The sequence below is a fragment of the Rhizobium sp. 05N430 genome (genome assembly GCF_056396985.1).
The window spans coordinates 167,103-278,019 of the sequence record NZ_JBFTMO010000007.1; the positions used below are offsets into that span (position 1 = coordinate 167,103).

At 63.0% G+C, this 110,917-nt stretch carries 110 protein-coding genes, 1 tRNA gene and 3 pseudogenes (2 of these 114 only partly in view); 50 read left to right on the forward strand and 64 right to left on the reverse strand.

Going from position 1 to position 110,917, the window contains the following annotated elements; translation table 11 throughout:
- Together AC1DJO_RS16680 and AC1DJO_RS16685 are read left to right on the forward strand one after the other, a co-directional pair.
- Positions 1-744, forward strand: the 3' portion of a protein-coding gene (locus AC1DJO_RS16680) for a lytic transglycosylase domain-containing protein (protein WP_477971830.1). It extends 1,323 nt beyond the left edge of the window; 744 of the gene's 2,067 nt are visible here — the last part of the coding sequence; the start codon falls outside the window, past its left edge; the stop codon is at positions 742-744.
- A 56-nt stretch (positions 745-800) separates the two neighbouring features.
- Positions 801-1,688 (forward strand): alpha/beta fold hydrolase, encoded by an 888-nt coding sequence (locus AC1DJO_RS16685; protein WP_477971832.1) that lies wholly within the window; start codon positions 801-803, stop codon positions 1,686-1,688.
- A 104-nt stretch (positions 1,689-1,792) separates the two neighbouring features.
- On the opposite strand, the gene AC1DJO_RS16690 is transcribed toward AC1DJO_RS16685, so the two are convergent.
- The 5 genes from AC1DJO_RS16690 to AC1DJO_RS16710 all read right to left on the reverse strand — a co-directional run bounded on the left by AC1DJO_RS16690 (position 1,793) and on the right by AC1DJO_RS16710 (position 5,997).
- A complete protein-coding gene (locus AC1DJO_RS16690) occupies positions 1,793-2,848 on the reverse strand; it encodes a porin (RefSeq protein ID WP_310297920.1) in 1,056 nt (351 codons plus the stop codon).
- A gap of 312 nt (positions 2,849-3,160) precedes the next feature.
- On the reverse strand, positions 3,161-3,439 hold the full coding sequence (locus tag AC1DJO_RS16695) for a hypothetical protein (protein WP_477971835.1): 279 nt from the start codon (positions 3,437-3,439) through the stop codon (positions 3,161-3,163).
- Positions 3,412-3,501: transfer RNA gene (locus tag AC1DJO_RS16700), tRNA-Ser, on the reverse strand. Before AC1DJO_RS16700 ends, AC1DJO_RS16695 begins: the two co-directional genes overlap by 28 nt.
- An 85-nt stretch (positions 3,502-3,586) precedes the next feature.
- Positions 3,587-4,804 (reverse strand): NAD(P)/FAD-dependent oxidoreductase, encoded by a 1,218-nt coding sequence (locus AC1DJO_RS16705; protein ID WP_477971837.1) that lies wholly within the window; start codon positions 4,802-4,804, stop codon positions 3,587-3,589.
- Positions 4,805-4,881: 77 nt separating this feature from the next.
- Positions 4,882-5,997, reverse strand: coding sequence for a Gfo/Idh/MocA family protein (locus AC1DJO_RS16710; protein ID WP_477971839.1), 1,116 nt, complete (start codon positions 5,995-5,997; stop codon positions 4,882-4,884).
- Between the two features lie 209 nt (positions 5,998-6,206).
- Between AC1DJO_RS16710 and AC1DJO_RS16715 the strand changes: the two genes are divergently transcribed.
- The 8 genes from AC1DJO_RS16715 (at position 6,207) to AC1DJO_RS16750 (ending at position 14,681) form a co-directional block, all read left to right on the forward strand.
- The gene (locus AC1DJO_RS16715) at positions 6,207-7,082 is read left to right on the forward strand and encodes a MurR/RpiR family transcriptional regulator (RefSeq protein ID WP_477971841.1); all 876 of its coding nucleotides are present in this window, start codon (positions 6,207-6,209) and stop codon (positions 7,080-7,082) included.
- Positions 7,083-7,174: 92 nt separating this feature from the next.
- Positions 7,175-9,109: a bifunctional 5-dehydro-2-deoxygluconokinase/5-dehydro-2-deoxyphosphogluconate aldolase gene (locus AC1DJO_RS16720; RefSeq protein WP_477971843.1), complete on the forward strand. Its 1,935-nt coding sequence runs from the start codon at positions 7,175-7,177 to the stop codon at positions 9,107-9,109.
- 194 nt (positions 9,110-9,303) lie between these two features.
- Positions 9,304-11,154 (forward strand): 3D-(3,5/4)-trihydroxycyclohexane-1,2-dione acylhydrolase (decyclizing), encoded by a 1,851-nt coding sequence (gene iolD, locus AC1DJO_RS16725; RefSeq protein WP_477971845.1) that lies wholly within the window; start codon positions 9,304-9,306, stop codon positions 11,152-11,154.
- Between the two features lie 175 nt (positions 11,155-11,329).
- Entirely contained in the window at positions 11,330-12,250 is a 921-nt protein-coding gene (iolE, locus tag AC1DJO_RS16730) for a myo-inosose-2 dehydratase (protein WP_477971847.1), read from the forward strand.
- Positions 12,251-12,440: 190 nt separating this feature from the next.
- Entirely contained in the window at positions 12,441-13,235 is a 795-nt protein-coding gene (gene iolB, locus AC1DJO_RS16735; protein WP_477971849.1) for a 5-deoxy-glucuronate isomerase, read from the forward strand.
- Positions 13,236-13,326: 91 nt separating this feature from the next.
- Entirely contained in the window at positions 13,327-13,554 is a 228-nt protein-coding gene (locus AC1DJO_RS16740) for a YjiS-like domain-containing protein (protein ID WP_477971851.1), read from the forward strand.
- 38 nt (positions 13,555-13,592) lie between these two features.
- On the forward strand, positions 13,593-14,429 hold the full coding sequence (locus AC1DJO_RS16745; RefSeq protein ID WP_112517346.1) for a helix-turn-helix domain-containing protein: 837 nt from the start codon (positions 13,593-13,595) through the stop codon (positions 14,427-14,429).
- 87 nt (positions 14,430-14,516) lie between these two features.
- Complete coding sequence (locus tag AC1DJO_RS16750; RefSeq protein ID WP_477971853.1) at positions 14,517-14,681, forward strand: hypothetical protein; 165 nt, start codon at positions 14,517-14,519, stop codon at positions 14,679-14,681.
- Positions 14,682-14,901: 220 nt separating this feature from the next.
- Here the strand turns inward: AC1DJO_RS16750 and AC1DJO_RS16755 are convergent, their stop codons facing one another.
- Together AC1DJO_RS16755 and AC1DJO_RS16760 are read right to left on the reverse strand one after the other, a co-directional pair.
- On the reverse strand, positions 14,902-16,269 hold the full coding sequence (locus AC1DJO_RS16755) for an MATE family efflux transporter (RefSeq protein WP_477971855.1): 1,368 nt from the start codon (positions 16,267-16,269) through the stop codon (positions 14,902-14,904).
- A 15-nt stretch (positions 16,270-16,284) separates the two neighbouring features.
- Positions 16,285-16,722, reverse strand: coding sequence for a glyoxalase superfamily protein (locus AC1DJO_RS16760; RefSeq protein ID WP_477971857.1), 438 nt, complete (start codon positions 16,720-16,722; stop codon positions 16,285-16,287).
- Positions 16,723-17,061: 339 nt separating this feature from the next.
- Here AC1DJO_RS16760 and AC1DJO_RS16765 point away from each other — a divergent pair, with 339 nt between their 5' ends.
- On the forward strand, positions 17,062-17,406 hold the full coding sequence (locus AC1DJO_RS16765) for a hypothetical protein (protein WP_112390773.1): 345 nt from the start codon (positions 17,062-17,064) through the stop codon (positions 17,404-17,406).
- Between the two features lie 60 nt (positions 17,407-17,466).
- On the opposite strand, the gene AC1DJO_RS16770 is transcribed toward AC1DJO_RS16765, so the two are convergent.
- Positions 17,467-17,913 (reverse strand): baeRF12 domain-containing protein, encoded by a 447-nt coding sequence (locus AC1DJO_RS16770; protein WP_112537572.1) that lies wholly within the window; start codon positions 17,911-17,913, stop codon positions 17,467-17,469.
- A 164-nt stretch (positions 17,914-18,077) separates the two neighbouring features.
- Here AC1DJO_RS16770 and AC1DJO_RS16775 point away from each other — a divergent pair, with 164 nt between their 5' ends.
- From AC1DJO_RS16775 to AC1DJO_RS16785, 3 genes are all read left to right on the forward strand, one after another.
- Positions 18,078-18,482 carry a DUF2177 family protein gene (locus AC1DJO_RS16775; RefSeq protein ID WP_477971859.1) on the forward strand — a complete coding sequence of 135 codons (405 nt, stop codon included), beginning with the start codon at positions 18,078-18,080 and terminating at the stop codon, positions 18,480-18,482.
- 152 nt (positions 18,483-18,634) lie between these two features.
- The gene (locus AC1DJO_RS16780) at positions 18,635-19,042 is read left to right on the forward strand and encodes a PilZ domain-containing protein (protein WP_112390770.1); all 408 of its coding nucleotides are present in this window, start codon (positions 18,635-18,637) and stop codon (positions 19,040-19,042) included.
- A gap of 89 nt (positions 19,043-19,131) precedes the next feature.
- Positions 19,132-20,244 carry a pyridoxal phosphate-dependent aminotransferase gene (locus tag AC1DJO_RS16785; protein WP_477971861.1) on the forward strand — a complete coding sequence of 371 codons (1,113 nt, stop codon included), beginning with the start codon at positions 19,132-19,134 and terminating at the stop codon, positions 20,242-20,244.
- A 128-nt stretch (positions 20,245-20,372) separates the two neighbouring features.
- Here AC1DJO_RS16785 and AC1DJO_RS16790 read toward each other — a convergent pair whose 3' ends face one another.
- On the reverse strand, positions 20,373-20,639 hold the full coding sequence (locus AC1DJO_RS16790) for an SEL1-like repeat protein (protein ID WP_112537574.1): 267 nt from the start codon (positions 20,637-20,639) through the stop codon (positions 20,373-20,375).
- A 440-nt stretch (positions 20,640-21,079) separates the two neighbouring features.
- Between AC1DJO_RS16790 and AC1DJO_RS16795 the strand changes: the two genes are divergently transcribed.
- From AC1DJO_RS16795 to AC1DJO_RS16805, 3 genes are all read left to right on the forward strand, one after another.
- Positions 21,080-21,418, forward strand: a complete 339-nt coding sequence (locus tag AC1DJO_RS16795; protein ID WP_112390768.1) for a DUF2147 domain-containing protein — start codon at positions 21,080-21,082, stop codon at positions 21,416-21,418.
- Between the two features lie 338 nt (positions 21,419-21,756).
- On the forward strand, positions 21,757-21,936 hold the full coding sequence (locus tag AC1DJO_RS16800) for a hypothetical protein (protein WP_112390767.1): 180 nt from the start codon (positions 21,757-21,759) through the stop codon (positions 21,934-21,936).
- A gap of 59 nt (positions 21,937-21,995) precedes the next feature.
- Positions 21,996-23,504, forward strand: coding sequence for an AMP nucleosidase (locus AC1DJO_RS16805; protein WP_477971863.1), 1,509 nt, complete (start codon positions 21,996-21,998; stop codon positions 23,502-23,504).
- A gap of 2 nt (positions 23,505-23,506) precedes the next feature.
- Here AC1DJO_RS16805 and AC1DJO_RS16810 read toward each other — a convergent pair whose 3' ends face one another.
- The gene (locus AC1DJO_RS16810; RefSeq protein ID WP_477971865.1) at positions 23,507-23,719 is read right to left on the reverse strand and encodes a hypothetical protein; all 213 of its coding nucleotides are present in this window, start codon (positions 23,717-23,719) and stop codon (positions 23,507-23,509) included.
- A gap of 153 nt (positions 23,720-23,872) precedes the next feature.
- Here AC1DJO_RS16810 and AC1DJO_RS16815 point away from each other — a divergent pair, with 153 nt between their 5' ends.
- From AC1DJO_RS16815 to AC1DJO_RS16830, 4 genes are read left to right on the forward strand one after another with little or no spacing between them, the layout of a single operon-like run.
- Positions 23,873-24,247 carry a YciI family protein gene (locus AC1DJO_RS16815; RefSeq protein WP_477971866.1) on the forward strand — a complete coding sequence of 125 codons (375 nt, stop codon included), beginning with the start codon at positions 23,873-23,875 and terminating at the stop codon, positions 24,245-24,247.
- Positions 24,244-24,603 carry a YciI family protein gene (locus tag AC1DJO_RS16820; protein ID WP_477971868.1) on the forward strand — a complete coding sequence of 120 codons (360 nt, stop codon included), beginning with the start codon at positions 24,244-24,246 and terminating at the stop codon, positions 24,601-24,603. The genes AC1DJO_RS16815 and AC1DJO_RS16820 overlap by 4 nt, the downstream gene beginning before the upstream one ends.
- A 4-nt stretch (positions 24,604-24,607) precedes the next feature.
- Positions 24,608-24,967 carry a YciI family protein gene (locus tag AC1DJO_RS16825; RefSeq protein ID WP_477971870.1) on the forward strand — a complete coding sequence of 120 codons (360 nt, stop codon included), beginning with the start codon at positions 24,608-24,610 and terminating at the stop codon, positions 24,965-24,967.
- 3 nt (positions 24,968-24,970) lie between these two features.
- Entirely contained in the window at positions 24,971-26,215 is a 1,245-nt protein-coding gene (locus AC1DJO_RS16830) for an RNA polymerase sigma factor (RefSeq protein WP_477971872.1), read from the forward strand.
- Here the strand turns inward: AC1DJO_RS16830 and AC1DJO_RS16835 are convergent.
- Positions 26,183-27,145 (reverse strand): lysylphosphatidylglycerol synthase domain-containing protein, encoded by a 963-nt coding sequence (locus AC1DJO_RS16835; protein ID WP_477971873.1) that lies wholly within the window; start codon positions 27,143-27,145, stop codon positions 26,183-26,185. The genes AC1DJO_RS16830 and AC1DJO_RS16835 overlap by 33 nt on opposite strands.
- A gap of 85 nt (positions 27,146-27,230) precedes the next feature.
- Here AC1DJO_RS16835 and AC1DJO_RS16840 point away from each other — a divergent pair, with 85 nt between their 5' ends.
- Together AC1DJO_RS16840 and AC1DJO_RS16845 are read left to right on the forward strand one after the other, a co-directional pair.
- The gene (locus AC1DJO_RS16840) at positions 27,231-28,235 is read left to right on the forward strand and encodes a glycosyltransferase family 2 protein (RefSeq protein WP_477971875.1); all 1,005 of its coding nucleotides are present in this window, start codon (positions 27,231-27,233) and stop codon (positions 28,233-28,235) included.
- Positions 28,236-28,242: 7 nt separating this feature from the next.
- Positions 28,243-29,751 carry a glycosyltransferase family 39 protein gene (locus AC1DJO_RS16845; protein ID WP_477972023.1) on the forward strand — a complete coding sequence of 503 codons (1,509 nt, stop codon included), beginning with the start codon at positions 28,243-28,245 and terminating at the stop codon, positions 29,749-29,751.
- Here AC1DJO_RS16845 and AC1DJO_RS16850 read toward each other — a convergent pair.
- On the reverse strand, positions 29,748-31,115 hold the full coding sequence (locus AC1DJO_RS16850; RefSeq protein WP_477971877.1) for an aspartate aminotransferase family protein: 1,368 nt from the start codon (positions 31,113-31,115) through the stop codon (positions 29,748-29,750). The genes AC1DJO_RS16845 and AC1DJO_RS16850 overlap by 4 nt on opposite strands.
- Positions 31,116-31,198: 83 nt before the next feature.
- Here AC1DJO_RS16850 and AC1DJO_RS16855 point away from each other — a divergent pair, with 83 nt between their 5' ends.
- Positions 31,199-32,551: a glutamine synthetase family protein gene (locus AC1DJO_RS16855; protein WP_477971879.1), complete on the forward strand. Its 1,353-nt coding sequence runs from the start codon at positions 31,199-31,201 to the stop codon at positions 32,549-32,551.
- A gap of 1 nt (position 32,552) precedes the next feature.
- On the opposite strand, the gene AC1DJO_RS16860 is transcribed toward AC1DJO_RS16855, so the two are convergent.
- Positions 32,553-33,497, reverse strand: coding sequence for a diacylglycerol/lipid kinase family protein (locus AC1DJO_RS16860; RefSeq protein ID WP_112540587.1), 945 nt, complete (start codon positions 33,495-33,497; stop codon positions 32,553-32,555).
- A 305-nt stretch (positions 33,498-33,802) separates the two neighbouring features.
- On the opposite strand from AC1DJO_RS16860, the gene AC1DJO_RS16865 reads away from it, so the two are divergent.
- Positions 33,803-35,020 (forward strand): MFS transporter, encoded by a 1,218-nt coding sequence (locus AC1DJO_RS16865; RefSeq protein ID WP_477971881.1) that lies wholly within the window; start codon positions 33,803-33,805, stop codon positions 35,018-35,020.
- Here the strand turns inward: AC1DJO_RS16865 and AC1DJO_RS16870 are convergent.
- Entirely contained in the window at positions 34,988-35,383 is a 396-nt protein-coding gene (locus AC1DJO_RS16870) for a winged helix-turn-helix transcriptional regulator (protein WP_477971883.1), read from the reverse strand. The genes AC1DJO_RS16865 and AC1DJO_RS16870 overlap by 33 nt on opposite strands.
- Before the next feature lie 103 nt (positions 35,384-35,486).
- Between AC1DJO_RS16870 and AC1DJO_RS16875 the strand changes: the two genes are divergently transcribed.
- Together AC1DJO_RS16875 and mgtE are read left to right on the forward strand one after the other, a co-directional pair.
- Positions 35,487-36,500, forward strand: coding sequence for a zinc-binding alcohol dehydrogenase family protein (locus tag AC1DJO_RS16875; RefSeq protein WP_477971885.1), 1,014 nt, complete (start codon positions 35,487-35,489; stop codon positions 36,498-36,500).
- A gap of 297 nt (positions 36,501-36,797) precedes the next feature.
- Positions 36,798-38,171 carry a magnesium transporter gene (gene mgtE, locus AC1DJO_RS16880; RefSeq protein ID WP_477971887.1) on the forward strand — a complete coding sequence of 458 codons (1,374 nt, stop codon included), beginning with the start codon at positions 36,798-36,800 and terminating at the stop codon, positions 38,169-38,171.
- Here mgtE and AC1DJO_RS16885 read toward each other — a convergent pair.
- The 5 genes from AC1DJO_RS16885 to AC1DJO_RS16905 form a co-directional block, all read right to left on the reverse strand.
- Positions 38,152-38,961 (reverse strand): ABC transporter ATP-binding protein, encoded by an 810-nt coding sequence (locus tag AC1DJO_RS16885; protein WP_477971889.1) that lies wholly within the window; start codon positions 38,959-38,961, stop codon positions 38,152-38,154. The two genes, mgtE and AC1DJO_RS16885, sit on opposite strands and share 20 nt — an antisense overlap.
- On the reverse strand, positions 38,954-39,955 hold the full coding sequence (locus tag AC1DJO_RS16890; RefSeq protein ID WP_477971891.1) for a FecCD family ABC transporter permease: 1,002 nt from the start codon (positions 39,953-39,955) through the stop codon (positions 38,954-38,956). The genes AC1DJO_RS16885 and AC1DJO_RS16890 overlap by 8 nt, the downstream gene beginning before the upstream one ends.
- Complete coding sequence (locus AC1DJO_RS16895; protein ID WP_477971893.1) at positions 39,952-40,965, reverse strand: FecCD family ABC transporter permease; 1,014 nt, start codon at positions 40,963-40,965, stop codon at positions 39,952-39,954. Before AC1DJO_RS16895 ends, AC1DJO_RS16890 begins: the two co-directional genes overlap by 4 nt.
- Before the next feature lie 6 nt (positions 40,966-40,971).
- Positions 40,972-41,904 carry an ABC transporter substrate-binding protein gene (locus AC1DJO_RS16900; RefSeq protein WP_477971895.1) on the reverse strand — a complete coding sequence of 311 codons (933 nt, stop codon included), beginning with the start codon at positions 41,902-41,904 and terminating at the stop codon, positions 40,972-40,974.
- 107 nt (positions 41,905-42,011) lie between these two features.
- Complete coding sequence (locus AC1DJO_RS16905; protein ID WP_112517147.1) at positions 42,012-42,485, reverse strand: Lrp/AsnC family transcriptional regulator; 474 nt, start codon at positions 42,483-42,485, stop codon at positions 42,012-42,014.
- A gap of 142 nt (positions 42,486-42,627) precedes the next feature.
- On the opposite strand from AC1DJO_RS16905, the gene AC1DJO_RS16910 reads away from it, so the two are divergent.
- Positions 42,628-43,533, forward strand: a complete 906-nt coding sequence (locus AC1DJO_RS16910; protein WP_477971897.1) for a DMT family transporter — start codon at positions 42,628-42,630, stop codon at positions 43,531-43,533.
- 43 nt (positions 43,534-43,576) lie between these two features.
- Here AC1DJO_RS16910 and AC1DJO_RS16915 read toward each other — a convergent pair whose 3' ends face one another.
- Both AC1DJO_RS16915 and AC1DJO_RS16920 read right to left on the reverse strand, forming a co-directional pair.
- Complete coding sequence (locus AC1DJO_RS16915) at positions 43,577-44,191, reverse strand: L,D-transpeptidase (protein WP_477971899.1); 615 nt, start codon at positions 44,189-44,191, stop codon at positions 43,577-43,579.
- Positions 44,192-44,358: 167 nt separating this feature from the next.
- A complete protein-coding gene (locus AC1DJO_RS16920) occupies positions 44,359-46,023 on the reverse strand; it encodes an electron transfer flavoprotein-ubiquinone oxidoreductase (protein ID WP_477971901.1) in 1,665 nt (554 codons plus the stop codon).
- Between the two features lie 254 nt (positions 46,024-46,277).
- Here AC1DJO_RS16920 and AC1DJO_RS16925 point away from each other — a divergent pair, with 254 nt between their 5' ends.
- The 3 genes from AC1DJO_RS16925 (at position 46,278) to AC1DJO_RS16935 (ending at position 51,712) form a co-directional block, all read left to right on the forward strand.
- Entirely contained in the window at positions 46,278-47,066 is a 789-nt protein-coding gene (locus tag AC1DJO_RS16925) for an SDR family oxidoreductase (protein WP_477971903.1), read from the forward strand.
- A gap of 189 nt (positions 47,067-47,255) precedes the next feature.
- Positions 47,256-48,584, forward strand: coding sequence for an efflux RND transporter periplasmic adaptor subunit (locus AC1DJO_RS16930; protein WP_477971905.1), 1,329 nt, complete (start codon positions 47,256-47,258; stop codon positions 48,582-48,584).
- Positions 48,581-51,712, forward strand: coding sequence for an efflux RND transporter permease subunit (locus tag AC1DJO_RS16935; protein WP_477971906.1), 3,132 nt, complete (start codon positions 48,581-48,583; stop codon positions 51,710-51,712). Before AC1DJO_RS16930 ends, AC1DJO_RS16935 begins: the two co-directional genes overlap by 4 nt.
- 39 nt (positions 51,713-51,751) lie before the next feature.
- On the opposite strand, the gene blaOXA is transcribed toward AC1DJO_RS16935, so the two are convergent.
- Complete coding sequence (gene blaOXA, locus AC1DJO_RS16940) at positions 51,752-52,540, reverse strand: class D beta-lactamase (protein ID WP_477972025.1); 789 nt, start codon at positions 52,538-52,540, stop codon at positions 51,752-51,754.
- 123 nt (positions 52,541-52,663) lie between these two features.
- Between blaOXA and AC1DJO_RS16945 the strand changes: the two genes are divergently transcribed.
- The 5 genes from AC1DJO_RS16945 to AC1DJO_RS16965 all read left to right on the forward strand — a co-directional run bounded on the left by AC1DJO_RS16945 (position 52,664) and on the right by AC1DJO_RS16965 (position 56,451).
- A complete protein-coding gene (locus tag AC1DJO_RS16945; protein WP_112540574.1) occupies positions 52,664-53,554 on the forward strand; it encodes a LysR family transcriptional regulator in 891 nt (296 codons plus the stop codon).
- 142 nt (positions 53,555-53,696) lie between these two features.
- Positions 53,697-54,992: an Hsp70 family protein gene (locus AC1DJO_RS16950; RefSeq protein ID WP_112390738.1), complete on the forward strand. Its 1,296-nt coding sequence runs from the start codon at positions 53,697-53,699 to the stop codon at positions 54,990-54,992.
- Between the two features lie 57 nt (positions 54,993-55,049).
- Complete coding sequence (locus AC1DJO_RS16955) at positions 55,050-55,934, forward strand: uracil-DNA glycosylase (RefSeq protein WP_477971908.1); 885 nt, start codon at positions 55,050-55,052, stop codon at positions 55,932-55,934.
- 134 nt (positions 55,935-56,068) lie between these two features.
- Entirely contained in the window at positions 56,069-56,260 is a 192-nt protein-coding gene (locus tag AC1DJO_RS16960) for a hypothetical protein (RefSeq protein WP_112390736.1), read from the forward strand.
- Positions 56,261-56,301: 41 nt separating this feature from the next.
- Positions 56,302-56,451: a hypothetical protein gene (locus AC1DJO_RS16965; RefSeq protein WP_477971910.1), complete on the forward strand. Its 150-nt coding sequence runs from the start codon at positions 56,302-56,304 to the stop codon at positions 56,449-56,451.
- On the opposite strand, the gene AC1DJO_RS16970 is transcribed toward AC1DJO_RS16965, so the two are convergent.
- A complete protein-coding gene (locus AC1DJO_RS16970) occupies positions 56,448-57,338 on the reverse strand; it encodes a hypothetical protein (protein WP_112540571.1) in 891 nt (296 codons plus the stop codon). The two genes, AC1DJO_RS16965 and AC1DJO_RS16970, sit on opposite strands and share 4 nt — an antisense overlap.
- A gap of 217 nt (positions 57,339-57,555) precedes the next feature.
- Positions 57,556-58,485: a DMT family transporter gene (locus AC1DJO_RS16975; protein ID WP_477971912.1), complete on the reverse strand. Its 930-nt coding sequence runs from the start codon at positions 58,483-58,485 to the stop codon at positions 57,556-57,558.
- Positions 58,486-58,784: 299 nt separating this feature from the next.
- Here AC1DJO_RS16975 and pepN point away from each other — a divergent pair, with 299 nt between their 5' ends.
- Together pepN and AC1DJO_RS16985 are read left to right on the forward strand one after the other, a co-directional pair.
- A complete protein-coding gene (pepN, locus tag AC1DJO_RS16980; RefSeq protein ID WP_477971914.1) occupies positions 58,785-61,433 on the forward strand; it encodes an aminopeptidase N in 2,649 nt (882 codons plus the stop codon).
- A 183-nt stretch (positions 61,434-61,616) separates the two neighbouring features.
- Positions 61,617-63,935: a PAS domain-containing sensor histidine kinase gene (locus AC1DJO_RS16985; RefSeq protein WP_477971916.1), complete on the forward strand. Its 2,319-nt coding sequence runs from the start codon at positions 61,617-61,619 to the stop codon at positions 63,933-63,935.
- Here AC1DJO_RS16985 and AC1DJO_RS16990 read toward each other — a convergent pair.
- The 23 genes and pseudogenes from AC1DJO_RS16990 to AC1DJO_RS17100 form a co-directional block, all read right to left on the reverse strand.
- Positions 63,932-66,886 (reverse strand): bifunctional [glutamine synthetase] adenylyltransferase/[glutamine synthetase]-adenylyl-L-tyrosine phosphorylase, encoded by a 2,955-nt coding sequence (locus tag AC1DJO_RS16990; RefSeq protein WP_477971918.1) that lies wholly within the window; start codon positions 66,884-66,886, stop codon positions 63,932-63,934. The two genes, AC1DJO_RS16985 and AC1DJO_RS16990, sit on opposite strands and share 4 nt — an antisense overlap.
- Positions 66,887-67,001: 115 nt before the next feature.
- A complete protein-coding gene (locus tag AC1DJO_RS16995; RefSeq protein ID WP_477971920.1) occupies positions 67,002-68,411 on the reverse strand; it encodes a sensor histidine kinase in 1,410 nt (469 codons plus the stop codon).
- Entirely contained in the window at positions 68,408-69,154 is a 747-nt protein-coding gene (locus AC1DJO_RS17000) for a response regulator transcription factor (RefSeq protein WP_112390729.1), read from the reverse strand. The genes AC1DJO_RS16995 and AC1DJO_RS17000 overlap by 4 nt, the downstream gene beginning before the upstream one ends.
- A gap of 101 nt (positions 69,155-69,255) precedes the next feature.
- Positions 69,256-70,854 carry a Do family serine endopeptidase gene (locus AC1DJO_RS17005; protein ID WP_477971922.1) on the reverse strand — a complete coding sequence of 533 codons (1,599 nt, stop codon included), beginning with the start codon at positions 70,852-70,854 and terminating at the stop codon, positions 69,256-69,258.
- Between the two features lie 189 nt (positions 70,855-71,043).
- On the reverse strand, positions 71,044-71,505 hold the full coding sequence (locus AC1DJO_RS17010; RefSeq protein WP_477971924.1) for a cytochrome c-type biogenesis protein: 462 nt from the start codon (positions 71,503-71,505) through the stop codon (positions 71,044-71,046).
- A gap of 173 nt (positions 71,506-71,678) precedes the next feature.
- On the reverse strand, positions 71,679-73,676 hold the full coding sequence (locus AC1DJO_RS17015) for a heme lyase CcmF/NrfE family subunit (RefSeq protein ID WP_477971926.1): 1,998 nt from the start codon (positions 73,674-73,676) through the stop codon (positions 71,679-71,681).
- The gene (gene ccmE, locus AC1DJO_RS17020) at positions 73,673-74,125 is read right to left on the reverse strand and encodes a cytochrome c maturation protein CcmE (RefSeq protein ID WP_310297781.1); all 453 of its coding nucleotides are present in this window, start codon (positions 74,123-74,125) and stop codon (positions 73,673-73,675) included. Before ccmE ends, AC1DJO_RS17015 begins: the two co-directional genes overlap by 4 nt.
- Positions 74,122-75,261: a c-type cytochrome biogenesis protein CcmI gene (gene ccmI / locus AC1DJO_RS17025; RefSeq protein WP_477939896.1), complete on the reverse strand. Its 1,140-nt coding sequence runs from the start codon at positions 75,259-75,261 to the stop codon at positions 74,122-74,124. Before ccmI ends, ccmE begins: the two co-directional genes overlap by 4 nt.
- Before the next feature lie 230 nt (positions 75,262-75,491).
- On the reverse strand, positions 75,492-75,917 hold the full coding sequence (locus tag AC1DJO_RS17030; protein WP_112390725.1) for a hypothetical protein: 426 nt from the start codon (positions 75,915-75,917) through the stop codon (positions 75,492-75,494).
- 118 nt (positions 75,918-76,035) lie between these two features.
- Positions 76,036-77,439, reverse strand: a complete 1,404-nt coding sequence (locus AC1DJO_RS17035; protein ID WP_112517166.1) for a sensor histidine kinase — start codon at positions 77,437-77,439, stop codon at positions 76,036-76,038.
- A complete protein-coding gene (locus tag AC1DJO_RS17040; protein WP_112390723.1) occupies positions 77,439-78,101 on the reverse strand; it encodes a response regulator transcription factor in 663 nt (220 codons plus the stop codon). The genes AC1DJO_RS17035 and AC1DJO_RS17040 overlap by 1 nt, the downstream gene beginning before the upstream one ends.
- 52 nt (positions 78,102-78,153) lie before the next feature.
- Positions 78,154-78,402, reverse strand: coding sequence for a hypothetical protein (locus AC1DJO_RS17045; RefSeq protein WP_112390722.1), 249 nt, complete (start codon positions 78,400-78,402; stop codon positions 78,154-78,156).
- A gap of 193 nt (positions 78,403-78,595) precedes the next feature.
- Positions 78,596-78,802: a hypothetical protein gene (locus AC1DJO_RS17050; protein ID WP_477971929.1), complete on the reverse strand. Its 207-nt coding sequence runs from the start codon at positions 78,800-78,802 to the stop codon at positions 78,596-78,598.
- A 21-nt stretch (positions 78,803-78,823) separates the two neighbouring features.
- Positions 78,824-82,666: a baseplate multidomain protein megatron gene (locus AC1DJO_RS17055; protein ID WP_477971931.1), complete on the reverse strand. Its 3,843-nt coding sequence runs from the start codon at positions 82,664-82,666 to the stop codon at positions 78,824-78,826.
- A gap of 331 nt (positions 82,667-82,997) precedes the next feature.
- Positions 82,998-83,450: an NlpC/P60 family protein gene (locus AC1DJO_RS17060; RefSeq protein ID WP_477971933.1), complete on the reverse strand. Its 453-nt coding sequence runs from the start codon at positions 83,448-83,450 to the stop codon at positions 82,998-83,000.
- Positions 83,447-84,337, reverse strand: a complete 891-nt coding sequence (locus tag AC1DJO_RS17065) for a DUF2163 domain-containing protein (protein WP_477971935.1) — start codon at positions 84,335-84,337, stop codon at positions 83,447-83,449. Before AC1DJO_RS17065 ends, AC1DJO_RS17060 begins: the two co-directional genes overlap by 4 nt.
- Positions 84,334-84,972 carry a phage distal tail protein, Rcc01695 family gene (locus tag AC1DJO_RS17070; protein WP_477971937.1) on the reverse strand — a complete coding sequence of 213 codons (639 nt, stop codon included), beginning with the start codon at positions 84,970-84,972 and terminating at the stop codon, positions 84,334-84,336. The genes AC1DJO_RS17065 and AC1DJO_RS17070 overlap by 4 nt, the downstream gene beginning before the upstream one ends.
- 7 nt (positions 84,973-84,979) lie before the next feature.
- Positions 84,980-85,522: a phage tail tape measure protein gene (locus AC1DJO_RS17075; RefSeq protein WP_112517171.1), complete on the reverse strand. Its 543-nt coding sequence runs from the start codon at positions 85,520-85,522 to the stop codon at positions 84,980-84,982.
- Between the two features lie 25 nt (positions 85,523-85,547).
- Complete coding sequence (locus tag AC1DJO_RS17080) at positions 85,548-85,766, reverse strand: hypothetical protein (RefSeq protein ID WP_477972031.1); 219 nt, start codon at positions 85,764-85,766, stop codon at positions 85,548-85,550.
- Positions 85,767-85,884: 118 nt separating this feature from the next.
- A pseudogene (locus AC1DJO_RS17085) lies at positions 85,885-86,556 on the reverse strand (serine hydrolase domain-containing protein); the annotation flags it as partial.
- Between the two features lie 44 nt (positions 86,557-86,600).
- Positions 86,601-86,774 (reverse strand): annotated as a pseudogene (locus AC1DJO_RS17090) (rcc01693 family protein); the annotation flags it as partial.
- Positions 86,775-86,818: 44 nt separating this feature from the next.
- A complete protein-coding gene (locus AC1DJO_RS17095; protein ID WP_112390714.1) occupies positions 86,819-87,184 on the reverse strand; it encodes a gene transfer agent family protein in 366 nt (121 codons plus the stop codon).
- The gene (locus tag AC1DJO_RS17100) at positions 87,184-87,591 is read right to left on the reverse strand and encodes a phage major tail protein, TP901-1 family (protein WP_112390713.1); all 408 of its coding nucleotides are present in this window, start codon (positions 87,589-87,591) and stop codon (positions 87,184-87,186) included. Before AC1DJO_RS17100 ends, AC1DJO_RS17095 begins: the two co-directional genes overlap by 1 nt.
- Before the next feature lie 332 nt (positions 87,592-87,923).
- Here AC1DJO_RS17100 and AC1DJO_RS17105 point away from each other — a divergent pair, with 332 nt between their 5' ends.
- Entirely contained in the window at positions 87,924-89,141 is a 1,218-nt protein-coding gene (locus AC1DJO_RS17105) for an MFS transporter (protein ID WP_477971939.1), read from the forward strand.
- On the opposite strand, the gene AC1DJO_RS17110 is transcribed toward AC1DJO_RS17105, so the two are convergent.
- The 3 genes from AC1DJO_RS17110 to AC1DJO_RS17120 form a co-directional block, all read right to left on the reverse strand.
- On the reverse strand, positions 89,101-89,517 hold the full coding sequence (locus AC1DJO_RS17110; RefSeq protein WP_477971941.1) for a DUF3168 domain-containing protein: 417 nt from the start codon (positions 89,515-89,517) through the stop codon (positions 89,101-89,103). The genes AC1DJO_RS17105 and AC1DJO_RS17110 overlap by 41 nt on opposite strands.
- A gap of 87 nt (positions 89,518-89,604) precedes the next feature.
- On the reverse strand, positions 89,605-89,940 hold the full coding sequence (locus AC1DJO_RS17115; RefSeq protein ID WP_477971943.1) for a phage head closure protein: 336 nt from the start codon (positions 89,938-89,940) through the stop codon (positions 89,605-89,607).
- On the reverse strand, positions 89,940-90,509 hold the full coding sequence (locus AC1DJO_RS17120) for a head-tail connector protein (RefSeq protein ID WP_477971945.1): 570 nt from the start codon (positions 90,507-90,509) through the stop codon (positions 89,940-89,942). Before AC1DJO_RS17120 ends, AC1DJO_RS17115 begins: the two co-directional genes overlap by 1 nt.
- A gap of 72 nt (positions 90,510-90,581) precedes the next feature.
- On the opposite strand from AC1DJO_RS17120, the pseudogene AC1DJO_RS17125 reads away from it, so the two are divergent.
- Positions 90,582-90,727: pseudogene (locus AC1DJO_RS17125) on the forward strand (endonuclease domain-containing protein); the annotation flags it as partial.
- An 82-nt stretch (positions 90,728-90,809) separates the two neighbouring features.
- On the opposite strand, the gene AC1DJO_RS17130 reads toward AC1DJO_RS17125, so the two are convergent.
- The 9 genes from AC1DJO_RS17130 to AC1DJO_RS17170 form a co-directional block, all read right to left on the reverse strand.
- Positions 90,810-92,063 (reverse strand): phage major capsid protein, encoded by a 1,254-nt coding sequence (locus tag AC1DJO_RS17130; protein WP_477971946.1) that lies wholly within the window; start codon positions 92,061-92,063, stop codon positions 90,810-90,812.
- 9 nt (positions 92,064-92,072) lie between these two features.
- Positions 92,073-92,639, reverse strand: coding sequence for an HK97 family phage prohead protease (locus tag AC1DJO_RS17135; protein WP_112390960.1), 567 nt, complete (start codon positions 92,637-92,639; stop codon positions 92,073-92,075).
- 156 nt (positions 92,640-92,795) lie between these two features.
- Complete coding sequence (locus AC1DJO_RS17140) at positions 92,796-93,113, reverse strand: DUF6107 family protein (RefSeq protein WP_477971948.1); 318 nt, start codon at positions 93,111-93,113, stop codon at positions 92,796-92,798.
- Positions 93,114-93,291: 178 nt separating this feature from the next.
- Positions 93,292-93,867 carry an alpha-ketoglutarate-dependent dioxygenase AlkB gene (locus tag AC1DJO_RS17145; protein WP_477971950.1) on the reverse strand — a complete coding sequence of 192 codons (576 nt, stop codon included), beginning with the start codon at positions 93,865-93,867 and terminating at the stop codon, positions 93,292-93,294.
- Positions 93,864-94,181 carry a type II toxin-antitoxin system RelE/ParE family toxin gene (locus tag AC1DJO_RS17150; protein ID WP_477971952.1) on the reverse strand — a complete coding sequence of 106 codons (318 nt, stop codon included), beginning with the start codon at positions 94,179-94,181 and terminating at the stop codon, positions 93,864-93,866. The genes AC1DJO_RS17145 and AC1DJO_RS17150 overlap by 4 nt, the downstream gene beginning before the upstream one ends.
- Positions 94,182-94,442, reverse strand: coding sequence for a CopG family ribbon-helix-helix protein (locus AC1DJO_RS17155; RefSeq protein ID WP_112390964.1), 261 nt, complete (start codon positions 94,440-94,442; stop codon positions 94,182-94,184). It abuts the gene before it with no gap.
- Positions 94,443-94,499: 57 nt separating this feature from the next.
- Positions 94,500-95,657 carry a phage portal protein gene (locus AC1DJO_RS17160; RefSeq protein WP_477971954.1) on the reverse strand — a complete coding sequence of 386 codons (1,158 nt, stop codon included), beginning with the start codon at positions 95,655-95,657 and terminating at the stop codon, positions 94,500-94,502.
- 202 nt (positions 95,658-95,859) lie between these two features.
- Positions 95,860-96,168 (reverse strand): Dabb family protein, encoded by a 309-nt coding sequence (locus tag AC1DJO_RS17165; RefSeq protein WP_477971956.1) that lies wholly within the window; start codon positions 96,166-96,168, stop codon positions 95,860-95,862.
- Between the two features lie 23 nt (positions 96,169-96,191).
- Positions 96,192-96,863, reverse strand: coding sequence for a hypothetical protein (locus AC1DJO_RS17170; RefSeq protein WP_477971958.1), 672 nt, complete (start codon positions 96,861-96,863; stop codon positions 96,192-96,194).
- Between the two features lie 141 nt (positions 96,864-97,004).
- On the opposite strand from AC1DJO_RS17170, the gene AC1DJO_RS17175 reads away from it, so the two are divergent.
- Positions 97,005-97,133 (forward strand): hypothetical protein, encoded by a 129-nt coding sequence (locus tag AC1DJO_RS17175; RefSeq protein ID WP_442208846.1) that lies wholly within the window; start codon positions 97,005-97,007, stop codon positions 97,131-97,133.
- A 33-nt stretch (positions 97,134-97,166) separates the two neighbouring features.
- Here the strand turns inward: AC1DJO_RS17175 and AC1DJO_RS17180 are convergent, their stop codons facing one another.
- Positions 97,167-98,675: a DNA-packaging protein gene (locus AC1DJO_RS17180; RefSeq protein ID WP_477971960.1), complete on the reverse strand. Its 1,509-nt coding sequence runs from the start codon at positions 98,673-98,675 to the stop codon at positions 97,167-97,169.
- A complete protein-coding gene (locus AC1DJO_RS17185; RefSeq protein ID WP_477971962.1) occupies positions 98,608-99,306 on the reverse strand; it encodes a hypothetical protein in 699 nt (232 codons plus the stop codon). Before AC1DJO_RS17185 ends, AC1DJO_RS17180 begins: the two co-directional genes overlap by 68 nt.
- Before the next feature lie 549 nt (positions 99,307-99,855).
- On the opposite strand from AC1DJO_RS17185, the gene AC1DJO_RS17190 reads away from it, so the two are divergent.
- The 4 genes from AC1DJO_RS17190 to AC1DJO_RS17205 all read left to right on the forward strand — a co-directional run bounded on the left by AC1DJO_RS17190 (position 99,856) and on the right by AC1DJO_RS17205 (position 102,348).
- Positions 99,856-101,214, forward strand: a complete 1,359-nt coding sequence (locus AC1DJO_RS17190; protein WP_477971964.1) for an HD-GYP domain-containing protein — start codon at positions 99,856-99,858, stop codon at positions 101,212-101,214.
- Positions 101,215-101,258: 44 nt separating this feature from the next.
- Positions 101,259-101,591, forward strand: coding sequence for an MmcQ/YjbR family DNA-binding protein (locus tag AC1DJO_RS17195; RefSeq protein ID WP_477971966.1), 333 nt, complete (start codon positions 101,259-101,261; stop codon positions 101,589-101,591).
- A gap of 62 nt (positions 101,592-101,653) precedes the next feature.
- Positions 101,654-101,908, forward strand: coding sequence for a type II toxin-antitoxin system Phd/YefM family antitoxin (locus tag AC1DJO_RS17200; protein WP_477971968.1), 255 nt, complete (start codon positions 101,654-101,656; stop codon positions 101,906-101,908).
- Complete coding sequence (locus AC1DJO_RS17205) at positions 101,905-102,348, forward strand: PIN domain-containing protein (RefSeq protein ID WP_477971970.1); 444 nt, start codon at positions 101,905-101,907, stop codon at positions 102,346-102,348. The genes AC1DJO_RS17200 and AC1DJO_RS17205 overlap by 4 nt, the downstream gene beginning before the upstream one ends.
- Before the next feature lie 3 nt (positions 102,349-102,351).
- Here AC1DJO_RS17205 and AC1DJO_RS17210 read toward each other — a convergent pair whose 3' ends face one another.
- Positions 102,352-103,266 carry an SDR family oxidoreductase gene (locus AC1DJO_RS17210; RefSeq protein WP_477971972.1) on the reverse strand — a complete coding sequence of 305 codons (915 nt, stop codon included), beginning with the start codon at positions 103,264-103,266 and terminating at the stop codon, positions 102,352-102,354.
- A gap of 107 nt (positions 103,267-103,373) precedes the next feature.
- Here AC1DJO_RS17210 and AC1DJO_RS17215 point away from each other — a divergent pair, with 107 nt between their 5' ends.
- Complete coding sequence (locus tag AC1DJO_RS17215) at positions 103,374-103,946, forward strand: TetR family transcriptional regulator (protein ID WP_477971974.1); 573 nt, start codon at positions 103,374-103,376, stop codon at positions 103,944-103,946.
- A 3-nt stretch (positions 103,947-103,949) separates the two neighbouring features.
- On the opposite strand, the gene AC1DJO_RS17220 is transcribed toward AC1DJO_RS17215, so the two are convergent.
- Positions 103,950-105,392, reverse strand: a complete 1,443-nt coding sequence (locus tag AC1DJO_RS17220) for an MFS transporter (RefSeq protein WP_477971976.1) — start codon at positions 105,390-105,392, stop codon at positions 103,950-103,952.
- A 141-nt stretch (positions 105,393-105,533) separates the two neighbouring features.
- Between AC1DJO_RS17220 and AC1DJO_RS17225 the strand changes: the two genes are divergently transcribed.
- Together AC1DJO_RS17225 and ampC are read left to right on the forward strand one after the other, a co-directional pair.
- Entirely contained in the window at positions 105,534-106,421 is an 888-nt protein-coding gene (locus AC1DJO_RS17225) for a LysR family transcriptional regulator (RefSeq protein WP_477971978.1), read from the forward strand.
- 130 nt (positions 106,422-106,551) lie between these two features.
- Positions 106,552-107,703: a class C beta-lactamase gene (gene ampC / locus AC1DJO_RS17230; RefSeq protein WP_477972027.1), complete on the forward strand. Its 1,152-nt coding sequence runs from the start codon at positions 106,552-106,554 to the stop codon at positions 107,701-107,703.
- A gap of 20 nt (positions 107,704-107,723) precedes the next feature.
- Here ampC and AC1DJO_RS17235 read toward each other — a convergent pair whose 3' ends face one another.
- On the reverse strand, positions 107,724-108,200 hold the full coding sequence (locus AC1DJO_RS17235) for a YcgN family cysteine cluster protein (protein ID WP_477972029.1): 477 nt from the start codon (positions 108,198-108,200) through the stop codon (positions 107,724-107,726).
- Between the two features lie 187 nt (positions 108,201-108,387).
- Here AC1DJO_RS17235 and AC1DJO_RS17240 point away from each other — a divergent pair, with 187 nt between their 5' ends.
- Positions 108,388-110,526 (forward strand): transglycosylase domain-containing protein, encoded by a 2,139-nt coding sequence (locus AC1DJO_RS17240; protein WP_310297681.1) that lies wholly within the window; start codon positions 108,388-108,390, stop codon positions 110,524-110,526.
- A 199-nt stretch (positions 110,527-110,725) separates the two neighbouring features.
- On the forward strand, positions 110,726-110,917 hold the 5' end (the start) of the coding sequence (locus AC1DJO_RS17245; protein WP_112540528.1) for a DUF1214 domain-containing protein. Its footprint extends 396 nt past the window's final position; the window shows 192 of its 588 coding nt (coding positions 1-192); its start codon is at positions 110,726-110,728; the stop codon falls past the right edge of the window.

Here is a 110,917-nt window from a genome sequence, read left to right on the forward strand (position 1 = left end):
CGGCAGAACCTGCAATCGCGCGAAGCGGTGCAGGCGATCGCGCGCCTTGAAGCCGCCGGACATGGCTGGCGGGCGGCGGCGCTCTATCTGGCGCTTGCCGACCAGATCCAGAGCCCTGGCGAGCTGGCGATTCTCACCGCGCAAGCCGAACGCTCCGGCGACCACCATCTGTCACTGCAGATCGGCAAGATCGCCTATTCGCGCGGCATCGATGTTGCCGCCCTTGCTTTCCCCGTCGGTGTCATTCCCTCGAGTGCCAATATCTCCGGCTCCGGCAAGGCGCTCGCCTATGCCATCGCCCGGCAGGAGAGCGCATTCAACCCGGCCGCGGTCTCCGCCGCCAATGCCCGCGGTCTGCTTCAGCTTCTGCCCGGGACCGCCAAGGCCGTCGCCAAGCGGCACAACATCGCCTATTCCGCCGACAAGCTGACCGGCGACGCAGGCTATAACGCGACACTCGGCGCTCATTATCTCGGTGAACAGATCGACGCCTTCGGCGGCTCCTATATCCTGACCTTCATCGCCTACAATGCCGGCCCGAAACGCGTGCCCGAATGGATCGCTCGCTATGGCGACCCGCGCGGTAAGAATATCGACGAGATCGTCGACTGGATCGAGCGCATCCCCTTCCCCGAGACCCGCAACTACGTGCAGCGGGTGATGGAGAATTACGAGGTGTATAAAGCGCGGCTCGGCCAGACGCCGGATATCGAGCGCGACCTGATCGGCGGCCGTTCCTCCTGAGATCGCTTGCAGAATGAAGCCCCGGCGCTAACCTCCCTGACAACAGGGAGATAGCGATGACGACGGATTTCGATGCAGGCTTCACGGCGCAGATGATCACCACGGCCGATGGCCTCAGACTGCATGCGCGAGATTACGGCAGTGCGCATGTAGGCACCCTCCCCGTCATCTGCCTACCCGGCCTGACGCGCAACTCGCGCGACTTCCATCAGCTGGCGCTTCTGCTCTCGACCAACCCACAATCACCCCGCCGCGTCATCGCCCTCGACTATCGCGGCCGCGGGCTCTCCGACTGGGATTACAACAAGGCGAATTACAACATCGCCGTCGAGGCACAGGATGTGCTTTCCCTCTGCGCGACCCTTGGCATCCACCGCGCCATCTTTATCGGCACCTCCCGCGGAGGCCTGATCCTGCATCTGATTGCCGCAATGAGGCCGGAACTGCTGGCCGGCGTGGTGTTGAACGATGTCGGACCGGTGCTGGAGCTCGCAGGCTTGCGGCATATCCAGGATTATCTCGGCAAGGCACGGCGGCCCGATAGCTGGGACGACGCGGGAAGAATGCTGCGGGAGCTGCATGGCAGCGATTTTGCGGCGCTCTCGGCAGCAGACTGGCTGGAGATGGCGCAGGCAATCTATCGTGAGACTGAAGATGGAATCGTGAGCGACTTCGATCCCGCTATCGCGGAAGCGATGACGGCCGCCGATTTCAGCAATCCATTGCCGGATCTTTGGACGCAGTTTGAGGCGATGATGGTTGCGCCGCTCTTGGTCGTGCGCGGCGAGAATTCAAAGCTTTTGTCCGAGGAGACGGTTGCGGAGATGCTGAGGCGCCATCCTGACAGCGTGCGGTTGACCGCCCGGCAGCAGGGGCACGCGCCGCTGCTGCATGTCGATTCCATTCCATCACAGTTGGAGCGGTTTATCGAGGTTTGCACTTAGGCGACCATAGTCCACAGGCTAAGCGTTTAGATCTTGAACTCCACAAAAGCAAAAAGCCCGGCTCGAGAGCCGGGCTTTCCTGATTTGACCGAAGTCAGATCAGATTAGAATGCGCGCTGCAGGCGGAAGAAGCCGTTTACGCCGTCCGTGCTGTTGCCAGCGCCGTCGTCAGCATTGCCGTAGTTGATTGCCAGCTTCGTGGAGAGGTTCTCTGCGATCTGGTAGTCGAGCGTTACGCCAGCGAGCCAGGTGTGGCCGTCGTCGTAGTTGCCGTCGACGTCAAGTTCGGTGTTGCCGATGTACTGAACGCCAGGAGTAATGGTGAACTTGTCGGTAGCCTTGACAGCGTACTGAGCAGCGATCGACCATTCACCAGCCGTGTAGTAAGCGCTCTGGCCGCTGGAGTAGATACCAGCGATACCGAAGGTACCCGGACCGATGTCAGCACCGAGCTTTACGCGAACAGCGCCTTCTTCAGCGTCGATGTCGTAGCCGCCGATGACCTGGTACGTGAAGGCACCAGCCGTGCCACCAACGCCAACGTCGATACCGACGTCGTTACCATTGGTTTCCCAATCGAAGCCCTGGCCGCCGAGTTCTTCAACAGCGATACCAGCGTAGAAGTCGCCAGACTCATACTGGTAACGGATGGTGTTGAAGCTGGTCGTGCCGGAGTTCAGCGTGTCGAACTCGCCCGAGAAGTCATCATCCCACCAGTTAACGAACTTACCGACGCGGAGGCCAGCGATGTCGATGTAAGCGGTGTCGAGAACGGTCGAGTCCTGCGAGGACTGATCGAGAGCGTCGCCAGCCGGGCGGTAGTTAGCCTGGTAGACGATAACGCCGGTGAGCGGGCCGTATTCGGTGTCGCTCTTGGCAGTGAACTGAACCTGACCGCGGGTGCGGACGTTCCAGTCTTCAGCGCCACCGTTTTCGTATGCATCGCCGAAGCCGAAGTTTACGTCAAAACGAACGTAGCCTTCGATCTTGAGGCAGGTTTCGGTGCCCGGGATGTAGAAGTAGCCAGTGCCGTATGCGTCGCAAACGCGAACGTATTCTACTGCTTCCGGTTCAGCTGCAACGATAGCGTCGGCAGCCTGTGCACCGGATACTACTGCGAGAGCAGCAGCGGAGCCGAGAAGAAGGCTCTTGATTGTCATTGGTGACCTCCAATTCAAAGTTTCGATCGGGTCTGGGATTTTTCGCCGTTAGAGCAGCGTTCCCTGCCCCATCCCCATGTTTCAAGAAGTCGGACGATCAACCGCCCTCGCTTCCGAGGTTGAAAATACAAGACGCCGTCCGTCACGCAATCACCAACTGCCTCCTTTGTGCTGTTTGCATCTGCCTTCACAGACCCCTGTTGCTCAAAGGACACAAAATCGACATACGCCCCACCGGCTTCTTTATACTTCGTTAAGAAACGCCCGGTTTTGCAGGGGTTTAGCGGCATCACACATGTGGATGAACAGGCGTTATGTGCCGCAATGATACCGATTTTCCGCCGGATTCGGGGCTTTCGGCACATCTTGCGTGTCGTGCCGGAGGATTTGGTTTGCGCCGATGACCAGAGATGGAGGCTCGTGAATCACATCCGGCCTGGGGTGATTCCCATTTTTGATTCTGCCGGGAACTGAATTCGATTCCATCTGAACGGCAAAACGCCCGATGCGGATTCGCAGCCGGGCGTCACAAACGAAATGCTGAATGATCTTTTTGGGAAGGATGGCGGAGAAGATGGGATTCGAACCCACGATACCCTCTCGGGTATACTCCCTTAGCAGGGGAGCGCCTTCGACCACTCGGCCACCTCTCCGGTTGGGAGCCTGATAGAGTCATTCGACTGGTGAATCAAGCGCTATTTCGGCTTTTCACAGTCGAGACCACAGGGTACCCGGTCTTTATGCCAGCAGCTGCTTCAGATCAGCAGCGCCGTCGGCCAGAATGGTCTTGTCCGGATTGATTCCGGTCTCCAGCATCTTCTTGCCCGTCACATAGGCCTTGGCGTCATTGATGGCGTCAACGGCGATGAACTGGCCCTTGCGGAAGTACCAGATCGAATGCGCGCCCTCGCGGGCGCCCGGGCGCAGCAGCGTTTCGTCGTAGCCGAGGTTGAAACCGGCGATCTGCAGCTTCACGTCATACTGATCCGACCAGAACCAGGGCTTCGGATCATAGGCGGCACTGCCGCCGGCAATCACGGCGGCGGCGGCATCGGCCTGGTCGACGGCGTTCTGCACCGATTCGAGTCTGATCTTGCCGCCCTGCCAGGGGAGCACGGCGCAATCGCCTGCTGCATATATGGAGGGATCGGAGGTGCGGGCAAATTCGTCGACGATGATTCCATTGGCGACGTCGAGACCGGCTTCCTTGGCGAGCTGGTCGTTCGGGACGACGCCGATGCCGACGATGGCGAAATCGATGTCGATCACCGACCCGTCGGACAGCTCGGCGCCGGTGACGCGACCGTTCTTGCCGATCAGATGCTTCAATCCGGTCTTTTCGCGGATGACGACGTCGTGGGTTTCGTGAATCACCCGGATGATGTCAGCGGTTTCCTTGGCGGCGACGCGCTGAAGGATTCGGTCGGCCATCTCGATGACCGTCACTTCAAGGCCGAGATGGCGGGCTACAGCCGCCGCTTCGAGGCCGATATAGCCGCCGCCTATAATAAGGACACGTCGGCCGGGGCGCATTTCGCCGGCCAGCAGGTCGGCGTCCCGCTTGTCGCGGGCGACATAGACGCCTTCGAGATCGCCGCCGATCGCGGCGGGGAGCTTGCGCGGCGTCGAGCCTGTCGTCAGCGCCAGCGTTCCATATTCTATAGCAGAGCCGTCCTGCAGCAGGACCTGCTTCGTGTCGCGCCTGATTTGCTCGACCCAGGTCGAGAGGCGGATCTCGACATTATTGTCCGGGTACCACTGCTCCGGGCGGAACAGCAGGCGATCGAAGCTCATCTCGCCGAGCAGGTATTTCTTGGACAGCGGCGGGCGCTGGTAGGGGAGCACATCCTCGGCGCCGAGGATGGTGATCGGGCGGGTGTCCTTGAGGGCGCGGAGTTTCGCAGCCATGGCGAAGCCTGCCTGCCCTGCGCCGATGATTACCAGTCTGTCCGTCACGGTCCCGCTCCCTGCAATCGTTGTTGGGGCGAGAGGTAGTCCCCGCCCCTTGCGCCGTCAACCGGAAGCGAATCTCTTCAGTCGATCTCGATCCAGCGGCGCTCGTGAAACGACTGTGCCATGGCGTGAACAGACTTCTCTATCCTAAGACCGTCTTCGAATGTCACCAAGGACGACGGCTCGCCCGAAATGGCGCGGATCAGTTCGCGGCATTCGATGATCTTCAGATCGTTGAAGCCGAGGCCGTGGCCCGGTGCGGGAATGAAGCGGTCATAGGGCTGATGCTCCGGAGCCGCGAGAATCTTGCGGTAGCCCTGTTCCGTGCCGCGTCCCGTCGCCTGATAGAGGTCGAACTCGTTCATCCGCTCCTGGTCATAGGCGATCGAGCCCTTCGAGCCGTAGATCTGTAGCGCGATGCGGCCCTTGCGGCCCCAGGCGGCACGGTTGGCCATCAAGACCGCGGAGATCCCGCCGCCGAGGCGCATCAGCACATTGGCAGCATCGTGATTCTCGACAGCGCGGCGGCCGCCTTCCTTGACCGGACGATCGGCATAGGGCTTCACCATATCGGTAATGACGGCCTCGACATGGCCGAAGAGATACCAGAGCAGCGACAGCGGATGGACGGCGAAATCGTCGAGCGCACCGTAGCCGGCCGAGAGTTCGCTCTTCCAATAGAAGAAGACATCGGCATCGGCCATGAAGTCCTCGTCCATCTCGACGCGGATGTGATTGACGGTGCCGATCGCGCCTTGCTCGATCAGCGCCTTGATGTGCCGCATGATCGGGTTCTGGATATAATTGTAGCCGAGCACCGCGACCTTGCCCGATGCCTTGGCGACATCGAGCATGCGGCTGGCGTCCTTATAAGCAGGCGCCATCGGCTTTTCGCACCAGACGTGCTTGCCCGCTTCAAGCGCTGCGATCGCCATCTCGGCGTGGAACTGGTTGGGCGTCGTCACCGAGACGACATCGACCTCAGGATCCGATATCAGCGTCCGCCAATCGGCGGTCGCCTTCTCGAAGCCGAATTCGGAGGCGCGCGAGCTGGCGAGATTGGGATTGGCTTCGGCCAGATGCACGAGGCGCGGCCGCTCGACATCGCCGAAGACGGTCTTGACCGCATTCCAGGCCAGCGCGTGGCACTTGCCCATATAGCCAGTACCGATCAAACCTATGCCAAGTGGCCTCATTTTGCGTATCCTCCTCCGAAAGCGAGGCGATTTTTGGAATATTTAGATCATTTTGACAAGATGCTAATGTTGCGACATTTGCGGCATGGGCGCCGGATTTATGTCTAAAATACTGAAAATTCAGCAAATTAAAAACAATTAGAAACGCCGGGAGAAATCATCTATGGTGCGAAATATGGAATATATGTTTCATTTCTTGGATTGCCTGCATGGATAACGACGCCAAGGCGCAGACGCGCGTACCCCGCGATTTCGAGAGTCTGCGCAGCACGATCATCGAGCGGAAGGTGAGCATGCCGAAGCGTCTGGCGCAGGTCGCCGCCTTCGCGCTCAGCAATCCCGATGAAATCGCCTTCGGCACGACGGCTAGCATCGCCGCGGCCTCCGAGGTTCAGCCATCGACGCTAGTGCGGCTTGCGCATCATCTCGGCTATGAGGGCTTTTCGGATCTGCAGAGCATTTTCCGCGAGCGGCTGCGCGACCGGACGCTGAGCTATGAAGAGCGTCTGGTAACTCTGGAGCAATCCGGCGGCGACGATGAGGACGCCAATCTGCTTTCGGGCTTCATCGGTGCGGCCAGCCAGTCGATCAACCGCATGGCTTCGACAGTGCAGAGCGAGACCTTCACCAAGGCGGTAGATATCCTGGCAGCCGCAGAGACGATCTATCTGATCGCCAAACGCCGCTCCTATCCGCTGACGGCGCATATGACCTACGCCTTCTCGAAACTCGGCATCCGCCACCAGATCGTTGCGTCGCCGAATGGCGTCGATCCTGAGATGGTGCAGTTTGCAACGCCGAGAGATGCAGCGATCGCGGCGAGCTTCTCGCCCTATGCGGCCGACAGCCTGTCGCAGGCCGAAGCGCTTGCCGATCGTGGCGTGCCTGTCGTTGCCATCACCGATTCGGCCTTTTCACCGCTCGCGTCCCGCGCAACCTGCTGGTTCGAGGTGGCGGAGGCGGATTTTGCCGGGTTCCGGTCGCTGTCGGCGTCGATGGCGCTGACCATGGCATTGCCGGTGGCGATCGCCGAGCGCCGACGCAAGACGCAGGGGCAAAAGCGATCGAAAAGCAAAATGGAATAAATATTCCGAATTGACAACAAGACGGAACCGTTGTTTCATTATTGCCAATTCGCGGACATTTCAGACCGCATAAAAATGAGCGGGAGGACAATATGGTAGAATCGAATCCGGGTTCGCAGCCCGAGGCATCTCTCGATGTGATCACCATCGGCCGTTCCTCCGTTGACCTTTACGGCCAGCAGATCGGCACGCGGCTTGAAGATATCGGCTCTTTTGCGAAATCCGTCGGCGGTTGCCCGGCGAATATCGCCATCGGCACGGCGCGGCTCGGGCTGAAGTCGGCGCTGATAACCCGCGTCGGCAACGAGCAGATGGGCCGCTTCATCATCGAGCAGTCGGCGCGCGAAGGCGTGGAGACCAAAGGCATCAAGACCGACAAGGAGCGGCTGACGGCGCTCGTGCTGCTCGCCGTCGAGGCCGAAGGCGTTTCGCCGATGATCTTCTACCGTTCCGACTGCGCCGACATGGCGCTGGAAGAAAGCGATGTCGATGAGGACTTCATCAAGTCGTCGCGCGCGGTTCTGGTTTCCGGCACGCATTTTTCCCGCCCCAACACCGAGGCAGCACAGCGCAAGGCGATCCGGATTGCCAAGGCGAACGGCCGCAAGGTGATCTTCGACATCGATTACCGCCCCAATCTCTGGGGCCTTGCCGGCCATGCCGAGGGCTTCGAGCGCTATGTGAAGTCAGACCGCGTTTCCTCGAAGATGAAGGAGACGCTGCCGGATTGCGATCTGATCATCGGTACGGAAGAGGAAATCCTGATCGCTTCGGGCGCCGATGACGTGCTCGGCGCGCTCAAGGAAATCCGCCGCCTTTCACCGGCGACGATCGTGCTCAAGCGCGGCGCCATGGGCTGTATCGTCTATGACGGCCCGATCAGCGACAATCTGGAAGACGGCATTGTCGGCGAAGGTTTCCCGATCGAGGTGTTCAACGTGCTCGGCGCCGGCGACGCCTTCATGTCTGGCTTCCTGCGCGGCTGGCTGAAAAATGAGCCGCTGAAGACCTGCGCCACCTGGGCCAATGCCTGCGGCGCCTTCGCGGTCTCCCGCCTGCTCTGCTCGCCTGAGTATCCGACCTGGGCCGAGCTCGACTTCTTCCTGACGAAGGGCAGCGAACACCGGGCGCTGCGCAAGGACGAGGCGATCAACCACATTCACTGGGCATCGACCCGCAAGGGTGAAATTCCGCTATTGATGGCGCTGGCGATCGACCATCGCTCGCAGCTCACCAGCGTCTGCGACGAACTCGGCGTCGATCACAAGAAAATCGTCGCCTTCAAGCGGCTGGCTGTCGAAGCCGCCGCCCGGGTTGCCAACAATCGCAGCGGCTACGGCATGCTGATCGACGAGCGCTTCGGCCGCGATGCCTTCTTCGATGCCGCGACCAAGAATTTCTCCTGGATCGGCCGCCCGGTCGAGCTGCCGGGTTCGAAGCCGCTGCGCTTCGAGTTCAGCCAGGATATCGGCTCGCAGCTCGTCGAATGGCCGCTGAACCATTGCATCAAGTGCCTGTGCTTCTATCACCCCGACGATCCGGCCGAGCTGAAGCTCGAGCAGCAGGAAAAGCTGCGCACACTGTTCGAAGCCGCCCGCAAGGTCGGCCGCGAGCTGCTGGTCGAGATCATCGCCAGCAAGAATGCACCGCTGACCGACGACACCGTGTCGGCGGCGATGGAAGAGCTCTATGCGCTCGGCATCAAGCCGGACTGGTGGAAGCTCGAGCCGCAGGCATCGAGCGCCGCCTGGAAGAAGATCGATGCGGTGATCGCCAAAAATGATCCATGGTGCCGTGGTATCGTGCTGCTCGGGCTGGAAGCGCCCGCCGACGAATTGCTCAAGGGCTTCGAGGCAACACTGGCCGCCCCGTCGGTCAAGGGCTTTGCCGTCGGACGGACGATCTTTGCCGATGCCGCCCGTCCGTGGTTGTCCGGCAAGATGAATGACGAGGATGCGATATCCGACATGGCGGGCCGTTTCCGCCAGCTGACCGAGGCCTGGCTGAAGACGCGCGGGCTGAATTGAGGAATTAAACCCCTCCCCAACCCCTCCCCACAAGGGGGAGAGACTTAACTTGAGGCACTGCCTCGCTTCGTAACTCAACGTGCCGCGAATGCAACGTTGCAGTTAAGCGCGGAGAGCCCCACGGGTTAGCCCCTCCCCCTTGTGGGGAGGGGTTGGGGAGGGGAAGATACAGAGCGAAGGTTCGGGAGGACCCGATGGGTAAGACAATCCGTTTGACGATGGCGCAGGCTGTTGCGCATTTCCTGAAGAAGCAGATGACCGTCGTCGACGGCAAGAAGGTGCCGATCTTCGGCGGTGTCTGGGCGATCTTCGGCCATGGCAACGTCGCCGGCATGGGCGAAGCGCTCTATCAGGTGCGCAGCGAACTGCCGACCTACCGCGCCCACAACGAGCAGGGCATGGCGCATGCGGCGATCGCCTATGCCAAGGCGAGCTTCCGCCAGCGCTTCATGGCCTGCACGACCTCGATCGGCCCCGGCGCACTCAATATGGTGACGGCCGCCGGTGTAGCGCATGTCAACCGCGTCCCGGTTCTCTTCCTGCCCGGCGACGTCTTTGCCAATCGCGCCCCGGATCCGGTGCTGCAGCAGATCGAAGACTGGGGTGACGGCACGGTCTCGGCCAACGACGCCTTCCGCCCGGTTTCGCGCTATTTCGATCGCATCACCCGCCCCGAGCAGATCATCTCGGCGCTGAAGCGCGCCATGCAGGTGCTGACCGACCCGCTGGATTGCGGCCCGGTGACGCTCTCGCTCTGCCAGGATGTGCAGGCCGAAGCCTTCGACTATCCGGAGAGCCTGTTCGAGGAAAAGGTCTGGGCCGTCAGACGTCCGCAGCCGGATGCCGACGAGCTTGCCTCGGCCATCGCGCTGATCAAGGCATCGCAGAAGCCGGTGATCATCGCCGGCGGCGGCGTGCTCTATTCGCAGGCGACCAAGGAACTGGCCGCCTTTGCCGATGCGCATGGCGTTCCCGTCGTGCTGACGCAGGCCGGCAAGTCGGCGATCGACGAGCGGCATCCGCTGGCTCTCGGTTCGGTCGGCGTCACCGGAACCTCGGCCGCCAATGCAATTGCCGAGGATACCGACCTCATCATCGCCGTCGGCACCCGCTGCCAGGACTTCACAACCGGCTCCTGGGCGCTCTTCAAGAATGACGGGCTGAAAATGCTCGGCCTCAATATCGCGGCCTACGACGCCTACAAGCATGATGGCCAGCCGCTGGTCGCCGATGCGCGTGAGGGCCTGAAGGCGCTGTCCAAGGGTCTTTCCGGCTGGAAAGCGCCGGCAGCGCTTGCCGAGAAGGCAACGAAGGAAAAGAATGTCTGGATGCAGGCCGCCAGCAAGGCGATGGCGTCCACCAATGCGGCGCTCCCCTCCGACGCGCAGGTGATCGGCGCCGTGACGCGTTCGTTCGAGCTCGAAAAGGCGATCGGCCTTTGCGCGGCGGGCGGTCTTCCCGGCGAAATGCACAAGCTCTGGCCGGCGACGGCACCCGGCAGCTACCACATGGAATACGGCTTCTCCTGCATGGGCTACGAGATCGCCGGTGGCCTCGGCGCCAAGATGGCGCATCCCGAGAAGGACGTCGTCGTGATGATCGGCGACGGTTCCTACATGATGCTGAATTCGGAGCTGGCGACATCGGTGATGATGGGCCTGAAGCTCAATATCGTGCTGCTGGATAACCGCGGCTACGGCTGCATCAACCGGCTGCAGATGGCAACCGGCGGCGCCAACTTCAACAACCTGCTGAAGGACTCCTATCACGAGGTCATGCCGGAGATCGATTTCCGCGCGCATGCCGAAGCGATGGGGGCGATTGCCGTCAAGGTCGCATCGATCGCCGAGCTGGAGAAGGCGATCGCCGATTCGAAGGGCAACGACCGCACCTCGGTCTTCGTCATCGATACCGATCCGCTGATCACCACGGAAGCCGGTGGCCACTGGTGGGATGTTGCCGTGCCTGAGGTGAGCCCGCGCGGAGAGGTCAACAAGGCGCATGCGGCCTATGTGAAGGCACGCGAGGCGCAGCGGGTCGGCTGATTTGAAACATTGGAGCCCGGAGCCCCCTCATCCGCCCTTCGGGCACCTTCTCCCCACGGGGAGAAGGTGAAACGAGACGGCGCGGCATCGTCCCTTCTCCCCTCGGGGAGAAGGTGGCGGCAGCCGGATGAGGGGGCCGCACTCACTGATTTAAAGAATGACGAGGAGAATACCAATGAAGGCCAAACTTGGCATGTCGCCCATCGCCTGGTGGAACGACGATCTTCCTGAACTCAGCGACGACGTATCGCTCGAAGAGTGCCTGCGCCAGTCGCGCGGCGCGGGCTTTACCGGCATGGAACAGGGCCGCCGCTTCCCGAACAATCCCGGTGAAATGCTGCCGATCCTGCGCGCCGCCGACGTGACGCTCTGCGGCGGCTGGTTCTCCGGCACGCTCGTGAATGAAGAGCTGGCGGCCAACAAGGACCGCATCGCGCCGATGATCGAGCTGTTCAAGGCCGTCAACGCGCCCTGCATCGTCTATGGCGAAGTCGGCCGTTCCATCCAGGGCGACCGCTCCAAGCCGCTCGCCACCAAGCCGCGCCTTTCCGATGACGAGATGAAGGCCTATGGCCGCCGCGTCACCGAATTCGGCGAATGGTGCGCCGATCAGGGCATGCCGCTCTCTTATCACCACCACATGGCAGCCGTGGTCGAGACCGAACCGGAACTCGACGCCTTCATGAAGCATTCGGGTGCCGGCATTCCGCTGCTGCTCGATGCCGGTCACCTTGCCTTTGCCGGCGGCGACGTGCTGCGCGCCATCGACAACCACCACGCCCGCATCAACCACGTCCACGTCAAGGATATCCGCAAGCCTGTCGTCGATGGCCTCGACCGCAGCAAGCAGTCGTTCCTCGATGCCGTGGCGCTCGGCGCCTTCACGGTTCCGGGCGATGGCTCGCTGGACTTCGCCGCGATCGTCCAGCGCTTTGCCGATTACGGCTATGAGGGCTGGTTCGTCGTCGAAGCGGAACAGGACCCGCGCAAGGCGCCGCCGAAGAAGATGGCCGAGGTCGGCTATGCCGAACTGATGCGGGTGATGACGGCTGCGGGTTATACCGTCGAGACGGAAGGGTTCCCGAAGGGGGCTTGAGGAACAGAAAACCCCTCCCCAACCCCTCCCCACAAGGGGGAGGGACTTAACTTGTCGCACCGCCTCGCCACCAAAGCTATCCTCGCGGATAAGAGGTGGCGGTGAGAATTAGGAAAGTGCAACGAGCTAGCCCCTCCCCCTTGTGGGGAGGGGTTGGGGAGGGGAATTTACAAGGAACGGGAGAAACACCATGCCGAATCTCAAGGTAAAACCCGAAGGCACCAGCGGCCGCGTCACCCATGTGACGCCTGAAAGCGCCGGCTGGACCTATGTCGGCTTCGACATGTACCGGCTGAAACCGGGCGAGACCGCATCGGGCGAAACGGGTGAGCGCGAGATCTGCCTCGTCTGGGTCAGCGGCAAGGGCAAGGCCTCGGCCGGCACCCGCGATTTCGGCACGCTCGGCGAGCGCATGAGCCCGTTCGACGGCGCACCGCATGCGCTCTATATCCCGATGGAATCGGCGTGGTCGGTGACCGCCGAGACCGATCTGGAACTTGCCGTCTGCTCCGCACCGGGCGGCGGCACCTACGAGGCGAAGGAGATCCCGCCGGGCACGCATCCACCGCTGACTCGCGGCAAGGGCACCAATGTCCGTCACGTCAACAACATTATGCCCGAGGACGATGCCTCGGCGCATTCGCTGCTCGTCGTCGAGGTGATCACGCCGGGTGGCCACACCTCCTCCTACCCGCCGCACAAGCACGACCAGGACAACCTGCCGAACGAGAGTTTCCTGGAAGAGACCTATTACCACCGCCTCAACCCGCCGCAGGGCTTCGGCTTCCAGCGCGTCTATACCGACGACCGTTCGCTCGACGAGGCGATGGTGCTGGAGGATGGCGACGTGACGCTAGTGCCGAAGGGCTATCACCCCTGTGCCGCGACGCATGGCTACGATCTCTACTATCTCAATGTCATGGCCGGGCCGAAGCGGGTATGGAAGTTCTACAACGCGCCAGAGCATGAGTGGCTGCTGAAATAAGGTGCCGTTCGATCGCTAAATAATCTGACAGCGGGCGAGCCGTGCAAGTGGTTCACTGCCTCCATCGAAACAACCCCGATGGAGCAACATCATGCACGGCTCGACCGCCCTCATTTCCGGCCGCAACGGCTATCTGCTGCGGACAGCTCGTTCCCGGCTGGGCACCGCCCTCCTCTCCTTCTATCGATGGACCGCGCGCAAGCTTCGCGAGCGGCGTAACCTGAATGCCGTGATGGAGCTTTCGGATGCGCAGCTGAAGGATATCGGGCTGTCGCGCTACCAGACCGAAAGCGACGTGCACGTCTATTCCCGCGATTGAACTATGCTAGGATGCGCCCGCAATCCCCGGACGATATGATGCCGCAATTTTCGACAGCGCTGCTTTTGAAGACGGACACCGTCACCATCCGTGACGTGGTCTGCGATGGCGAATGCCGTCACAGGAGCGGCGAGGAATGCGCCCACAAGACCAGCCTCGTCTATCCCTATCGTGGCGTCTTCATGCGCCACGTCGGGCGCAGCGACACGGTGGCGGAAGCCAACCAGATGCTGTTCTTCAATGCCGGGCAAGGCTACCAGATCAGCCATCCCGTCGATGGAGGCGATGCCTGCATCGACCTTTCCGTCGATGACGCGCTGTTGGCCGAACTGGCGCCCCGAGACCAGGTCCAGCCCGGCGATCTGTTCGGCTTTCGCCGGCAGCGCCGGCGGATCGACCCGCGGGCGCAGGCGCTCGTCGCCCTTCTGCGCCATGGCCTGCGTCAGGGCGCTGCCGAGACGCTGGAAGCGGAGACGCTTGCGCTTACCCTCGTTCGCCGTTCGCTTGGCGAACGCACGTCACATGGAGCCGGCGCCAGTATCGGCCGTCAGAAGCTTGTCGATCGGGCAAAGCTGGTGCTCTCCTCCGACCTCGCCAGGCGCTGGACGCTTGCGGAGATCGGCGCCGAAGTCGGCGTTTCGCCCGTCTATCTCACCCAGGTCTTCCAGCAGGTCGAGGCGACGCCGCTCTATCGCTATCAGCTGCGGCTGCGCCTTGCGCGGGCGCTCGATCTTCTCGGCAAGTACGACGATCTGACCGCGCTCGGCCTCGAGCTCGGCTTTTCGAGCCACAGCCACTTCACTGCCTCGTTCCGCCAGGCCTATGGCCAGAGCCCGGCGGAATTCCAGCGCGCGGCGCGCATTCGGCCGCGATAAGTCGCTAAAGAATTCGACAGCGAGGCCGGTGCCTCCAGTGGTCTTATGATCCTGTCCCGAACGGGATACCCAACGGAGGATCAGAAGATGAAGAAAACCACATGCGCCGCCTGCGACTGCGAACTCGGCCATGACGCGATCAGCGTCAAGCTCGGCGGCACGACCGTCGAAGTCTGCTGCCAGGAATGTGCCGAGGCGCTGAAGGAAGCCGATACGGCAGCGACCGCAGCAACTGCGGCCAGCAAGGACTAGAAACCGGCAAAGCCTCACGGACCGCCCTCATTCCTGTGCTTGTCGCAGGAATCCGGCCGCCGCGCGTCGGCGCGGCGAGAAGAGTCTTTCCAGCCCAAGGACTTGGGCTGGCTGGATCCCTGTGACATCCCGTGGGCGAGGCCCTAAGGGCACAGGGATGAGGGAGTGCGTGGTTGGCGCTACAGCACCTCCCCGACCGCCCTCGCGGGCACCTCCCTATTCACGCCGGCAACAACCCATACCGCCACCCCAACCGCCGCGCATTCCGTGCCAGCACCGCAAACGCCAGCAGGAACATGCAGGCCTCGGCAAACACAGGCACCATCCATATCCCCATCTCGCCGAAGGCATGCGGCATCAGGAAGGTGAGCGGCAGGGTGAAGAGATAGGCGCGCGACAGGCCGAAGATCGCCGCCCGCCTGGCATCACCGATCGCCTGGAAATAGCCCGACAGCACGATCATCTGGCCGAACAGGAAATAGGCTCCGACGGTCCAGGGCAGGATGCGCGAGACTTCGGCGATGACAACGGGGTCGGCGACGAAGATGTGGCCGAGGCGGGTTGCCGAGAGCTCGACGACGATCTCCACGCCGGTGCAATAGACGAGCGCGGCAATCATCGCGATCTTCAGGCTTTGACCGACACGATCCCGCAGGCCCGCGCCGTAATTGTTGCCGGCGATCGTCTGCGAGGCGATGTTGAGGCCGAGCAGCGGCAGGTAGGCGACGGTCATGACGCGGGTGATGATGCCATAGGCGCCGACGGTCGCGACATAATCCCCCTCACCCCAGATCGACAGGTTGAAGATGACAGCTGCCGAGCAGAGCGAGATGCCGATGAAGCCGAGGCTCATCGGTGCGCCGAGCGCCAGGATCGGCTTCCAGTCCGAGATCCAGAACCGCGGTGCGGGCCGCAGCGCTGCAACATTCCGCCAGCGGTAGATGATCACAGCCAGCAGGCAGATCGCCTGGGCGAGCACCGAACCGAGCGCCGAACCGGCCACACCCCAATGCAGCACCGCCATGAAAAACCAGTTGGCAGCGATGTTGAGCGCCGAGGCGGCCAGCATGACAAGCGTCATGAAGCCGATCCGGCCTTCGCTGCGCAGCGCGTCGATATTGAGCGACAGGAAGAAGGCGATGGGTGCGGCGCCGACCATGATGCCCATGAAGATACGGGCGTTGGCCGCGACCGCCATATCGCCCGCCGCGGCATTGCCGACGATCCGCCAGCCGATCGTCCAGTAGATCAGGTTAACGATGATGACGACGGCGATCGCCAGCGCGTGGGCGGCGGCGAAGGTGCGGCGGGCGGCATCGCGATTGCCGCCGCCGAGCTCGCGGGCCAGGATGCTCGCCATGCCATTGGAGACCAGCGACTGAAGCGCCACGACCATCATCAGGCCGGGAAAGATCAGCGTTACCGCTGAGAGCGCCCCGGCGCCGACACAGGCACCGAGGAAATAAGCGTCCACCACGGCGAACAGGCCGTTGATGGTAGTGATCAGGATGATCGGCGCGGCTGTACGGGCAAAGACCTTTGGCAGCGGCGCGGTGAGAAACGGATTGGTTGCGGATGCGGTGTTCATCACTCGGATCCTCAATCAGATGTCGAGAACGAGCTGCGGCAGACCATTCGAGGTCTTGCGCGGCGAGACGCCATTGCCGTCCACCTGCGCATTGACGCGCTGGCGGAACGCCGAGAAGCTCTCGAAGGTCACGACATCGACGGGTTCGTCGAAATGGAGGGTGATCTTGTGCAATCCGCCATTGGTCTGGGCAAGCGCCAGCACCTTGCCGGTAAAGGGCTGGTTCAGATAGCGGCCGCGCACCTGCGCGCCGACCGAGAGCAGCGAGATCGGCGCGGCATTCGGGCGGGTGGCGAGCGCCGACAGCGTGTTCCAGTCACGCGCGCCATATTGCTGGGCGATGAGTTCGAGCGCGGCACTGTGGGATAGCGCGCTGCCGCGGGTTTCCATGGCCTGTCGCAGGCGCTTGGCCTGAGCCTTCAGCTCGTCGATGGATGGATAGGTCGTCGTCACAGGTTCAGCCTTTCGGAAGGCATGCCATTGTCGACTGTGAATGGGAGCTCGCCTTGCCGTCAGTCAGCATGCACCAAATGGCCGTGACTCATGTTTGCGAGGCTTCACCATGGACTTTCATCCGCGAGCGGCCGGTGCCTCGAACCGCAGCCTGTATGCGGCAGAGCGGCGGAACTGTCAAGAATGCCCCATAATGACCTGCCCGGCGGCGCCAGAAACGCCGGAAATACAGCGCTTTTCGCCGCCAGTCCCGCATAAGGCTCAAAATTTACCAATGCTTTTCACAACTTATCAGCATTCCCATATTACATTTCAACCAGACAACAAGCGGAGGCTGACATGGCCTTTCAGATGCACCTCAATGACGGCGATCAGGAGCAATCCTATCGTGACTTCCACTTGGACCGCCCCGGCAAGATCATCTTTGTCGGCCATCATCTCAGCACCGGCACACAGGTCCGCTGCCTGATCCGCACAATCAATCTCGGCGGCGCCGTGCTGGAAGTGAGCCCCTCGGTGGAGATGCCGAGCAATTTCTTCCTCGAGATCCTCGGCATCCACGACGAGATCGGCTCGACGGTGGTCAAGCGCGAGGGCGAGCTCGTGACGATCAGTTTCAACATGCTGATCAACGCCGAGTTCTTGCATCACGTACTGCGGCTGAGCTTCGAAACCGGCCTCTGATCTTCCCCCATGAAAACGGGCGGCCGAAGCCGCCCGCGATATCCTGCTTCGTTTCAGACGTTACGCCGCGAGGTGGCGCTCGATCTGGTCAACCGGCAGATTGGTATAGTCCTTTGCAACTTCGGCAGAGATTGCCGCCTGCGCACCGGCGCTGAGAACCGGGCGGAGCGTGCCGAGCGCCTTCGGCGGCGCGACGAGGACGATGCGGCGGGCATCCTTCTGATGCACAAGCTCATCGAGCTTGGCAGCGACCTGCTTCAGAAATTCGGCTTCCGCCCGGCCCTGCCAATCGGTTTGCTCGATTGCGCTGGCGCTTTGGCCATCCGGCGCCGAGGTCCGGCCCGGCTTGTCGGTGCCGAGTTCACGCGTCGGCTCGTTCGGCTGCGTCAGGGTTTCCTGAACCTGCAGGTTCATGATCTGGGCGTCGCCGGCATTCTGCATGAACAGCGCTTTCGCACCGTCGCAGACCACCACCCAGGACTCCCAAGGCACTCTGATATCAGCCATTTTTCATATCCTCTTGATTGTTTACCGAAGCGCGGAGCACTTCATCGACCAAGGCAAAACGCCTGGGAATTGAAAGAGTTCGCAGCCCGCGCCGAGAAAACGATTCAGTCAGGCAATCCAATTTCTCAATTCAGCGTAGAGATGATCAAACGGGAGAGACGCCGATGAAAACAGCGCTGATTGCCTATGCCGGGTCTTTCGCCACGCTGCTGGTGCTGGATGCGATTTGGCTCGGCCTCGTTGCCCGCACCTTCTACCGCGATCAGCTGGGCGACCTGATGCTGCCACAGCCGGCACTCGGCATCGCGGCGTTGTTCTATGTGTTCTTTGCAGTCGCCGTCGTGGTGCTCGCGGTGCTTCCGGCGGTCAGCGCGGCCTCGCTGACCACAGCGCTTGTCTATGCTGCCATTCTGGGACTGGCGGCCTACGGCACCTATGACATTACCAATCTGTCGACGCTGAAGAACTGGCCTGTGACGATGACCCTGGTGGACATGGCCTGGGGCACATTCGTCACCGCGGCAACGGCTGCGGGCGGCTATGCGGCTGCGCGGGCTTTTGGCGGATAGGCTTCCCGCTGCGGCACAGGACTGTGTCACGTAAGCACAAAATTCACATTCACTAAAATTGTCTAAATCTCTTTGACGAATGCGCAAAACATTCATGTGAGGCTCTGCCAGAACGCGCCAGGATGACCTTGGCTCAGACGGAGGACTGCACGATGTCCATGGACCGGGCAACGCATCTCGCGACGGTGAAATCTGAGGTCTACGACCAGCGCTGGGAGCAATTCCAGGTCAGCCGGCCGGCGCGCATCATCGCGGTGCGCCCGTGTCTCACCGGCATGTCGCTTCGCAGTGCGGAGATCCTCGATATCTCGCGCGGCGGTGCCACATTCCTCGTCGCGTCGACGGCCGGCCTTCCGAAACATTATTATCTGAACATTCTGGGGCTCGCCTACCGCATCGGCTGCGCAGAGGTGTACCGCAACAAGGAACGCATCGGCGTTCGCTTCATCAATGTGCTCGATCCGGAAGTACTGCGCCGCGTGGTGCGCGCCGACTTCATGGCCGGCAATGTCGAGGCGATCCAGGCTCGCCGCGCGGGCCGCATCACGGCGATGCAATAGGCCGGTTTCTGGAATAATCTTGCTTGCCTTGAAAAGAGCGGCGCCTATTGTTGGCGCCGCTTTCATTTTATCCGGGATTCAGCATTTCCATGTCCGCCTTTTCGCGCTTCACGCCGCTGGTCAGCTCCCTGCCCTCCACCGTTCCTTTCGTCGGCCCCGAAGCCATCGAGCGCCAGCGCGGCCTCAAGGTCGAGGCTCGTATCGGCGCCAATGAAAACGGCTTCGGCCCGGCCCCCTCAGTGCTCGAGGCGATGCGCGCGGCAGGCGGCGATATCTGGAAATACAACGACCCGGAGAATTTCGAGCTGCGCGAGGCGCTGGCCGCCCATCTCGGCGTCACCGCGGCCAATATCGCCATCGGCGGCGGCATCGACGAGCTGCTCGGGCAGATCGTCCGGCTGGTGATCGAACCCGGCATGCCCGTCGTCACCTCGCTCGGCGGCTATCCGACCTTCAACTTCCATGTTGCCGGTTTTGGCGGGCGCCTCGTTACCGTTCCCTATGTCAACGAACGGGAAGATCTCGACGGCCTGCTCGACGCGGTGAAGCGCGAGAATGCGCCGCTCGTCTATTTCGCCAATCCCGATAATCCGATGGGCAGCTGGTGGGATGCCGACAAGATCGTCGCCTTTGCCAGAGCGCTGCCCGAAACCTGCCTGATGGTTCTCGACGAGGCCTATAGCGAGACGGGACCGGCGAGTGCCCTGCCATCAGTCGAATCCCTGATCGACCTGCCGAACATCGTTCGCACCCGCACCTTCTCCAAGGCCTATGGCCTGGCCGGCGCCCGTGTCGGCTATGTGATCTCGACGCCGGGCACCGCCCAGGCTTTCGACAAGATCCGCAATCACTTCGGCATGAACCGGCTGGCAACGGCGGCGGCGCTGGCCGCGCTGAAGGATCAGGCCTACCTCGCCGAGGTGGTCGGCAAGATCCACGCAGCACGCGAGCGCATCTCCGACATTGCGCGGGCAAACCAGCTTTCGCCGCTGCCTTCGGCTACCAATTTCGTGACTGTCGATGCCGGGCGTGACGGCACCTATGCGCGCGCCATCGTCGATGGGCTGATGCAGCATGGCGTGTTCATCCGCATGCCGGGTGTCGCGCCGCTCAACCGCTGCATCCGTGTTAGCGTCGGGCCTGAAGCCGATATGGCCCTCTTCGAGCGATCACTGCCGCAGGTGCTGCGCACGCTCGGCTAAAACGGAAAAACCGCGCCGGCCTTGTTTCTGCCGGTCGCGGTTCCGTTCTCCTGGCGCAGGCCCGGTCAAGGTGCCCGCCATTCCCCTCGTTTCGAGGTTGTTATTCTTGTCTGATTTTTCGTTGCAGCTTAGTGGATGGTCATCCACTCGCGAGCGGCGCGGAGCGCCTCGACCAGCTGCATCTTGCTCATCGAAGCCGCGACGTCGGCGCGCAGGTCGACGGCGCGGTCGCTGCCCTTGATGGCGGCGATGTTCAGCCACTTGTGCGCGGCGACCAGATCGACTTCGCAGCCGCGGCCGGTTGCATACATCAGACCCATTTCGCAGAAGACGTCGGCGTTTTTGTCGCCACCCATGGTGGCCATTTCAGCATTGTGCATTTCAAAGCGTGCCATCGGTTTTATCCCTGTTTAGCCTGTTGTCGACTTGCCCTGTTTTACCGTCCGGGCCGTGCCGTCTATCGCGGCTTTCGGTCCCTTCCGGGCGGCGGGTTTGCCCCGCTCGTTTGATGGCTCCACTATGCCGCGGGGATTTCAAAAAACGCCTAAAATGCATGATTAATTTGAGACAAACAAAGTCCAAATGCTTGGTAAACTTGGGTTTTTGTTAAACATCGCGATGCCTGCAAATTAAGGAGTTTCGAGACAATTTTACGAAAGATTCAGATTTCAAAATCAACGCTTCGTTCACCACGAAACGAGCTGCCCAAACGGCAAGTCGGAAAATCTGCAGCTCCAGCCCCCTTGAAAACCCGGCATTTCCCGGCTTTCCGATATTTACCTTTACGTTCGCGTCAGTTATTTTTCGCGCCGGTCTGGACATCAGGGAGGAAAAGATGATCCGCGCATTTATTATCGCAAGCGCGCTGGCGCTTTCGGCAGGGCTTGCCCATGCGGACGAGCCGATCGTCGGTAACTGGAAGACCGCTTCCGGCGATACCGCACAAATCGCCGCTTGCGGCGGCAGCTATTGCATAACGCTGAAGAGCGGCAAATTCTCGGGCAAGAAGATCGGCACGCTGGCGGGCACCGGCAGCACCTATGACGGCGAGATCACCGACCCCAAGGACGACAAGACCTATAGCGGCTCCGGCAGCGTGTCCGGCGATACGCTGCGGATGAAGGGCTGCGTGATGAAGGTGCTCTGCAAATCGCAGACCTGGACGCGGCTTTAGGGGACGTTGCTCAAAGACTTCCATCGCGCCTCGAGCCCCCTCACCCTACCCTCTCCCCCAGGGGAGAGGGGAAGTAGACGCTGCGGCTAGCACCCCTTCTCCCCAGCGGGGAGAAGGTGGCCCAAAGGGCCGGATGAGGGGGCCGCGAGCGCAACATCTCGCTCTTCCTGTACCTCATAGAATTGAGGCCACTTTGGCCACCCTTGTGCGCGGACAGAAGCTCGCCCCAAACCCCACCCATTTTCCTGAACGCTAAATGAACCGGCATCTCAGCACCCGTTCAGCCGCACCGTGTCAAAAGGAGGGCAACGATCAAGGGCGCATACGGGTTAGGGAACATGGACGTGCTCATTCTGGCAAGACGCTTCACCATCATCACACTCTCGGCAGCCGTCTTCGCGGTCGCGTTTTCGGCAGCGGTGGTTCGCGGTGGCGGCGGTGGCGCCCAGTCGCATTTCGGGGCGAACTATACCTGCGCCGAAATCAGCAGCCCGTTCTGTTCAGGCGCTCCCAAATAATCTCATTTTCGCCTTCCGGGCGTCGCTTGCTTGTTAAAACCGGCGCTCTATAATGCGCCATGAGCACACGAATCTCTCCGCTAGCACCCCTCGACATCTCGTCTCCGCCCGCCTTTGAACCGCAAAGCTTCGACGATCCGGCCAAGGCCGTGGATGCGCTGACCGAGCTTTACGAGCGCAACACCGCCTTCCTGATCGAGAGTTTCGCGACCCTTGCCAAGGGCGCGCCGATCACCGCGCGGCACCGGGCCTTCTATCCGCAGGTCAGCATCGAGACGACGAGCTTCGGCCATATCGACAGCCGCCTCTCCTATGGCCACGTGACATCGCCGGGCGTCTACACGACGACGGTGACGCGTCCCAAACTCTTCCGGCATTACCTCAAGGAACAGCTGGCGCTTCTGATGAAGAGCCACAATGTTCCGGTCATCGTCTCCGAATCTTCGACGCCGATCCCACTGCATTTCGCCTTCGGCGAAGGCGCCCATGTCGAGGCCTCAGCATCGGCCTTCATAGACATTCCGATGCGTGATCTCTTCGACACGCCGGATCTAAACACCACAGACGATGAGATCGCCAACGGCGAATATATCCCGCCGCCCGGCGAACCTTCCCCGCTCGCCCCATTCACGGCGCAGCGTATCGATTACTCTCTGGCCCGTCTTTCCCACTACACGGCAACCGGCGCGCAGCACTTCCAGAATTTCGTTCTGTTCACGAACTACCAGTTCTACATCGACGAATTCTGTAACTGGGCGCGTGGCGTGATGGCCAATGGCGGCGGCGAAGAGGGCTACACCGCCTTCGTCGAGCCCGGCAACATTATCACCCATGCGGGTTCCAGCACGCCGGAAGGCGATGCGACGCCCGGCCGCCTGCCGCAGATGCCTGCCTACCATCTGAAAAAGAAGGGGCATGGCGGCATCACGATGATCAATATCGGCGTCGGCCCTTCCAACGCCAAGACGATCACCGACCACGTGGCCGTGCTTCGCCCGCATGCCTGGCTGATGCTCGGCCATTGCGCTGGTCTGCGCAACAGCCAGCGTCTCGGCGACTATGTACTGGCGCACGCCTATATGCGTGAGGATCACGTTCTCGACGACGACCTGCCGGTCTGGGTGCCGATCCCGGCGCTCGCCGAAGTGCAGGTAGCGCTGGAAGCGGCCGTTGCCGAAATCACCGGTTACGAGGGCTTCGAGCTGAAGCGTATCATGCGCACCGGCACCGTCGGCACGATCGACAACCGCAACTGGGAACTGCGCGATCAGGCAGGCCCGGTGAAGCGGCTCTCGCAGGCCCGCGCTATTGCGCTCGACATGGAATCGGCGACGATCGCCGCCAACGGCTTCCGCTTCCGTGTTCCCTACGGCACGCTGCTCTGCGTCTCCGACAAGCCGCTGCATGGCGAACTGAAGCTGCCGGGCATGGCGACGGCCTTCTACCGCACGCAGGTCAACCAGCATCTGCAGATCGGCATCCGGGCCATCCAGAAGCTGGCGGCCATGCCGCCCGAAACGCTACATTCGCGCAAGCTGCGCAGCTTCTTCGAGACGGCATTCCAGTAAGCTCAATCGTCAATGCTCCGGTCCGCAGTCATCTGCGGGCCGGTTTTCTCGCGCGGGACCATGTCCATCGCGCTGATGATGGCGATGAACAGCAGCACCGCGATTACAAACCGCGGCAGAAGCTGCGGCTCTTCTCGCTCGTAGAACTCGTCTGCCGTCATCTTCGGCTGACGTCTCGCCACCCAGCTGGCGATCGCGACCTCAAGAATTCCCATCGTCTCTGCTCCTCGATGTTGTCGATGGAGCTTGTCGGCTGGCCGCTGCAGGTTTCGACATTGCACCTCGAAGAAAGATTTTTTCTCCCGCTGTCGATTTGCGCTTAGTCTCGTCGTCCAGGAGCTGATGAGGCAGCCAGGAGGAAAGCCGCGATGCGATATCTGTGCCAGGTGTGGTTCGAGCCGTCGGTGCTCGAGCGCATGACGAATGAAGAAAAGCAGACGCTCGACCGAGATTCGGCGGCCTATGACCGCGACCTTGAAGCCAGCGGCCACATGATCCATGCCGAAGCTCTGCAGCAACCGGGCGCTGCGGTCACCGTCAAGGTCCGCAACAGCGAGATGTCGATAACCGATGGCCCCTATGCCGAGACCAAGGAACAGCTCGGCGGCTTCATCCTCATCGAGGCGAAGGATCTGAACGACGCCATCCGGGTTGCCGCTGGCATTCCGCTTGCCAGATATGGCAGTATCGAAGTCCGCCCGATCCATGATTTCAAGAGCGGCCTTCGGGAGGCGACGCCATGAAATTTCTCTGCCAGATCTGGTTCGATACCGAGAAGAGCAAGCTCGTGCCCCAGGAAGAATGGGATGTGCTGACGCAGAAGTGCATCCTCAGCGACAACCGATGGCGCGACAGCGGCCATCTGATCACGGCGCTGGCACTGCGCGATCCGGAAACCGCGGTTACGGTGCGGGTCCGCGATGGCGCTTCGTCTGCGACCGACGGGCCGTTTGCAGAAATCAAGGAGCATCTCGGCGGCTTCGTGCTGATCGAGGCGAAGGATATGAGGCAGGCCACCGAGATCGCCTCGGCCTTCCCGATCGCCGACTATGCCTCGATCGAGGTCCGGCCCGCCTATTCCATCCAGGACAGGGAGTGATCCGATGCGCTACGTCTGCCTGATCTACAATTCGGCCGATAGCGACGGGACGCTGACACAGGCCGAGACGGACGAATTGATCAAGGCGCATGTCAGTTTCGACGAGGAGCTTCGCAGCAAGGGCGTGATGATCCATGCCGATGCGCTGGAGATGCCTAACAAGGCGACAGTGCTGCGCGTGCGCGACGGCACGCTTCATGCGACCGACGGCCCCTATGTCGAGACCAAAGAGCATCTGGCCGGCCTCTACATTATCGAGGCAGCCGACGACCACGCTGCCCGGCGGATTGCCGCGCGCATTCCCTCCGCCCGCTTCGGCGCGGTCGAACTGCGGCCGGTGCGGACGCTTGTGATACCGGAGTAGCACTTGGAGACCGCAATCGAGGAGATCTACCGCACGCAGTCGCGCCGGGTTCTGGCAACGCTGATCCGCCTGCTTGGCGATTTCGACCGGGCGGAGGAGGCGCTGCACGACGCCTTTGCGGAGGCGGCACGCAGCTGGCCGCGTGACGGCGTTCCCGGCAATCCCTCCACCTGGCTGATCTCGACAGGTAGATTCCGGGCGATCGATCACATCCGCCGCCGCGCCCGTTTCGATGCGTCGGCGAAGGACATCGAAGACAGCCTCTACGGCGCGGCGGAAACCATGGAGGCTGGCGAGATGGACGCGATCGGCGACGACATGCTGAGGCTGATCTTCACGTGCTGTCATCCCGCCATCCCCGCCGACGCGCAGATGGCCACGGCGCTGCGGGAAATCTGCGGATTGACGACGGAGGCGATCGCCCATGCCTTCCTGGTTCCGGCGCCGACGGTGGCACAGCGCATCGTTAGGGCGAAGAACAGGATTCGCGCAGCGAAGATCCCCTATGAGGTGCCGGAGCGCGATGCACTGCCCGAACGGCTGGATCGCGTCCTGCATGTCATCTATCTGGTTTTCAACGAGGGCTATTCGGCCTCATCCGGCAGCGAGATCGTCCGCGCCGATCTGACCGGCGAGGCGATCAGGCTCGCCCGGCTGATGATAACGCTTCTGCCGCACCCCGATATCGAGGGACTGCTGGCGCTGATGCTGCTGCAGAATTCCCGCCGGACAGCGCGGCGCGGCGCGGATGGCGGCCTTGTCCTGCTTGCAGATCAGGACCGGGGCCTCTGGGACCGGAAAGAGATCGCCGAGGGCCTCGATCTGCTCGGCCGCGCCATGGCGCATCGGGAGATCGGGCTTTACACCGTGCAGGCGGCGATCGCCGCGGAACATGCCAAGGCCGGAACGCCCGAGGCAACCAACTGGCGGCGCATTGCCGCCTATTACGACCTCTTGATCGCGGCACAGCCCTCACCCGTTGCCAAGCTCAACCGTGCTGTGGCGATCGCCATGACCGAAGGCTATGCGCGCGGGATCGAAATCATCGACGGCATCCTGCAGGCGGGCGAACTCGAAACCTATCACCTGGCACATTCCGCCCGCGCCGATTTCCTGCGCCAACTCGGCCGCAGGGAAGAGGCAATCGGCGCCTACCGGCGCGCACTGTCGCTCTGCCAACAGGAGCCGGAAAAGCTGTTCCTCAGACAGCGGATATCAGAGCTTGCGGCGGCGGCCGAAGGGCAGTGAAATGGCTGTGCCTGTGAGAGCCGAGACGATGATCAGCAGATGCGCATTGACGCTCGCCTGCGCCAAAGCGGCAAGCGCTGCCTTTTCCCCGGAGGCACCGAAGGCTACAGCGCCGGCGGTGATGCCGGCTGGATAGGTGCCGACCCCGCCTGGTGCATGAACCGGAAGTACAGAGGACAACTCCCCCCCCAGCGCGCCGCCGAAGCTTGCCGCCAGCGGCAGAACGCCCATGAGGCTGAGAGCCCAGGCGAGAACCAGCACCTTCACCAGCCAGTTCACGGCTGTCATCGCCCAGGCACGGGCAAAGGCGATGCCATTGACCGGAAGACCGTTTTCGATCTCGGCTAGAAAGCCCTGAGCTTTCTTCGGCGCCAGCTTGAAGCCCAGACGCAGCAGCGGCTTGCGAACGGCAAACGCGGCAACCGGCAGAAACAGGAAAGCGGCCCAAATGATCCATACGATCAAGGCGTTGCCGGCCTCGCTTGCAAAACCGATTCCGGCTGCCGCAAGCAGTGCATGAAGATCGAGAAGCCGCATGACGAGCAGCGCGGAGGTGCCGCGGGCGAGCGGAATGCCGAACTCCGTGCGCATCAGCAGAGGGAAGCTGGTCTCGCCGCTCCGGAACGGCAGCATGATATTCAACAGATTGTGGATCTGCGTGACGCGGAACAGGGTGCGGAACTGGCCCGCGGTTTCGCGTGGAAAATAATCGAGGATGCGCCAGGTGCGCAGGAAGTAGGTGCTGGTCAGCAGAACCAGCGCGATCAGGATCGGCAGCACGCCGACGGCAGCCCATTGCGCCAGGATCGAGGACCAGCCCCAGAACCATTCGATGAAAAGCGCATATGCTGCGACAATCACGACGGTCAGCAACGTCATGCGATTGCGTGCGAACCAGGATTGTCGGCTAGCGCCAGCCGGAGAGTTCATGTAGTAGGCATCCTGACTTTCGCGGCCGAAACAGCCGCCTGCTTGGCCATGACGGGCCTTTTAGGAGCAATAAGAGTTGCAGACAATGTCAGAGTCGCTCGTGAGCGCAAATGATACCGGTKCACCGCTTGAGCTTTCGCTCGTGGTACCGGTATTCAACGAAGAAGAAAGCGTCGGCCCGCTCGTCGAGCGCATCGTCGAAGCCATGGCCGGTTATGCGAGCCCGTGGGAACTGATCCTCGTTGACGACGGCAGCACGGATGCGACCCTGGTCAATGCGCGCCACTATGTCGGCCGCAACGGACTTGCTCTGCGCATCGTCGCACTGCAGCGCAATTTCGGCCAGACGGCCGCCATGCAGGCCGGCATCGACGCCGCGCAGGGCCGCCTGATCGCCACGATGGACGGCGACCTGCAGAACGATCCGAAGGATATCCCTTCGATGGTCTCCGAGCTCGAACGCCGCGAACTCGACCTTTTGGTCGGCTGGCGCAAGAACCGCCAGGATGGCCTTCTGCTGCGCAAGATCCCCTCCTGGTGCGCCAATTACCTCATCGGCCGCATCACCGGCGTGAAGCTGCACGATTACGGCTGCAGCCTGAAGATCTATCGCGCCTCGATCATCAAGCAGGTCAAGCTGATGGGCGAGATGCACCGTTTCATTCCGGCCTGGGTCGCCGGCGTCGTGCCGAGCTCGCGCATCGGCGAAATGCCGGTCACCCATCACGCTCGTCAGCATGGCGTATCGAAATACGGCATTTCCCGCACGTTCCGGGTGATCCTCGACCTGCTCTCGGTGATGTTCTTCATGCGCTACAAGGCGCGGCCCGGCCACTTCTTCGGTTCGCTCGGCCTCGGCTTCGGCGCGATCGCAGCCCTGATCCTGTTTTATCTGTTCGTCGACAAATTCATCATGGGCCACGACATCGGCACCCGCCCGATGCTGATGGTCGGCGTCGTCTTCCTGCTGTCCTCGGTGCAGCTGATCACCACCGGCATCCTCGCCGAAATGATCGCCCGCACCTATTACCGCGACGACGCCTCGCCGAACTATATCGTCCGGCAGATCTTCGATGGAAACGAAGCTTGATCCATCAATGACCACTTCAGGTCAGGCGAGGACAACAACGGTTCCCGCCTGGCTGTTTGCCCTGCTCGCTGCCTACTTCGCTGTTCACGTTGTCGTTCGCCTGATGTTGCCAGCTACGCTCGGCATTGACGAGGCCCAGCAGGTCTTCCGCCTGCAGTGGCTTGCCGCCGGCTATGGCGAACAGCCACCCTTCTACAATTGGCTCCAATACGCGGTTTTCTCCGTCGCCGGTGTTTCCGTGGCAACGCTGGCGATCGTCAAGAATGCAATGCTGTTCGGTGCCTATGTCTTCTTCGCGCTGACGGCACGGATGTTGCTGCATGACCGGATGCTTGTCGTGGCCGCGACTCTGGGTCTGCTGACGATCCCGCAGGTCGCCTTCGAGATGCAACGCGATCTGACACACTCGGTCGCCCTGTTCTTCGCAAGCAGCATGTTCATCTACGGGTACGTCCTGACGCTGAAGCGCCCGAGCCTTGCCTCCTATGCGCTGACCGGCTTCGCAATCGGCATCGGAATGCTGTCCAAGTACAATTTCCCGCTCCTGCCGGCTGCCGCTTTTCTGGCAGCGCTGACCGGCAGCGGCATGCGGAAACGCATCTTCGACCGGCGGCTGCTGGTGACTGCTGCAATCGCGATCGCTTTGCCGTTGCCGCATGCGCTATGGCTGAAGGATCATCTGACGGCAGCATCCGAGGGAACGCTGGGCAAGCTGACGGAGAATGATGCCGCAAACTATCCGTTGCAGCTGCTGGCCGGGATGGGCTCGTTCGCAGAGGCTATCGCCGGATTTGTATTGGTCACCGCGCTGATCTTCGCAGTTACGTTCCGCAAAGCCCTGTTTAACAGCCTTACTGCCTCGTCACGCGACATCGCGCTCGTCGAACGCATTCTCTTGTTTTCGGCGGTCGCCATTCTCGCTCTGATCGTCTTCGGCCACGCCACCAACATCAAGGGTCGCTGGCTCATTCCGATTCTCTTCGTTGCTCCGCTCTATCTGTGCATGAAGATCGAGGAGACCGGCGTTGATTCATGGCCGGGCGTGCAGCGGCTCATGGCCATCATCGTCTTCGTGATGGCCGCTCTGCCGATCGCCATGGCCGGGCGGATCGTGACTGCGGGTCTCACTCACAATTACGAACGTGGCAACGTCCCCTATCGCGGCCTTGCCGAGATCCTCAAGGCTCAGGGATCGCCAGGACTGATCGTCGTCACCAAGGACTGGACCGGCGGCAATCTCCGGCTTCAGTTTCCCGATGTCACCGTGATCTCGCCGCTCTACCCGCCAGGCGGCACGAAGATTGACGCCGCGGAAAACCAGCCAATGCTTCTCGTATGGAATATCGAAAGCAAGGATCAGCCGGTGATCCCGCTGAGCCTCAGGGAATGGCTCACATCGCAGAAGATCACGCCTGCCCCCCAGGCTGTCTCTGTCGACGTGCCCTATCACTATGGGGCCGATGGCGACACCTATCGCTTCGGTTATGCCTGGGTGGACGGCTCGCGGAGCCGCTAGCTCCGCAACTCCTTCCACGCCGCATCAAGCGCGATCTTTGTGATCCTCGCCATCTCGTCCACCTCGGCGTGGCTGATCACCAGTGGCGGAGAGGCGAGCATGCGGTCGCCGGTGGCGCGAAGGATCAGGCCGTTGGCGAGCGCGTGGTTGCGCACGAGGGAGCCGATGGCGTCGGGCTTTTCGAAGCGGGTGCGGGTCTTCTTGTCCGAAGTCAGCTGCAGCGCAGCCATCAGGCCGACGCTGGCCGCTTCGCCGACGAGGTCGTGATCGGCCAGTGCGTTCCAGGCCCTGGCGAAATAGGGGCCGATGTCGTCGCGGACGCGCTCGACCAGCTTTTCCTCTTCGATGATGCGCAGGTTTTCGAGCGCGGCGGCGGCGCAGACCGGGTGGCCGGAATAGGTGAAGCCGTGGTTGAAATCGCCGACATCGTTGATTAGCACGTCTGCTATGCGGTCCGAAACGAGCACCCCGCCGATCGGCAGGTAGCCTGAGGACAGGCCCTTGGCGATCGGGCAAAGATCGGGCTCGACGCCATAATATTGATGGCCGAACCATTCGCCGAGGCGGCCGAAGCCGCAGATCACTTCGTCGGTGACGAGCAGGATGTTGCGCGCCTTGCAGATGCGGGCGATCTCCGGCCAGTAGGTTTCCGGGGGCACGATGACGCCGGCCGCCCCCTGGATCGGTTCGGCAACGAAGGCTGCGACATTCTCCTCGCCGAGTTCGTCGATCTTCGCGTCCAGCTCGCGGGCGACCTTGAGGCCGAATTCGGCCGGCGAGAGATCGCCGCCTTCGGCGTACCAGTAGGGCTGGCCGATATGGACGATGCCGGGGATCGGCAGGTCGCCCTGCTCGTGCATGTACTTCATGCCGCCGAGGCTGGCGCCTGCTACCGTCGAGCCGTGGTAGCCGTTCTTGCGGGCGATAACGATCTTCTTGGACGGCTGGCCGACGGCGCTCCAATAGACGCGCGCCATGCGGAACCAGGTGTCGTTGGCCTCGGAGCCGGAGCCGGTGAAGAAGACGTGGTTGAAGCGCGGCCCGGCATGGGCGGTGACCTTCTCGGCGAGCAGCGTCGTCGGCGTGCTCGTGGTGCCGAAGAAGGTGTTGTAATAGGGCAGCTCGTTCATCTGCCTGGCGGCGGCGTCGGTGATTTCCTTGCGGCCATAGCCGACATTGACGCACCAGAGACCGGCAAATCCGTCCAGATATTTCTTGCCGCTGCTATCCCAGATATGGACGCCTTCGCCGCGCTCGATGATGCGCGTGCCGCCGGCATTCAGCTTTTTCATGTCCGAGAAGGGATGCAGATGATGGGCGGCGTCGAGGGCGGCGAGATTTGAGCGCTGGTAAGTATCGGACATGATTTGCGAAACACCTGCAGAGATTGAAAGGATCTTCCCAATGGGTTACGACCTTGGCCTGCTCAGAGGGGATTTTCAAGATCATGACGGCTGACAAGATGCACGGCAAAGCTGCGGCTGACGAGCCCTGGGTCGAAATCATGCTGGTTGGCATGAACGGCGACCTGCGCGGCAAGCGAATTCCACTCGACGCGCAGAAGAAAATCTGGGCGGGCGACGTGCGCCTCCCCTCCTCGACGCAATCGCTCGACATATGGGGCGACGACAATGACGACATTACCGGCCTGTCGCTGTCGATCGGCGATCCCGACGGAAACTGCATTCCCGACAAGCGCAGCCTGGCACCGATGCCCTGGGCGCCGGAGGGATCGATGCAGGTCTTGGCGACGATGCACGAATTCGACGGCACGCCGAGCTTCATGGATCCGCGCGCAATCCTGTCTTCGGTCCTGAAGCGCTATGACGAACGCGGGCTGACACCGGTGGTGGCGACCGAGCTGGAATTCTACGTGGTCGAACAGGACTGGCTGGAGACCGGCTATCCCTCGCCGCCGAAGAAGCTCACCTATCGCGGCGAGCCGAACGGGTTCCAGCTCTACGACATGAGTGCCACCGATGCGCTCGACGATTATCTGCGGACCGTGCGCAGCTATGCGAGCGCACAGAACCTGCCTGCCGACGCGACGACGGCGGAATTTGGCCCCGGGCAATTCGAGATCAACCTGCTGCACCGGCCGGACGCGCTGGCGGCTGCTGACGACTGCATCTACCTGAAGCGCATCGCCGAGCAGGCCGCGAGACGACACGGTTTGAAATCGACCTGCATGGCCAAGCCCTATTCCGATCATGCCGGCTCGGGCCTGCATGTGCATGCCAGCATCATCGACAAGGACGGCCGCAACATCCTGGATGCCAAGAGCGGCGATCCGAAGCGTCTGAAATCCGTCACGGCAGGCATGCTGAAGACGATGCGCGAGGCGCAGCTGGTCTTTGCGCCCTTTGCCAATTCCTACCGCCGCTTCCAGCCGGGGTCCTTCGCGCCTGTCGACCTCACCTGGGGATACGGCCATCGCGGCACGGCGATCCGCATTCCGGATATGAACGGTCCGGCGGCGCGTGTCGAACACCGGGTCGCGGGTGCCGACGCCAATCCCTACCTGCTGCTTGCCGCCATTCTCGGCGGCATGCTGCTCGGCCTCGACGAAGAGCTGGATCCCGGCGTCGAAACCACGCCATCGCACGTGCCTGAAAATACCGAGCGCCTGACGCATGATTTCCTGACCGCGGTCGAAGCCTTCCGGGCGTCGCCCTTCATCAAGGACGTGTTCGGAGAGGGCTATCAGAAGCTCTATGGCGATACGAAATACAAGGAAGCGCTGATCTCGCTGCGCACCGTCTCGGATTTCGACTACCGCACCTACCTGCCGCGCATCTAGACTAAGCGGCAGGCTCGCGGCGATCAGTCTCGTGCTTTTGCGCGGCCAGCCCCTGGCGGACGAGAACCTTCAGCTCGCCCGGATGCAGCCGCAGCCGGATATCGCGCGCCAGCGGCAGCAGTTCGCCGTCCATGACGCAATTGGCCTTTGCGCGCATCTTCGGGAAATGCAGGTTCACTTCAGCCGGATGCATGACCATGATGTCGGCATTGTCGCGAACCTTGCCGCGCAGCATGTCGAAAGCGAGCTTGGCGACGCCGAGCGGCTTCAGCGGCTTGGCGGTGTAGAAGCCCAATTCGCCGCTGCGCAGATCGTCGGCATAAAGCAGCGCATTCTCGCCGAAGGGATTGTTGGAAACTGATACCGCCGAGACGCGGCGCCGTTCCCTGACGCCCAACGCCTCGAACTCGACCTCGAATTCGGGCGGGTTCATCACTACGCCGAGGGCAGCACGGGTGCTGGCGCGCATCTTTCCAAGCCGGGAGCGGAAACTGTAGGAATTGCGGTAGCGCACCATGCGGGCATGCAGCCCGGCTGAAAACTGGTGGATGAAGGGCCGGTCGTTGGCGCTGGCGATATCGACATTGTCAACCTCGCCATAGGCCAGGACGTCGAGCGCCTGCCAGATATCGAGCGGCACTTTCAGCGAGCGGGCGAAGAGGTTCATGGTGCCGGCCGGGACGACGCCGAGCGCCACGCCGTTCTTCCACGCGATAGACGCGGCCGCCGAGATCGTTCCGTCGCCGCCGCCGGCGACGATGCCATCGATATCGTCGCGGCGTGCTGCCCGCTCCATGGCGGGAACGATTTCCTTGCCGGGAAAGACGATCGCCTCGAAATCGTGGCCGGCTTCGCGGAACGTCGCCTCGGCCTTTTTCTCGTAGGCTTCCATATCTGTCGTCCGGAACGTCCCGCCATCCTTATTGAAAAAACCGACAAGCTTCATGCAGCGTTCCGTTCCCCGTGACACATCCCACCGATGTCACAGCTACAGATGGTCGCTAGCTCAATGATTTCAAGCGGCAAGGCTGTCGGGCTCACCACGGCCACACAGGAGAGGAATGCTAATATAGCAATGGACGTATGCACATAGCAGGACGCTGCACTGCAAAAAACGCACTCGACGCTCTAGAGCCAATCAGGGATAGAATGCAGAATGGAGGCACGTACCTCCCTTCCCGCCATAGACAGGCCGACTTCCGCGCTGAACGCCCGGAATGAGAAGCCTTTGAGACATGCCCAGGAGCTCCCGTGAGCCAGATTGCCGTAAACGATTCTATTGATGCACCCGTTGCAGAAGCGCCGTCGCCGATGGCGGTCGCGCTGGTGCAGCTGGCGCTGGCATGCGGCGGCTTCGGCATCGGCACCGGCGAATTCGCGATCATGGGCCTGCTGCCGAATGTGGCGAGCACCTTCTCCGTTACCACGCCGCAGGCGGGTTACGTGATCAGCGCCTACGCACTCGGCGTCGTCATCGGTGCGCCGGTGATTGCGGTGCTAGCTGCCAAGATGGCGCGGCGCTCGCTGCTGCTTCTGCTGATGGGCATCTTTGCGATCGGCAATATCCTGAGCGCGATGGCCCCGACCTTCGAGAGCTTCACCCTGATGCGCTTCATCACCGGCCTGCCGCATGGCGCCTATTTCGGTGTCGCGGCGATCGTCGCTGCCTCGATGGTGCCGGTGCACAAGCGGGCCCGCGCCGTCGGCCGAGTCATGCTCGGCCTGACGATCGCCACGCTGCTCGGCACGCCACTCGCCACCTTCTTCGGCCAGTCGCTGGATTGGCGCGTTGCCTTCACCACGGTCGGCGTCATCGGCGTCGTGACGGTGGCGCTGATTTGGTATTACGTGCCGCGTGACCAGGTTGCCGAAGGCGCCAGCTTCATGCGCGAACTCGGTGCCTTCAAGCGGCCGCAGGTGCTGTTGACGCTCGCCATCGCCGCTGTCGGCTACGGCGGCATGTTCGCGATGTTCAGCTACATCGCCGATACGACGATGAAGGTTGCGATGCTGCCCGCCAGCATGGTCGCCGTGATGATGGTGCTCTTCGGCATCGGCATGAATGTCGGTAACGTCCTGGGATCCTGGCTTGCCGACAAGTCGCTGATGGGCACGATCGGCGGCTCGCTGATCTTCAACATCGTGGTGCTCAGCTGCTTTTCGCTAACGGCTGCCAATCCCGTGATGCTGGCGGCTTGCGTCTTCCTGACAGGTTGCGGCTTCGCGGCAGGCCCTGCCCTGCAGACGCGCCTGATGGACGTGGCAGCCGACGCGCAGACACTGGCCGCCGCCTCCAACCATTCGGCCTTCAACATCGCCAACGCGCTCGGCGCCTGGCTCGGCGGCCTCGTCATCGCCTGGGGCTATGGATACGCCTCGACAGGCTATGTCGGCGCCTTCCTGTCGTTCCTGGGGATCTTCGTCTTCGCCGCGTCGCTACGCCTGGAGCGCCGCAGCCGGAACGCCTGAGGCTTCGCGCAATTCCATGCCATCGGGCCGGCAGAACACATGTTCGTCGCCCCAGGCAGCCAGGGCCCTGATCACCGGCTTCAGCGTTTCACCGAGCGGCGTCATCGCATATTCGACCCGCGGCGGCACGACCGGATAGACTTTTCGCGAGATCAGCCCGCAGTCTTCCAGTTCCCTCAACTGCTTCGTCAGCATGCGCTGGGTAACGGCGGGCAACTTGCGGCGCAGTTCGTTGAAGCGCAGCGTTCCATCCATGAGGTGGAACAGGATCACGCCCTTCCACTTGCCATCGAGAAAGCTCAGCGTCGCCTCAACCGGACAGCCGGGGAAATTCTTCGTCAGCTTGGCACGGGGCAGCGACATTTGACGGTATCCTTTTGGGTACTACGTACAGAATTTGTGCATTCTTGCGCATCTTGAACATAAGACGCATTTAGCCTCTGTGCAACGAATACAGGAGTTTCCCATGCGCGCCGTCGCCTACAAGACGCCCCAGCCCATCGCCGCCGAAACCTCGCTCGTCGATGTCGAGCTGCCGGTGCCCGAAGCCAAGGGACATGACCTGCTGGTCGAGATCAAGGCGATCTCCGTCAACCCCGTTGACGTCAAGATCCGCGCCAACGTCGCCCCGCCCTCGGGCGAGCTCAAGGTGATCGGCTGGGATGCGGCCGGCGTGGTCAAGGCCGTCGGCCCTGACGTGACGCTGTTTCGCCCCGGCGATGAAGTCTTCTATGCCGGCTCGATCACCCGCCCGGGCTCGAATGCCGAATTCCATCTCGTCGATGAGCGCATCGTCGGCCGCAAGCCGAAGACGCTCGACTTTGCCGCAGCCGCCGCCCTGCCGCTGACCTCGATCACCGCCTATGAAGCGCTGTTTGACCGGTTGAAGGTGCAGGATCCGGTCCCGGGTGCGGCCCGCTCACTGCTCGTCATCGGCGGCGCCGGTGGCGTCGGCTCGATCACCATCCAGATCCTGCGGGCACTGACCGATCTGACGGTTATCGCCACGGCGTCACGGCCGGAGACGCAGGCCTGGGTCGAGGAACTCGGCGCCCATCACGTCATCGATCATTCCAAGCCGATCGCCGCGCAGGTCGCTGCGCTTGGCCTTGGCGCACCGGGTTTCGTCTTCTCGACGACGAATACCGACCAGCATCTCGCCGACATCGCCGAGGCGATCGCGCCACAGGGCCGTTTCGCGCTGATCGACGATCCGAAGGTGCTCGACATCATGCCTTTTAAGCGCAAGGCGAATTCGGTGCATTGGGAACTGATGTTCACCCGCCCGATCTTCGGCACGCCCGATATGATCGAGCAGCATCATCTCCTGAACAAGATCGCCGAACTCGTCGATGCCGGGAAAATCCGCACGACGCTGACCGAGACGGTGGGCACGATCAATGCGGCAAACCTGAAAAAGGCGCATGCGATGATCGAGACGGGCAAGACGAAAGGCAAGGTCGTCCTGGCCGGATTCTGAGCCGGAAGCGCGCCTCGCAATATCCCGTAAATCATGCCTTGAAGAATGCCGCGCTTAATGGTGCGGCATTCTGCCATTAACCGCATATCCCAGTTGACTTTTTTAGCGTTCGGGACCACCTAGATCACACGCGCGCAGCAGCAATTGCCGGGCGCGGATATCAACGGAGCCATCATCAAGATGCCAAGCGACAGTAGCAGTCGATTGCCTTTGCCGTACGCGGCCGTTTCGCGCTGACCTGGTAGCTCCGGGCTCGCCCGATCGGACGCTACGGCGGATCGACGGAAAGGCGAGCTAATGAACATCAATCGCTTCCCCCTGCGGGCCGGCAATGCCGCGCGCGCTTTCATGACCAACAATAAAGTTGCGACCATCGCCGAGCGCGTCGAGTCGTTGAATTCGCTCGCCCCTGCCGAGGCAGCCCGCATCTTGTCGAAGATGCCGCAGGAATATGCCGTCAACATCCTCGACCGGCCGGAACTGCGCCATGCCGCCGCGATCCTCGGCGTCATGGATCGCGCCGATGCCGCGCGCCTGCTGCACGGCATGTCCAACGACCGCGTTGCCGACGTCCTGCTGGAACTCGACATCGATACCCGCACCCGGCTCTTCAACAGCCTCGAAGAGCCTGTTCGTGTCGCCATCCAGCATTTGATGGGTTATCCGCCCCGCACCGCAGGCAGCATCATGACGACGGAGTTCGTCAGCGTGCCCGGCAACTGGACGGTCGAGCAGACGCTTGCCCATGTGCGCCATGTCGAGCGTTCGCGCGAAACTGTCTATGCCATCTATGTGCTGGATGAGAATTCCGGTGCGCTGATGCATGTCGTGACGCTCCGCCGGCTGATCACCGGCGAGCCCGATGCCTCGATCCTGACGGTCGCGCAGAAGGGGACGCCGGTTGCCGCCAACGCACTGATGAAGCAGGAAGACGTGGCACGGCTGATCCGCAAGCACGACCTTCTGGCGCTGCCTGTCATCGACGATCACGGCCTGATCCTCGGCATCGTCACCGTCGACGACGTGATTGATACGATGATTGCCGATACGACCGATGGCGCCCAGCGTTTCGGTGGTATGGAAGCCCTCGGCAAGCCCTATATGAAGATCAGCTTCGGCGGCATGATCCGCAAGCGCGCCGGCTGGCTTTGCGCCCTGTTCCTCGGCGAAATGCTGACGGCAAGCGCCATGCAGCATTTCGAAGGCGAGCTTGAGAAGGCCGTCGTGCTGACGCTGTTCATCCCGCTGATCATGAGCTCGGGCGGTAATTCCGGCTCGCAGGCGACGTCCCTGATCATCCGGGCGCTGGCCGTTGGCGAGTTGAAGCTTTCCGACTGGTGGCGGGTGCTGCTGCGCGAACTGCCGACCGGCATCGTGCTTGGCGCCATCCTCGGCCTCGTCGGCATGACACGCGTGTTCTTCTGGCAGACGGCCGGGCTATACGACTATGGCCCGCACTGGATCCTCGTCGGGTTCACGGTCTTCTCGGCGCTGATCGGCATCGTCACCTTCGGCTCGATCTCGGGCTCGATGCTGCCGTTCATTCTGCAGCGCATGAAGCTCGATCCGGCCACGGCATCGGCCCCGTTCGTCGCAACGCTGGTCGATGTCACCGGCCTGGTGATCTACTTCTCGGTCGCCCTGCTGATTCTCACCGGGACGCTTCTCTAGAGGCGATCGGCAGGCACAGCGGCGTGCCGTCAACCGGATGCGGCACCACCGCCGCATCCACTCCGAACACGGTCTTTATCAGCTCCGGCGTCAGCAAGGCGCCGGGGCTTCCGGCCGCGTGGATGCCGCCATCGGCAACGGCGATGATATGATCGGCATATTGCGCCGCATGGTTCAGGTCGTGAACGACCATGACGACGGTGCGGCCGCTGTTACGGTTCAGATCGCGCAGCAGTTCCAGCACTTCCAGCTGATGGGCGATGTCGAGATAGGTGGTCGGCTCATCGAGCAGCAGGATCGGTGTTTCCTGCGCCAGCGCCATGGCGATCCAGGCGCGCTGGCGCTGGCCGCCGGAGAGCCGGTCGAGCGGGCGCGCAGCGAGATCGGCAAGGCCAGTGGCGGCAAGCGCGCCATCGACGATCTCCTCGTCACGCGCGCTGGTGCGCGACAGCATGCCCTTGTGCGGGTGGCGGCCGAAGCGGCAGAGCTGGCGGACCGTCAGACCATCCGGCGAAACCGGGCTCTGTGGCAGGAGCGCAAGCTTCTGGGCGATCGCCCGGCCCTGCATCGCCGATATTTCCTTGCCGTCGAGATAGACGGTGCCAGCCTCCGGCGCAATGATGCGGCCGAGCGCTTTCAGCAGCGTGGACTTGCCGCTGCCATTGGCGCCGATCAGCGCCGTGATCTTGCCATCGGGAATGGAAACATCGATATTCTCGAGCACCCTGATGGCTGCGTATCCAAGCGTCAGCTTTTCTCCGGTAAGGCGTGATTGGGCGGCGCTACTCATGGCGGCCGGTCTCCTTGATGAGCAGGAAAATCAGGTAGGGTCCGCCGATCACGGCGGCGACGATCCCGGCCGGGATCTCGTTCGGCAGGGCAATGAGGCGTCCCGCGAGATCGGCAGCCGACAGCGCCAGTGCGCCCATCAGTGCGCTCAATGGCACCAGATGCCGGGCGCGCGGACCGACGAGGAGCCGGGCGGCATGCGGCGCCAGCAGGCCGAGAAATCCCATGCTGCCAACGCTGGCGACGGCCCCGGCGCAGAGCAGCACCGAAACGACGATCAGGCCGCCGCGCAGAAGCGCCGGCGACATGCCGAGGCTGATGAGCGTCTCATCGCCAAAGCCGCTGGCATCGAGACGTGCGGCGGCGAAGAGGACGAGCGGCAGGCAGGCGATAAGCCAGAGGCCAAGGACCAGAACATCGGCCATCGAACTGCCGTAGACGCTCCCGGCAAGCCAGACCATCGATTGGTCGGCACGGGTCGGGAAGATCACCATCACATACTGGATCAGCGCCTGTGCCAGCATGCCGAGCGCCACGCCCACCAGAGCCAGCGCCGCGATACCGCCGCCGAAGGTGCGGCCGATCAGCAGCAGCAGTCCGGCACCCAGGATCGCGCCTGAAACGACACCGGCCGGGATCGCCCAGATGGCCCAGGCAGGCGGCGCCATCATCCCTGCCAGGAAGGCGCCGAGCCCGGCGCATTTGGTGATGCCGACGACATCGGGAGAGGCCAGCGGATTGCGCAGCGCGCCCTGCAGGAAGACACCGGCCAGACCGAAGGACGCCCCGGCGAGGATGGAGACGGCGACGCGCGGGGCGCGGTATTGCATGACGATGAAGGCATTTTTGCCGCCACCGATGCCATCCAGCACCTGGCCGATGCTCAGCGTCACGGCGCCGACAGTCATGCCCAGAATGGCGAGGACGGCAATGAGAACGGCAACGGTGATGCAGACCGTCAGCGCCCGCGTCTCTTTTCCGGCGAGTGTGCTCATCTGACCCTCTGGCGCCAGAGGATAAGCAGGAAGGCCGGCGCCCCGATCAGCGCCGTGACGATGCCGACGGGCATTTCCTGGGGATAGGCGGCAACGCGGCCGAGGAGATCGGCGGCGTTCAGCAACAGCGGCCCGGCGATGGCGCTGAGCGCAATCAGCGTCAGCTGATCCCCGCCGACAAGCCGCCGGATGATATGCGGCACAAGCAGGCCGATGAAACCGATCGGGCCGCTGACGGCAACAGCGGAACCGGCCAGGACGACGATGAGAAAGGCCGCCAGCCCGCCGACGCGGCGGGCATTCTGCCCGAGCGACAGGCCGGTGGTCTCGTCCAGCGCCAGCACGCCGAAATGGCGGCCGGCCAGAAGTGCGATTCCGCCGCCGATAAGCGTGAAGGGCAGGATGATCCAGACTTTCTCCCATTGCGCGCCGTTGATCGATCCGGCGAGCCAGTAGACGATATCCTGCGCGGCATTGTTGGCGATCAGGATCGCCTGAACGAGGGCTGCAAGTACAAGCTGAATGGAGATGCCTGCCAGCGCCAGCTTCATGTCATTCATGGCACCGGAGACGGAGAGCGCCCACATGGCGAAGCCGACTGCGGCAGCACCTGCGAATGCCGGCCATACCGTTCCGGCACCGCGCAATTCCGGCAGGGCGATCAGGCAGAGAACGATGACCAGCGAAGCCCCGGCATTGATGCCGAAGGTTTGCGGCGAGGCGAGCGGATTGCGCGTCAGCGTCTGGATCAGCACACCTGCCACCGCCAGATTTGCGCCGATCATCACCGCCAGCAGCGCCCGCGGCAGGCGGACGTCCCAGACGAGCGCGCTATCGGGGGAGCCATCCGGCGACACAAGCAGCGACAGCGCATGCCGTACCGGCAGTTCCGAAACGCCGAAGGAGACGGCAGCGACGATGACGGCGGCGAGCGCCATCAGCAGCAGGCAGCCGAGGGCGACCGGCTGCAACCGTCCCTGCCCCGCCATCGCTGCTGCCTTGCCGCCCACCAGCGGTTACCCGGCCTTGTAGACTTTGGCGAGGATTTCACCAGCGATCATCTCGGCAGTCTTCAGACCGCGGAAGCGCGAGAACTGGTTGCGGTCGACCTCGAAGATGTTGCCGCTTTTGACAGCCGAGATGTTGGTGAAGGCGCTGTTGCTCTTCCACTGATCGAACACCGTGCCGCCGGCATCGGTGGCAACCAAGAAGACGTCGGGATTAACGGCGATCAGACGCTCAAGGCTGGCGCCGCTCTCCACCGCATCCGTCGAATCGATTGCCGGTGTCAGGCCCATGGCCTTGAATACCGAGCCGGTGAAGGATGCCGATGTGTGGAGGCTCATGGAATCGGCATTGGCGACGGCGAGCAGGAAGCGGCGCTTCTCGCCTGCCGGGATCTTGGCAACGAGGGCTGCGATCACCGCATCATGATCGGCAACCGCCTTTTCACCCTTCTCCTTTTCGCCAAGCGCATCGGCGATGGTCACCACGCCTTCCTTGATCGTCTGGTAGCTGCCCTCCCAGCTGTTCAGCACGATCGTCGGCGCAATGGCGCTCAGCTGCGCGTAGATTGCCGAATGGCGGAGTTGGTCGGCGATGATCAGGTCTGGTGCGAGCGCGCTGACGAGCTCGAGGTTCGGCTCAAGACGCGTACCGACGGAGCTGTACTCGACCTTTTTGCCGAGCAGCTGCTCGATGCGCTTTGGCTGGTTGTCATCGGTGATGCCGACAGGCACGACGCCGAGCGCATCCAGCGACTGGACGAAGGAGAATTCGAGCGCGACGATGCGCTGCGGCTTGCCGGTGATTTCGGTCGAACCCAGGAGATGCGTGATGGTGCGTGCGGCGTCATCGGCCAGCGCCGGAGCGGCGACAGTGGCTGCGGCGGCAGCGCCAAGGAGAAGGCCGAACTGGCGGCGAGAAATCGAATTCTGAAACAGGCTCATGTCAAACTCCCAGCTGAAAACAGCAGCGGGGCGTTGATCCCCGCTCTCAAATTTCCGCTACAGAATTGACGCCGACACTTCAAGTAAAGTTTACAAAAATAATCACCTTATTTTGCGTCCGGCAATTTCAGGGCTCCGTGGGTCTTCATGCTGCGGATCGCGAAGTTCGACCGGATGTCGCTGACGTTCGGCAATGTCAGCAGCGTCTCGGTCAGCAGACGCTCGTAGGCCGCCAGATCCTCGACCACGACCTCGGCCAGGAAATCAGCGGTGCCCGATATCAGGAAGCAGGAGACGATTTCGGGAATGGCAAGGAGCGCCGCCTGCTGCGCCTCGGAATTCTCGCGGGTGTGGTGCGCCACCTTGAACTCGACGAAGACGGTGAGGCCGAGGCCGACTTCCTTGCGGTCGATGTCGGCACGGTAACCGCGGATGACCCCCGATTTTTCAAGGTTGCGGATGCGGCGAAGGCAGGGCGACGGCGAGAGGTTGACTTTCTCGGCAATCTCCACGTTGGTGGCCCGCGCATCCTCCTGAAGGCACTTCAGAATGGCGATATCGAATTTATCGAGATTTGGCATATCCGCTCATTTCCAGCGACCATATTGGCATATCATTGCTGATACCACGATCTGGAAGCCATAGATAGCAAGGACATGCCCCGGCCTTCCGGCCTATCCTTTTCTCAACCGGACATGATCCGGACGTGCGGAGGATAGCGCGATGACCAGCTTCATAATCACCAATGAAAAGTCTCCTTCCCTCATTCCCGGGTATATCGGCGGAACCGTCACCGTGCTTATCTGGGCGTCGTGGTTCCTGGCGACCCGCCACAGTGCCGCCACCCCGCTCGGCTCGCTCGATATCGGGCTGATTCGCTATGGCATTCCGGCGCTGGCGCTGGCGCCGGTATGGTTGAAAGCAGGGTTATTGCCGAAGGGCGTGCCGCTGCATCTGCTGGCGCTGATGGTTGCCGGCGCCGGGGCCGCGTTCTTTCTGCTGACGACGCTGGCGATCCATTCGACACCCGCCGCCTCGTCCGGCATCCTGCTCGGCGGCTCGATGCCGCTGGCGACGGCGCTGATCGGCATCGTCATCTTCGGGGAGCGGCCCGACCTGACCCGCAAGCTCGGCCTTGCCGCGATCGTCGGCGGCGTGTTGATCCTGCTGCTGCGCAGCCTGTCGGATGCCTCGCTGCCATGGACGAGCTTCGTGCTGCTTCCGGCCGGCGCCGTGCTCTGGGCAAGCTATACGCATGCCTTCCGCCGCAGCGGTCTCAGCGCCCTGCAGGCCAGCGCGCTGATCGCCATCTGGTCGTTCCTGATCATCGGTGTGCTTGCTCTGATTTTCGGCACCTCGCTTGCCAAGGCGAGCACCGCTGATATCGGCCTGCAAGTGCTGAGCCAGGGCGTACTCTCGGGCCTCGTCGCGATGCTTGCCTATGGCACGGCGGTCAAGACGCTTGGCGGCACGCAGGCTGCGGCCTTCACGGCGCTGACGCCCGTACTGGCAACGATCGGCGGAAGTGTGTTTCTGGGAGAGCCGGTCGGTATTGCCGAAATTTCCGCCGCTGTCATGACGGGCATCGGCGTGGCGCTCTCGACCGGGATTGCCGCCAGACGGCATTGAATGGATCGAACGATAAAAGCCCGGCATTGCCGGGCTTTTCCGTTCAGGCCTGGATGACGATGACCTTGGCGCCCGGCAGCACACGATCATAGAGATCGATGACGTCGTGGTTCAGCATGCGAATGCAGCCGCTCGACATGGCAAGGCCGATCGATTGCGGCTGGTTGGTGCCGTGGATGCGGAAATGGGTGTCGTTGCCACCGCGGTAGAGATACATGGCCCGCGCCCCGAGCGGATTGTTCGGGCCGCCTGGCATGCCGCCGGCGAGCTTGCGGTAGCGCGCCTCACGGCGCTGCATGTTTTCGGTCGGCGTCCAGGTCGGCCATTCGGCCTTGCGCCCGACATAGGCGTTGCCTGCCAGCGCCAGCCCTTCCCGGCCGACACCGACGCCATAGCGCATCGCCTGGCCATCGTCCAGAATGTAATAGAGGCGGCGGGCGGGCGTATCGACGACAACCGTTCCCGCAGCTTGATCCGAGACATAAGCGACCTGCTGACGGCGCAGGTCCGGATCGAGCTTTTCGAGCGGCATGGCCGGAAGCGGAAATTTCTCCGCCGGAAGCGCTGCGTAATTGGCGCGATGATCAGGACCGCTGGAAGCGCATCCCGCCAGAAGAGCGGAGAGGCCCATTACGAAGCCACGGCGGGAGATCTGCATTCAGACGGTCCTTAACATCAGGTTGATACCCTGAAGTTAAGGAAAACATGGTTAATACGCGGTTAAACAGATGCCGCGCGGCGCAACAAGTAAGGCCGAAAAGTGGCGATACCGGCAGTTTTCACGGGCATGTGATCAAGTCCCATGCGCCATCCTGAGGTGCAGCCTCACATATTCGGATAGACCGGCCCCTCGCCGCCCTGCGGCGGAACCCAGTTGATGTTCTGGTTGGGATCCTTGATATCGCAGGTCTTGCAGTGGACGCAGTTCTGGGCGTTGATGACGTAGGTTTCCTGGCCGTCCTTCTCCACCCATTCATAGACGCCGGCCGGACAGTAGCGGGTCGAAGGACCGGCATAGATGTCGTGCTCGGAGGATTTCTGAAGCGCCATGTCCTTGACCTTCAGATGAACCGGCTGATCCTCCTCGTGATTGGTGTTCGACAGGAACACCGAGGAGAGACGGTCGAAGGTCAGAACGCCATCCGGCTTCGGATAATCGATCTTCTTGTGTTGTGCCGCCGGTTCCAAAGACTGCGCATCGGTCTTGCCATGCTTGAGCGTGCCGAAGAACGAGAAGCCGAACAGGGTATTGGTCCACATGTCGAGACCGCCGAGGCCGATGCCGATAAGCGTTCCGAACTTGGACCAGAGCGGCTTGACGTTGCGGACCTTCTTCAGGTCCTTGCCGATATCGGTCTTGCGCCATTCGTTCTCGATCTCGATGATTTCGTCATTGGCGCGGCCCCCCTCGATCGCCGCGGCGATCTTCTCGGCGGCCAGCATGCCAGACAGCACCGCATTGTGGCTTCCCTTGATGCGGGGCACGTTGACGAAACCGGCCGAGCAGCCGATCAGGGCTCCACCAGGGAAGGTCAGCTTCGGCACCGACTGGTAACCGCCCTCGGTGATGGCGCGGGCGCCATAGGAAAGCCGCTTGCCGCCCTCGAAGGTGGTGCGGATCGCCGGATGCGTCTTGAAGCGCTGGAATTCCTCGAAGGGATAGAGATAGGGGTTCTTGTAGTTCAGGTGCACGACGAAACCGACGGCGACCATGTTGTCTTCAAGATGGTAGAGGAACGAGCCGCCACCGGCAGCCATGCCGAGCGGCCAGCCGAAGGAGTGCTGCACCAGACCCTGCCTGTGGTTCTCCGGCTTGACCTGCCAGAGCTCCTTGATGCCGATGCCGAATTTCTGCGGTTCGCGATCCTTCGACAGGTCGAACTTGGCGATCAGCTGCTTGGCGAGCGAGCCGCGCACGCCCTCACCGATCAGCACATATTTGCCGAGCAGCTCCATGCCGCGGGTAAAGTTCGGGCCGGGTTCGCCATTCCGCTCGATACCCATGTCGCCGGTGGCGACACCGATGACGGCGCCCTCGTCATTGTAGAGCACTTCGGTTGCGGCAAAGCCCGGATAGATCTCGACGCCGAGCGCCTCCGCGTGGCCCGCCAGCCAGCGACAGACATTGCCGAGCGAGACGATGTAATTGCCGTGATTGTTCATCAGCGGCGGCATGAGGGCGTTCGGCAGGCGGATCGAGCCGGCAGGGCCGAGCACCAGGAAGTGGTCGGCATTCACTTCGGTCTTGAACGGATGATCGCTTTCGGAACGCCAGTCCGGCAGCAGCCGGTCGATACCGATGGGGTCGACGACGGCGCCCGACAGGATATGGGCGCCGACTTCGGCGCCCTTCTCCAGCACCACGACCGACAGTTCCGGATTGACCTGCTTCAGCCGGATCGCCGCAGACAGACCAGCCGGCCCGCCGCCGACGATCACCACGTCGAATTCCATGCTTTCGCGTTCCGGAAGCTCTGTCGTCTCGGTCATGTCGTTCGGTCTCCGCTCGGCCGTCGGCGCGGCCTACATTCCCCAATCTGGGCTAATCTCTTGTCAAAACCGGAAAGCATTGTCGAGCCGGTAAGCGACAGCCAATCTCCCAATTCGCACAATGATTTCCTTCATGCGCATAAACCTATTTAACGTTTACGTTCACGTCAATTATACCGCGTGATTTTCTCGCTGATCCGCTTTTCTTTCCGCCTGCCCGCGCCTTATACAAAGGCACACCATTGGAGGATATCATGGATCTTGGCATCAAGGGCAAACGCGCACTCGTTCTGGCATCGTCACGCGGATTGGGCCAAGGCATCGCGGTCGCGTTGGCGCGCGAAGGCGCGAATGTCCTGCTCTGCGGACGCAGCGGCGAGCAGCTGGACGCCAACTGCAAGGCGATCAATGCCGAGGGCAAGGGCAAGGCCGACTGGATCTGGGCCGACCTCGGCGACGAGAATTTTGTGCAGACGGTGACGTCAGCCGTCAACGACAAGTTTGGCGGCCTCGATATCCTGGTCAACAACACCGGCGGACCGACACCCGGCACCACCGAGGACATGACGGCCGAAAAGCTGGAAACCTATTTCTTTTCGATGGTCCTCCGCGTCATCACCCTGACCAACGCGCTCCTTCCCGGCATGAAGCAGCAGGGCTGGGGCCGCATTTTGACGATCGCCTCCTCGGGCGTGATCGAACCGATCGCTAATTTGGCACTGTCGAACACGCTGCGCCCTGCCCTTGCCGGTTGGAGCAAGACGCTGGCTTCCGAAATCGCAAGCCACGGCGTCACCACCAATCTGCTGCTTCCCGGCAGCATCCTGACCGGCCGCCTCGACGAACTGGATGGTGCGGCAGCAAGACGCACCGGCCGCGCGATGGACGAAATCCGCGCGGAAAAGGAAGCGCGCATTCCCTTCGGGCGCTATGGAAAGGTCGATGAGTTCGCGGCCACCGCAGCATTTTTGTGCAGCGAACCAGCAAGTTACATCACAGGCTCGCTGATCCGTTGCGATGGTGGAGCGGCACGGTCGGTATAGTCGACCGATGTAGCGATCCAGTATATATTAGAGCCGGGCTAATATTACCGAATGTTCATTACGAAAATTTAAGCTGTTATAAACGCTTAGTGATCGTAAGCGGCGAATAGTGTCTTTTTTGCGCCGCAAAATAGGCGGCTCATTTAGAGCATAAATTTCGCCCCATTCTGTTCAAAACCGGTCTCGCTCATGAAGAAATTCTGGATCACAGTCAGCATCGTCGCAATCGCCGCCGCCGGTATCTGGCAGTTCGGCAATCGCATCCCCTATGCACAGCAGGTTCCCTATCTTTCGAAACTGATCAAGCAACCTGCCGCCCATGGCCCAGGCAAGGGAGATGGCAGCGCCAAAGGCGGCGATCAGCAGGCAGCGGCCGGCGATGCGGCAGCATCCGGCAGTCAGGCCGGCGGCAATGGCGGACATCGCCGCGGCGGTGCAGGCGGTCCGGCTGTGATCAAGACTGTTGCCGCAGCTCAGGCGGCCCTGCCGATCGACGTTGCCGCTTCCGGCTGGGCGGTCGCCGACGACAACACGACGATCGCCGCGCAGGAGCAGGGCCAGATCGTCGGCGTCAGCGTCCAGGACGGCGCAACGGTCAAAGCCGGCGATCTGATCGCCAAGCTCGACGACCGGTCGGCCAAGGCCGCCGTCGACAAGGATCGGGCAATGATAGTCCGCGATCAGGCAACACTCAGTGGCGCAGAGATCGCCTTGACCCGCGCACAGGACCTCGCCGACCAGAAGGCAGGCACCCAGCAAAGCTCCGATCAGGCCAAGGCGACCCGCGATAGCGCCGCCGCAACCGTCGAAGCAGACAAGGCCACCCTCGCCGCCGACCAGATCACGCTCGACCACACCGAGATCCGGGCGCCGTTCGACGGACGCCTGGGGGACGTGACGATCAGCAACGGCGCCTTCGTCAATGCAGGCTCGGCCATCGTCACCATCGCCAAATACGACCCGATCTATGTTCAGTTCAATCTCCAGGAACGCTATCTCAAGGAGCTGAAGACGGCGCTGGCTGCCGGTCCGGTCGATGTCAGCACTGCTCCGGATTCCACCAAGGGTGAAGTCCGCAAGGGCGCCGTCAGCTTCTACGACAATATCGTCGACAAGGCCTCCGGCACGATCGCCGTAAAGGCGCGTTTTGAAAACGCCTCGGGGGCGCTCTGGCCCGGCCAGTCGATCAACGTCGTCGTGCATTTTGACAACAAGGACCAGCAGATCGTCGTACCGACCGTGGCGGTCAACCCGGGACCGACAGGTTTCTTCGCCTTCGTCGCCAAGGACGGCAAGGTTCAGCTGACACCGGTGACGGTCGCTCGCTCCAATGGCGGCTTTTCGGCCATTTCGTCGGGGCTTTCGGCCGGTGACCACGTTGTCATCGAGGGCCAGGGCAATCTGAACGACAAGCAGGCCGTCAACGAACAGTTCGACGACAAGGCACTCAATGTGGCCTCGGCCGCCGACAGCTTGCAGCAGCAAACAGGCAACGCCACCGCGGGGACTGAGGAATGATTCCGAACTTCTGCATCCAGCGTCCCGTCGCCACGACGCTTCTGGCGATCGGCGCTATTCTGGCCGGCCTTGCAGGATACCAGCTGATCCCGGTCGCCGCCCTGCCACAGGTCGACTTCCCGACGATCAACGTTTCTGCCCAGCTGACCGGCGCCTCGCCGCAGACCATGGCGACATCGGTTGCGACACCGCTGATCAAGCAGTTCGAGACCATTCCCGGCATCAGCGAAATCAGCGCATCGAGCTCGCTCGGCAATACCAGCATCGTGCTGCAGTTCGATCTGAACCGTGACATCGATGCGGCTGCAGCCGACGTCCAGGCGGCGATCTCCCACGCCACCCGACAGCTGCCTGACAACCTGACGACGCCGCCGAGCTATCGCAAGACCAACCCGGCCGACGCGCCCGTCATGCTGATGGCGGTGCAGAGCGATACGATGCCGCGCAGCAAGCTCGACGAGATTGCCGAAGACATCATTTCGCCGTCGCTCTCGACGCTGCCGGGCGTTGCCCAGGTATCGGTATTCGGCGCACAGACCTATGCCGTTCGCGTCGAGGTCGATCCCAGCAAGCTTCAGGCCCGTGGAATCGGCATCGACACGGTGAATAAGGCCATTTCCGCCGCCAACAATCAGAGCCCGGTCGGCACGCTGCAGAACAGCTCCCAGACGATGACGATCAATGCGAATACGCAGCGCGTCAACGCCGACCAATTCCGCACGCTGGTCATCGCCTCGCCGAATGGCGCAGCGATTCACCTCAGCGACGTGGCAAATGTCGAGGACAGCGTCGAGAACCAAAATACCGGCAGCTGGTATGACGGCAACCGCGGCATCATCCTGGCCATCCAGCGCCAGCCGGACGCCAATACCGTCGATGTCGTTGATGCGATCAATGCCAAGCTGCCGCAGTTGCATGCGGAAATTCCGCCATCGGTCAAAACCGTGGTGATGAACGACGCAGCAAAGCCGATCCGCGCAGCCATCACCGACGTCAAGTTTACGCTGTTGCTGACGATCGGCCTCGTCGTGCTCGTCATCTATCTGTTCACCGGCCATTTGACGGCGACAATCATTCCGGGCCTTGCCGTTCCGCTGTCGCTGATCTCGACCTTCGGCATGATGTATGTGCTGGGCTACAGTATTGACAACATTTCGCTGCTCGGGCTGACGCTCGCGGTGGGCCTCGTGGTCGATGACGCAATCGTCATGCTCGAAAACATCCTGCGTCATGTCGAGGAGGGAATGCCCGTCCGCGAAGCGGCGATCAAGGGTTCCGGCGAAGTCAGCTACACGATCATCTCGATGTCGGTTTCGCTGATCGCCGTCTTCATTCCGATCCTGTTGATGGGCGGTGTCGTCGGGCGCGTCTTCAACGAGTTCGGCATGGTCGTTGCCATCGCCATCGTCGCCTCGGCGATCGTCTCGCTGACGGTAACGCCGATGCTCGGCTCGCGGCTTTCGGAAGGCCACAGCCGCCCGCCGCTTCTGGTCCGGCTCTTCGATGCGGGCTTCGAACGGACCCTTCACGGTTACGACCGCGCGGTCGCCTGGTGCCTTCGGCATACCATGACCGTCATCGGCGTGTTCTTCGCCTCGGTGGCGCTGACCATCTACCTGTTCATGACACTGCCCTCGAGCTTCTTCCCGCAGGAAGATATCGGCCGCCTGCAGATCTCCACGCAGGCCCGCCAGGACATCTCCTACTCGGCCATGGAAGCCCTGCAGAAGCAGGCAGCCGCTGCCGTCAAGGCCAACAGTGCCGTCAATCATGTGATGTCCACGGTCGGCGGCAATGCGCAGAAGCCTCTGAACAACGGCACGATCTATGTCGAGCTTAAGGACAAGGACCAGCGCGTGCCGCTTGAGCAGACCCTGCGCGAACTGCGCTCGTCGCTCAACAAGATCCCCGGCCTGCAGGCCTTCGTCACCCCGAACCAGAGCCTGCGCTTCGGTGGCCGGCAGACGGCCAGCCAATATCAGCTGATCGTACAGGCACTCAACGCCGACACGACCAATCTCTGGGCCGGCAAGATGGTGACCGCGCTCCGCCAGGATTCGCGTTTCACCGACGTGACGACTGACGCGCAGAACAATGCGCTGCAGGCCAACATCCTCATCGACAGCGAGAAGGCCGCAGCCTTCGGCATCGATAACGATCTGCTGCGCACCACGCTGCAGGAAGCCTTCAGCAGCTACACGGCAGCCGAGATACAGTCGACCGGCGACAGCTACGATGTCATCGTCGAATACGATACCGGCAAGCCCTGGGACGACCAGAAGCTGTCGGAAATCAACGTCGCATCGGCCAACGGCACGCTGGTTCCGCTATCGAACTTCGCGCATGTCCAGCGGACCACCGGCCCCGTTACCATCAACCAGACCGGCCAGCTCGTCTCGACGACGGTCTCCTTCAACCTGCCGGCCGGCGAATCCCTCAGCGATGCGACGGCGGCGATCGACCAGATCAAGCATGACATGAACATGCCTGCCGACGTGTTCACCAGCTACGGCGGCACCGCACAGATCTTCGAACAGTCTCAGGGCAACACGCCTTACCTGATCCTGGCGGCGATCCTGACGATCTATGTGGTGCTTGGCGTTCTCTACGAGAGCTTCATCCATCCGCTGACCATTCTGTCGGGCCTCCCGGCAGCGGCACTCGGCGCGCTTCTGGCCCTGAAGGTCATGGGGCTCGACCTGTCGATCATCGCGCTCATCGGCCTTCTGATGCTGATCGGTATCGTCAAGAAGAACGCGATCATGATGATCGACGTGGCGCTGGAGAACCTCCGATCGACCAAGATGTCACCGGCGGAAGCGATCCACGAGGCTTGCGTTCGGCGTTTCCGGCCGATCATGATGACGACCTTCTGCGCCATGCTCGGTGCCCTGCCGATCGCGCTCGGCTCAGGCGCCAGCTCGGAGCTGCGCCAGCCGCTCGGCATCGCCGTCGTCGGTGGTCTGATCGTCTCGCAGGCGCTGACGCTGTTCATCACCCCGGTAATCTTCGTGCAGATGGGCCGCTTCGAAAGCTGGCTCAAGCAGCGCTTCAGCCGCAAGCCGGCACATGAGGCGCCCGCCAACGAGGATGGCGAACCGGAGACCCGGGCGGTTGCCGCCGAATAAGACGACAAGAAAGGGCGCCTCTCCGGGCGCCCTTTTCGCTTAACGGCCTTCGACCAGCTTCGGCAGATCGCCGATCAGCGCATCGCGCGTTTCGAAGCTGATCGGATTGCCACGATAGCGATGGTTGCCGATATAGAGCCTTGCGAAGACCAGACGCCGGTCGCCCCTCACCGCCCAGCCGACGAACCAGCCGAGCGGCCGCTCCAAATTGGTCTCGCCCTTGCTGCTGCGTAGCCAGCCGGAACCGGTCTTGCCCTGGATCGTCCAGCCATCGGCGGCTCGAAAGCGGGGAACGATCGCTTCCGTCTTCTGGCGCGCCTCCTCCGAGATCGGCAGCTCGCCGCGCCGGAAACGCAGCAGGAAGCGTGCCTGCTCTTCCGCCGAAATCTTCAGCGACGACATCAGCCACGCCTGCGTCAGCCCGCCGGACACATTCTCGTTGCCGTAGCCGAAGCCCGTGACATAGCGGGCAAAGGCGCGGTCTCCGAGCTTCGTCGTCAGCTCCTGCGAGAACCAGACGACGGAATCCCGTAGCCAGATTGCCGGATCGGTGTCCTTTCGCTCGATCTTGCGCTGCCGCTGCAGTTCCGGCCGGTAGCGCCAAAGGGGATTGTGCTCATCGACCAGAATACCAGCGTCGTAGCCCATCATGGCCAAGGGCAGTTTGAACGTCGATTGCGGATAGAATCCCTGATCGCAATTGCCCTGGCGGAAAATGGTCTCGCCGGTCTTTTCATCGATAATAACGGTGCAGCGGATCGGATCACCGGCCAGGGCCGCATCCACATTGCCGAGAAGCGCCGAAATGCCGAACAGGAAGGCGAAGATAAGAGATTTTGAAACTGCCACTGCCGTGCTCCATGTGGTTCGACACGGCTTTCTAGGCCGGCTTGCGAGGCCCGATCAAACGATGATATCTGCGGTCAGGCATGAATTGAATTAGGCCATCTCATGGTTCGACCCTACCTTCCCCTTAACGCCCTGCGCGCTTTCGAGGCAGCCTCCCGGCATCTGAGTTTTACCCGTGCGGCCATCGAACTCTGCGTCACGCAGGCCGCCGTCAGCCATCAGGTGAAGCTTCTGGAGCAGCGCCTCGGCGTTACCCTCTTCCGCCGCCTGCCGCGCGGGCTGATGATCACCGAGGAGGGACTGGCACTGCTGCCGGTGCTGCGCGAATCCTTCGACCGGATGGCCGACATGCTGGAGCGTTTCGAGGGCGGGCAGCTGCGCGAAGTGCTGAAGCTCGGCGCAGTCGGCACGCTGGCGGTCGGCTGGCTGCTGCCGCGRCTGGCCGACTTCCGTGCGAAGTTTCCCTATATCGATCTCCGGCTTTCGACCAACAACAACCGGGTGGATATCGCCGCCGAAGGCCTCGACTACGCAATCCGCTTTGGCAACGGCGCCTGGCACGATATCGAGGCCGAAGCGCTGTTCGAGGCACCGCTCTCCGTGCTCTGCATTCCACCGATCGCCCGCACGCTGAAAACCCCTGACGACGTTGCCCGGCAGACGCTGCTGCGCTCCTACCGCACCGACGAATGGCCAAGCTGGTTCGAGGCGGCTGGCGTCGAGCCACCACCGATCCTCGGACTGGTCTTCGATTCGTCCGTGCTGATGGTCGAGGCAGCGATGCAGGGCGCCGGTGTGGCGCTCGCCCCGCCGCTGATGTTCTCGCGGCAACTGGCGGCCGGCGAAATCGAGCAGCCTTTCCCTGTTTATATCTCCAAGGGCAGCTACTGGCTGACCCGCCTGAAATCGCGGCCGGTGACGCCGGCGATGGAGACCTTCCGCCGGTGGATGCAACAGATGTCGGAGGAGACGCAGACAGCCGCTCCGGCCTGATTCTGCGGGTTGCTTTCGCCGCCGTCCTATGCAATCACCCGCGCTCTCAAAAATTCGCAGGGCGTGCAGATGCGCCGCCCTTTTCGCATCCGGGCAGGTTCCCGGTCCAAGACATTTTGACGGATATTGAAGGAGCACGGCCATGGCACGGGCGCTCGGGCTTGATTTCGGCACGACCAATACGGTTCTGGCAATGGCGGATGGCGCCAATGCGACGCATTCCATGAGTTTCACCAGCGCGGCAGGCACGGCCGACAGCATGCGAACCGCCCTCTCCTTCATGAAGGACGCGCAGCTCGGCGCTTCGGCGCTCAAGGTCGAAGCGGGCGCGGCAGCGATCCGCCAGTTCATCGACAATCCCGGCGACTGCCGCTTCCTGCAGTCGATCAAGACCTTTGCTGCCAGCGCCCTCTTCCAGGGCACGCTGATCTACGGCAAGCGCCAGAGCTTCGAAGACCTGATGGAAGTCTTCATCCGGCGGCTGCGGGGCTATGCCGGCGACAACTGGCCGTCCGATGTCAGCCGCATCGTCGCCGGCCGCCCGGTGCATTTTGCCGGCGCCTCCGCCGATCCCGCATTGGCGACGGACCGCTACAACGAGGCGCTGTCGCGCTTCGGCTTTCCTGAAATCCACTATGTCTACGAACCGGTCGCAGCCGCCTTCTACTTTGCGCAGAACCTGACGTCCGACGCCACCGTGCTGGTCGCCGACTTCGGCGGCGGTACGACGGACTATTCGCTGATCCGCTTTGAAACCATTGCCGGCAAGCTCACCGCCACGCCGATCGGCCATTCCGGCGTCGGCATCGCCGGCGATCACTTCGACTACCGCATGATCGACAATGTCGTCGCGCCGCAGATCGGCAAGGGGAGTCATTTCAAGAGCTTCGACAAGATCCTTGAGGTGCCGTCGAACTACTATTCCAGCTTCGGCCGCTGGAACCAGCTGTCGATCTTCAAGACCTCGCGCGAGTTCGAAGACCTGAGAAAGCTGGTGCGTACCGCGCTCGAGCCCGAGAAGCTGGAGATCTTCGTCGATCTCGTCGATCACGACGAGGGTTACCCGCTCTATCAGGCCGTGTCGGCGACGAAGATGGCGCTCTCGGCCGAAGAAGAAGCCGCCTTCGACTTCGCGCCGCTTGGCCGCGGCGGACAGCGCACCGTCAAGCGCAAGGATTTCGAAACCTGGATCGCCGACGATCTCAGCCGCATCGAAGGCGCGCTTGATGACGTGCTGGAGAAGACGCAGACCAAGGCGGAAACTATCGACAAGGTCTTCCTCACCGGCGGCACGTCCTTTGTACCGGCCGTGCGGCGGATCTTCACCGAACGCTTCGACCGGGACAAGATCGAGAGCGGCGGCGAGCTACTGTCAATCGCCCACGGTCTCGCGCTGATCGGCGAACGTGACGACATTTCACAATGGACTGTGCAATAGGCCGCCCGGCCGTTGGCAGCACTTTCATTGGCGCTGCCGCTCCGCTAAGGTCGCCTGATGATCTCCGCAAACGACCTCTCCCCGGCCGAGCTCGCAGCGCTTCTGCATTTCCATGCGGATGCGGGCGTCGAGTGGCTGCTGGAAGAGGAGGCGGTCGATCGCTTCGCCGAATTCGAAGCGATGAAGGCGGCGAGACGGGCAGCAGCTCCGCAGCAATCCGCTCCGTCAAGCCAGCCGCAGCCTCAGGAACGGGCGGCACCGCAGCGCCAGGCGCCAGCCGCGGCAGCACCTTCAGCGTCGAGGCCTCAGCCTGCCATCCCGGATGGTGAAGCCGTGCAGCAGGCGCGCTTTGCCGCCGAAAGCGCCCGCTCGCTCGCCGAACTGAAAACTGCGCTCGAAGCCTTCAACGGCTGCAATCTGAAACACAGCGCCCGCTCGACCATCTTTGCGACCGGCGATGCGGCGCGCGGCATCATGGTGATCGGATCGGCGCCGAGCGCCGAGGACGATCGCGAAGGACAGCCCTTTGCGGGCCGCCCCGGTGCGCTGCTCGACAAGATGCTCGCAGCGATCGGCCTGGACCGTTCCAGCATCCTGCTGACCCAGGTCATCCCCTGGCGGCCGCCCGGCAACCGTGTACCGTCGGCGGCAGAGATGGATATCTGCCGGCCCTTCATCGAGCGGCAGATCGCTCTGGCGGAGCCGAAAGCCATCCTGCTCTTTGGAAATTTCGCGGCTCGCGTCTTCTTCGGCGAGACCGACACCATCCATGGCCTGCGCGGCCAGTGGAAGGAGATCGGTGCCGGCACCCTGACGGTTCCGGCTTTGGCCACATTGCATCCGCAGGACTTGCTGACCGCACCGGTCAATAAGCGCTTGGCCTGGAACGATCTTTTAGCGTTTCAGCAGAAACTGCGCGACCTCGATCTGATTACAAAATAGCCAATCTTAAAGATTTTATGAATGAACCCATGCACCAGGCGCATGCCTGCGTCTCGTTTAGGTGCATTGCAGAATCAATGCTGCGCTGCAATATATACTCGTGTCTTGGGAGGAATCTGACAGGAACCAAGGCAATGAACACACGTTTTCGTCCAATACACTGCGGGTTTGAAACCCTGCGCCTCGCCGGCGGCCCGATCCGCACCACGCAAGGCTATAGCCGTCTCGGCTTCGCAACCAACGAACAGATGATCGCCCGCGGCACCGGCATCACCGGCCGCACGACGCGTCCAGCTGCGATCTTCGCCGACTTCCAGGAATACTGAGTTACCGCGCCGCCCAACAGGGCGCGCGGATGGAGTTTAGCATGTCTGCCGTCATCATCTCGCTGCTTCGCAATATCGAAACCATTGAGCACATCCGTGCCGCGGTCTGCGCTGCGAAGGAATATGAGCGCGAGCTTAGCGCCAGCGAGCCCGTGTTCCCAGTCAAGGACATTGCCGCGATCGCGCTCTAGGCGCAGACGGCAAACCTGACGGGATCGCGCTCGATCTGCGCCTTCGCAAATTCGAAAGCCTGATCGACATAGGCGAACTTGATCGCCTGCCAGCCGCAATAATTCTGCAGAAACGCCTTGGAAAGCCAGAGCTGTGTCTTCTTCGGCTCGTCGTACCAGCCGAGGCATCCCTGCTGCACGGCCTTGGCAAACAGCCGCTGCAGGTGCGTCCGCGACATCATGAAATCGCCTGCCAGATTGCGCGTCTCGATGCGTCCGACGCTGTAGCGTTCGCCGTCGCAGCTCTGCAGATCGATCCTCGATATCAGATGATCGACCACCATGCCGCCAGCTTCGGTCCAGAGGAACAATCCCACCTGCTCCGGCGGCTCGCGCCAGCCGTCGTTGTGCAGACAATTCTCGGCAATCAGCGGATGGGCAAGGCGCATCAACTCCGGATTGGCTTGGAAACAGGCCGCACGGTTGCCCTCATCGATCAGATCGAGTGCAGTCAGGTTCGACAGAAACCATCCATACATCGCCTGATGACTGACCTCGGCAGGCTCGAAATGGCGCGGCCGGCGGCGTTCTTCGCCCGGCGTATGGGCGATGAAGCGGTAGGTCAGCAGCTCATCGATGAAATTCAGCACCGTGTTGCGGCTCGCCACCTTGTAATCGGTGATGCGCGCGGTCAGTGCCACGGCGGTAAAGCCTGTGGATGCATCCTCGGGATCGTGCTGGAGGCTTAGCGCATAGGCGGTCTGGGTCAGCAGCCAGCGCTGGTGCGAAGCGAGAAGCCTGGCAAGACGCGGGGCGGCATCGAACATCCCGCGCATATCGCCCGCGAGTAGCCGGATTGAAGCCAGGAAGTTCGGGTGGTGCGCCAGTTCGTCAGCCGAAAATGCCATAAGCGCCCCCGCTCGCAAGCCAGCTTCCGGAGCTACCAGCCTTCGGGACAATTCAGTCCTTTTTGGTGGCCATTCGCATATGCAAGGCTTTGAATAAATGAAACTTCGTCAGCTTCATCAATCATATTCAAGGCGGCTTTGGTATCCTAAAATTTCGCCAGTATATTCCCGCTGGAGAGGTGCAATAAGATCGGAATCAACTCCGTCCAGCAAGCGGTCAGCCGCCTGCGCGCCGGGCATTTCTGCGCTCCAGACCGAGCCGGTGTTCGCGGTGAATGATGTAGACACCGGCCGCGATGACGATAGCGGTGCCGACCATCATGTGGCCGCCGGGCACGTCGCCAAAGACAACATAGCCGATGACGCCACCGAGCAAAATCGACGTATATTCGAATGGCGCGATGGTCGAGACATCGGCATGCCGGTAGCTCTCCGTCAGCAGGATCTGCGCCACTCCGCCGCAAAAGCCGGCACCGACGAGAAACAGCGTCGTCTTGAGATCCAGCGAGTACCAGCCGAACGGCAGCGTCAGCAACGAACAGAGCGAGGCGATCATCGAGAAGTAGAGAACGATCGTCGCCGTGCGCTCCTCCTCCACCAGCTTGCGGACCTGGATCATCGCCATACCGGCGAGCACCGCCGAGAGCAGCACGCAGATGGCGCCGACCGCCTGTTCCGTCTCCATCCCGCCGGCGCGAAACAGCGTCAGCTTTGGCCATGAAACGATCGCCACCCCGATAATACCGAAGAACACCGCGCTCCAGCGGTAAAGCCGCACACGTTCCTTCAGGAACACCGCAGCGAAGATGACGGCAATCAGCGGCGTGGCGTAGCCCAGCGCAATCGCTTCAGGCAGCGGCAGGTGCATCAGCCCGTAGAAGCCGAAGCCCATAGAGATGATGCCGATCGTGCCGCGTTTCACATGACCGATCGGATTGGCCGTGTAGAAAGCAGCCTTCAGCTGACCGCGATAGGCGAGATAGGCCATGATCGGAAACAGCGCAAAGAACGAGCGGTAGAAGGTCACCTGCCCCGGCGCGATGCCGGTTCCCGCCAGCTTTATGAAGGTCTGCATGCCGAGAAAGACGACAACCGACGAGACCTTCATCAGGATCCCCCTCATCGGGTTTCTCAAAACCGATTCCATGTCTTCCCAAGCTCGCTGGCGGCTGATGTTCCAAGGCAGGAGGATACCGCCCGACTCGGCGGCACGGTGACGTGTGACGGCATGGTAACGAAAGAACAGCGACGATGGGGAAATTTTCCAGCGAAAAGCGAAATTCGAGGAAGTGTCAGGAAAAGTCCAGCGCCGGCGCCGAAAAGAAAGCTCAGTGGCCTTTGCTTTAAGTTTAGTTCAGACTTTAATGTAATCATCGCCCCCAAAATTTACGGCGGGGATTCCGTTCCTGTYACGGTCATATCGTTAAAGGTCTTCAGGGAACACTTATGCGTACAGACACAGGCCAGGTCATTAACCTGGCAGACTACCGGCCCACCGATTTCGTGCTTGAGCGCGTGGACCTGACCTTCGAACTCGACCCGACGGAGACCAAGGTTGAGTCGCGGCTGATCTTCCACCGGCGCGAAGGTGCCGATCCGAAGGCGCCGCTGATCCTTGACGGCGACGAACTTTCCCTGTCCGGCCTGCTGTTCGACCAGATCGAGATGCCCGCGGCGCAATATTCTGCGACGCCGGATGGTCTCACGGTTCGCGATCTCCCGGCCACCGAACCTTTCGAACTGACGATCACCACGATCATCAATCCTTCCGAAAACACCCAGTTGATGGGCCTCTACCGCACTGGCGGTATCTACTGCACGCAGTGCGAGGCCGAAGGCTTCCGCCGCATCACCTATTTTCCGGATCGTCCCGACGTTCTGGCGCCCTACACGGTCAACATCATTGCCGAGAAGGCCGCCAACCCGTTGCTGCTGTCAAACGGCAACTTCCTGGGCGGGGCCGGTTATGGCGAAGGCAAGCATTTCGCCGCCTGGTTCGATCCGCATCCAAAGCCGAGCTATCTCTTCGCGCTGGTTGCCGGCGACCTCGGCATCATCGAAGACACGTTCACGACGAAAAGCGGCCGGGACGTCGCGCTGAAGATCTATGTCGAGCATGGCAAGGAGCCGCGCGCGGCTTACGCCATGGATGCGCTGAAGCGCTCGATGAAGTGGGACGAAGAGGTCTTCGGCCGCGAATACGATCTCGATATCTTCATGATCGTCGCCGTCTCCGACTTCAACATGGGTGCCATGGAGAACAAGGGGCTCAACGTCTTCAACGACAAATATGTCCTTGCCGACCCCGAGACCGCGACCGATGCCGACTACGCCAATATCGAGGCGATCATCGCGCATGAGTATTTTCACAACTGGACCGGCAACCGCATCACCTGCCGCGACTGGTTCCAGCTCTGCCTGAAGGAAGGCCTGACGGTTTATCGCGATCACGAGTTCTCCTCGGATCAGCGCTCCCGCCCGGTCAAACGCATCGCCGAAGTGCGCCACCTGAAGTCCGAGCAGTTCCCGGAAGACGGCGGCCCGCTCGCCCATCCAGTTCGCCCGACGAAATACCGTGAAATCAACAACTTCTACACGACGACGGTCTACGAGAAGGGCAGCGAAGTCACGCGTATGATCGCGACGCTGCTCGGCAAGAAGCTCTTCAAGAAGGGCATGGACACCTATTTCAAGCGCCATGACGGCGAAGCGGTGACGATCGAGGATTTCGTCAAGTGCTTCGAGGACGCCAGCGGCCGCGATCTCACGCAGTTCTCGCTCTGGTACCATCAGGCCGGCACGCCGCTCGTCACCGCCTCGGGCACCTATGACGCCAAGGCCAAGACCTTCACGCTGCAGCTCGAACAAGTGGTTCCTGCAACGCCCGGCCAGGCCGACAAGAAGCCGATGCATATCCCGCTCAGCCTGGCGCTGTTTGCCGAAAGCGGCAAAGCGATCAAGCCGAAGTCGGTCGAAGGTGCCGAATATGCCCACGAGGTGCTGCACCTGACCGGCAAGACGCAGACCGCCGTCTTCCACGGTATCGCCTCGCGCCCGGTCGTGTCGATCAACCGCAGCTTCTCGGCGCCGATCAACCTGCATTTCGATCAGGCCCCGGCCGATCTCGCACTGCTCGCCCGCCATGAGACCGATCATTTCGCCCGCTGGCAGGCGCTGACCGATCTGGCGCTGCCGAACCTTCTCAAGGCCGCCCGCGACGCCCGTGACGGCACGGCGGTGGCCTGCGAACAGACCTTTGTCGATGCCCTGCTCGCAGCCGCCTCCGACGACGCGCTGGAGCCCGCCTTCCGCGCCCAGGCGCTGGCGCTTCCAAGCGAAGCCGATATCGCCCGCGAACTCGGCGGCAACAACGATCCCGACGCGATCCATGCCGGCCGTCAGGCGGTGATGAAGCAGATCGCCGATCAGGGTGCCGCGATCTTTGCAAACCTCTTCGAGACGATGACGACATCGGGCGCCTTCAGCCCGGATGCAGCGAGTGCCGGACGGCGCGCGCTGCGCAATGCCGCCCTCACCTATCTCTCCTACGCAGAGAACACGCCGGTTCGTGCCAAGGCCGCCTTCGACGCCGCCAACAACATGACCGAGCAGTTGCACGCCCTGACACTCCTGGCACACCGTTTCCCTGACAGCGCCGAGGCGATCAGCGCCCTGTCGGCCTTCCGCGACCGCTTCGAGGAGAATGCCCTCGTCGTCGACAAGTGGTTCTCGGTCCAGGCGACGATCCCGGGTGCGGCGACGCTCGACCGCGTCAAGAAACTGATGGACAGCCCGCTCTTCAAGCGCACCAATCCGAACCGGGTACGGTCGCTGATCGGCACCTTCGCCTTTACCAATCCGACAGGTTTCGGCCGGGCCGATGGCGAGGGCTATCGCTTCCTCGCCGGCGAGATCCTCGATATCGACCAGCGCAATCCGCAGCTGGCTGCCCGCATCCTCACATCGATGCGCTCCTGGCGCTCACTGGAGCCAGCGCGGGCCGATTTCGCCCGTTCGGCTCTGATGGAGATAGAACGCGCCCCTGGCCTTTCGAGCGACGTGCGCGATATCGTCGAGCGGACGCTCAAGGGGTGATTTGCGGAGGCAAGGTCCGGCCGCTTGCGTCCGGACCTCGCCAGACTCACCAAAAAATCAGCACTTATAAATAGTTAACAGATTTTTACCTTTGCCTCTGGACACGGCGAATCAGGAATGATTCATTGAGTCAGGTTCGAGCGAGCGGCGCATCGAATCACACGAGGGATCAAGGTTATCACGATGATGAACGTGCGGCGGGCAACTGCGGCCCAAGGACGGCTGCGTGTCGATTTGGGTTCGCTCCGGGCGTGGCCGCAGGCCACCCGAAGCCCCCGTCCGGTCGCGCGCCAGGCCGGCGCGCCGCGTCTTCCACAGGTCGAAACCATCTTGAAGCGTGCCATTCCGGCACTGATCGTCGCCTTTCTGTCCGTTGTCGCCGCGTCGCACATCTTCGGGATGATGTCGGAATATTCGCGGATGGGCGCCGCCGCCCGTCATGCGACATCGCTTTCGGCCGCCGCTGCCGCAGCCGTATTTTCCGACGCCAACGACCTGTTCGATGCTGGTAACGGCGCCGAAGCGCAGGCGCGGCTTTCCAAGTTTCTTCCCCAGGACCGGCTCGACAGCGGCTCCTTCATCCTCTTGGTCCAGTCGAGTGGCAAGGTCTTTGCAGCCTCGGCGGCAGGCGTTTCCTATGTCGGCTCCGATGTCGGCGACTTCTTCCCCGAAGTCTCGGCGATCCGCCGCTTCGGCGACCGCGCTGGTGTCATCGAAACGACGATCAGCGGCGACCCCCATTATGCCGAGATCAGCCTCGTCGGCTCGTCCGGCGGCTATATCATCGCTGCCACATCGCTTGACCAGATCGGCAAGCTCTGGCGCGAGGAGCTGACGCTCAACGTCACGCTGTTTGCCGGCATCTCCTCGATCCTGCTCGTCATCCTCTATGCCTATTACATGCAGGTGAAGCGCGCCCGCGATGCCGACGATATCTTCGTCGAATCCAACCAGCGCGTCGAAACCGCACTGTCCCGCGGCCGTTGCGGCCTCTGGGATTTCGATTTCGAGAACCGCGAATTCTTCTGGTCGCGCTCGATGTACGACATGCTCGGCCTGCCTGGCTCCGACAAGACGATGTCCTTCAACGAAGCGGCCCGCCTGATGCACCCTGAGGACGGCGGCCTGCACGAGATCGCCCGTTCGATTGCCAAGGGCACGTCCGGCCAGGTCGACCAGATCTTCCGCATGCGCCATGCCGCCGGTCACTATGTCTGGATGCGCGCCCGCGCCCAGATGATCCGCAGCAATTCCGGCCGCATGCACATGATCGGCATCGCCATGGACGTCACCGAGCAACACCGCCTCGCACAGCGCTATGCCGAAGCCGACCAGCGCCTCGCAGACGCCATCGAGTGCACCTCGGAAGCCTTCGTGCTCTGGGACAAGAACGACCGTCTGGTGATGTGCAACGCCCATTTCCAGCAGGCCTATGGCCTTCCCGACAGCGTGCTCGTTCCGGGCACCGAGCGCAGCGTCGTCAACGCCGCCGCCGCCCGCCCGGTGATCGAGCGCCGCATGGTCGATCCGCATGGCGCCGGCCACTCGCGCACCGCCGAAGTCCAGCTTGCCGACGAGCGCTGGCTGCAGATCAACGAGCGCCGCACCCGCGACGGCGGCATGGTCTCCGTCGGCACCGACATCACGCTTCTGAAGCGCAACCAGGAACGCCTGCGCGACTCCGAGCGCCGCCACGTCGCGACGATCGGCGACCTCAAGTCCTACCGCGCCACGCTCGAAGACCAGAAGGCCGCACTCTCTGTCGCCAACGCCAACTATCTTGCCGAGAAGGAACGCGCCGAAGCCGCCAACAAGGCCAAGTCGGAATTCCTCGCCAACATGTCGCATGAGCTGCGCACGCCGCTGAACGCCATCCTCGGCTTCTCCGAAATCCTGCAGGATCAGATGTTCGGCCCGCTCGGCTCGCTGAAATACGACGAATATGCGCGCGATATCCACGACAGCGGCAAGCACCTGCTGAATGTCATCAACGACATCTTGGACATGTCGAAGATCGAAGCCGGCCACATGAAGCTGCATCGCGAGACGATCGATCTCGCGCCACTGATCGAGGAAAGCCTGCGCTTTACGGCCATCCCGGCCGCTGAAAAGAATATCGTCATCGAGCAGCGTCTCTGCGATGGCATGACGCTGACGGCCGACCGCCGCGCCATGAAGCAGATCATGCTCAACCTGCTCTCCAACGCCGTGAAGTTCACCAACGACGGCGGCCGTATCGCACTGCGCACCCGCCGCGATGCCAAGGGTGTTGTTATCACCATCGCCGATACCGGCATCGGCATTCCGCGCAAGGCGCTGTCGAAGATCGGCCAACCCTTCGAGCAGGTGCAGAGCCAGTATGCGAAGAGCAAGGGCGGCTCGGGCCTCGGCCTGGCGATCTCCCGCTCGCTGGCGGCGCTGCATGGCGGCAACATGCGCATCCGATCGCGCGAAGGCCGCGGTACCGCCATCACCTTCCGTATTCCCGATGTGATCCGCTAGGCCTTCAGGACCGCCTGAAAGATCTTGCGCACCGCCTTCGACAGCCGCTTCACTTCGCTTTCCAGCGTTTTGATATCGGGGCAGTCGCCGGCCCGGCAGACGAGCTCGACGAGCCCCGATGGGGCTTCCTTCGGATCGAACAGCCCGTCGATGCAGAGACGGATCAGCTGCGAAAGCTCGGTATAGAGGTTGAATGCCTCGAGGCAGGTATCGAGATCGGCAGGCGTCATCAGCCTACCGCCAAGCGCCTTCAGCGCCTCGCCCGTATTCAGCCCGTTGACCTTCACAGCATCGCCCTTTGTGGGTGCAATCAGTGCCAGATATTGCGCGATGAACTCGATATCGATGACGCCGCCCGGGATGAGCTTCAGATCCCAGCCGTTCTCCGGCGCCTTCTCCTTGTCGATCAGCTCGCGCATCTCGCCAACATCGCGCGCCACCTTCGCCGTATCGCGCTTCTGCGACAGCACATCGAAAATGATCCGCTCGGCAGCTTCCGTTAAGCTCGCATCGCCGCAGATCAGCCGCGCCCGGCCGAGCGCCATGTGCTCCCAGGTCCAGGCTTCCTCGCGCTGGTATTTCTCGAAGGAATTGATCCGCGTCGCCACCGGCCCCTTGTTGCCGGAGGGGCGAAGCCGCATGTCGACCTCGTAGAGAATGCCCTCTGCTGTTGGTGCAGAGAAGGCGGCGATCAGGCGCTGCGTGATGCGGGTGAAGTAGCGAACGGCATCGAGCGGCTTCTCGCCATCGGATTCGCCAGCCGTGTCGTCGTAGTCGTAAAGCAGGATCAGATCGATGTCGGAGCCCGCCGTCAGCTCGAAACTGCCGAGCTTGCCCATGCCGGCAACGGCCACCCTGCCGCCCGGGAAGCGCCCATGCGCCGCCTCGACCTCTTTGACAACGCCGTCGAGCGCTGCCTCGATGATCAGGTCGGCGAGATGGGTAAAGGCCCGCGCCGCCATCGCGCCATTGATGGCGCCAGTCAGCAGCCGGATACCGATCAGGAACCGCTGTTCGGCGGCAAAGATGCGCAGCCGGTCGAGCAGTTCTTCATAATAGCGCGCCTGCACCAGAGACGCCTTCAGGCGCTCGCCGAGATAGTCGCGCGTCGGCAGCTCCGCCATCAGACCGGGATCGAGCATGCCGTCGAAGACATGCGGCTTGGCGGCGATCACTTCGGCAAGCTTCGGCGCCGACGACATGATGTTGACGATCAGTGACAGCAGCGCCGGATTGCTGCCGAGCAGCGAGAAAAGCTGGATGCCCGAAGGCAGCCCTGAAATGAAGCTGTCGAAACGCAACAGCGCCTCGTCCGCCCTCTTGCTCTCGCCGAAGACCCGCAGGAGCTGCGGCGTCAATTCCGTCAGCCGCTCGCGCGCCTCCACCGATTGCGTCGCCCTGTAGCGGCCATAGTGCCAGGTGCGGATGATGCGCGAAATATCCGAGGGGCGCTGGAAGCCCATCTTCTTCAGCGTCTCCAGCGTATCCGGATCGTCGTTCTGGCCGGTGAAGACAAGGTTGCCGGTGTCGGTCGAGAGCTTGTTTTCCTGTTCGAACAGCCGCGCATAGCGCCGCTCGACGGTCCTGAGCTTATCGACCAGCTTTTCCGAAAAACTCGACGTGTCGCTGAAGCCCATCATGAAGGCGATGCGTTTCAGGTCGGCTTCGGTCTCGGGTAGTAGATGCGTCTGCTCGTCTCGCACCATCTGGATGCGGTGCTCGACGTCGCGCAGAAACCAGTAGGCGTCCGTCAGCTCGTCGCGGGTCTCCGCATCGATCCACTTGGCCTTGGTCAGTTCGGCCAGCGTCTCCTCGGTGCCGCGGCTGCGCAGCACCGGCATGCGCCCTCCGGCGATCAGCTGCTGCGTCTGCGCAAAGAACTCGATCTCGCGAATACCGCCACGCCCCAGCTTGACGTTGTGCCCTTTGACAGCAATCGCCCCGTGGCCCTTGTGCGCGTGGATCTGCCGTTTGATCGAGTGAATGTCGGCAATCGCCGCATAGTCGAGATATTTGCGGAAGACGAATGGCACAAGGCCGCGCAAAAAATCCTCGCCAGCCGCAAGGTCGCCCGCGACGGGCTTGGCCTTGATGAAGGCCGCCCGCTCCCAATTCTGCCCCCTGCCCTCGTAATAGATCATCGCCGCATCGAAGGAGATCGCCAGCGGTGTGGATCCCGGATCCGGCCGGAGCCTCAGATCGGTGCGGAACACATAGCCATCGGCGGTGCGCTCCTGAAGAATGCGCACCAGCCGCCGCATCAGCCGCGGAAAGATCTCGATCGCATCGTCAGGATCGGGAACGATCCCCGCCTGTTCGTCGAAGAACACGACGAGGTCGATATCCGAGGAATAGTTGAGTTCGGAGGCGCCGAGCTTGCCCATGCCGAGCACGATCAGGCCCGAGCCTTCGCTCGGCTTGCCTGCGTCCTTGATGACAAGCTTACCGCTCTCGTGCGCCGACATCAGCAGATGGTCGACCGCCGCGGCAACCGATGCTTCGGCGAGAGCGCTCAGCCAACCCGTCGTCTGGCGGCCGTCGAATATCCGCGCGAGGTCGGCAAGCGCCACCAGGAAGGCCACCTTGCGCTTGATCCGCCGCAGCCGGGTCATCACCACGGATTCTGCCGGAAACACACCCTCCTCCGCCTGCCAGCTATCGCGCGCCTCTTTGATCAGCGCCTCGATCTGCGGCTCCAGCGGCGCGGAGATCGCCGCGGCCAGGATGTCGTTGTCGATATTCGCGGCGTCCCGGAGATAGGGCGATAGCGTGAAGGCGGCGGCGATGAAATCGCAGAGCGGACCACCGGCCTTCAGCATCGCGGCGACAGCCGGCTGCTCGCGGCCGATCTCGGCTAGATCGGTCATCGCCAGCTTCAGTTCGGACTGGTTGAGCGGCTTCAGCGCTGCGCCTGCAGCGTCCTTCAGCAGATGTGTCGATTTCTTCAGCATCCCACCTCCCGGCAGCGCCACGCCGGAATCGCGTTTTGCCGTATGCCCTTAACCTAGGGCCACATGCGTCAGGAGCCAATACGTTTAACGGCGCATAGTCTGAGAAGCGTTTGGCTCAGGCAGGCTTTGCCGGGAAGCTCATCGTCACGGTCAGGCCGCGGCCCTCTTCCTTGCCGGGATTGGTGTCAGAGAGCTCCAGCGTCCCGCCATGCAGCTCCATCACCGCCTCGACAAGCGAAAGCCCGAGCCCTGTCCCGGGCTTCGACCGGCTTTCGTCGAGCCGCACGAAACGCTTGATAACGGCTTCGCGCTTGTCGGCGGGAACGCCGACGYCGTGGTCGGCGACCGAAAGGCAGATCGCATCGGCCCGGCGCGCCAGCTTGATAACAATCTGGCCGTGGCCGTCGCAATCGACGGAATATTTGATCGCGTTGTCGATGAGATTGAACAGCGCCTGGCCGATCAGCTCGCGATTGCCCTGTATCGAAATACCGGGCTCGACCTCGGAGGTCAGCGTCAACCCCGCCTCATCAGCAACAGGCTCGTAGAGTTCGGCACAATCAGCGACGATCGCCGAAATCTCGATCGTCGACATTTCCGCAGCCGCAGATCCTGCCTCGACGCGGGAAATCATCAACAGCGCGTTGAAGGTGCGGATCAGCTGGTCGGATTCGGAGATGATGCCCTCAAGCGCACCGCGGCGCTGTTCGGCGTCATCGGTATCCAGCGCGTCGGCCGCCTTGTTGCGCAGCCGTGTCAGCGGCGTCTTCAGGTCGTGTGCGATGTTGTCGGAAACCTGCCGCAGCCCCTCGTTCAGCTTCTCGATGCGCTCCAGCATGGTGTTCAGCGACACCGAAAGACGATCGAATTCGTCGCCCGAGCCACCGACCGGCAGTCGCTGCGAAAGATCGCCCGCCATGATCTTCTTGCTGGCGCCCGACATGCGATCGATGCGCTTCAAGGCATTGCGGCCGATGCCGAACCAGATGATCAGCGCGCCCAGGCCCATGATCGCCAGCGCCACCATCAGCGCCTGGCGCACCAGCACGCGGAACCGCTCCGGCTCGCCGAGGTCGCGGCCAACGAGAATACGCAGCCCATTGTCGAGCACGAAAATATTGGCGATCGCCATATGCCGGCGGTCGAGGCCGCTTTCGGCGTAACGCTGGTAGAAGAACGGCACCGAGGTCCAGCCGGTCTCCTCGAAGACGCCGGGCTGCACCGAGGCGACGTTACCCGCCAGGATGTCGCCCGAAGGGCCGGCGATGATGTAGAGATTGGCACCCGGCTGGCGCGACCGGCGCTCCATCGAGCGCAGCAGCGCATTGATGCCGCCGGTGTCGTAAGCGCGCTTGACCTGATCGACCTCCTGCTGCACCGCCTCGCGGATCTGGCCCGTCAGCAGACGCTGCGACATCGCTGTCACATAGATGACGAGCGTCGCGGCGCAGATGGCGAAGAGCAGGATGTAAAGGGCCGAAAGGCGGACTGCGGTAGAGCGGAAGAGAAACCAGAAACGGTTCATCCCTCATCCTTGATCATGTAACCCGCCCCGCGGATCGTCTTCAGCAGCGGCTGGCTGAAATCCTTCTCGATCTTCGAGCGCAGGCGCGAGACATGCACGTCGATAACGTTGGTCTGCGGATCGAAGTGATAATCCCAGACATTCTCGAGAAGCATGGTGCGGGTCACGACCTGGCCGGCATTCTTCATCAGATATTCGAGCAGACGGAATTCGCGCGGCTGCAGCGGGATTTCCTTGCCGCCGCGGCGAACCTCGTGCGACAGGCGATCGAGCTCGAGATCGCCAACGCGGTAGACAACATCCTGCTCCGGCGTGCCCTTGCGGCGGCCGAGAACTTCAACGCGTGCGAGCAGCTCGCTGAAGGCATAGGGCTTCGGCAGATAGTCGTCGCCGCCGGCGCGAAGACCGGTGACGCGATCGTCGACCTGGCCGAGAGCCGACAGAATGAGAACCGGGGTGTGGATCGCTTTGCGGCGCAGCTCGCTGATGACGGAAAGCCCGTCGCGGCGCGGCAGCATACGGTCGATGACGATGACGTCGTAGGTATTTTCCGAGCCCATGAACAGGCCGCTCTCGCCGTCGCTCGCATGATCGACGACGATCCCCGCCTCGCGAAAGGCTTTCGTCAGGTAAACCGCAGCTTCGAGGTCATCCTCGATAATCAGAATCTTCATGCGGCTGACATTACCTGCCGGTTTCGTTTCGGCAAGGCTCAATACGTCTTCCTGTTGCGCTTGGGTCATCGCGGCCACCTAGGGATGGAGTGGAAGGGAGCCGCGCGGGCTGGTGCGCGGCTCCCGTCTCGGGCGCATCATGGGGATGCGCCGGTCAAGGCTGTGGGGGATCAGCCTTGGCTATTGATCGGAAGGGCGACGAAGCGGCTGCCGTCCTTCGACTGGATCTGGAAGAGCGCCCGGGTGCGGCCGTCTTTCTTCGCCTGGTTCAGAACCTTGACGACGTCGTCGGCAGACGTGATGTCCTGGTTGTTCACCGAGGTAATCTTCTCGCCCGCCTTGATGCCCTTGTCGGCAGCGTCGGAATTCGGGTCGATATTGGTGATCTGCAGGCCCTTGCCGTCATCGGCAGGGCCAACCGTCAGGCCGAGATCGGCAAGCGCCTTCTCGGACGCCGGTGCCTGCGGTTCCTGCGGCTGGTCGCTGTCGTCGGTCGAGGCGTCCTTCTGGTCGGCCGGCAGCGTGCCAAGCTCGACGGTCAGAGACTGTGCCTTGCCATCGCGCCAGATCGATACTTCGACCTTCTTGCCCGGCTGCATCGCGCCGATGCGGCGGCTGAGGTCGCGGGCATCCTTGACCGTTTCCCCATTGACGGCGGTGACGACGTCACCAGCCTTCATGCCGGCCTTCTGGCCAGGCGTTCCATCCTGAGCCGAAACGACGAGCGCGCCATTGGCTTCGGAAAGGCCGAGCGAGTCGGCGATGTCCTTGGTCACCGGCTGGATCTGCACGCCGAGATAGCCGCGCGAAACCGTACCGTCCTTCATCAGGTCGGCAACGACGTCCTTGGCGGTCGAGGCCGGAATGGCGAAGGCGATGCCGACGCTGCCGCCCGACGGCGAGAAGATGGCGGTGTTGATGCCGACGACCTGACCGTTGAGGTTGAAGGTCGGGCCACCCGAGTTGCCGCGGTTCACTGCAGCGTCCACCTGGAGATAGTCGTCATAGGGACCGGAGCCGATGTCGCGGCCGCGGGCCGAGACGATACCGGCGGTCACCGTGCCGCCGAGGCCGAACGGATTACCGACGGCGACGACCCAGTCGCCGACACGGACATTGTTGTCGTCAGCCCAGTTGACGTAAGTGAACTTCTTGCCCTTGCCGTCGACCTTCAGCACGGCGAGGTCGGTGCGCGGATCCTTGCCGATCAGCTTGGCATCAAGCTCGGTGCCATCATTCATGACAGCAACGAAAGCCGAGCCGTCGGAAACGACGTGGTTGTTGGTGACGATATAGCCGTCTTCGGAGATGAAGAAGCCGGAGCCCTGAGCCACCGGACGCAGACGACCCGGACCACCGGGGCCGCCAGGACCACCTGGGCCGCGATCGCCGAAGTGGCGCGGCGGACGCTGCTGGCCATCCTGGCCTTCGCCGCCATTCGGACCCTGTTCGCCGAACTGCTTGAAGAAGCGCTTCAGCGGATGATCATCGGGCAGATCGTCGAAACCACGGCCGTTGAAGTCAAAGGAAAAACCGTTGCCGTCGTCGGAAGCCGGCTTGATGCGGGATTCGACGCGTACGGAAACGACGGCCGGCGAAACGGCATCGACGACATTAGCAAAGCTCGGCACGGCCGGCGCCTGAACGTTGACGGCCTCGGCATAGGAACGGGTGATCTCAAGCGGCACGCCGGTGGCTAGCACGGCGGCGGCGAGACCTGCGACGGTCGAGGCCTTCAGCACAGTGGCAAGGGAGGGAGTCTTGAACATTATAGGCACCTTCTCTTCATCATTTAGTCGGTCCGGCCCCCGGTCGGGATCGGCTGATGGATGAAGATATAGGATGCGGGACCTTACTGCGAACTGTCCGGCCAATGAAAAATTTGTAATGTCGGGATTGTGACCGGCCGCGACTTTTTGTCCAAGGCCTGCCGGATATCGCCTCACAGCTGCCCTAAGCTACTTGCTCAGCAGCTCGTCAAGCTTCGCCTGCTCGTCATCCGTCAGCCGGCTTCCCGTCGGCTTGCCCATCCTGCGGCGCGCAAAAACCAGCATCGAGATCCCGCCCGCCAGGATCAGCACCACAGGCGCACCCCAGAGCAGCACGGTGCGGACACTGAACCGCGGCTTCAGCAGCACGAATTCGCCATAGCGCGAGACGATATAATCAAGCACCTGCTCGTCGCTGTCGCCATCCTTGATGCGCTCGCGCACCAGAAGCCTGAGATCCTTGGCCAGCTCGGCATTGGAATCGTCGATCGACTGGTTCTGGCAAACCATGCACCGCAATTCCGCCGACAGCGTCCGCGCCCGGCTTTCCATCGCGGGATCGGCGAGCACCTCGTCGGGGTTCACGGCGAAGGCGGGGAGCGGCGCCAGGAAAGCAGCAAGCAGAAGGAAAAGCCGCAGCACTGGCCACACTCCCCTTCTCCCCTCGGGGAGAAGGTGCCCGTCAGGGCGGATGAGGGGGCCACGGGCGCCCGTGATTGCTTCTCGCTGATGCTCGAAGGCCTCACAGCTTCGCTGCTCGTCCCCCTCATCTGCCCTTCGGGCATCTTCTCCCCGCTGGGGAGAAGGGAAGCTCCGTAAACCCCTCATTCCGCAGGCTCCATCGCCGGAGCAGACGGCTTCGCGGCCTTTGCTTTCCGCCGGGGAGCACCAACCCGCAGCCGCCGGTCGCTGAGCGACACGAACCCGCCGAGCGACATCACAAGCGCCCCACCCCAGATGCAGAGAATGAACGGCTTCCACCAGATACGCACGACAATACCGCCGTCATTGGTGGGATCGCCCAGCGAGACATATAGCTGGCTGAGCCCGAAGGTCACGATCCCGGCCTCCGTCGTCGGCATCTGCTGGGCGACATAGATGCGCTTGGCCGACCAGACATCGGCAACTTCGACACCGCCGCGGCGGATGCTGAAATGCCCGCGGTCTTCCTTGTAGTTCGGCCCGTTTGCCGGCTGCATGCCGTCGAAATGCAGCGTATAGCCGCCGGCATCGGTGGTTTCCCCGGGTTTCATCTCTAGCACATGCTCGGTCGCAAAGGTCGAGACCGCGACAATGCCGAGTACGGTGATCCCGAGCCCCGCGTGCGCCAGCGCCGTACCGAAGGCCGAGCGCGGAAGCCCGGAGAGCCTGCGCCACGCAACATTGGCCGCGACCTTGCCGATACCGGCGCGATACCAGAGATCAGCCGCAGCCCCAAATACCAGGAAGAGACCCGCCGCAAGGCCGAGTACGGAGAGAACCGGCCCGCCATGCTCGATGTAAAAGAAGATCACCGCCGCAGCGAAGGCGAGGCCCGCCACCACATAGATCCGCTGCAGCACGCCGAGCAGATCGCCGCGCTTCCACGCCAGCAGCGGCCCGAAGGGCACCACCAGCAAGAGCGGAATCATCAGCAGCCCGAAGGTCATGTTGAAGAACGGCGGACCGACGGAGATCTTGTCGCCGGTCAGCGTTTCCAGGAGCAGCGGATAGAGCGTGCCCGTCAGCACCGTGCCGCAGGCCACCGTCAGGATCAGGTTGTTCAGCACCAGCGCGCCTTCGCGCGACACCGGCGCGAAGAGACCGCCCGCAGACAGAAGCGGTGCGCGGAAGGCAAACAGCGACAGCGCCCCGCCTATGAAGATCATCAGGATGCACAGAATGAAGACACCGCGGCTCGGGTCGCTGGCAAAGGCATGGACCGAGGTCAGCACGCCCGAGCGCACCAGAAAGGTGCCCATCAGCGACAGCGAGAAGGTGAGGATCGCGAGCAGCACGGTCCAAATCTTCAGCGCCTCGCGCTTCTCCATGACCAGCGCCGAATGCAGCAATGCTGTCCCTGCCAGCCAGGGCATGAAGGAGGCGTTCTCGACCGGATCCCAGAACCACCAGCCGCCCCAGCCGAGCTCGTAATAGGCCCAGTAGGAGCCCATGGCGATGCCGAGCGTCAGGAAGGTCCAGGCGGCCAGCGTCCAGGGGCGCACCCAGCGCGCCCAGGCGGCATCGATCCGCCCTTCCATCAGCGCCGCGACCGCAAAGGAGAAGCAGACAGAGAAACCGACATAGCCGAGGTAGAGCATCGGCGGATGGATCGCCAGCCCGATATCCTGCAGCACCGGGTTCAGGTCACGCCCCTCCCCCGGTGCCGGATCGAGCCGGGTGAACGGATTGGACGTCAGCAGAATGAAAAGGATGAAGGCAACCGAGATCCAGGCCTGCACCGACAAGACATTGGCGCGCAGCGTATCTGGCAGATTGCGGCCGAACAGCGCCACCATGGCGCTGAACAGCGCCAGGATCAGCAGCCAGAGCATCATCGATCCCTCGTGATTGCCCCAGACGCCCGAATATTTGTAGATCAGCGGCACCAGCGAATGCGAGTTCTCCCAGACGTTCTTCACCGAGAAGTCGGAGACCACATGCGCATAGGTCAGCACGGCGAAGGACAGGGTGACGAGCGCGAAAAGCACGATCGAGCCGAGCGGCGCGACATCCATCATCGCCTGGTCGCGGCGGCGCGCGCCGATAACCGGCACGATCGAGAGAATGACCGCCGTCGCCAGCGCCAGCACCAATGCGTAATGGCCGATCTCGATGATCATTGCACGCCCTCGCCCTCTTTCCAGAGCCCCTGGGATTTCAGGCGGTCGGCAACATCCTTCGGCATATATTTCTCGTCATGCTTGGCGAGCACGGTATCGGCGATGAACTCGTGGCTGGCGGCCTCGAACATGCCTTCGGTGACGACGCCCTGTCCCTCGCGGAACAGGTCGGGCAGGATGCCCGTATATTTGACCTTCACCGGCTGATTGCTGCCGTCGGTCACGGCGAACTCGACCGTCGAGCCGACACCGCGGATGACGCTGCCCTCGCCCACCAGACCACCGAGACGGATGCGCGTTTCCGGCGGCACCGGCGTCTTGGCAAGATCGGCCGGCATGTAGAAATAGGCAACGGACTGGCTGAAGGCGAACATCACCAGCAGCACCGCGGCGATGATGAAACTCATGCCGCCGCCGATCACCGCCAGGCGCTTCTGCTTGCGCGTCATTCCGTCATCCCCTCTGCCGCAACACCCAGCTCGCGCCCCAGTGCGAGCAACTGCTTGCCTTGATCACCATCGGCCGGAAACGCCGCCAGCCCGCGTTTCAGCGCATCGGCAGCACGATCCTTGTCGTTCAATACGGCATAAGAGCGGACGAGCCGCACCCAGCCCTCGAAATTGTTGGGATCGGCCTTCAGCTTGGCATCCAGGCTTTCGACCATGCCGCGGATCATCTGCTGTTGGTCGCCGGCGTTCATCGTCTGCGCCGCCGCCACGTCTTCCGCGGTCGGTCCGCCCGGCGCCTTGTTGGCGGCAGCGACATCAGGCGTGCCGCCATTCTTGGCGATGTGATCGTTGACCATTGGCAGCCACGGCGCGTCGGCGGGCGATTCCTTGGCGATCGCCTCGAAGGCCGCCCTCGCCTCGCCGGTCTGGCCGGCCTGCTCCATGCTCAGTGCCACGTAGAACTTTGCCCGCGGATTGTCGGGCTCGAGCGCCAGCGACTGCTCCAGCGCCTGGCGCGCATCCGCGGTAATAGCCCCGTTCGAACCGGCCATCAGCGTTTCCGCCAGGCCATCCAGACGGATGGCGCTGGGCCCGAGCAGTCGGATGGCATTGCGATAGGCCTTCTCGGCATCGTCGATACGCATGGCGTTGAAATAGATCGGCGCCAGCACATCCCAGCCCTTGCCGTCTTCAGGGTTCTGCGCCAGATGCCGCTCGGCTTTGGAGACCAGGATCGCCATGTCGTTGCCGGGATTTTCGAGCCGGGCCTGAAGCGGTTGCGATGGCAGGTCGGGCCGTCCCATCGCAACGTAAAGACAGAGCCCCGTCAGCGGCAGAAGAAGAAGGATGAAGGCCTCGCTGAAGCGATGGTGGCGCGCCGCCTTCGGCGCTGCGGCCGGCCCTGCCGCCGAAACGGCGATCAGCCGCCGGCCGATCTCGGCGCGCGCATAATCGGCTTCGTCGGCCGTGATCAGTCCGCCGGAGAGGTCGCGGTCGAGCTCGCGCAGCTGGTCGCGATAGACCGCAACCTCGCCCTCGCGCCCGTCGTCAAGCGCCTTCGCTCCGCGCAGGAGCGGATAAAGCAGCAGCGCGGCCACAGCCGCCGTCATTGCGGCAACAAGAATCCAGAAAAGCATAACGGCCCAATACTTGAAGCGCGCCGCCATTCCAACTGGCAAAGCCGGAATGACGAAGATTTGAGGCGTTTCGCCGCAAGATTGGTGCGGTCATGACCAATCGGCACTCAGTTCAGGCTGCAGCGAAAATGGTGATCACGACCCGGAGCGCAGCTTACTCAACGTACGTGAGCACCGGAAGCGTGGAGAAGCGCCATTTGCAGCCCTGCATGGGCTGAATGCCGGTTGGTCTAGCCGAGCGGCGACCAGCTTCCGTCGCTGTTGCGGCAGGCCGATCCGCGCACTGCGGTATCCTTGCCATCGACTGTCAGCGTGTGAGTGTATTGGCGGCAATTCTGCGAGCCGACCTGGTAGGGCGCTGCGGCAACGACCTTGCCGCTGACATTGCGGCCGCTCCAGACGACCGGCTGGCCGACGGCGGCACCCTCAAGCGCCCGGTATTCCGCTTCGAGCGCCCGCTGCTTGTCGCTGTCGCTGAGTTCGATGCCGCTGCGTCCGGCAATGCCGCCCTGCAGCGCGGAGATGAAGCTCGCCGAGGCAGAGGGCTTGCGGGAGAACATGCCGCCTGAAGTGCTGCTCTTCGTTGTCGTGCAGCCGCTCACCGCAACGGCAACCAAAAGCGAGGAGACGATCATGGCATTCGCGCGTAACATCATTCTGTCGAACCAGCAGAAAAGAACAAATCAACGCCGCCAGATGCACATGTGCTCGTGTCGGCTTTAAGGCAAAGCATGCTATGCACTTGCCTATGTCTTTGTGACATCAAGCAATTGCTCACGCAACATCCTTTGTAAGACCCGGCAAAATTAGCCGTGCCCGCAGACCGCCCGCCTCACCGCGGGAGAGTTCCAGCCGACCCTGATACTCGTTGGCGATCTCGGTGACGATCGAAAGGCCAAGCCCGGTTCCCGGCTTGCTTTCGTCCAGCCGCTTGCCACGCTTCAGCGCTTCCTTCATCTGATCGGGCTCCAGACCCGGCCCGTCGTCCTCGACGACCAGTTCCACCCAATGCTTGCGGCCGCTGCTTTCGGCGCCTTTGACGTCGTCCGCAGCTTCCACCGCCGTGAGCCTGATCTTGTGAACGGCAAAACGCGCTGCGTTCTCCAGCAGATTGCCCACCGTCTCTTCCAGATCCTGTTGCTCCATCGCCACCGCCAGATGCGGCGGAGCGACCGACAGCTCGAATTCCTTGTCGACGTTGAGGCGGCGCATGACGCGCACCAGCCGCTCGAGCGCCGGCTCCGCATCGGTGCGCGCCAGCACGCTTTCGCGCTGCGCGGCAATGCGGGCCCGGTTGAGATAGGATTGCACCTGCCCCTGCATCGCCTCCGCTTGGCTCTTCACCAGTTCGCCGTGCGAGCGCTCCAGCACCCGCGCCTCGTTGAGCAGCACGGCGATCGGCGTCTTCAGCGAATGCGCCAGGTTGCCGACCTGCATGCGGGCGCGCTCGACGATACGGCGGTTGCTGTCGATCAGTGCGTTGACCTCATTGGCGAGCGGCAGAATCTCCCGCGGAAAATCGCCCTTCAGCTGCTCGCTCTCGCCGGCGCGGATCCGCTCCAGCGCGGCGCGCGCCTTGTCCAGCGGCTTCAGGCCGAAGAGAATGGCAAGCGCGTTGACGATCAAACTGCCGACACCGAAGCCTGCAAGCGCCAGATAAAGGCTGTGGGAAAAGTTGCTGACGTCGCTTTCGACGACTTCGACATTGCCGCTGACGCGAAAGCGCGCCGCGCGGCCATCGGTGTCGAGCACCACTTCCGTTTCGGCCACCTGCACCCGGTTTCCGCTGGCATCGGTCACCTGGTAATAGCGCTCGTAGTTCTTGTCGAAAGGCGCTTCGAGCACCGAAGGAACGGGAATGGTCGCCGAGCCCAGCGAGGGCGAGACCAGCGGTGCCGCCGTATAGGTGCCGAGCGGCTCCACCACCCAGTACCAGCCGGTGCGGGGCTGGGCGAAACGCAGGTCGCCGAGCTGCGGGCTGCCTGCCAGCGCGCCCTGATCACCGATCGTGACCGAATTGATGACGTTATAGAGCTGCGCGCGCAGCAGATCCTGAAAGCCGCGCTCGGCGCTGCGGCGGTAGAGCGTCGAGATCAACAGCCCGATCACCACAAGCGCCACGGTCGACCATACGGTCGTCAACAAGAGAACGCGTGCGGTGAGCGACTTTATGCGCATCAGGCCGGCGCTTGAATGCGGTATCCGAGACCGCGCACCGTTTCGATCAGGTCGACGCCCATCTTCTTGCGCAGACGTCCGACGAAGACTTCGATCGTATTGGAATCACGGTCGAAATCCTGGTCGTACATATGCTCCACAAGTTCCGATCGGGAGACGACCTCGCCCATGTGATGCATGAGATAGGAAAGCAGCCGGTACTCATGCGACGTCAGCTTCAGCGCCACGCCGTTGACGACGGCTTTCGAGGTCTTGGTATCGAGCCGGACAGGCCCGCAGACGATTTCCGACGAGGAATGACCGGCGGCGCGGCGGATCAGTGCGCGAATGCGCGCCAGCACTTCTTCCACGTGGAAAGGCTTGGTCACGTAGTCGTCGGCGCCTGCGTCGATGCCCGCCACCTTGTCGCTCCAGCGGTCGCGCGCCGTCAGGATCAGAACCGGCATGCCGCGCCCTGCACCGCGCCACTTTTCGAGAACGCTGACGCCATCCAGTTCCGGCAGGCCGATATCGAGAATGATCGCGTCATAGGGCTCGGTGTCGCCGAGGAAATGTCCCTCTTCGCCGTCGAAAGCCTGATCGACGACATAGCCCGCCTCTTTCAGCGTGTCGCTCAGCTGCCGGTTCAGATTGACGTCGTCTTCGACTACCAGAATGCGCATCGGTCCGCTCTCACCTCGATTGTGTCACTGGAGTTTCATAGGCCGATTCCGCCTACATCGGAACCCTGACGGTTACCTTGCGGGGGCGCTGGCCGTTGCCCTGAACGAGCACGGTGATGATGCAGGTGTCGCCCGAGGGCTGAACCGAAAGCAGCTGGCCACCCGTCTGCTCGACGACCTGCTGCGCGGCGGCGCTGCAATCGCCCGAGACGCGCACCACGAGAGTGCGGGAGTCGTCCGGTGAGGGCGCCGATACAGCCAGCCCTGCGGCCAAGGCTACGACGCTCAGAGGAGAGGCCATGTGCAATGCTTCCAACGTGGTTCCAACTTGGCCCGACTATGTACTCACGTGACCTGAATGGCAAATGAATGCACTGTAATGACGGAGGTTTAGAACAATTCTTGACTGTATTTCTCTAACGATATTCACAGCCGAAAGATGAGGCGGCAGAAGCTCTTGATGCCGCTGCCGGCCTCTTTCTCGAAACACCGTTTCAGCGGATCGCCGCATTCGCCGTCAGCCGTCCGTAGATGGCCAGAAGCCCGCCGATCGCACCGGAAATATTGACGAGAGAATCGACGATCTGGCTCTGGTCGCCCGCCTCGATATCGATTCCCGCCACATGCAGAACCGACGCGCCGATGGCGATCAGCGCACCCCAGATCGTCTTTGAATGATACCAGTTCTTCAAATCACCCATGACCATTCCTTCCGTTGAAAATCACGTCGTCATCGTTGCCACGGCCGGAAGCCCGAGCGGCATGCGCTGGCCCATCTGCCGCACGCGTATCGTCAGCTCGGTCTGCGGACTGCCAAAATCGGCAATCTCGTCGGCCAACGGATAGGTCCAGGCCGCGGCAGAGATCTCGACCAGCCGCTTGACCTCGGCCCCGCTCATCACCTCGACCCGGTAGCGCTCGAAGGGTTCGTCGAGGGGAATATCCGCAGCCATCCAGTTATCGGCGTCGACACGCCCGCGCCGGATCCAGGAGAAGCACGCAGCACCCGCAGCGTCTCTCGCCGCGCGCAGATGAACGGGAGAAAGCGGCGTCTCCGCCCTCATCCCGCCCTCGAAGACAAAGGGACCTATCTTTCCTGATACCCCTGACGCCTCGACGATCCAGTTGAGCCGCAGCCCCATCTCGTCGCCGCCGAGCCCGAGCGGCACCACCGCCTCGTCGAGCACGACGATAGAAGCACCCGCCTCCGCTCCGGCGCCCATCGCATCCTCGGACCCCGCCAGCCCTCTCAGCAGACCGCTCAACCGCCAGCGGCCGGCCGCAATCTCCTCGGCCTGCTGAAAAGCCAGAACCTCCCAGCTGCCATTGCCCGAAAGCACCGCAAGCATGTTCGCCCCGTTCAGCACGGCGATCGCCGATGCCGACGACAGCTCCCCGAACGGCAGCTCCAGCTCCACGTTTGCCGACCAGTCGAAACGCCCCGCCACCCCGGCCGGTAGCGGCGCCGCAAGCACCCCGATCCGCGCCGGCCGCTCGATCAGCGCCCGCCCACGATAGCCTTCCCCGGTCACCGAGGATGACAGCCCGGCCGTCTTCCAGGGACGCGCGAAGACCGCGGCCCTTGCAAAACTTTCCGCCTCGCCCGCCGCGAACCGCGGCAAATCCATCAGCTGAACCACCGGATCGAACAGGCTCGATGGCTGGCCGCTGCCGTTCCTGCCGCCGGCCTCCTCAGCCGGTGCCGCGCCCGCCGATGGCGCGAACTCGCGCGCCTCGACCTCCCTCGTGCCCCCGTCTTCGATCGACGCGATCAGGAACCGCCCCGGCGGCCCATCGGTGATCGTCACCACATCACCCGGCTGAAACTGCAGCGCCCCAGGCGGCAGCGCAAAGTGCACCGACCGTCTGCCGATCCGGTTGTCGCGCAGCAGCGCCTCGGCGGCATTCAGCGCCGTTTCCTCCGCAAGCACCGCCGGAAGATCGCTCTTCAGCACGCGGCTCGTCGCCGATTGCGCCCGGTGCGAGCGCACGCCCGCCTGCTCGTAGGCGGCATCGGGATTGTAAAAGGTGATAACGGCCTCGGCGGCGTGGTCGCTGTCATGTCCGCGGGTTTCCTGCCACAGCGGGCGATCCTCGATATCGGCAAGCACAGCGATTTCAGTAGGAGGCAGGCTCGTCCGCGCTCTCGAGCGAAACCGCAGCAAACCGCCATCCTCGAAGGCGTCGGTCTGGAAGGCTTCCAGCAGCGGCTCGATCAGGCTGCGCGCCGAAGTCATGTCGCCCTGCACATAGCCGGTCAGGTCACCGGACACTTCCGAGACGTCGAAGTCGTGGAAGCCATGATCGCGAAACACCGCGGCTATCACATCCGCCAGACCTCCGGCCCCCAGCCTGCCATTGAGCCAATGACCGCTGCGCCAGTTGGTGCCATCGCTCCAGATATCCGTTTCCAGTGGAAAGGCCGGATAGGGCCGTGCATCCCACGACCACAGGAAAAGATGGGCGGGATCGACCATGCCGGCCGCAGCGCCGGGACGGCTCCACCAGGCGTGATGCGCCTCCAGAAACCGCCGCTGCATCGCATCGGAGCGCGCCCGGCTGGAGAAATAGGGCGCCGCACTCTCTGCCGATTTCGGATCGACAAAGACATTCGGCTGATTGCCGCCCTTGTCGATCGCCGCGCAGCCGAGCTCGGTGAACCAGACCGGCTTCATCTCCGCCTGCCAGCCGGTCGGTGCCGCCTTTTCAACCCCGCCGACGCGGTCGTAGTGCCGGCTCGCCCACCAGCCCTCTATATCCTTGTACCTGTAGACCCAGGACTTGCCTGCAAGACCGTCGGCAATCGGCGTTCGCACCCGCGCCCTCCGGTCGGCATCGCCGGCATAGTACCAGTCGAACCCCTCGCCGCCTGCAATCGCCGCTATCAATCCGGCCTTGTCGTCCGCGGTCCGCATCCCGTCCGGGTTCGCAGCCGCCAGATCGCCGTCGCGCCAATCGGAAAGCGGCATGTAGTTGTCGATGGCGACAGCATCGATCGCACTCGAAGCCCAGAGCGGATCGAGATTGAAACAGACGTCACCGCTGCCGTCATCCGGCCGGTAGCCCGAATATTCGCTCCAATCCGCGGCATAGGTCAGCTTCGCATGCGGAAGCAGGGCTTTCACATCGGCCGCCAGAGCCACCAGCGCGTTGACGAACGGAAACGCGCCGGTCTCATCGCGCACCTGCGTCAGGCCGCGCATCTCCGAGCCGATGATGAAACCAGAAACGCCACCCGTCGCCTTTGCAAGCTGCGCATAATGCAGGATGAACCGGCGGTAGCTTTCCTCGCCGCCGTTATAGATCACCCGCTGCCCAGAGATGCCGAAATGTCCGGCCTGCGCTGCGCCTCTGAACGCCTCGATCTGCGCCCGCGCTGCCGCCGTCCGGTCCGCCGATCCCGGCTGGCCGATCGCTGGATGGCATGTTACCCGCCCGCGCCAGGGATAGGCCGCCTGGCCGCTGCCGCCATAGGGATCCGGCAACGCATTGCCGCCTTCGATATCCATCATCACAAACGGATAGAGATAGACCTCCAGCCCCCGCGCTTTGAGATCGGCGATCGCCGAGACGACGCTCAGATCATCCGGCGTCCCGCCATAGGCCGGCCCGCCGTCGCGGCGGCTGACCAGATGGGCGTGCGCCCGTGATACGCCCGATACCGACCATGGACTACTTTCGGCATTGCGCGCCTGCACTTCGACACCGGGCACGATTCGGCAATTGCCGGCCCGCAGGTCCGTTCCGAACCAGGAGACGACAAGTGCCACCCGCTTGAGGTTCGGACAGACCGCCGTCAGCTCGCTGATCGAACCGTCCCAGTCGGTCAGCCCCTGCAGGCTGTTGCGGTTGAGCAGCCGGCCGCTTCCCGCACCGGTCTTTTCCGAGACCGCCACGGTCCGGTAGCCATGCTCCGTCGCCCCAGGAATGATGCAGACCGCCTGGACCTGCTCCTCCAGCTCTCCGACCGCCCGCACCACCTCGAACTGCATCAGCGGGATGCGGTTGCCGTAGCTGTCGAGCGGCAGCCGCTCAAACACGACGTAGGCGAGCCCGCGATAGGCCGGCGCCATGCCCGTTCCCTGCTTGGCCTCGATCAGCGGATCGGGCAGCTGTTCAGTGTCACCGGGATAGAACCGCATCTCGATCGCCGTCAGGTCGAGTTCCTTGCCGTCGGCCCATATGCGCCTGATGCAGGCAACAGGGCCCTCGCAGAGCCCAACCGCGAAATTGGCGAAATAGCGGAACGTCTCGACCTTCGGCCCCGACGAGGACTTGCCTCCCGTCCGTTCGGTGGTCACCACTTCCTCGAACCGCGTCGCCCAGATCATCGTCCCGCCGATCCTGACGGCGCCATAGACCCGGTTGATCGACGTTCCCTCGTCGGCGCCCGGAATGCGTGCCGTCGAAAGCCGCGCACCACGCACCGTCTGGCCGCCGCCGATCAGCGCCCGGTCGAGCGCATTGCCCGCCAGCGCACCCGCCGCCCGGCCGATGATCGCGCCCACGGGACCGAAAACGCTGCCCAGCGCGGCACCCGCCGCCTGAAGAAGGAGAGTGGCCATGCAAACCTCGCAGCGAGTCGCCAGCGCCGCTTACACGGCACTTGATTTTTCCCGCAATGATTGTGTTAGATTGCTGCAGTCGTGAGCAGAAGCAGAAGCGCCGATACCAGCCGGCTCACTGGAGAGGACGGGCCTCTCCAGCCTCGGCAAGGGCCTTGCTCTCGATCAAGGAGGTGATGCTATGTGGTTCTTGCCATTCGGTATCACGCTTAGTGTGAGGAAAACCCGGACGGGCTGGTCAATAGCCATCCGGGTTCAATTCCACACATAAGCAAAGGGTGGGCGGAGTTACAGCTCCGCTCACCACTCCCAAAACATACATACATGCGCTTCAATTTTCAAGTTTCGCTGCAACCTCCGGAAACCGGAACACGGCCGTCACACGCCGCCGCCAGCTCGGCACCAATACCGACCGGATAACCTCCGCCTGTTCATAGGCATGGATAAAACTCTTCTCACCGGCAAAGATGCCGGCATGTTTGGCCGCTACATCCGGCCGCCAGCGAAACAGCAGCAGATCGCCCGGCATCATCGCCTCCACCGGAACCGGCGCACCGAAATGCCGGAGCGCTGCATCGAGCAGCCGGTCCTCGCCACTCCGCTCGGCCCAGTCGCGCGCATAGGGCGGCGGCATCTCCGGCTCGACGCCGTAAAGCTCGCGCCAGATGCCTCGGACGAGGCCAAGGCAGTCGCAGCCGATGCCTTTGGCGGATGCCTGGTGCCTGTAGGGCGTGCCGATCCAGCTCTCGGCGGCCGAAAGCGCCCGTTGGTTGATTGCAGTCATTTGAAGAGCGCGCTCCCGTCATGGATGCTGCCGCCATCCGCATAGGTATAGGCAAAGTCGGCGCCCGGCATATGCGGGAAGCCGCGGAAATTTTGCTGGTTGGCGAACTTGGCCCGGCAGGTGCCGAACGCCTTGTCGCAACCCGCCGTCAACAGCACCCGGCACCCCGCGTCCGGCGCCCGCGCCACCGGCAGCCATAGCGTTACCTCGACCTCGGCTCCCGCCGCGCCATGCGCCTCGATATCCGGCCGTTCGCCGGCGTTTTCCCCGTCGAGAAACGCAATCGTCCCATAGCGGAAAAACCCATCCGGAAAGGCGCTCAGCCCCGATACGGCGATCCGTGTCGCATCGATGACCGTAGTCAGCACACCCTCGCGGCAGAACTGACTTTGCGTCACATCGATCCCGCATCTGGCATCGCCGAGCGCCGCATCGCAGCGGCGGCCATAGAGCCGTCCCTGCGGCTGGTTCAGCCGGTGCGCGAAACTGCGCATCTCGGCGCGAAACTGCCCGCCGCTGCGTGTCACTTCGCCGATCTCCTGCACCTTCAGCAACAGATGCTGATCCGGCATCGCCCAGTTGACCAGAAACACCTCGACGCGCGCGCCATCATAAAGCCCGCGCTGCAAATCCGCCTCGCTGATCGCCGCATTCGAAAAACCACCGGTCACCTCGCTCGTCGCCGCAGGCAAGCCTGTACTCTCCTCGGTACCACTTGCCGAAAAGCCGCTGGCCGCCAGAAAAACCGTGCCTGCGAAAGTCAGGTCGTGGTCATGCTCGCTAAAGCCCAGCACCACGCCATCGCGGCGTGCCACTCGCCAGGCATGGCAGACCGTCGTCGCGTCGCCATCGAGATGCGCCCTGAGTTCCGTGCCGATCGCCCTCATGGCAGGATCTCCGTCAGCGGAATGGCCGGGATCCGCCCGGCATTGAAGGCAGTTAGGTTCACGTCGATCCGCCCGGTCGCAAAGCGCACCGGCACATCGAACTCAAAGCCCGCGGTCACCCGCGCCCCGGCCGTCGGGATACTGCCCGGCAGAAAGGTCACGATCCCCGCCGCAACGTCGCAAAGGTAGGTGGTTCCTGCCATCACGACCCCATCGACGGCAATCACCACGCTGCCAGCCACCGGCTTGGCAATCCGCCGTGCATTGCTTGCCGCCGCATCGCCATAGGTCTTCACCAACTGAAACGCCGCCTTCGCCCCGTCGCCGGTGCCCAGCATCTGGTCGAGCGCCGTTACCGGCTGGTCAGGCCTTCCGGATTTCCAGTCGAGCGGATCGCGGAACCGGAAGCCATAGAGTTCGCCGCTCCGCGCCTCGAAAAATTCCAGCACTTCGTAGAGATCGCCGGCCGAGCGAACGCCCGACCCGGCATCGTAGCTCCGCCGCGCATCGCGCCAACGGCTGTTGCGGCTTTCGCGGCCGTTCGACAGATTGACGATATCGGTCCGCCGCACCGGCCCGCCGCTCGTCGAAAGCGACAGCCTCAGCGGAAATTGCACCTCATGAAACCCGCTCATCTCAGCCTCACAGATTGCGCTGGCCGCGCATCGCCGTGCGCGCCAGCATCGCCGAAATCTGCGCCTCGCTCTTCTGGAAGCTCTGCGCATCGGTGGCCGTCACATTGAAGACGATCTGCGTCCCGCCGCCGCCCGCTGCCGCCACGCCCAGCGCCCCATCCGGCCCGCGCCTCAGCGGCAGGATCGCCTCGCTGCCCGCCTCGCCCATCAGCCCGACATTGCCGCCGAGAGGGAAATAGCTCGGCGCCGAAACCACCCCGCCATCGGCGAAGGGCACGATCTTGCCAAGACCACCCGCAAGCCCGGATACGGCGCCGCCGATCAGCCCCTCCAGCGGCTTCATACCCGCCGAAAGCGCGATATCGGCCAGCCGTTTTCCAAGCCCGCGCAGGATATCGTCGAGCCCCTTGCCGCCGCTGACGGCGCTTCGGAGCGCACCGCTGAGCGCGGATCCGAAAGACCGCGAGCGGCTCTCCAGATCCTCGAGCGCACGGCGCAGTTCATCGGCCTGCCCGGCCATCTGGCCAAGCCCGGTGTCGTCACCTTCCATCGATGTCTCCTGAAAAGTATGAGGCTCAGCCCCGTTGCGGCATCGCCGAAAGCGCCAGCCGCAGGATCTCGCCCATCTGCACATGGCTGACGCCGCGGCCAGCGCGCAGCGCCGTCGCCGACCGGTGCACGATGACGAGATCGATATCCGGCAGCACGATCAGATACTGCCCGCCCCAGCCGCTGGCGTAAAACATCGGCACATGCACCGCCATCGGATCGTCTTCGGCATCCGCCTCCGTCACCCACCAGAGCAATCCATACGCACGCCCGGCGCCAACCTCCGAATGCGGCTGCGTGCTTTCCCCGCACCCAGCTCTGCGGCACGAGCTGCTTTGCGCCCCACCGCCCATGCCGGAGATAGAGAAGCCCGACGCGCGCCAGATCCCGCGCCGACATCTGGATCTTGTAGACCGGATGCATGGACTCCGGCCCGTTCTGAAACCACCCGTCACCCGGCGCGCAGTCCTGCATGCGCAATGGCTTCACCAGGCGGGACGCAAGCGCCTCCAGCACATTCTCGCCCGTCGCCCGCTCGACGATCGTACCGAGAACGTTGAAATCCCAGTTGTTGTAGAACCAGTGCGCTCCAGGCGGATGGCTGCCTCTGTCAGGCCTGCCGTTCGCCGTATCGTAGACCGACGGCAGGTAGACGCCCGAGCGCGCGCGCAGCAGATCCATGACCGTCGCCTTGCGCTCACTCGCCGTCAGCGGCGTCATGTCGTCAATATTGAAATCGGCAAGCGTCTGCTGCGGATCGATCCGCCCTTCGGCGATCAGCATGCCGTAGAGCACATTGACCAGGCTCTTGCGCACCGATGCGACGCTCGACTTGAAGGCGATATCGCCCCAGCGATAGATGAGACGCCCGTCCCGGACGATCATGAATGCGCTGCTTTCGCCCTTCGCCAGTTCAGCGGAGAGCATGTCCAGCCGCTCGCTCGACCAGCCGAAGATCTCCGCCGGCCGCTCGTCCCAATCCGTGAAGGGAAAGGTGATCGTTCCCTTCGCAAAGATACCGTCCGCCTGCCCCATCTCAGCTCCGAATCCGGTGACATCAGGAGCATAGCATGACGCCGTCACCCCACCCCATCCGGAAACCGCGCCATCATTTCCGCCAGCCCGTCGCGCGAGACCCCCGCGGCCCGCGGCATCATTCCACCGGCCGCGGCAAAAAACTCGACCGGCGTCATCGCCCAGAAGGCATCGGGAGAAAGCCGCAGCAGGCAGAGACCGGTATGCAGCACGCGCGTCCAGGGAAATGGCCCGGCGCGTGCGGAGGTCCCGCCCGCTGCGGCTAGAGGGGGCGGAGGGAGGAGCCGCCCGCCTCTGTCTGCGGTTCTGCAAAAGTCGCGATCAGCAGTTCGCCGACGACAGCCGCAAAACCGGCAATGCCGCCCTCGACGCTCGCCTCGGCGACATCTTGATCGGAATAGAGATTGCCGCCGCCGCGAAGCCCGGCGCCAATGATGCGGATCATATCCTCAGCCTTCAGCCGCCCGGCCGAAAATCGCTCGGCGAGCCCTGTGAGATCGTCGGCCGCGAAAGCCGTTTCCAGCTCCGCCAGCGCCCCGAGCGTCAGGCACAAAATCCGCCGCTCGCCATCGACGACAGCCTCGATCTCGCCGCGCCTGCGGTTCGCCCTCGCTCCCGCCGCCCGCATCAGAGCGCTCCGAAGGTCAGTGCACCGGCCGATTCCAGCGCCAGCTCGAACAGGATCTCGCCATCATGCTGCCCGGAATATTCGAGCGCCGTCACCTGGAATGCTCCGGTCACGCTACCGAAATCGGGCACGACGATCTGCCAGTTCAAGATCGACGCATTGAAAAACGCGCCCCGCACCAGCCCGTCTGACGCCGCATCCTTGAAGATGCCGGCGCCCGAAACCGAAGCCCGCTGCACGCCCGCCCCGCCCAGCAGCTCCCGCCACCGCCCGGCGCTCTCCGCATCGGTCACATCGACCGTCTCGGCATTGAACGCCAACCGCTTCGACCTCAGCCCCGCCACCGTCTCGTAACCCGTCCCATTGTGGATCTTCAACAGCAGATCCTTGCCCTTCTGCGCCACCATGCCCTTGCCCTCCTGAAACCCGAACCGCCTGCCCAAACCACGCATCCGCGCGTCTGCGCGGCGAGAGACTCACGTCACACAGCAACCAAGCCCCCTCATCCGCCCTTCGGGCACCTTCTCTCCGCGGGGAGAAGGGAAGTACCGCGACGCCGAGCCATGAAAGGAAGTCAAGCTCGCGGTTTCCCCTTCTCCCCTGGGGGAGAAGGTGCCCGTAGGGCGGATGAGGGGCCACAATCGAAACGCTCTCGATCGTCAGACTCCAACCTTTCCTCACCCCCACCAAACCTGCTAAACCCCACCCCTATTTCCAGCCCCAAAGCCCTTCAGCACCAATGCCAACATTCCCCCTCCGCTCGGCGCAGACGATCGCCGTCCTCGCGATCACCCAGCTCATCGGCTGGGGCACCACCTTCGACATGCTCGGCGTCATGGGCCGCGTCATCGCGCCCGAGCTCGGCCTGCCGAATGAGATCATCTTTGCCGGCATCACCATCATGATGGTGGTCACCGCCTTCGCCAGCCCAGGTACCGGCCGCCTGCTGGCGCGCCATGGCGCCGCCAAAGTACTCGCCGCCTCGTCCGTGATCTTCGCCACCGGCCTCGTCATGCTCTCGGCTGCGCACGACATCATCCTCTATGCGCTCGCCTGGATCGTCATCGGCCTCGGCGGCGCGCTCGGCCTGTCGGCGCCCGCCTATACCGCCGTCGTCGAGCGCGAGGGGATGAACGGCAAGCGCGTCATCGCCATCCTCATGCTGTTCACCGGCCTGTCGGCGACCATCTTCTGGCCTCTGCTGACGTGGCTCAACGACGCCTTCGGCTGGTGCGCCGCCTTCCGGATTTCGGCCGCCCTCCACCTCTTCATCTGCCTGCCGCTGCACCTTTTCGCGCTGCCAAAACCGGTCGCCACGCATACACAGGGCCCTGCCGCAGAAACGCCGCCGATCGCGCTGTCGAACAAGCAGCGCCGCACCGCCTTCCTGCTGCTGGCAGCCTCCACCACGCTCTGCACCTTCGTCAGCTTCGGCGTGGCGCCGTCGCTGATCGAGATATTCCGCCAGTCCGGCGCCTCGCCTGCCTTTGCGCTGCAGCTCGGCTCGGCGCGCGGCGTCATCGGCATTTCGGCGCGCGGGCTCGACATGCTGCTCGGCAAGCGCGGCAATCCGATCCTGACCTCGATCGTCGGCATCAGCCTGATGCTCGCAAGCTTCGCGATGCTGCTCACGTTCAGCGGCTCGACCCCTGTCCTCGTCACCTTCATCCTGATGTACGGCTTCGGCTCCGGCATCCTCGCCGTCGCCCGCGCGCTGCTGCCGCTGTCCTTCTTCTCTGCCCGGGAATACGGGTTGCAGGCGGCCCGCCTGTCGATGCCGCAAAACCTCGCCAATGCCGCAGCACCCGTCATCTTCACCGCCACGCTCGACCGCGCCGGCACCGGCCTGACGCTCATCATCTGCGCCGTGCTGGCGGCCATCGCGCTCGCCCTGGTCTTCATGCTCGCCGCCATGGTCAGGCAGGCAGCGCGTCAACCGGTTCCGTCACTGCCCTGAAGCGCATTTCGGCGATATGCATCCGCGTCTTCGCTTCCCGCCGCGACCGCGTCAAAAGGTGCTGCAGGCCGACAAGATGATGCCCCTCCAGCGTCAGGGCCTCATCGTCGAGCAACCTCAAAACCATCGCCACGATCTCACCCGCCGCCTTGCGGCCGCCCTCCTCGCAGCAGATGTCGAGCGAGAACCGATGCTCCTCGCCCGCCTCGCCCTCGAGAATGCTGCCGCTGGTCATCTCGCCGATCACGATGCAGGGCAGCCTCTTACCGCTCACCAGCCTGTCGCGGATACCATCCGCCCCGATTAACCCGCGAAGGCCGATATCACCGGTCAGCCACGCATGGATCGCCGTCAGCAGTTCATTTGCCGCGCTCATCGCCAGTCTCCTTCGGCCGCTTGCCGCCATCCCGCGCCAGTTTCGCCAGAAAGGCCGCGAGATCGGCGATCGTCTGCACCATAGCCGTCATCGCCCGTCCTCCTCACAGAGGCAGACGAGATAGCACCCGGTCTCATCCGGATCGCGCAGGCTCCGGATCGCGAAGATGCGCTCGCCCTTGCGCAGCCGCATGCCAGCAGCAAGACTGGCGCGAAACCTGAGCCAGATCCTGTGCGTCACCGTCACGATCTCCGCACCCGCCCGCTCCTCGCGGCTCTCGCCCAGCGGCTCGATGCAAGCCCAGACCGGGCCGACAGGTTCGAAGGAAACCGCCGCCCCGCCCTGCCCGTCCGCCGTCTCGACCGGCCGCTCCAGCTGCAGCCGCGCCGTCATCTGCCCGGGATCGAAAACCACCGCCCGCATCAGAGCCGCCTCATCAGGAAGGGCGCGATCAGCCGGTCGTATCCATCGGGAATATCCGCCGGCTGATCGGCCACCGCGACAGCACCGCGGAACGCAAACATCTGCGCCACATGCATCAGCATCGCCCGCTTCAGGGTATCCGGCACGTCCGCCGCCGTTTCGCCGAAACCCGCCGCAAAATCGATCTCGATCCCATTGATCGCCCGCCCGGCCACCGCAGTGCGCCCGAGGATCAGCCGCGCCGGCCGCGTGCTGCGATCCAGAACATGCCCATCCAGCGGCAACGAAACCTCCTCGCCACCGGCATCGTAAAGCGTCACGCTTTCAATCGCTTGCACCGGCCCCCTGGTAATCTGAATCACCCCGTCTTCGGGAACTGAATCAAGATAAAGCCGCCAGCCCTGCCCCATCAGACAAAGCCCCGTCACCCGCTCCAGATGCTCACGGGCAACGCGGATCAGCGACATCAGCAACCCATCCTCCTCATCCCCGTCCAGCCGCAAATGCGCCTTCACCTCACCAAGCGCCAGCGCCTCCGCCAGTGGCGGAGTGATCAATGCATAGGTCATTGGAAATTCCTTGTTTGAAAGATGGGGCGAGACGAGGTCGCCACCCTCGCCTCCATAAAATAATGAAAGCGAGCGTCCGGAGCCCCCTCATCCGACCCTTCGGGCCACCTTCTCCCCGCTGGGGAGAAGGGAATCGGAGAGCGCGCCGCGAGTCCCCTTCTCCCCTCGGGGAGAAGGTGCCCGGCAGGGCGGATGAGGGGGCCGCACCCGCCAAGAGAGCCAACTATTCGCTATTCGCTATTCGCTATTCGCTATTCACTACCCCCTACTCACTATTCACTACCCCCTACTCACCCCCACTCAACTCACCCCAAACTTCACCAGCTTGATCGCCTCGAAGTTCTGCACCCCGCCGCCCACACGCTTCGTCGTGTAAAACAGCACATAGGGCTTCGCCGAATAGGGATCACGCAGCACCCGGACCCCGGTGCGATCGACCACCAGATACCCCGCCCGGAAATCCCCGAAGGCGATCGCCATCGCCCCGGCCGCAATATCCGGCATGTCCTCGGCCTCGGCCACCGGAAAGCCCATCAGCGTCGCCGCCTGCCCGGCCGTTGCCGGGGGCTGCCACATGTAGCGGCCGTCGGCATCCTTCAGCTTGCGCACCGTCGCTTGCGTCTTGCGGTTCATCACGAAATTGGCGTTCTGCCGGTAGCCGGCCTTCAGCGCATAGACGGCATCGACAAGCACATCCGAAGTGCCACTGGAGGCGAAAGCGCCCGCAGCCCCGGTCGGGATGTAGCCGAGATTGCCCCAGCTCCAGCCGCTGTCGGCCACCGCCGTATAGGCGAGAAACCCCTTCGGCCTGTTGGTGCCGTCGCCGGAGACGAAGGCAGTGCCCTCCTGCTCAGCAAAGACGGTATCGACCTCGCCCGAGATCCAGGCCTCGATATCGACGGCTGCGTCGTCGAGCAGCGCCTGGGTCGCCGCCGGCATGGCGTAGAGCTCCATGGTCGGAAAGGTCAGTTCGGCAAGCTGGGCATTGTCCGTCTGCGGCCGTGCCGCCGTTTCCGACACCCAGCCGGATGCCATGCCGGAGGTCGAGAACGGCTTCTTCAGCACCGATCCCGAAACCTGCCGCACCGTCGCCAGCGCCCGGATCGGCGAAACCACCGAAAGCCTGCGGCCGATCTCGGTATCGGTCTCCGGCGGCACCAGATAGCCGCCATCCGCGCCCGTCCCCGATGACATCGCCTTCGCCTCGATCTCGCGCAACACCGCCTCGTCGCCGCGGCGGATATAGTTTTCGAAGGCCGCCTTATGCTCGGCCGTATCAGGCCCGCCGGCGCCGGTACGCCCCAGCGGCGGGCGCGCCTTCTTCAGCACCAGGTGGTCAAGCAGCTTCTTCTGCTCGTCCATGGCGCGGTTGATGCGGTCCATCTTGTCGCGGGTGACGACGTCGTCGGTGAACTTCGCCTCGATCTCGCCAAGGCGCCGGTCGTTGGCCTCCTTGAAAGCCTCGAAGGCCTCCATGAAGTCGTCGAAGGCAGCCGTCATCGTCTCCGGCACCGCCTTGATCTCCGGCGCCGTCTTCGCAGTCATGTCGGTCATATGTCGATCCTATCTGAAGGTTTCGGTCAGCATCGCCCTTGCCGCCCGGCGCATGGCGCGGACGAGCTCGGTCTCCTTGTCGCGGAACCACCGCGCATTCTTGATGTTCTGCACCCGCGCCGAAGGCAGCATCGGAAAGGTGACGATCGAGATTTCCCAGAGATCCGCCTCCAATATCCGCCTGACGCCGCTCTTGGCATCGGTGCGCGCCCGGACCGTCCTGAACCCGATTGACAACCCGTCCAGCGCCCCGTTCCTGATCAGCTGCCGCACCTCGCCGGCGCGTGCGACACCGTCCGCCAAGACGCCCTCGACATAGAGCCCGCGGCTATCCTCACGGATCGTCTTCCAGGCGCCGATCGGCTCGGAAGGATCATGCTGAAACAGCATCCTGACCCCCTCCGCCCCACGCTCGGACAACGACTTGCGAAACGCCCCGCGCTCCACCTGGTCCTTGCCGAGATCGACCTCGCCGAAGACGCTCGCATAACCCGAAAACGTCCCGTCGCGCTTGAGATGGCGCAGTTCCAGATTGGCAAACTTGCGCGTCTCCGCGCCCATGAGCGATGCGGTCATGGTTGGTGCTCCTGATTGTGAAAGTGAAATGTCTGGCGGGGGAGCGGTGGGCGAATAGCGAATAGCGAATAGCGAATAGCGAATAGCGAATAGCGAATAGCGAATAGCGGCGAATGCCGCCCGCCACGGCCGGATCGCAAGCCCAAAAACTATTCGCTATTCGCTACTCGCTCGCCACTGCCGCGCCACCCGCGCCAAAACCCCCAGCACCCACCAGGCGCAGAGGCTGGCCGCAGCCGAGCCGGACAGCATGACTTCGGAAGCAGAAAGACGATCGGCGATCCCCAGCCGCTCCACGAGCCAGATCCCCGTGGGACCGCCGAAGATCAGCCCGCAGGAGAGCCCCGAAAAGAACCGGCTCGCTGCCTCCCGCCTGCTCTTCGGCAAAAGATAGATCAGCGACACCGCCGCCCCCGCCGAAGCCCCCAGCGCCCGGCTGGCCCAGAGCCCGCCATCATTGGAAAAGTCAGCCATCGTCAAACTCCCCTGTGGAGGATGCGCATGCGGATGGCCCACAAAAGCCCACGGCCAATGCGGACCGGCGTCGCCGCCAATCGCGTTTCAACGAATCTTATGAATCGCTTGCAAGACCTTGCTAGAAGGCTGGATCAGCAGCTTCACACGCCGATTCAACGCGTCCGTATCCGGCGGCTCAAAGGCTCCGGATCACATTGCGAAAGGTCAGCGACATCCGCCGCCCGCGAGGCCGCTTCTCGCCGTCGACGACATCGGCCGACCGCGCCGGTATCTCATGCGTCCAGTCATATCGCGCCGCGCCCTCCATCACGAGCAGCGACCCGGGCTCCAGCGTCAGGCTGCAGCGCTCGCCGTCTGCGGCCTGCCGGAACACCATCTCGCAGGCCGAAAGCAGGCTGAGCGAAGCGATCCGGTCCGCGAAACACGGCACGCAATCGACATGCGCACTAATCCCCTGCCCCGGCAGATATTCGTTGGCGATCACCTGATCCGGCAGACGTTCGAAATAACCCTCACCGGCAAGCCGCAGGCAGACACCAGAAAGCCAGTCCGGCAGCGGCCCGAGATAGGCATCGCCGGTCACAGCCCGGGCCCGATAGTCATAGCGGTAACCGAAATGCTGCACCCGCCGCTTCAGTGTCGTGTCCCAGGGACTGGCATCGAGCGCTGCAGCAAGCCATGCGGCCTCTTCGCCGCCGAAAAACTCGGGCACATAGGTCGCGCCAACAGGCAATCGCGCTTGAACCGTCACTCGCCACCCGCCTCGAAGTCACCGTCGCCGTCGATTTCCATGCTCGTATCGTTCTGCCGTCCATGGCGGACTGCAACGATATACACAGCGTGCTCCGTGATACTATAATCGATGACATAGGGTGCAACGACAAACCGGCGCCGGCCGGCGAGCGGCAGAGCGGCCACGCCCGCATTGGGATAAGCACCAAGCGTCCGGATCGCCGCCTGGATCTGGCGCATAACGCTCTCTGCCGCTCGCGCATCGTGCTCGGCGATATAGGCCCGTTCGCGCCGGAGATAGTCGGCAGCATCTTTGGAGATGATGACTTTCATCTAAGCCGCGTCAGGCCTCGATGCCGCGACCAGTTCGTTCATCAGACGCTCGGCATCCTCGAATTCGCCATCGCGGATCTGTGCCTCGCCGTGCAGCACGTCGAGAACATCCTTCCCCTCCGCCTGCAGATAATATTTCAGCGCCCGCACGATCACCCAGCTGCGCGTGCGATCCGTCGCCTTGGCGATCGTCTCGATATCCTTCAGCATGTCCTCGGGAAGGCGCAGGGCGATCGGATCGGAAAGAACAGGCTTCGGCATGGCGGCATCTCCAATTTGTAATACGACGTATAACAAATTACCCCGCGCGCCTCAATCTCAATACCCCACCGCCTCCCGCTTCTCCTCATCCGTCAGAAACCCCGCAGCCCCCACGCGCGCCCACAGCTCCCCGCGCTCGGCCGAGAGCCCCGCCACCTTGTCCAGATCCGGCTCCAGCCTCAGACCATCGCCATAAGCTCCCGCCAGCCAGGCCGAAAGCGAAGCCGCCGTCCGCGTCAGCATCGGCAGCACCGTGAGGCGGTAGAAAGCCCGGTTGGCCTCCTGATAGTTGGCAAAGGTATTGTCGCCGGGAATGCCGAGCAACATCGGCGGCACGCCGAAGGCGAGCGCGATGTCGCGAGCCGCACCATTGCGGGCCTCGACGAAATCCATGTCCTTCGGCGACAGGCCCATCGCCTTCCAGTCCAGCCCGCCTTCCAGGAGAAGCGGCCGCCCGGCGCGCATCGGCCCGGAATAACCGTCATCAAGCTCCTGGCGCAGCCGCTCATATTGATCGGGCGAAAGATTGCCGCCCTCCTTCGGCTGATAGACAAGCGCTCCAGAAGGACGGGCCGAATTGTCGAGCAGCGCCTTGTTCCAGGTCGCCGCCGCATTGGAGAGATCGAGCGCCACCTGCGCAGCCGCCAGCGGCGGAAAACCCAGATGATCATCGAGCGGATGAAAGAGCTTCAGGTGAAGCAGCGCCATCCCCTCGGCCTCCGCCGCAAACCGCCGGACCGATCCGCCGGCTCTGTAGTCGTAAGCCTCCGGCCACCCGTCCCGCCCCTCGACGACGCTGATCCTGTCGGGTCTCAGCAGATGCAGCTCGCGCAGCGCCGCCCCCACCATCAGCGGCTCGAGATAGGCATTGCCGGAGAGCAGCAGATGCCCGTAGAGCGCCTCGAAAAAGTCAGGCCCGCCCATCCGCCCATTCGGCTGGCGCAGCAGTGCCGCCGCCGGATGCTCCGGCCGCTCCCGCTCGCCCTCGTAGATCAGAAACGGCACGCATGCCGCCGCTTCCGACACCAGCCTGACACAGCGATGCGCCACCGGGTTCTTCATGAACCCCTCGCGCGACAACGCCGCATAAGACCGCCCCGTCCAGCTCGCCTGCCCCTGCGCCGCCAGCGACAGAAACCCCGAAGCCGCCTTCTTTTCGGACACGGCATTACGGCCCGCCGTGAAGCCCCACGGCAGGAAAGACCGGATGTTCATGATGATGTCCCTTGTTGGAAAGGTTAGCGCTCCAACGGCTCCCCCTTCTCCCCAGCGGGGAGAAGATGCCCGGCAGGGCAGATGAGGGGGACGGCGAGCGTAGCGAAACGTGCCTTGAGCGGCAAGCGAAAGGCCCCGTCACATCTGGAGCCCCCCTCATCCGCCCTTCGGGCACCTTCTCCCCGCTGGGGAGAAGGGAAGATCAACCCATCGGCACCTTCACCGCCCGCGCGCTATCGAAATCCGCCGCCACCCGCGTGTCGCGCAGCGGCCTCACCGTGTTTGTCGAAAGCTCGTAATCCGGATGCGCCTTGTAGGCCGCCAGTGCCGCCTCGTCGGCAAACTCGCCATAGACGACGAAATCAACAGCGTTGCCCCATTGATCGGTCTTGACGTTCTCGCCGATCTCCAGCGTCAGCGCATGCGGGATGCCTGTCAGCACCGACAGGCCCTTGCGCACCGCCTCGCGGTTTTCTTCCGGCACAGTGAAGAAAACGATATGGCGGATCACGGGGCGCACTCCTTGCTCGGTCTTTAAGAGAGCCGGGCGATAACACGCGAAAGGCAGGCCTTCAACCGCTGCCAGAGGCCGCCGGGTTCCGCGCGGCGCAAGGCCGCATCGAAAAGCCTGCCGTAATCGCCGAGCTTTTCCGCCCGGTCTGTACCGTTGACGATGCGCCTGGCGTTCACCCAGTCGTCCTTTTCGCCGTTCAGATGGTCGGCCAGCCGGTGCCTGGTAAAGCTGCCTGCGATCATCCCCTCGACGAGGATCTGCACCGCCGCCGCCATCTCCATCGCCCGGTCGGGCGCGGCCACCAGATCGATGCCGGTCAAAAGGCTCATCGCCTCGTAGTTCCGCTTGTGCGTCAGCTGCACCAGCCCGCGCCCCAGCCAGCTCTTGCCGTCCTCGTCGGGCAGCCAGTAGACCGTCTTGACCCAGGACAGCTTGCCAGCCGCATGGGCCCGGTCGAGAATTTCGATCGCCTTTTCGTCGCTTCCGGCCAGCGTCTCGCGCACCGGCTGCATCGTGTAGGCGGTCTCGTGAAAGGCGGTTGCCAGGATATAGGCCAGCCAGCGCCGGTCGTCGTCCGCATGGCGCGCCTGCCAATAGTCGAGGATTGCGCTCATGCCCTCTACCTGCGGCTGCTGCAGCGTGCCCTTAAACAGGCTGGCGCGCACCTCGTCGAAGAAAATCCTGCGGTCCATGTGGATAACCCTGAAAATCGTCCCGGCCCTAATCGATTAAAATAATTTCAATCGTTTAAAGCGTTTAAGCCCCTGATTTACAGCCCATTTGAGCTGTGTCATGCATTCCTCATATTGCCTGTGCAGCCGGAGAGGAGACCGATGCAGACGCCCGCCAACACCCAGACCACCATTCCCCAGCACCTCGTCGACCAGATGGAAAACGAGTGGCGCCAGATCCGGCCGACTCGCGAGCCACCGCGTCCGGCCGAGCCGCCGAAGCAGCGATAAACCGCCGCGGCGCGAAAGGCGAGCGGCGAAGCGTCATATACCCCTGACCCGCGGTTCGCCGCCGCCTTCGAGCATCAGCGCCGTCAGCGCCCAGACCAGCGCATCCAGCCGGTCGGGCGAGCGGCCGTTCGAAAGCCCATCCGGGCCGAAATCACACATCTGGTCCTCCAGCGCCGTAAAGCGCCCGGCATGGGCAACCCGCCCCTGCTCGTAGAGGGCCGCCACCGGCTCCGCCCGCAAAAACTTTCCACGCGTCGCGCGCACCGTCGAAACCGGCAGTGAGGCATCGATGCTGCGCAGCATGGCGCAAACCATATCGCCGCCTTGGTTGATCTCGGCGATCACCCGGTCGGCGCCGAAGCGCTGATAGGCGCGTACCACGGCGCCCGCCCAGCCCGCCGGGCTCTGCCCCTCGACCGAGCAATCCGCCAGCACCACCGCCCGCCCCGACGCCTCGATCCCGGCCACAACAATGCCGCAGCAGGAGGCGGGACCGGCAGCCGCCGGCGGATCGACCGCGACGACGATGCGCCGCAGCGTCCCGGTAAATCGGATCACCAGCGCCTCGATCTGCCCGCGCTTCCACAGCCCGTCGTCGCGGTCCTCGATCAGCTCGCCATCAAGCTCCTGGCGCCCCAGTCGCGTGCCGCCATAGCGCGCCGAGAGGGCATCGATGAAACCCGACGCCAGATTGGCGCGATTGGCAAGCGTGCTGATCCGCACGACCCGCGTCCCCTCGTCCGCAATCAACGCCTTCAACAGCGGCACCGGCCGCGGCGTCGTCGTCACCAGCTGCCGTGGTGCTGCGCCCAGCCGCAGGCCGAACTGCAGCATGTCGAAGGTCTCCTGCCCGTGCTTCCATTTCGCCAGCTCGTCGCACCAGGCCATGTGAAACTGCGGCCCGCGCAAACTCTCCGGATCTTCCGAAGAAAACACCTGCGCCACCGCGCCATTCGGCCAGACCAGCCGGCGCCTCGAAATCTCGAATTCCGGCCGGTTTCGCCGGGCGATCCTGCAGATCCCGGAGATACCGTCGATCATCACCTCGCGCGCATCGCCGAGCGTCTCCGCCACTAGCGCGATCCGCAAATCCGAGCGCTGCCCGGCACTCGCCAGCGCATGCACCCATTCGGCACCAGCCCGCGTCTTGCCGGAACCGCGCCCGCCAAGCAGCAGCCACGTCCGCCAATCCCCCTCAGGCGCCATCTGCTCCAGCCGCCCCGTCAGCTGCCAATCCCTGAGTGCAGCGGGAAAGCCCGATATCAGCCGCTCGCCGATGCAATCGAGTTTCTGCAGCGCCGAAAGACCGGCATCGAGTACCATCGGCCAGGTCTCCATTTTTGCGGCTACAGCACCGTCAGAACCGCCCGAGGAAGCCTCTGCCGTGGTCACCGCGCGGTACGCAGGCATCTCCGCATTGCCGCTCACACCGGCAGCCGCCCGCCGCCCGGCACCAATAGTCTCCCGCGCTGCCTCATGCTCCGCGCCGAGCATCACCAAGCCGCGGTGCAGCCGCTCGGCCGCCGACAACACCTCGGCCATCGCCACCTTCAGTCGCTTTTCCTCCGCCCGGCGTTTCTGCCGCGCCGAGGCCATCCGCACCGTCTGCCCTGGCCGCGGAAATCCCGTCATCCCGGTTCGCCTCCCCGCCCGCCTGCAATTCCTTCATCCTGGCGGCAACGATCACAGCCGCCTTCTCCTCGGCGCGCTGCTCGATGATCTCCAGCAGCTGACCCTTCGCCATCGCATAGCCTTCGGCCTGCTCGCGCCCTTCCATCTCGATTTCCCGGTCGCGGGAAAGCTGGCGCTGCAGCTGGTCGATCTTCTCCAGCGTACGGACGATCAACCCCATGGCATCGACCGCCGCCTTCAGATCCGCCCGCGCCAGCTTGCCCGCCGCCTCGTCGCCACCGTCAGCGGCAATTTCGGCGCCCCTGCGCAGCTCGACGAAGGCGGCAAACTGCTCCCGCATCTCCGCCGTCATCTGGTTCAGCATCACCCGGAGCTCATCGCCCGGCAGCACCTCCGACTTGGTCTCCAGCCGATAGGCGGCCACCGCGTCACGCACCCGCTCATCGCTCCAGCCGCCGCTCTCCAGAGACTGTGCGCCCGGATAGACACACCTCTCCGGCCAGAAGCCGCAAAGCTCCGCCACAACACCCTCACCGATCATCGAAAATCTCCGCCCCGCTCAAACTGCGGACATAAAAGACCGGACCAAATGCCCAGTCTCATAGCTGAAGGCGAATCCCACCCGCCTCCCTCATTCCTGTGCTCGTCACAGGAATCCAGCCACCGCGCGTCGGCGCGGTGAATGACTCTTCGCCTTAAAAAGAAAGGTTTCCCGCGACCCGAGACCGGGTCGCACTGGATTCCTGTGACATCCCGTGGGCAAAGCCCTAAGGCCACAGGAATGGGGGAGCGGCAGGCGTCGCCAATTCACTGGACAACCCCGAGCGTCGCAACCACGAAAGCCTGCTGCGTCACCGCAGCCGCAACTTTCCGATTATGCCATAACCCTACCAAACGACCGTCACGCCGTCAAGGATTATTTTCCTACAATCTGAAATAATCTCAAAATTCAAAATCACGCAAAAGCTTCATTATGCAATTCTAATATATTGATTTCATTACCTAATCCCTCATCTTAACCACTTTCCTGAACCCTTCCTCAACCTCCCCCGGCGCCAACTGAACAGAACCCTATTCAGGCGGCACCATCATGAGCGGCATCCACATCCGGCTTGCGGAAATAATCGAAGCGCTCAGCAAGGCCCTCGATCTGACGGAGGGGCAGCCGCCCGGCCATTGCATCCGCGCCTGCTATATCGGCACCCATATCGGCCGCGAACTCGGCCTGCCCGACAGCGCCCTGCAGGATCTCTATTACACGCTGCTCCTGAAAGACCTTGGTTGCAGCAGCAATGCGGCGCGCATCTGCGAGATCTATCTGGCCGACGATCTCGCCTTCAAGCGGGACTTCAAGCTCGTCGATGGCAGTCTCGGCCAGGTGCTGCGCTTCGTCATCGGCCATACCGGCATGCAGGCAGGCCTTGCTGAACGTTTCCGCGGTATCCTGAATATCCTGCAGAATGGCGGCGAGATCGTCACCGACCTGATCCAGACGCGCTGCCAGCGCGGCGCCGAGATCGCCCGGATGATGCGGTTCTCCGAAGATGTCGCCAACGGCATCCTTGGCCTCGACGAACACTGGAACGGCGGCGGCCGGCCGATCGGCCTGTCCGGCGGCGAAATCCCGCTGTTCTCGCGCATCGCGCTGCTCTCGCAGATCGCCGATATCTTCCAGGCGAGCGGCGGCCAGGAGGCCTCGAAGACCGAGATCGCCAAACGGTCCGGCACCTGGTTCGATCCCGATCTTTGCGCCGCCTTTGCCCGCGTTGCCGCCCGCCCTGACTTCTGGCAGGTGCTCGCGTCCGATCAGCTGGAAGAGGTCGTGCTGAGCAGCGAGCCCGGCCAGCAGGCAATCATGGCCGACGACAATTATCTCGACGATATCGCCGCCGCCTTCGCCAAGGTCATCGACGCGAAAAGCCCCTATACGTCTGGCCATAGCGATCGCGTCGCGCTGTTCACCGATCTGATCGCCGAGGAAATGGGCATAGATGCCGAAGGCCGCCGCTTCCTGAAGCGCGCCGCCCTGCTCCACGATATCGGCAAGCTCGGCGTGTCCAACTCGGTGCTCGACAAGCCGGGCAAGCTGGAGGGCGAGGAATGGGTGCAGATGAAGCGCCATTCGGAATTTTCCGAGCTCATCCTGTCGCGCATCCATGCCTTTTCGGATGCCGCTGTTATCGGCGGCGCCCATCACGAGCGGCTCGACGGCAAGGGCTATCCGCGCGGGTTGACCGCCGAAGCCATCCCGATGGAAGTGCGCATCGTCTCGACCGCCGATGTCTTCGACGCGCTCACCGCCGACCGCCCCTACCGGTCCGCAATGCCGATTTCGAAGGCGCTGTCGATCCTCTGGGAAGGGGCCGGCCAGAGCCACGATCCCGTCTGTATCGAGGCGCTGGAACGGGCGCTCGACCGCGCCGCCATCGAGAAGAAGGCGGCTGCCTGACCGCCTCGCTTCCGGCCACCACCCCTGCCGTGCTATAATCCGCCATGGACCGGGAACACTTGGCAGCCTTCGCGCTTTCCCTGCCGGAAACGGCCGAAAGCGCCCATATGGGCACACGCGATTTTCGCGTGCGCGGCAAGATTTTCCTGACCTTTCCCGACCAGGATTATTGCGTCGTCCGCCTGACACCCGACCAGCAGAAACTCACCCTCGAAATCGCCCCGGACGAGACGCTTCCTGTCCCCGGCGGCTGGGGCGAACGCGGCTCAACCCGCCTCTACCACATGCTCGCCAGCGATGCGCTGACCGAAGACCTCGTGCGCAAGGCCTGGCGCAACGTGGCGCCGAAGGGGTTGCATGGGCTGCTAGGTGTCTAGGGCTTGCAGCGCGTCATCGTACGCGCTAAATTGGTCATATATGACCACTTGAGGCCATCGAGATGACGACCATCAGCCTTAAAGATGCGAAAGCAGGATTTTCAGACTACGTCGAAGCGGCGCTTCATGGTGAGTTCATCACCATCACCCGCCATGGCAAGCCGACTGCCGTGCTTGTCAGTGTGGAAGCCGCCGAAGTCGCGAAGGCTGCCATGCGGCCGAACCGCCCGAGCTTTTCCGCCTTCCTTCAGACATTCCCGGGCGATGACGCCGTCTTTGAACGCGACAGCAGCCCCTCGCGGGATATCGAGCTTTGAACGGCTATCTGCTGGATACCGATGCCATCTCGCTGCTCTCGCCCGGCCGCCGCGGTCCGCCGCGTTTCAGCCGCTGGCTGGACGCGCAGGATCGCCACGACCGGTTGTTCCTGTCCGCCGTCACCGTCCACGAGGTCGAGCGCGGCATCCATCTGTTGATCGGCAAGGGTGCAACCGCAAAAGCCGATGGCTACCGTGCATGGCTTGCCTCGCTGGAGGAGACGTTCGGCGACAGAATTCTCGCCGTCGATGCCAAAGTTGCCTTGGCCTCCGGCGCGCTGGAGGCAGCCGCCCAGAGAAACGGCCATAACCCGGGAATGGCCGACGCCCTGATCGCCGGAACCGCCAAGCTGCATCAATTGACCGTCGTCACCCGGAATACCAGGCACTTCTCAGCCTTTCCCGAGATCAACCTGCTCGATCCGCAGGATGCAACCTGACCGTCACCGGTACCCCGCCGCATCCGCCGATTTCCCCGTTTCCACCACCTCGTCCATATACCGCCAGCAATCCGGCCGCGATCCATCCACATCATCGAAGCCATAGACCTTCGCCAGCCCGCCGCTCGACAGCGACTGTCCGTTGAACCGCGCCTTGTCGCTATCGGCAGCCAGGGCCGCCACTGCGCGCCCCACGAAACGTGGGGTTTCGGAGATGACGAAATGCGGCGGCGCGATTGTACTTTCCCGCCAGGTCTCCTCGGTCACCCCGAAAATCTCCAGCATCATCTCGGAGCGCATCCAGCCGGGCGTCAGCGAAACCGCGGTGCAGCCGTGCTTTTCCAGGTCCTTGGCATGCGCCCAGGCCATGCGGATCACGCCTGTCTTGACGAGGTCGTAATAGGGGTTCAGCCGGTAATGCGCGGCGTTGTACTCGGCCGTGCCGTCGGTCATCTCCACCAGCAGTCCGCCCGGCCTTTCGATCAGCAGCGGCAGGGCGTAATGGGCAGTGATGAAATGCGTGTCGATCGCCAGCCGCAGCATGCGCAGGCCGTTTTCCAGCGAGTGTTCCCAGACCGGCTTGTCCCATTCCGTCAGGTTCTCGCCGCCCCAGATATCGTTGACGAGAATATCCAGCCTGCCCTCGTCCGTGCGGATCCGCCCCACCAGCGCCTCAACCTCAGACGCCACCAGATGATCGACGCGCAGCGCGATCCCCCGGCCGCCCGCTGCCGTCACCATCTCCGCCGTCTCCTCGATCGTCTCCGGCCGGTCGTATTCCGAGCGCTGCTTTCGTGTCGAGCGGCCGGTCACATAGACGGTCGCCCCGGCAGCACCAAGCTCGACGGCAATCCCCCGCCCGGCGCCGCGCGTTCCGCCGGCCACCAGCGCCACCTTTCCTGTCAGATCCGCTGTCATAACCAAATCCTCCACGCTAGAACCAAAATCCGCCCGCATCTCCCAGCGGACAATTGATTATAAACGAACGTTCGTTCATATTGAGGGCGAACGCAAGAGGAAATGCAATGCCGCGCACGCGCACTCTTCAGGACGAGCAGCTTCTGGAGATGGTTCTCGCCCTCATCCATGCCGAGGGGCCGGATGCGGCCAGCTTCGGCGCGGTGGCGAAGGTCAGCGGCCTCTCCGGCTCCACCCTCGTCCAGCGCTTCGGCACGAAGGCGGCGATGCTGCGGGCGGCACTCATGCATGCCTGGGATGGGCTGGATGCCGAAACCGCAAAGCTTGCCGCGTCTTCGGAAAAGTCCCCTGACGGCGCCGTCGCCCTGCTCGCCGGCCTGTCGCAGGATTACGGCGAGGACGCTGCCGCCTATGCCCAAGGCCTCCTCGTGCTGCGCGAAGATTTCCGCGATCCGCTGCTCCGTGCCCGGGGTGCAGCCTGGGCCAAGGCGCTGGCGGAGGCACTCGCCGAATGCCTCTCCGCCTCGCCGGATCCCGCAACCTCGGCCCGGCTGATGCTGTCGCAATGGCAGGGCTCGCTGCTCTGGTGGGGCTTCACCGCCGAAGGCCGTGCCGCCGATTATGTGGAGCGGGAGCTGCGGCTGTTTCTCGGCGCGCTTGATCTGAAGGCCCCAGCCTGATCGTCACATTCCGCCTGCCGCATCGGCACGGCGCGCGCCGGCAAACCGCGCCACTCCGGCAATGGCGATGGCGGCGATGACCAGGCCTGCCGCGACGGCAAATGTTAGCCGCATGCCTGTTGCAATGGCATCCGGCGCCGCCGCCGCGGCATCCGCACCGCCAAGCGCTGCGGCAAAGATCGCCCCCATCACCGATGCGCCGGTGATCAGGCCGAGATTGCGCGAGAGACCCAGCATGCCGGAGATGACGCCACGCTGCCCCGCCGCCACGCCGGTCATCACCATCGTGTTGTTGGCCGCCTGAAACAGCTGATAGCCCGGCGTCAGCACCGCGATCCCGGCAATGTAGCCGGCAAGACCCGGCAGAGCGCAGAGCGTCAGTGCCCCGGCTGCCATCGCCGCCAGCCCTGCTATCACCATGTTTCCGGCACCGAAGCGATCGACGATCCGCCCGGCCAGAATGCCGCTCACCGTCGAGATCAGCGGGCCGATCGACATGACCGCCCCCGTCATCGCCGTATCGAGCCCCAGGCCGCGCGACAGGTAGAACGGCCCGACCACCAGCGTCGTCATCATCACCGTCGCCACGCAGAGATTGATCGCAAGGCTCGGCGCCAGCACCGGATCGCGCAGCATCACTGGCCGAAACAGCGGCGACGTTACTCTCGCTTCGGCCAACAGGAACGCCCCCGTTCCAGCCGCGGCCGCCGCCAGTAGACCGGCCTGCAACATGCCGAAGCTGCCGCGGCCGATGGTCATCGCCAGCGCATAGGCAACCAGCACCAGTGCCAGAAGCAACGTACCGGCCAGATCGAAGCCCTGGCGCGGCGCCGGATTGCTCTTCTCCCCGTCCCGCAGGCAATGGCGGGCGAGCAGGAAGGCGACCAAGCCTAGCGGCACGGTGACGACGAAGATCGCCCGCCAGCCGGCCAGCGCAATCAGCGCGCCGCCAAGCGAAGGGCCGAGCGCCGTCCCGATCGCCGACATGGTCCCGAGCAGCCCCATCGCCCGGCCGGTCTTTTCCTTCGGCACCGCCTCGCCCACCATGGCGATTGCAAGCGCCATCATCACCGCTGCGCCCAGCCCCTGCAGCATCCGGGCGGCGATCAGAACCCAGAGCGCCGGCGCCAGTCCGCAAAGCGCCGATGCGGCGGTGAAAAGCAGGATGCCCGCCATCAGCAGGCGGCGCCGCCCGATCAGGTCGCCGAGCCGTCCGGCGCTGACGATCAGCGCCGTCATCGCCAGCAGATAGGCGATCACCACCCACTGAACCTGCTGGAAACTGGCTGAAAACGCCGACGCCAGCACCGGCAGGYCGACATTGGCAATGCTGGTGCCGAGCGAGGACAAAAGCAGCGCGAGCGACAGGCTCGCCAGCGCTCCCCGCACCGGCCGCGCCGCGATTGGCGCCGCATCGGAGGTGGCGGGTCGAAGGGGGATGGTCATGCGAAGCACTCCGTTCTCAAATGCTCATGAAGAGCAACCGAGAGAAGCCTAGTGCCACCAGATGTGTGGCGGAATGCGCATCATTTGCATTTCATTCGTGCACAAAACGCCATATCATCGCGATCGCCAACCGGAGGCACCATGACCAAGCCTGATCTCAACCTCCTCTATACGCTCGATGTTCTGCTGGCCGAAGGCAGCGTGGCGCGTGCCGCCCGGCGGCTGCGGCTCAGCCCTTCGGCGATGAGCCGGGCGCTGGCGCGGCTTCGCGAAACCGTCGGTGATCCGCTTCTCGTGCGCGCCGGGCGCGGTCTGGTGCCGACGCCGCGGGCGCTCGAGCTGCGCGAGCGGGTCAGCCATCTGCGTGAAGAGGCCGAGACGCTGCTGCGGCCGGCCGAAGCCTTCGACCTGTCGCAGCTCAAGCGCACCTTCGTGCTGCGTAACCGCGATGGTTTCGTCGAGAATTTCGGCCCGGCCCTGATCCGCCTCGCCGCAGAGCGCGCGCCCGGCGTCCGGCTGCGCTTCCTGCCGAAGCAGGACAAGGACAGCGCCTCCCTGCGCGGTGGCGAGGCCGATCTCGAAACCGGCGTCATCGGCGAGACGACCGGCCCGGAAATCCGCGCCCAGGCATTGTTTCACGATCGCTTCATCGGCGTCGTCGGGGCGGATCACCCGCTTGCGAAAGGTGCGATGACCGCCGCCCGCTATACGGCAGGCCGCCATATCCAGATTTCCCGCCGCGGGCTGGAGGGCGGACCGGTCGATACGGCGCTCCGGGCGACCGGGCTGGCACGCGAGATCGTCACCGCCGTCGGCAGCTTTTCCGAAGCACTGGCACTGGCGCGCGCCTCGGATCTGATCGCCAGCGTGCCCGAGCGCTATACCGGCAACCTGCGCGCCGGTCTCCACAGCTTCGCGCTTCCCTTCGCAGCGCCGGAGATCACCATCTCGCTGCTCTGGCATCCCAGGATGGATGCCGATCCGGCGCATCGCTGGCTGCGCGGCTGCGTTCGCGAGATCTGCGCCTGACGGCGACACATGCCCAAATTTATCTAGGGTCTCCTGCGAGTTCTTATCGTTTGTGACGATGCGCCCGGCCGCGCTATCGACCGCGTGCCGGCCCATTTTGCCGGCGCATATCAAGGAGCGCCCCGTGAATATGAGACACTGCCTTATTGTACTTTCCCTATCGGCAACCCCGCTTCATGCCGCGGAATTGACGGACAAAGCCTTTCAGACGCTGGCAGACGACGCTTTCCAGCCCATCATCAAGCAATTTGATATTCCTGGGCTCGCCATCGGCGTTTCGGTCAACGGAAAGCAGTTCTATTACAGCTATGGCGAGGCCTCGCGCGAGGCGAAGACGCCAGTCACGCCTGATACGATCTTCGAGCTCGGCTCGGTCAGTAAAATTTTTAATGTGACGCTGGCAGCGCTCGCCGAACAGCGCGGTGTAGTTTCGCTTTCGCAACCTGTTTCCACCTATCTGCCGGAGCTGAAGGGCAGCGCTTTCGACAAGATCACCCTCGTCAATCTCGCCACCCACACATCAGGCGGCCTGCCGCTGCAGGTTCCTGACAACGTCACCAACGACGCGGAGCTGACGGCCTATCTCAAGAGCTGGAAGCCACCCTATAAGCCGGGCACGATGCGCTCCTATTCGAATGTCAGCATCGGCCTGCTCGGCCGCATCGCCGGCCAGCGTCTCGAAGGCAGCTACAGGCAGGCGGCGGAAAAAGACCTCTTCCCGGCGCTCGGCCTGAAGAGCACCTTCATCTCTGTTCCCGAAACCGCCGCAGACCGCTACGCCTTCGGCTACTCCAAGGATAACCGCCCGATCCGCGTTAACCCGGGCGTTCTCGACGAGGAAGCCTACGGCATCAAATCGACGCCGCGCGACATGCTGCACATGCTCGAACTGAACCTTGATCAGGCCGCCCTCGCCCCTGATCTCGCCGCGGCGATCCGCAAGACCCATACCGGCTATTTCGAAACCGCCTCGTTCACGCAGGACATGATCTGGGAGCAATATCCGTGGCCGGTGAAGCTCGACCGTCTCTTGGCAGGCAATGCCCCTGAGATGGTCATGAACAGCCAGCCGGTGAAGCAACTGGCAAAGCCGCTTGAGCCCCAAAACGCTGTCCTGCTCAACAAGACAGGCGCAACCAACGGCTTCGGCACCTATGTCATGCTGGTCCCCAAGACCCGGACGGCGCTCGTGGTGATCGCCAACCGCAACTATCCCAACACGGCGCGCGCAGAAGCGGGGCTGAAACTGCTCGAAGCGCTAAAGCCTTATACGGCCAAATAGAAAAGCGGTGCGGCCGGAGCCTATTCCGGCCGCTCCTTTGCCGTCTCGCCCACCGTCAGCGGCCAGTCCACCACGTAATCCTCCAGCGCCTCGGGATCGATCTCCGTCTCGCTGATCGTCCGCCCCCTGGCGGAGATGCCGGCCTGGTGCACGGTCTCGGGGTCGCCCGAGACCAGCGGGTGCCACCAGTAGAGGTCGTCGCCCTCGTTGATCAGCCGGTAGCCGCAGGTCGGCGGCAGCCAGGCGATCTCAGGAACGTTTTCCTTGGTGAGCTGCACGCAATCGGGCACGAAGTCCCAGCGCTTCTCATAGTTCGAGCACCGACAGCTCTCGCCATCCAGAAGCTTGCAGGCAACCGAGGTGAAGTAGATGTCGCCCGAGTCCCACTCCTCGAGCTTGTTGAGACAACAGAGGCCGCATCCGTCGCAGATGCTTTCCCATTCTGCCTTCGTCATCTCGGGTAGCGTCTTGCGCTTCCAGAAGGGTGTGTCTTCCATCATTTCGTTTCTGCAACAGCGGCCCCGCAAATTCGCGTGAGGCAGGCTGCGTCTCTTGTTATCACCGGGCAAATCAATCAAACATTCAGCATGCTTCGTTTATCGAAGAGCGCAATGCCGAATGAGGCTGTTGCTCTGACGCCTGGGGGGCCAGCCGTCAAGCGCGATCGGGCGGGAAGTGAAGAACGTGCAGGATCCTGATACTCCGGAAAAGAAGCCGAAGAAGAGCAGGCACCTTCTGCTGAAGATCGATTCCTGGATCGATTCGACGGTCTGGAACGCCGGTTTCCGCTCTGCCGAAATATGGGAAGACATCACCATCTTCTTCCGCCGCTTCCGCGTTCGCGGCTGGAAGCGCATCGTCTTCGAACTCGGCGGCGAAGGCCTGACGCTCGGCTCCGTCGGCGCCGTGCTGATGCTGGCGCTGGCCCAGCCCGCCTTCGAGGCGACCAAGGAAGACTGGCGCAACCGCGGCGATTTCGCCGTCACCTTCACCGACCGCTACGGCAATGTCATCGGCCATCGCGGCGTCATCCACCAGAACTCGGTGCCGATCGACGAGCTGCCCGACAGCCTGATCAAGTCGGTGCTGGCGACCGAAGACCGCCGCTTCTTCGACCATTTCGGCATCGACGTCATCGGCCTGTTCCGCGCGCTGGTCACCAATGCGCAGGCCGGCGAAGTCGTCCAGGGCGGCTCGACGCTGACGCAGCAGCTGGCGAAGAACCTGTTCCTCTCCAACGAGCGCTCGATCGACCGCAAGATCACCGAAGCCTTCCTGGCGCTGTGGCTGGAGGCCAATCTCTCCAAGAAGGAAATCCTCTCCACCTATCTCGACCGCGCCTATATGGGCGGCGGTACGTTCGGTGCAGCGGCGGCCTCGCAATTCTATTTCGGCAAGAGCATCACCGATGTGAACCTCGCCGAAAGCGCCATGCTCGCCGGTCTCTTCAAGGCGCCGGCGAAATACGCCCCGCATGTCAACCTTCCGGCGGCGCGCGCCCGTGCCAACGAGGTGCTGACCAATCTCGTGCAGAGCGGGCTGATGACCGAGGGACAGGTGATTGCAGCGCGGCGCAATCCGGCCACCGCCATCGACCGCAACGAGCAGGAGGCGCCCGATTTCTTCCTCGACTGGGCCTTCGACGAGGTGCAGCGGCTGGCCTCGCGCTTCCACCAGCATTCGCTGGTTGTGCGCACCACCATCGACATGGGCATCCAGCAGGCGGCCGAGGATTCGGTCGAGACGTCGCTGCGCGAATATGGCGAGAGCTATCATGCCAAGCAGGGCGCGATGGTGATGATCGAAAACGGCGGCGCCGTGCGCGCCATGGTCGGCGGCCGGGATTATGGCGAAAGCCAGTTCAACCGGGCCACCAAGGCGCTGCGCCAACCGGGCTCCTCTTTCAAGGTCTACACCTATTCGGTGGCCATGGAGAGCGGCATGACGCCGAAGACGACGATCATCGACGCGCCGATCTCCTGGGGCAACTGGAGCCCGCACAATTACGAAAACCGCTATGCCGGACGGGTGACGCTGGAAACGGCGATCGCCCAGTCGATCAACACCATTCCGGTGCGTCTCGCCAAGGAAAAGCTCGGCATCCAGCCGATCCGCGCCATGGCGAAAGCGATGGGCGTGGAATCGCCGGTGCGTGACGACGTGACGATCCCGATCGGCACCTCGGAGGTGACCGTGCTCGATCAGGCAACGGCCTATGCGGTGTTTCCGGCGGGCGGCTATCAGTCGCGGCGCCACGGCATCACCCAGATCCTCGATTACGACGGCGACGTGCTCTACGACTTCGACCGCGACGAGCCGCCGGCCAAGCGGGTGCTGTCCGAAAAGGCCGATGACGAAATGAACCAGATGCTGAGCCGCATCCCCTATGTCGGCACCGCCCGCAAGGCAGCGCTCGACAACGGCATCGTCACCGCCGGCAAGACGGGGACGACCCAGGCCTATCGCGACGCCTGGTTCGTCGGCTTCACCGGCAATTACACGACCGCCGTCTGGTTCGGCAACGACGACTATACCTCGACCAACAACATGACCGGCGGCTCGCTGCCGGCGATGACCTTCAAGCGCGCCATGGACTACGCCCACCAGGGCGTCGTGCTGCGCGCCATCCCCGGCATCGAAAACCCGCTGCCCTCCCCCAAGGACGCCGCCAAGACCGCCGCCGCCAAACCCGCCGACGGCATACCCCAGCTGGTGCGCCCGCGCATGCTGTCAGCCGAAAGCACGAAGATCCTCAAGGACCTCGGCGAAAAGCTGAAGGACGCGGCGCCGCTGGAAGCGCAGAAGGTGGCGAGTGTGGAGTGAGGGCGTGGCGAAGCGCCAAGGCTGCACCGCCCGCTTTCCTCGTTCCTGTGCTCGTCACAGGAATCCAGTCGAAGTGCGTCCGCGCGGCGGAAGACTCTCGTCAGCGTCCGCCGAAAAGAACCCTCACCGCCCCTCCACCATTCCACCCCGCCAGAATCAATGCTAACCCTTTCACCTGATTTGATCTCAAGGGCCGGCAGTGTTTCGATTCCCGCTATTTATCGCGATTACGCTGATCGTCGCTTTCGGCGGCGGGATCATGGTTTCGCGGTATGCGCTGGATGTGACGCAGGGGTTCGGCGCTATCAAGCTTGGCGCCTGGGAAGCCTTTCCGGAGCTGCAGACGGCTGATGCCGATCCTTACGCGAAATCGCACCGGGCGCGCGCCGGG

Bases quoted from the DNA above. Each gene is read 5' to 3' on its own strand.
- AC1DJO_RS16685 (WP_477971832.1), top strand. From the start codon at position 801: ATGACGACGGATTTCGATGCAGGCTTCACGGCGCAGATGATCACCACG.
- AC1DJO_RS16690 (WP_310297920.1), bottom strand. From the start codon at position 2,848: ATGACAATCAAGAGCCTTCTTCTCGGCTCCGCTGCTGCTCTCGCAGTA.
- AC1DJO_RS16710 (WP_477971839.1), bottom strand. From the start codon at position 5,997: ATGAGGCCACTTGGCATAGGTTTGATCGGTACTGGCTATATGGGCAAG.
- AC1DJO_RS16715 (WP_477971841.1), top strand. From the start codon at position 6,207: ATGGATAACGACGCCAAGGCGCAGACGCGCGTACCCCGCGATTTCGAG.
- AC1DJO_RS16720 (WP_477971843.1), top strand. From the start codon at position 7,175: ATGGTAGAATCGAATCCGGGTTCGCAGCCCGAGGCATCTCTCGATGTG.
- iolD (WP_477971845.1), top strand. From the start codon at position 9,304: ATGGGTAAGACAATCCGTTTGACGATGGCGCAGGCTGTTGCGCATTTC.
- iolE (WP_477971847.1), top strand. From the start codon at position 11,330: ATGAAGGCCAAACTTGGCATGTCGCCCATCGCCTGGTGGAACGACGAT.
- iolB (WP_477971849.1), top strand. From the start codon at position 12,441: ATGCCGAATCTCAAGGTAAAACCCGAAGGCACCAGCGGCCGCGTCACC.
- AC1DJO_RS16740 (WP_477971851.1), top strand. From the start codon at position 13,327: ATGCACGGCTCGACCGCCCTCATTTCCGGCCGCAACGGCTATCTGCTG.
- AC1DJO_RS16745 (WP_112517346.1), top strand. From the start codon at position 13,593: ATGCCGCAATTTTCGACAGCGCTGCTTTTGAAGACGGACACCGTCACC.
- AC1DJO_RS16750 (WP_477971853.1), top strand. From the start codon at position 14,517: ATGAAGAAAACCACATGCGCCGCCTGCGACTGCGAACTCGGCCATGAC.
- AC1DJO_RS16755 (WP_477971855.1), bottom strand. From the start codon at position 16,269: ATGAACACCGCATCCGCAACCAATCCGTTTCTCACCGCGCCGCTGCCA.
- AC1DJO_RS16765 (WP_112390773.1), top strand. From the start codon at position 17,062: ATGGCCTTTCAGATGCACCTCAATGACGGCGATCAGGAGCAATCCTAT.
- AC1DJO_RS16770 (WP_112537572.1), bottom strand. From the start codon at position 17,913: ATGGCTGATATCAGAGTGCCTTGGGAGTCCTGGGTGGTGGTCTGCGAC.
- AC1DJO_RS16775 (WP_477971859.1), top strand. From the start codon at position 18,078: ATGAAAACAGCGCTGATTGCCTATGCCGGGTCTTTCGCCACGCTGCTG.
- AC1DJO_RS16780 (WP_112390770.1), top strand. From the start codon at position 18,635: ATGTCCATGGACCGGGCAACGCATCTCGCGACGGTGAAATCTGAGGTC.
- AC1DJO_RS16785 (WP_477971861.1), top strand. From the start codon at position 19,132: ATGTCCGCCTTTTCGCGCTTCACGCCGCTGGTCAGCTCCCTGCCCTCC.
- AC1DJO_RS16790 (WP_112537574.1), bottom strand. From the start codon at position 20,639: ATGGCACGCTTTGAAATGCACAATGCTGAAATGGCCACCATGGGTGGC.
- AC1DJO_RS16795 (WP_112390768.1), top strand. From the start codon at position 21,080: ATGATCCGCGCATTTATTATCGCAAGCGCGCTGGCGCTTTCGGCAGGG.
- AC1DJO_RS16800 (WP_112390767.1), top strand. From the start codon at position 21,757: ATGGACGTGCTCATTCTGGCAAGACGCTTCACCATCATCACACTCTCG.
- AC1DJO_RS16805 (WP_477971863.1), top strand. From the start codon at position 21,996: ATGAGCACACGAATCTCTCCGCTAGCACCCCTCGACATCTCGTCTCCG.
- AC1DJO_RS16810 (WP_477971865.1), bottom strand. From the start codon at position 23,719: ATGGGAATTCTTGAGGTCGCGATCGCCAGCTGGGTGGCGAGACGTCAG.
- AC1DJO_RS16815 (WP_477971866.1), top strand. From the start codon at position 23,873: ATGCGATATCTGTGCCAGGTGTGGTTCGAGCCGTCGGTGCTCGAGCGC.
- AC1DJO_RS16820 (WP_477971868.1), top strand. From the start codon at position 24,244: ATGAAATTTCTCTGCCAGATCTGGTTCGATACCGAGAAGAGCAAGCTC.
- AC1DJO_RS16825 (WP_477971870.1), top strand. From the start codon at position 24,608: ATGCGCTACGTCTGCCTGATCTACAATTCGGCCGATAGCGACGGGACG.
- AC1DJO_RS16835 (WP_477971873.1), bottom strand. From the start codon at position 27,145: ATGAACTCTCCGGCTGGCGCTAGCCGACAATCCTGGTTCGCACGCAAT.
- AC1DJO_RS16845 (WP_477972023.1), top strand. From the start codon at position 28,243: ATGACCACTTCAGGTCAGGCGAGGACAACAACGGTTCCCGCCTGGCTG.
- AC1DJO_RS16850 (WP_477971877.1), bottom strand. From the start codon at position 31,115: ATGTCCGATACTTACCAGCGCTCAAATCTCGCCGCCCTCGACGCCGCC.
- AC1DJO_RS16855 (WP_477971879.1), top strand. From the start codon at position 31,199: ATGACGGCTGACAAGATGCACGGCAAAGCTGCGGCTGACGAGCCCTGG.
- AC1DJO_RS16860 (WP_112540587.1), bottom strand. From the start codon at position 33,497: ATGAAGCTTGTCGGTTTTTTCAATAAGGATGGCGGGACGTTCCGGACG.
- AC1DJO_RS16870 (WP_477971883.1), bottom strand. From the start codon at position 35,383: ATGTCGCTGCCCCGTGCCAAGCTGACGAAGAATTTCCCCGGCTGTCCG.
- AC1DJO_RS16875 (WP_477971885.1), top strand. From the start codon at position 35,487: ATGCGCGCCGTCGCCTACAAGACGCCCCAGCCCATCGCCGCCGAAACC.
- mgtE (WP_477971887.1), top strand. From the start codon at position 36,798: ATGAACATCAATCGCTTCCCCCTGCGGGCCGGCAATGCCGCGCGCGCT.
- AC1DJO_RS16885 (WP_477971889.1), bottom strand. From the start codon at position 38,961: ATGAGTAGCGCCGCCCAATCACGCCTTACCGGAGAAAAGCTGACGCTT.
- AC1DJO_RS16890 (WP_477971891.1), bottom strand. From the start codon at position 39,955: ATGAGCACACTCGCCGGAAAAGAGACGCGGGCGCTGACGGTCTGCATC.
- AC1DJO_RS16900 (WP_477971895.1), bottom strand. From the start codon at position 41,904: ATGAGCCTGTTTCAGAATTCGATTTCTCGCCGCCAGTTCGGCCTTCTC.
- AC1DJO_RS16905 (WP_112517147.1), bottom strand. From the start codon at position 42,485: ATGCCAAATCTCGATAAATTCGATATCGCCATTCTGAAGTGCCTTCAG.
- AC1DJO_RS16910 (WP_477971897.1), top strand. From the start codon at position 42,628: ATGACCAGCTTCATAATCACCAATGAAAAGTCTCCTTCCCTCATTCCC.
- AC1DJO_RS16915 (WP_477971899.1), bottom strand. From the start codon at position 44,191: ATGCAGATCTCCCGCCGTGGCTTCGTAATGGGCCTCTCCGCTCTTCTG.
- AC1DJO_RS16920 (WP_477971901.1), bottom strand. From the start codon at position 46,023: ATGACCGAGACGACAGAGCTTCCGGAACGCGAAAGCATGGAATTCGAC.
- AC1DJO_RS16925 (WP_477971903.1), top strand. From the start codon at position 46,278: ATGGATCTTGGCATCAAGGGCAAACGCGCACTCGTTCTGGCATCGTCA.
- AC1DJO_RS16930 (WP_477971905.1), top strand. From the start codon at position 47,256: ATGAAGAAATTCTGGATCACAGTCAGCATCGTCGCAATCGCCGCCGCC.
- AC1DJO_RS16935 (WP_477971906.1), top strand. From the start codon at position 48,581: ATGATTCCGAACTTCTGCATCCAGCGTCCCGTCGCCACGACGCTTCTG.
- AC1DJO_RS16950 (WP_112390738.1), top strand. From the start codon at position 53,697: ATGGCACGGGCGCTCGGGCTTGATTTCGGCACGACCAATACGGTTCTG.
- AC1DJO_RS16955 (WP_477971908.1), top strand. From the start codon at position 55,050: ATGATCTCCGCAAACGACCTCTCCCCGGCCGAGCTCGCAGCGCTTCTG.
- AC1DJO_RS16960 (WP_112390736.1), top strand. From the start codon at position 56,069: ATGAACACACGTTTTCGTCCAATACACTGCGGGTTTGAAACCCTGCGC.
- AC1DJO_RS16965 (WP_477971910.1), top strand. From the start codon at position 56,302: ATGTCTGCCGTCATCATCTCGCTGCTTCGCAATATCGAAACCATTGAG.
- AC1DJO_RS16970 (WP_112540571.1), bottom strand. From the start codon at position 57,338: ATGGCATTTTCGGCTGACGAACTGGCGCACCACCCGAACTTCCTGGCT.
- AC1DJO_RS16975 (WP_477971912.1), bottom strand. From the start codon at position 58,485: ATGGAATCGGTTTTGAGAAACCCGATGAGGGGGATCCTGATGAAGGTC.
- pepN (WP_477971914.1), top strand. From the start codon at position 58,785: ATGCGTACAGACACAGGCCAGGTCATTAACCTGGCAGACTACCGGCCC.
- AC1DJO_RS16985 (WP_477971916.1), top strand. From the start codon at position 61,617: ATGATGAACGTGCGGCGGGCAACTGCGGCCCAAGGACGGCTGCGTGTC.
- AC1DJO_RS16990 (WP_477971918.1), bottom strand. From the start codon at position 66,886: ATGCTGAAGAAATCGACACATCTGCTGAAGGACGCTGCAGGCGCAGCG.
- AC1DJO_RS17000 (WP_112390729.1), bottom strand. From the start codon at position 69,154: ATGACCCAAGCGCAACAGGAAGACGTATTGAGCCTTGCCGAAACGAAA.
- AC1DJO_RS17005 (WP_477971922.1), bottom strand. From the start codon at position 70,854: ATGTTCAAGACTCCCTCCCTTGCCACTGTGCTGAAGGCCTCGACCGTC.
- AC1DJO_RS17015 (WP_477971926.1), bottom strand. From the start codon at position 73,676: ATGATCATCGAGATCGGCCATTACGCATTGGTGCTGGCGCTGGCGACG.
- ccmE (WP_310297781.1), bottom strand. From the start codon at position 74,125: ATGACGCGCAAGCAGAAGCGCCTGGCGGTGATCGGCGGCGGCATGAGT.
- ccmI (WP_477939896.1), bottom strand. From the start codon at position 75,261: ATGCTTTTCTGGATTCTTGTTGCCGCAATGACGGCGGCTGTGGCCGCG.
- AC1DJO_RS17030 (WP_112390725.1), bottom strand. From the start codon at position 75,917: ATGATGTTACGCGCGAATGCCATGATCGTCTCCTCGCTTTTGGTTGCC.
- AC1DJO_RS17035 (WP_112517166.1), bottom strand. From the start codon at position 77,439: ATGCGCATAAAGTCGCTCACCGCACGCGTTCTCTTGTTGACGACCGTA.
- AC1DJO_RS17040 (WP_112390723.1), bottom strand. From the start codon at position 78,101: ATGCGCATTCTGGTAGTCGAAGACGACGTCAATCTGAACCGGCAGCTG.
- AC1DJO_RS17045 (WP_112390722.1), bottom strand. From the start codon at position 78,402: ATGGCCTCTCCTCTGAGCGTCGTAGCCTTGGCCGCAGGGCTGGCTGTA.
- AC1DJO_RS17050 (WP_477971929.1), bottom strand. From the start codon at position 78,802: ATGGGTGATTTGAAGAACTGGTATCATTCAAAGACGATCTGGGGTGCG.
- AC1DJO_RS17055 (WP_477971931.1), bottom strand. From the start codon at position 82,666: ATGGCCACTCTCCTTCTTCAGGCGGCGGGTGCCGCGCTGGGCAGCGTT.
- AC1DJO_RS17060 (WP_477971933.1), bottom strand. From the start codon at position 83,450: ATGACTGCAATCAACCAACGGGCGCTTTCGGCCGCCGAGAGCTGGATC.
- AC1DJO_RS17065 (WP_477971935.1), bottom strand. From the start codon at position 84,337: ATGAGGGCGATCGGCACGGAACTCAGGGCGCATCTCGATGGCGACGCG.
- AC1DJO_RS17070 (WP_477971937.1), bottom strand. From the start codon at position 84,972: ATGAGCGGGTTTCATGAGGTGCAATTTCCGCTGAGGCTGTCGCTTTCG.
- AC1DJO_RS17075 (WP_112517171.1), bottom strand. From the start codon at position 85,522: ATGGAAGGTGACGACACCGGGCTTGGCCAGATGGCCGGGCAGGCCGAT.
- AC1DJO_RS17095 (WP_112390714.1), bottom strand. From the start codon at position 87,184: ATGCGGGCGGCGGGAGCGAGGGCGAACCGCAGGCGCGGCGAGATCGAG.
- AC1DJO_RS17100 (WP_112390713.1), bottom strand. From the start codon at position 87,591: ATGGTGGCGCAGAAGGGCAAGGATCTGCTGTTGAAGATCCACAATGGG.
- AC1DJO_RS17105 (WP_477971939.1), top strand. From the start codon at position 87,924: ATGCCAACATTCCCCCTCCGCTCGGCGCAGACGATCGCCGTCCTCGCG.
- AC1DJO_RS17110 (WP_477971941.1), bottom strand. From the start codon at position 89,517: ATGAGCGCGGCAAATGAACTGCTGACGGCGATCCATGCGTGGCTGACC.
- AC1DJO_RS17115 (WP_477971943.1), bottom strand. From the start codon at position 89,940: ATGCGGGCGGTGGTTTTCGATCCCGGGCAGATGACGGCGCGGCTGCAG.
- AC1DJO_RS17120 (WP_477971945.1), bottom strand. From the start codon at position 90,509: ATGACCTATGCATTGATCACTCCGCCACTGGCGGAGGCGCTGGCGCTT.
- AC1DJO_RS17130 (WP_477971946.1), bottom strand. From the start codon at position 92,063: ATGACCGACATGACTGCGAAGACGGCGCCGGAGATCAAGGCGGTGCCG.
- AC1DJO_RS17135 (WP_112390960.1), bottom strand. From the start codon at position 92,639: ATGACCGCATCGCTCATGGGCGCGGAGACGCGCAAGTTTGCCAATCTG.
- AC1DJO_RS17140 (WP_477971948.1), bottom strand. From the start codon at position 93,113: ATGGCTGACTTTTCCAATGATGGCGGGCTCTGGGCCAGCCGGGCGCTG.
- AC1DJO_RS17150 (WP_477971952.1), bottom strand. From the start codon at position 94,181: ATGAAAGTCATCATCTCCAAAGATGCTGCCGACTATCTCCGGCGCGAA.
- AC1DJO_RS17155 (WP_112390964.1), bottom strand. From the start codon at position 94,442: ATGCCGAAGCCTGTTCTTTCCGATCCGATCGCCCTGCGCCTTCCCGAG.
- AC1DJO_RS17160 (WP_477971954.1), bottom strand. From the start codon at position 95,657: ATGAACATCCGGTCTTTCCTGCCGTGGGGCTTCACGGCGGGCCGTAAT.
- AC1DJO_RS17170 (WP_477971958.1), bottom strand. From the start codon at position 96,863: ATGGACCGCAGGATTTTCTTCGACGAGGTGCGCGCCAGCCTGTTTAAG.
- AC1DJO_RS17175 (WP_442208846.1), top strand. From the start codon at position 97,005: ATGCAGACGCCCGCCAACACCCAGACCACCATTCCCCAGCACCTCGTC.
- AC1DJO_RS17180 (WP_477971960.1), bottom strand. From the start codon at position 98,675: ATGGCCGAGGTGTTGTCGGCGGCCGAGCGGCTGCACCGCGGCTTGGTG.
- AC1DJO_RS17185 (WP_477971962.1), bottom strand. From the start codon at position 99,306: ATGATCGGTGAGGGTGTTGTGGCGGAGCTTTGCGGCTTCTGGCCGGAG.
- AC1DJO_RS17190 (WP_477971964.1), top strand. From the start codon at position 99,856: ATGAGCGGCATCCACATCCGGCTTGCGGAAATAATCGAAGCGCTCAGC.
- AC1DJO_RS17195 (WP_477971966.1), top strand. From the start codon at position 101,259: ATGGACCGGGAACACTTGGCAGCCTTCGCGCTTTCCCTGCCGGAAACG.
- AC1DJO_RS17200 (WP_477971968.1), top strand. From the start codon at position 101,654: ATGACGACCATCAGCCTTAAAGATGCGAAAGCAGGATTTTCAGACTAC.
- AC1DJO_RS17210 (WP_477971972.1), bottom strand. From the start codon at position 103,266: ATGACAGCGGATCTGACAGGAAAGGTGGCGCTGGTGGCCGGCGGAACG.
- AC1DJO_RS17215 (WP_477971974.1), top strand. From the start codon at position 103,374: ATGCCGCGCACGCGCACTCTTCAGGACGAGCAGCTTCTGGAGATGGTT.
- AC1DJO_RS17225 (WP_477971978.1), top strand. From the start codon at position 105,534: ATGACCAAGCCTGATCTCAACCTCCTCTATACGCTCGATGTTCTGCTG.
- ampC (WP_477972027.1), top strand. From the start codon at position 106,552: ATGAGACACTGCCTTATTGTACTTTCCCTATCGGCAACCCCGCTTCAT.
- AC1DJO_RS17235 (WP_477972029.1), bottom strand. From the start codon at position 108,200: ATGGAAGACACACCCTTCTGGAAGCGCAAGACGCTACCCGAGATGACG.